The organism is Streptomyces sp. NPDC052101 (assembly GCF_040680235.1).
In the GTDB taxonomy this organism is placed as follows: Bacteria; Actinomycetota; Actinomycetes; order Streptomycetales; family Streptomycetaceae; genus Streptomyces.
Window position 1 is genome coordinate 48,177 of record NZ_JBFAWH010000002.1, and the last position, 112,859, is coordinate 161,035.

Annotated in this window: 101 protein-coding genes, 2 tRNA genes and 1 pseudogene (1 of these 104 only partly in view); 44 read left to right on the forward strand and 60 right to left on the reverse strand. The window is 71.2% G+C overall.

Features of this window, described 5'->3' with window-relative positions; all coding sequences use genetic code 11:
* Positions 1 to 395: 395 nt before the first annotated feature.
* Both AB0L75_RS03895 and AB0L75_RS03900 read right to left on the reverse strand, forming a co-directional pair.
* The gene (locus AB0L75_RS03895) at positions 396 to 1,067 is read right to left on the reverse strand and encodes a response regulator transcription factor (protein ID WP_365174999.1); all 672 of its coding nucleotides are present in this window, start codon (positions 1,065 to 1,067) and stop codon (positions 396 to 398) included.
* A gap of 80 nt (positions 1,068 to 1,147) precedes the next feature.
* A complete protein-coding gene (locus tag AB0L75_RS03900) occupies positions 1,148 to 2,353 on the reverse strand; it encodes a sensor histidine kinase (protein ID WP_365175001.1) in 1,206 nt (401 codons plus the stop codon).
* A 244-nt stretch (positions 2,354 to 2,597) separates the two neighbouring features.
* On the opposite strand from AB0L75_RS03900, the gene AB0L75_RS03905 reads away from it, so the two are divergent.
* The gene (locus AB0L75_RS03905; protein WP_365176439.1) at positions 2,598 to 3,626 is read left to right on the forward strand and encodes an SAM-dependent methyltransferase; all 1,029 of its coding nucleotides are present in this window, start codon (positions 2,598 to 2,600) and stop codon (positions 3,624 to 3,626) included.
* Positions 3,627 to 3,653: 27 nt separating this feature from the next.
* Here the strand turns inward: AB0L75_RS03905 and AB0L75_RS03910 are convergent, their stop codons facing one another.
* The gene (locus AB0L75_RS03910) at positions 3,654 to 4,805 is read right to left on the reverse strand and encodes an NADH-quinone oxidoreductase subunit D (protein WP_365175003.1); all 1,152 of its coding nucleotides are present in this window, start codon (positions 4,803 to 4,805) and stop codon (positions 3,654 to 3,656) included.
* Positions 4,806 to 4,836: 31 nt separating this feature from the next.
* On the opposite strand from AB0L75_RS03910, the gene AB0L75_RS03915 reads away from it, so the two are divergent.
* Positions 4,837 to 5,340: a PH domain-containing protein gene (locus AB0L75_RS03915; RefSeq protein ID WP_365175006.1), complete on the forward strand. Its 504-nt coding sequence runs from the start codon at positions 4,837 to 4,839 to the stop codon at positions 5,338 to 5,340.
* A gap of 23 nt (positions 5,341 to 5,363) precedes the next feature.
* Positions 5,364 to 6,731 (forward strand): PH domain-containing protein, encoded by a 1,368-nt coding sequence (locus AB0L75_RS03920; protein WP_365175008.1) that lies wholly within the window; start codon positions 5,364 to 5,366, stop codon positions 6,729 to 6,731.
* 51 nt (positions 6,732 to 6,782) lie between these two features.
* Here the strand turns inward: AB0L75_RS03920 and AB0L75_RS03925 are convergent, their stop codons facing one another.
* Positions 6,783 to 8,303, reverse strand: coding sequence for a hypothetical protein (locus tag AB0L75_RS03925; protein ID WP_365175011.1), 1,521 nt, complete (start codon positions 8,301 to 8,303; stop codon positions 6,783 to 6,785).
* Positions 8,304 to 8,400: 97 nt separating this feature from the next.
* Positions 8,401 to 9,528 carry an alpha/beta hydrolase-fold protein gene (locus AB0L75_RS03930; protein ID WP_365175014.1) on the reverse strand — a complete coding sequence of 376 codons (1,128 nt, stop codon included), beginning with the start codon at positions 9,526 to 9,528 and terminating at the stop codon, positions 8,401 to 8,403.
* A gap of 227 nt (positions 9,529 to 9,755) precedes the next feature.
* Between AB0L75_RS03930 and AB0L75_RS03935 the strand changes: the two genes are divergently transcribed.
* From AB0L75_RS03935 to AB0L75_RS03960, 6 genes are all read left to right on the forward strand, one after another.
* Positions 9,756 to 11,570: a phosphatidylglycerol lysyltransferase domain-containing protein gene (locus tag AB0L75_RS03935; RefSeq protein ID WP_365175017.1), complete on the forward strand. Its 1,815-nt coding sequence runs from the start codon at positions 9,756 to 9,758 to the stop codon at positions 11,568 to 11,570.
* Positions 11,571 to 11,715: 145 nt separating this feature from the next.
* Positions 11,716 to 12,630, forward strand: a complete 915-nt coding sequence (folP, locus tag AB0L75_RS03940) for a dihydropteroate synthase (RefSeq protein ID WP_365175020.1) — start codon at positions 11,716 to 11,718, stop codon at positions 12,628 to 12,630.
* On the forward strand, positions 12,627 to 13,169 hold the full coding sequence (locus tag AB0L75_RS03945) for a nuclear transport factor 2 family protein (RefSeq protein ID WP_365175022.1): 543 nt from the start codon (positions 12,627 to 12,629) through the stop codon (positions 13,167 to 13,169). The genes folP and AB0L75_RS03945 overlap by 4 nt, the downstream gene beginning before the upstream one ends.
* A gap of 249 nt (positions 13,170 to 13,418) precedes the next feature.
* Positions 13,419 to 13,778 carry a dihydroneopterin aldolase gene (gene folB, locus AB0L75_RS03950; protein WP_365175024.1) on the forward strand — a complete coding sequence of 120 codons (360 nt, stop codon included), beginning with the start codon at positions 13,419 to 13,421 and terminating at the stop codon, positions 13,776 to 13,778.
* Positions 13,775 to 14,386, forward strand: coding sequence for a 2-amino-4-hydroxy-6-hydroxymethyldihydropteridine diphosphokinase (gene folK / locus AB0L75_RS03955; protein WP_365175027.1), 612 nt, complete (start codon positions 13,775 to 13,777; stop codon positions 14,384 to 14,386). The genes folB and folK overlap by 4 nt, the downstream gene beginning before the upstream one ends.
* 71 nt (positions 14,387 to 14,457) lie before the next feature.
* A complete protein-coding gene (locus AB0L75_RS03960; protein WP_365175030.1) occupies positions 14,458 to 14,946 on the forward strand; it encodes a DUF3180 domain-containing protein in 489 nt (162 codons plus the stop codon).
* Between the two features lie 57 nt (positions 14,947 to 15,003).
* Here AB0L75_RS03960 and folE read toward each other — a convergent pair whose 3' ends face one another.
* From folE to dacB, 6 genes are all read right to left on the reverse strand, one after another.
* On the reverse strand, positions 15,004 to 15,609 hold the full coding sequence (gene folE / locus AB0L75_RS03965; RefSeq protein ID WP_365175032.1) for a GTP cyclohydrolase I FolE: 606 nt from the start codon (positions 15,607 to 15,609) through the stop codon (positions 15,004 to 15,006).
* Positions 15,610 to 15,741: 132 nt separating this feature from the next.
* Positions 15,742 to 17,781: an ATP-dependent zinc metalloprotease FtsH gene (gene ftsH / locus AB0L75_RS03970; RefSeq protein WP_365175035.1), complete on the reverse strand. Its 2,040-nt coding sequence runs from the start codon at positions 17,779 to 17,781 to the stop codon at positions 15,742 to 15,744.
* A gap of 195 nt (positions 17,782 to 17,976) precedes the next feature.
* Positions 17,977 to 18,537 carry a hypoxanthine phosphoribosyltransferase gene (gene hpt / locus AB0L75_RS03975; protein WP_184975300.1) on the reverse strand — a complete coding sequence of 187 codons (561 nt, stop codon included), beginning with the start codon at positions 18,535 to 18,537 and terminating at the stop codon, positions 17,977 to 17,979.
* A gap of 113 nt (positions 18,538 to 18,650) precedes the next feature.
* Complete coding sequence (gene tilS, locus AB0L75_RS03980; protein WP_365175037.1) at positions 18,651 to 19,706, reverse strand: tRNA lysidine(34) synthetase TilS; 1,056 nt, start codon at positions 19,704 to 19,706, stop codon at positions 18,651 to 18,653.
* Positions 19,707 to 19,897: 191 nt separating this feature from the next.
* Positions 19,898 to 21,031: a zinc-dependent metalloprotease gene (locus AB0L75_RS03985; protein WP_365175040.1), complete on the reverse strand. Its 1,134-nt coding sequence runs from the start codon at positions 21,029 to 21,031 to the stop codon at positions 19,898 to 19,900.
* 122 nt (positions 21,032 to 21,153) lie between these two features.
* Positions 21,154 to 22,755: a D-alanyl-D-alanine carboxypeptidase/D-alanyl-D-alanine-endopeptidase gene (gene dacB, locus AB0L75_RS03990; protein ID WP_365175043.1), complete on the reverse strand. Its 1,602-nt coding sequence runs from the start codon at positions 22,753 to 22,755 to the stop codon at positions 21,154 to 21,156.
* A gap of 79 nt (positions 22,756 to 22,834) precedes the next feature.
* Here dacB and AB0L75_RS03995 point away from each other — a divergent pair, with 79 nt between their 5' ends.
* Positions 22,835 to 23,326 carry an inorganic diphosphatase gene (locus AB0L75_RS03995; protein ID WP_053656495.1) on the forward strand — a complete coding sequence of 164 codons (492 nt, stop codon included), beginning with the start codon at positions 22,835 to 22,837 and terminating at the stop codon, positions 23,324 to 23,326.
* A gap of 113 nt (positions 23,327 to 23,439) precedes the next feature.
* Positions 23,440 to 25,095, forward strand: a complete 1,656-nt coding sequence (locus AB0L75_RS04000; RefSeq protein WP_365175047.1) for a threonine/serine exporter family protein — start codon at positions 23,440 to 23,442, stop codon at positions 25,093 to 25,095.
* Positions 25,096 to 25,108: 13 nt separating this feature from the next.
* Here the strand turns inward: AB0L75_RS04000 and AB0L75_RS04005 are convergent, their stop codons facing one another.
* Entirely contained in the window at positions 25,109 to 26,029 is a 921-nt protein-coding gene (locus AB0L75_RS04005) for a VTT domain-containing protein (RefSeq protein ID WP_365175050.1), read from the reverse strand.
* Between the two features lie 142 nt (positions 26,030 to 26,171).
* Between AB0L75_RS04005 and AB0L75_RS04010 the strand changes: the two genes are divergently transcribed.
* Complete coding sequence (locus AB0L75_RS04010; protein WP_365175053.1) at positions 26,172 to 26,537, forward strand: YbjQ family protein; 366 nt, start codon at positions 26,172 to 26,174, stop codon at positions 26,535 to 26,537.
* A gap of 16 nt (positions 26,538 to 26,553) precedes the next feature.
* Here AB0L75_RS04010 and AB0L75_RS04015 read toward each other — a convergent pair whose 3' ends face one another.
* A complete protein-coding gene (locus tag AB0L75_RS04015) occupies positions 26,554 to 27,327 on the reverse strand; it encodes a MerR family transcriptional regulator (RefSeq protein WP_365175056.1) in 774 nt (257 codons plus the stop codon).
* A gap of 122 nt (positions 27,328 to 27,449) precedes the next feature.
* On the opposite strand from AB0L75_RS04015, the gene AB0L75_RS04020 reads away from it, so the two are divergent.
* Both AB0L75_RS04020 and AB0L75_RS04025 read left to right on the forward strand, forming a co-directional pair.
* A complete protein-coding gene (locus AB0L75_RS04020) occupies positions 27,450 to 28,739 on the forward strand; it encodes an ion channel protein (RefSeq protein WP_365175059.1) in 1,290 nt (429 codons plus the stop codon).
* A gap of 23 nt (positions 28,740 to 28,762) precedes the next feature.
* The gene (locus tag AB0L75_RS04025; protein WP_365175061.1) at positions 28,763 to 30,172 is read left to right on the forward strand and encodes a glutamate decarboxylase; all 1,410 of its coding nucleotides are present in this window, start codon (positions 28,763 to 28,765) and stop codon (positions 30,170 to 30,172) included.
* On the opposite strand, the gene AB0L75_RS04030 is transcribed toward AB0L75_RS04025, so the two are convergent.
* From AB0L75_RS04030 to AB0L75_RS04050, 5 genes are all read right to left on the reverse strand, one after another.
* A complete protein-coding gene (locus tag AB0L75_RS04030; RefSeq protein ID WP_365175063.1) occupies positions 30,169 to 30,294 on the reverse strand; it encodes a hypothetical protein in 126 nt (41 codons plus the stop codon). The two genes, AB0L75_RS04025 and AB0L75_RS04030, sit on opposite strands and share 4 nt — an antisense overlap.
* A gap of 34 nt (positions 30,295 to 30,328) precedes the next feature.
* Positions 30,329 to 30,970 (reverse strand): PadR family transcriptional regulator, encoded by a 642-nt coding sequence (locus AB0L75_RS04035; protein ID WP_365175065.1) that lies wholly within the window; start codon positions 30,968 to 30,970, stop codon positions 30,329 to 30,331.
* Between the two features lie 45 nt (positions 30,971 to 31,015).
* The gene (locus AB0L75_RS04040; RefSeq protein ID WP_365175067.1) at positions 31,016 to 31,561 is read right to left on the reverse strand and encodes a DinB family protein; all 546 of its coding nucleotides are present in this window, start codon (positions 31,559 to 31,561) and stop codon (positions 31,016 to 31,018) included.
* A gap of 119 nt (positions 31,562 to 31,680) precedes the next feature.
* A complete protein-coding gene (locus tag AB0L75_RS04045) occupies positions 31,681 to 33,141 on the reverse strand; it encodes an aldehyde dehydrogenase family protein (RefSeq protein WP_365175069.1) in 1,461 nt (486 codons plus the stop codon).
* A 112-nt stretch (positions 33,142 to 33,253) separates the two neighbouring features.
* Positions 33,254 to 34,078 carry a helix-turn-helix transcriptional regulator gene (locus tag AB0L75_RS04050; protein WP_365176441.1) on the reverse strand — a complete coding sequence of 275 codons (825 nt, stop codon included), beginning with the start codon at positions 34,076 to 34,078 and terminating at the stop codon, positions 33,254 to 33,256.
* A 366-nt stretch (positions 34,079 to 34,444) separates the two neighbouring features.
* On the opposite strand from AB0L75_RS04050, the gene AB0L75_RS04055 reads away from it, so the two are divergent.
* Positions 34,445 to 34,915 (forward strand): ATP-binding protein, encoded by a 471-nt coding sequence (locus tag AB0L75_RS04055; protein ID WP_365175071.1) that lies wholly within the window; start codon positions 34,445 to 34,447, stop codon positions 34,913 to 34,915.
* Positions 34,916 to 35,025: 110 nt separating this feature from the next.
* Here AB0L75_RS04055 and AB0L75_RS04060 read toward each other — a convergent pair whose 3' ends face one another.
* The 8 genes from AB0L75_RS04060 to rpmG all read right to left on the reverse strand — a co-directional run bounded on the left by AB0L75_RS04060 (position 35,026) and on the right by rpmG (position 38,739).
* Positions 35,026 to 35,295: a DUF397 domain-containing protein gene (locus tag AB0L75_RS04060; RefSeq protein WP_365175073.1), complete on the reverse strand. Its 270-nt coding sequence runs from the start codon at positions 35,293 to 35,295 to the stop codon at positions 35,026 to 35,028.
* 204 nt (positions 35,296 to 35,499) lie between these two features.
* A complete protein-coding gene (locus tag AB0L75_RS04065) occupies positions 35,500 to 35,979 on the reverse strand; it encodes an SRPBCC domain-containing protein (protein WP_365175075.1) in 480 nt (159 codons plus the stop codon).
* Positions 35,976 to 36,332, reverse strand: coding sequence for a metalloregulator ArsR/SmtB family transcription factor (locus AB0L75_RS04070; protein ID WP_365175077.1), 357 nt, complete (start codon positions 36,330 to 36,332; stop codon positions 35,976 to 35,978). Before AB0L75_RS04070 ends, AB0L75_RS04065 begins: the two co-directional genes overlap by 4 nt.
* An 11-nt stretch (positions 36,333 to 36,343) precedes the next feature.
* A complete protein-coding gene (locus tag AB0L75_RS04075) occupies positions 36,344 to 36,715 on the reverse strand; it encodes a VOC family protein (RefSeq protein WP_365175079.1) in 372 nt (123 codons plus the stop codon).
* Between the two features lie 79 nt (positions 36,716 to 36,794).
* Positions 36,795 to 37,028 (reverse strand): 30S ribosomal protein S18, encoded by a 234-nt coding sequence (gene rpsR, locus AB0L75_RS04080; RefSeq protein WP_365175081.1) that lies wholly within the window; start codon positions 37,026 to 37,028, stop codon positions 36,795 to 36,797.
* Positions 37,028 to 38,305, reverse strand: coding sequence for a GTP-binding protein (locus tag AB0L75_RS04085; protein ID WP_365175083.1), 1,278 nt, complete (start codon positions 38,303 to 38,305; stop codon positions 37,028 to 37,030). The genes rpsR and AB0L75_RS04085 overlap by 1 nt, the downstream gene beginning before the upstream one ends.
* Complete coding sequence (locus AB0L75_RS04090; protein WP_365175085.1) at positions 38,302 to 38,565, reverse strand: type B 50S ribosomal protein L31; 264 nt, start codon at positions 38,563 to 38,565, stop codon at positions 38,302 to 38,304. Before AB0L75_RS04090 ends, AB0L75_RS04085 begins: the two co-directional genes overlap by 4 nt.
* Before the next feature lie 9 nt (positions 38,566 to 38,574).
* Positions 38,575 to 38,739, reverse strand: coding sequence for a 50S ribosomal protein L33 (gene rpmG / locus AB0L75_RS04095; protein ID WP_053656360.1), 165 nt, complete (start codon positions 38,737 to 38,739; stop codon positions 38,575 to 38,577).
* A gap of 61 nt (positions 38,740 to 38,800) precedes the next feature.
* Here rpmG and rpmB point away from each other — a divergent pair, with 61 nt between their 5' ends.
* From rpmB to AB0L75_RS04115, 4 genes are all read left to right on the forward strand, one after another.
* A complete protein-coding gene (gene rpmB, locus AB0L75_RS04100; protein ID WP_365175088.1) occupies positions 38,801 to 39,037 on the forward strand; it encodes a 50S ribosomal protein L28 in 237 nt (78 codons plus the stop codon).
* Entirely contained in the window at positions 39,037 to 39,342 is a 306-nt protein-coding gene (gene rpsN, locus AB0L75_RS04105) for a 30S ribosomal protein S14 (RefSeq protein WP_365175090.1), read from the forward strand. Before rpmB ends, rpsN begins: the two co-directional genes overlap by 1 nt.
* 106 nt (positions 39,343 to 39,448) lie before the next feature.
* Entirely contained in the window at positions 39,449 to 39,907 is a 459-nt protein-coding gene (locus AB0L75_RS04110; RefSeq protein ID WP_365175092.1) for a hypothetical protein, read from the forward strand.
* A gap of 120 nt (positions 39,908 to 40,027) precedes the next feature.
* Positions 40,028 to 40,543 (forward strand): DUF4232 domain-containing protein, encoded by a 516-nt coding sequence (locus AB0L75_RS04115; RefSeq protein ID WP_365175094.1) that lies wholly within the window; start codon positions 40,028 to 40,030, stop codon positions 40,541 to 40,543.
* A 621-nt stretch (positions 40,544 to 41,164) separates the two neighbouring features.
* On the opposite strand, the gene AB0L75_RS04120 is transcribed toward AB0L75_RS04115, so the two are convergent.
* Positions 41,165 to 42,283, reverse strand: a complete 1,119-nt coding sequence (locus tag AB0L75_RS04120) for a DUF2786 domain-containing protein (RefSeq protein ID WP_365175096.1) — start codon at positions 42,281 to 42,283, stop codon at positions 41,165 to 41,167.
* 401 nt (positions 42,284 to 42,684) lie between these two features.
* The gene (locus AB0L75_RS04125) at positions 42,685 to 43,611 is read right to left on the reverse strand and encodes a S41 family peptidase (RefSeq protein WP_365175098.1); all 927 of its coding nucleotides are present in this window, start codon (positions 43,609 to 43,611) and stop codon (positions 42,685 to 42,687) included.
* A 58-nt stretch (positions 43,612 to 43,669) separates the two neighbouring features.
* Between AB0L75_RS04125 and AB0L75_RS04130 the strand changes: the two genes are divergently transcribed.
* The 3 genes from AB0L75_RS04130 (at position 43,670) to AB0L75_RS04140 (ending at position 46,792) form a co-directional block, all read left to right on the forward strand.
* On the forward strand, positions 43,670 to 44,188 hold the full coding sequence (locus tag AB0L75_RS04130) for a winged helix-turn-helix domain-containing protein (RefSeq protein WP_365175100.1): 519 nt from the start codon (positions 43,670 to 43,672) through the stop codon (positions 44,186 to 44,188).
* Positions 44,189 to 44,302: 114 nt separating this feature from the next.
* Positions 44,303 to 45,055 (forward strand): Clp protease N-terminal domain-containing protein, encoded by a 753-nt coding sequence (locus tag AB0L75_RS04135; RefSeq protein WP_365175102.1) that lies wholly within the window; start codon positions 44,303 to 44,305, stop codon positions 45,053 to 45,055.
* A gap of 48 nt (positions 45,056 to 45,103) precedes the next feature.
* A complete protein-coding gene (locus AB0L75_RS04140) occupies positions 45,104 to 46,792 on the forward strand; it encodes a bifunctional 3'-5' exonuclease/DNA polymerase (protein ID WP_365175104.1) in 1,689 nt (562 codons plus the stop codon).
* A gap of 22 nt (positions 46,793 to 46,814) precedes the next feature.
* Here AB0L75_RS04140 and AB0L75_RS04145 read toward each other — a convergent pair whose 3' ends face one another.
* From AB0L75_RS04145 to bldG, 13 genes are all read right to left on the reverse strand, one after another.
* Positions 46,815 to 50,087 carry a BTAD domain-containing putative transcriptional regulator gene (locus tag AB0L75_RS04145; RefSeq protein ID WP_365175107.1) on the reverse strand — a complete coding sequence of 1,091 codons (3,273 nt, stop codon included), beginning with the start codon at positions 50,085 to 50,087 and terminating at the stop codon, positions 46,815 to 46,817.
* A 558-nt stretch (positions 50,088 to 50,645) separates the two neighbouring features.
* The gene (locus AB0L75_RS04150; protein ID WP_365175109.1) at positions 50,646 to 51,539 is read right to left on the reverse strand and encodes a glycosyltransferase; all 894 of its coding nucleotides are present in this window, start codon (positions 51,537 to 51,539) and stop codon (positions 50,646 to 50,648) included.
* A gap of 247 nt (positions 51,540 to 51,786) precedes the next feature.
* Positions 51,787 to 51,863 (reverse strand) — tRNA-Thr (locus tag AB0L75_RS04155).
* Positions 51,864 to 51,971: 108 nt separating this feature from the next.
* A complete protein-coding gene (locus AB0L75_RS04160) occupies positions 51,972 to 53,579 on the reverse strand; it encodes an alpha/beta hydrolase (RefSeq protein ID WP_365175111.1) in 1,608 nt (535 codons plus the stop codon).
* Between the two features lie 344 nt (positions 53,580 to 53,923).
* Complete coding sequence (locus AB0L75_RS04165) at positions 53,924 to 55,129, reverse strand: DNA polymerase III subunit delta' (RefSeq protein WP_365175113.1); 1,206 nt, start codon at positions 55,127 to 55,129, stop codon at positions 53,924 to 53,926.
* A gap of 191 nt (positions 55,130 to 55,320) precedes the next feature.
* Positions 55,321 to 58,698, reverse strand: a complete 3,378-nt coding sequence (gene tmk, locus AB0L75_RS04170) for a dTMP kinase (RefSeq protein ID WP_365175115.1) — start codon at positions 58,696 to 58,698, stop codon at positions 55,321 to 55,323.
* A gap of 193 nt (positions 58,699 to 58,891) precedes the next feature.
* Complete coding sequence (gene topA, locus AB0L75_RS04175; protein WP_365175117.1) at positions 58,892 to 61,723, reverse strand: type I DNA topoisomerase; 2,832 nt, start codon at positions 61,721 to 61,723, stop codon at positions 58,892 to 58,894.
* Between the two features lie 269 nt (positions 61,724 to 61,992).
* Positions 61,993 to 62,190 carry a hypothetical protein gene (locus AB0L75_RS04180; RefSeq protein WP_365175119.1) on the reverse strand — a complete coding sequence of 66 codons (198 nt, stop codon included), beginning with the start codon at positions 62,188 to 62,190 and terminating at the stop codon, positions 61,993 to 61,995.
* Between the two features lie 327 nt (positions 62,191 to 62,517).
* Positions 62,518 to 64,047 carry a class I SAM-dependent methyltransferase gene (locus AB0L75_RS04185; RefSeq protein ID WP_365175121.1) on the reverse strand — a complete coding sequence of 510 codons (1,530 nt, stop codon included), beginning with the start codon at positions 64,045 to 64,047 and terminating at the stop codon, positions 62,518 to 62,520.
* Positions 64,048 to 64,067: 20 nt separating this feature from the next.
* A complete protein-coding gene (locus AB0L75_RS04190; protein ID WP_365175123.1) occupies positions 64,068 to 64,682 on the reverse strand; it encodes a small secreted protein in 615 nt (204 codons plus the stop codon).
* A 208-nt stretch (positions 64,683 to 64,890) separates the two neighbouring features.
* Positions 64,891 to 67,293: a sodium-translocating pyrophosphatase gene (locus tag AB0L75_RS04195; protein ID WP_365175125.1), complete on the reverse strand. Its 2,403-nt coding sequence runs from the start codon at positions 67,291 to 67,293 to the stop codon at positions 64,891 to 64,893.
* 308 nt (positions 67,294 to 67,601) lie between these two features.
* A complete protein-coding gene (locus AB0L75_RS04200; protein ID WP_365175127.1) occupies positions 67,602 to 68,033 on the reverse strand; it encodes an ATP-binding protein in 432 nt (143 codons plus the stop codon).
* A 160-nt stretch (positions 68,034 to 68,193) separates the two neighbouring features.
* Entirely contained in the window at positions 68,194 to 68,535 is a 342-nt protein-coding gene (gene bldG, locus AB0L75_RS04205) for an anti-sigma factor antagonist BldG (protein ID WP_023547751.1), read from the reverse strand.
* Between the two features lie 81 nt (positions 68,536 to 68,616).
* On the opposite strand from bldG, the gene AB0L75_RS04210 reads away from it, so the two are divergent.
* Positions 68,617 to 71,184, forward strand: coding sequence for a DEAD/DEAH box helicase (locus tag AB0L75_RS04210; protein ID WP_365175130.1), 2,568 nt, complete (start codon positions 68,617 to 68,619; stop codon positions 71,182 to 71,184).
* A 34-nt stretch (positions 71,185 to 71,218) separates the two neighbouring features.
* On the opposite strand, the pseudogene AB0L75_RS04215 reads toward AB0L75_RS04210, so the two are convergent.
* From AB0L75_RS04215 to ssd, 7 genes and pseudogenes are all read right to left on the reverse strand, one after another.
* Positions 71,219 to 71,554, reverse strand: a pseudogene (locus AB0L75_RS04215) (Rv3654c family TadE-like protein); the annotation flags it as partial.
* Positions 71,551 to 71,934, reverse strand: a complete 384-nt coding sequence (locus AB0L75_RS04220) for a TadE family type IV pilus minor pilin (RefSeq protein ID WP_365175132.1) — start codon at positions 71,932 to 71,934, stop codon at positions 71,551 to 71,553. The gene AB0L75_RS04220 and the pseudogene AB0L75_RS04215, both read right to left, overlap by 4 nt.
* A 22-nt stretch (positions 71,935 to 71,956) precedes the next feature.
* On the reverse strand, positions 71,957 to 72,157 hold the full coding sequence (locus AB0L75_RS04225) for a DUF4244 domain-containing protein (RefSeq protein WP_365175134.1): 201 nt from the start codon (positions 72,155 to 72,157) through the stop codon (positions 71,957 to 71,959).
* Positions 72,158 to 72,254: 97 nt separating this feature from the next.
* Positions 72,255 to 73,034, reverse strand: a complete 780-nt coding sequence (locus AB0L75_RS04230) for a type II secretion system F family protein (protein WP_365175136.1) — start codon at positions 73,032 to 73,034, stop codon at positions 72,255 to 72,257.
* Between the two features lie 76 nt (positions 73,035 to 73,110).
* Positions 73,111 to 73,956, reverse strand: a complete 846-nt coding sequence (locus tag AB0L75_RS04235; RefSeq protein WP_365176443.1) for a type II secretion system F family protein — start codon at positions 73,954 to 73,956, stop codon at positions 73,111 to 73,113.
* A gap of 23 nt (positions 73,957 to 73,979) precedes the next feature.
* On the reverse strand, positions 73,980 to 75,179 hold the full coding sequence (locus AB0L75_RS04240; protein WP_365175138.1) for a TadA family conjugal transfer-associated ATPase: 1,200 nt from the start codon (positions 75,177 to 75,179) through the stop codon (positions 73,980 to 73,982).
* Entirely contained in the window at positions 75,176 to 76,282 is a 1,107-nt protein-coding gene (ssd, locus tag AB0L75_RS04245) for a septum site-determining protein Ssd (protein ID WP_365175140.1), read from the reverse strand. The genes AB0L75_RS04240 and ssd overlap by 4 nt, the downstream gene beginning before the upstream one ends.
* A 591-nt stretch (positions 76,283 to 76,873) precedes the next feature.
* Between ssd and AB0L75_RS04250 the strand changes: the two genes are divergently transcribed.
* Positions 76,874 to 77,704: an HAD-IB family hydrolase gene (locus AB0L75_RS04250; protein ID WP_365175142.1), complete on the forward strand. Its 831-nt coding sequence runs from the start codon at positions 76,874 to 76,876 to the stop codon at positions 77,702 to 77,704.
* Positions 77,705 to 78,053: 349 nt separating this feature from the next.
* On the opposite strand, the gene AB0L75_RS04255 is transcribed toward AB0L75_RS04250, so the two are convergent.
* Positions 78,054 to 78,878, reverse strand: coding sequence for an oxidoreductase (locus AB0L75_RS04255; protein ID WP_365175144.1), 825 nt, complete (start codon positions 78,876 to 78,878; stop codon positions 78,054 to 78,056).
* Between the two features lie 95 nt (positions 78,879 to 78,973).
* Here AB0L75_RS04255 and AB0L75_RS04260 point away from each other — a divergent pair, with 95 nt between their 5' ends.
* On the forward strand, positions 78,974 to 79,972 hold the full coding sequence (locus tag AB0L75_RS04260; protein WP_365175146.1) for an ATP-binding protein: 999 nt from the start codon (positions 78,974 to 78,976) through the stop codon (positions 79,970 to 79,972).
* 71 nt (positions 79,973 to 80,043) lie between these two features.
* On the opposite strand, the gene AB0L75_RS04265 is transcribed toward AB0L75_RS04260, so the two are convergent.
* Positions 80,044 to 81,309 carry a hypothetical protein gene (locus tag AB0L75_RS04265; RefSeq protein WP_365175148.1) on the reverse strand — a complete coding sequence of 422 codons (1,266 nt, stop codon included), beginning with the start codon at positions 81,307 to 81,309 and terminating at the stop codon, positions 80,044 to 80,046.
* 280 nt (positions 81,310 to 81,589) lie between these two features.
* Between AB0L75_RS04265 and AB0L75_RS04270 the strand changes: the two genes are divergently transcribed.
* From AB0L75_RS04270 to AB0L75_RS04295, 6 genes are all read left to right on the forward strand, one after another.
* Positions 81,590 to 83,944: a SulP family inorganic anion transporter gene (locus AB0L75_RS04270; protein WP_365175150.1), complete on the forward strand. Its 2,355-nt coding sequence runs from the start codon at positions 81,590 to 81,592 to the stop codon at positions 83,942 to 83,944.
* Positions 83,945 to 84,059: 115 nt separating this feature from the next.
* A complete protein-coding gene (gene acs / locus AB0L75_RS04275; protein ID WP_365175152.1) occupies positions 84,060 to 86,015 on the forward strand; it encodes an acetate--CoA ligase in 1,956 nt (651 codons plus the stop codon).
* Between the two features lie 206 nt (positions 86,016 to 86,221).
* A complete protein-coding gene (gene nhaA, locus AB0L75_RS04280) occupies positions 86,222 to 87,655 on the forward strand; it encodes a Na+/H+ antiporter NhaA (protein ID WP_365175154.1) in 1,434 nt (477 codons plus the stop codon).
* 110 nt (positions 87,656 to 87,765) lie between these two features.
* A complete protein-coding gene (locus tag AB0L75_RS04285; RefSeq protein WP_365175156.1) occupies positions 87,766 to 88,254 on the forward strand; it encodes a phage holin family protein in 489 nt (162 codons plus the stop codon).
* Positions 88,251 to 89,183 carry an alpha/beta hydrolase gene (locus AB0L75_RS04290; protein WP_365175158.1) on the forward strand — a complete coding sequence of 311 codons (933 nt, stop codon included), beginning with the start codon at positions 88,251 to 88,253 and terminating at the stop codon, positions 89,181 to 89,183. The genes AB0L75_RS04285 and AB0L75_RS04290 overlap by 4 nt, the downstream gene beginning before the upstream one ends.
* 138 nt (positions 89,184 to 89,321) lie before the next feature.
* Complete coding sequence (locus AB0L75_RS04295) at positions 89,322 to 89,501, forward strand: hypothetical protein (protein WP_365175160.1); 180 nt, start codon at positions 89,322 to 89,324, stop codon at positions 89,499 to 89,501.
* Between the two features lie 37 nt (positions 89,502 to 89,538).
* Here the strand turns inward: AB0L75_RS04295 and AB0L75_RS04300 are convergent, their stop codons facing one another.
* From AB0L75_RS04300 to nth, 3 genes are all read right to left on the reverse strand, one after another.
* Positions 89,539 to 90,738: a MarP family serine protease gene (locus AB0L75_RS04300; RefSeq protein ID WP_365175162.1), complete on the reverse strand. Its 1,200-nt coding sequence runs from the start codon at positions 90,736 to 90,738 to the stop codon at positions 89,539 to 89,541.
* 119 nt (positions 90,739 to 90,857) lie between these two features.
* Positions 90,858 to 91,553 carry a CoA pyrophosphatase gene (locus AB0L75_RS04305; protein WP_365175164.1) on the reverse strand — a complete coding sequence of 232 codons (696 nt, stop codon included), beginning with the start codon at positions 91,551 to 91,553 and terminating at the stop codon, positions 90,858 to 90,860.
* 54 nt (positions 91,554 to 91,607) lie between these two features.
* Positions 91,608 to 92,489 (reverse strand): endonuclease III, encoded by an 882-nt coding sequence (nth, locus tag AB0L75_RS04310; protein WP_365175166.1) that lies wholly within the window; start codon positions 92,487 to 92,489, stop codon positions 91,608 to 91,610.
* A 357-nt stretch (positions 92,490 to 92,846) separates the two neighbouring features.
* Between nth and AB0L75_RS04315 the strand changes: the two genes are divergently transcribed.
* The 5 genes from AB0L75_RS04315 to AB0L75_RS04335 all read left to right on the forward strand — a co-directional run bounded on the left by AB0L75_RS04315 (position 92,847) and on the right by AB0L75_RS04335 (position 97,526).
* Positions 92,847 to 93,521, forward strand: coding sequence for a Crp/Fnr family transcriptional regulator (locus AB0L75_RS04315; RefSeq protein ID WP_023547771.1), 675 nt, complete (start codon positions 92,847 to 92,849; stop codon positions 93,519 to 93,521).
* Between the two features lie 96 nt (positions 93,522 to 93,617).
* Complete coding sequence (locus AB0L75_RS04320) at positions 93,618 to 94,442, forward strand: nucleotidyltransferase domain-containing protein (protein ID WP_365175168.1); 825 nt, start codon at positions 93,618 to 93,620, stop codon at positions 94,440 to 94,442.
* A 120-nt stretch (positions 94,443 to 94,562) separates the two neighbouring features.
* Positions 94,563 to 96,050, forward strand: a complete 1,488-nt coding sequence (locus AB0L75_RS04325; RefSeq protein WP_365175170.1) for an alpha/beta hydrolase — start codon at positions 94,563 to 94,565, stop codon at positions 96,048 to 96,050.
* Between the two features lie 103 nt (positions 96,051 to 96,153).
* Complete coding sequence (locus tag AB0L75_RS04330) at positions 96,154 to 97,041, forward strand: RNA polymerase sigma-70 factor (protein WP_365175172.1); 888 nt, start codon at positions 96,154 to 96,156, stop codon at positions 97,039 to 97,041.
* Between the two features lie 14 nt (positions 97,042 to 97,055).
* The gene (locus AB0L75_RS04335; protein WP_365175174.1) at positions 97,056 to 97,526 is read left to right on the forward strand and encodes an SRPBCC family protein; all 471 of its coding nucleotides are present in this window, start codon (positions 97,056 to 97,058) and stop codon (positions 97,524 to 97,526) included.
* Between the two features lie 8 nt (positions 97,527 to 97,534).
* Here AB0L75_RS04335 and AB0L75_RS04340 read toward each other — a convergent pair whose 3' ends face one another.
* From AB0L75_RS04340 to AB0L75_RS04355, 4 genes are all read right to left on the reverse strand, one after another.
* Positions 97,535 to 98,374, reverse strand: a complete 840-nt coding sequence (locus tag AB0L75_RS04340) for an MBL fold metallo-hydrolase (RefSeq protein WP_365175176.1) — start codon at positions 98,372 to 98,374, stop codon at positions 97,535 to 97,537.
* Positions 98,371 to 99,252, reverse strand: a complete 882-nt coding sequence (locus AB0L75_RS04345; protein ID WP_365175178.1) for an NUDIX hydrolase — start codon at positions 99,250 to 99,252, stop codon at positions 98,371 to 98,373. The genes AB0L75_RS04340 and AB0L75_RS04345 overlap by 4 nt, the downstream gene beginning before the upstream one ends.
* Before the next feature lie 68 nt (positions 99,253 to 99,320).
* Positions 99,321 to 99,785 (reverse strand): RidA family protein, encoded by a 465-nt coding sequence (locus AB0L75_RS04350; RefSeq protein ID WP_362692900.1) that lies wholly within the window; start codon positions 99,783 to 99,785, stop codon positions 99,321 to 99,323.
* Positions 99,782 to 99,943 carry a DUF4177 domain-containing protein gene (locus tag AB0L75_RS04355; protein WP_003975360.1) on the reverse strand — a complete coding sequence of 54 codons (162 nt, stop codon included), beginning with the start codon at positions 99,941 to 99,943 and terminating at the stop codon, positions 99,782 to 99,784. The genes AB0L75_RS04350 and AB0L75_RS04355 overlap by 4 nt, the downstream gene beginning before the upstream one ends.
* A gap of 141 nt (positions 99,944 to 100,084) precedes the next feature.
* Between AB0L75_RS04355 and AB0L75_RS04360 the strand changes: the two genes are divergently transcribed.
* Together AB0L75_RS04360 and AB0L75_RS04365 are read left to right on the forward strand one after the other, a co-directional pair.
* Positions 100,085 to 101,062, forward strand: coding sequence for an ArsA-related P-loop ATPase (locus AB0L75_RS04360; protein ID WP_365175180.1), 978 nt, complete (start codon positions 100,085 to 100,087; stop codon positions 101,060 to 101,062).
* A complete protein-coding gene (locus AB0L75_RS04365) occupies positions 101,059 to 102,417 on the forward strand; it encodes an ArsA family ATPase (RefSeq protein ID WP_365175182.1) in 1,359 nt (452 codons plus the stop codon). The genes AB0L75_RS04360 and AB0L75_RS04365 overlap by 4 nt, the downstream gene beginning before the upstream one ends.
* Before the next feature lie 161 nt (positions 102,418 to 102,578).
* On the opposite strand, the gene wblA is transcribed toward AB0L75_RS04365, so the two are convergent.
* Positions 102,579 to 102,917 (reverse strand): transcriptional regulator WblA, encoded by a 339-nt coding sequence (gene wblA, locus AB0L75_RS04370; RefSeq protein WP_362111877.1) that lies wholly within the window; start codon positions 102,915 to 102,917, stop codon positions 102,579 to 102,581.
* A 493-nt stretch (positions 102,918 to 103,410) separates the two neighbouring features.
* Here wblA and AB0L75_RS04375 point away from each other — a divergent pair, with 493 nt between their 5' ends.
* Positions 103,411 to 105,729: a transglycosylase domain-containing protein gene (locus AB0L75_RS04375; RefSeq protein ID WP_365175184.1), complete on the forward strand. Its 2,319-nt coding sequence runs from the start codon at positions 103,411 to 103,413 to the stop codon at positions 105,727 to 105,729.
* A gap of 121 nt (positions 105,730 to 105,850) precedes the next feature.
* On the opposite strand, the gene AB0L75_RS04380 is transcribed toward AB0L75_RS04375, so the two are convergent.
* Entirely contained in the window at positions 105,851 to 106,318 is a 468-nt protein-coding gene (locus tag AB0L75_RS04380; protein ID WP_365175186.1) for a GatB/YqeY domain-containing protein, read from the reverse strand.
* A 116-nt stretch (positions 106,319 to 106,434) separates the two neighbouring features.
* Here AB0L75_RS04380 and AB0L75_RS04385 point away from each other — a divergent pair, with 116 nt between their 5' ends.
* The 5 genes from AB0L75_RS04385 (at position 106,435) to AB0L75_RS04405 (ending at position 109,760) form a co-directional block, all read left to right on the forward strand.
* Positions 106,435 to 107,361, forward strand: a complete 927-nt coding sequence (locus AB0L75_RS04385) for a metallophosphoesterase (RefSeq protein WP_365175188.1) — start codon at positions 106,435 to 106,437, stop codon at positions 107,359 to 107,361.
* A 153-nt stretch (positions 107,362 to 107,514) separates the two neighbouring features.
* A complete protein-coding gene (locus AB0L75_RS04390; protein WP_365175190.1) occupies positions 107,515 to 108,273 on the forward strand; it encodes a Pr6Pr family membrane protein in 759 nt (252 codons plus the stop codon).
* 65 nt (positions 108,274 to 108,338) lie between these two features.
* A tRNA-Pro gene (locus tag AB0L75_RS04395) sits at positions 108,339 to 108,412 on the forward strand.
* 230 nt (positions 108,413 to 108,642) lie between these two features.
* Complete coding sequence (locus AB0L75_RS04400) at positions 108,643 to 109,218, forward strand: DUF488 family protein (RefSeq protein WP_365175192.1); 576 nt, start codon at positions 108,643 to 108,645, stop codon at positions 109,216 to 109,218.
* The gene (locus AB0L75_RS04405) at positions 109,215 to 109,760 is read left to right on the forward strand and encodes a hypothetical protein (RefSeq protein ID WP_365175194.1); all 546 of its coding nucleotides are present in this window, start codon (positions 109,215 to 109,217) and stop codon (positions 109,758 to 109,760) included. Before AB0L75_RS04400 ends, AB0L75_RS04405 begins: the two co-directional genes overlap by 4 nt.
* A 147-nt stretch (positions 109,761 to 109,907) precedes the next feature.
* Here AB0L75_RS04405 and AB0L75_RS04410 read toward each other — a convergent pair whose 3' ends face one another.
* Positions 109,908 to 112,859 carry the 3' portion of a DEAD/DEAH box helicase family protein gene (locus tag AB0L75_RS04410; protein WP_365175196.1) on the reverse strand. The gene runs 192 nt beyond the window's last position, so only the last 2,952 of its 3,144 coding nucleotides appear in the window; its start codon lies beyond the right edge, outside the window; its stop codon occupies positions 109,908 to 109,910.

Genomic DNA, 112,859 nt, shown 5'->3' on the forward strand with positions numbered 1-112,859 from the left:
CCACGAGCATGCGCCGCTGCCTCGCGGAGGCCAACCCTCAGACACACCCGCCAGAAACCCGCGCAGACGCGCACCCCCCTGCGGCCGATCCCTGCCACACCCGCACGCACCATGCCTGCGCTGACGGTCCACAACGGCCCGGCTCAGCCATGCCCGCCACGAGCATGCGCCGCTGCCTCGCGGAGGCCAACCCTCAGACACACCCGCCAGAAACCCGCGCAGACGCGCACCCCCCTGCGGCCGATCCCTGCCATACCCGCGCGCACCATGCCTGCGCTGACGGTCCACGGCAGCTTGGCTCAGCCATGCCCGCCACGAGCATGCGCCGCTGCCTCGCTGAAGCCGGCCTCAACCATGCCCGCGAGGAACCTGTGTGGCGCCTCGGCGCTCCGGGCTCAGCCGTGTCCGCCTGCGCGGACCAGCCCGGTCTCGTAGGCCAGCACCACCACCTGCACGCGGTCGCGCAGGCCGAGCTTGGTCAGGATGCGGCCCACATGGGTCTTCACCGTCGCCTCGCTCAGCACCAGCCGCGCCGCGATCTCACCGTTGGACAGGCCCTGTGCGACCAGCACCATCACCTCGCGCTCCCGGTCGGTGAGCCGCTCCAGCTCCTTGTGCTGCGGCTCCGTGCCGGAGGAGGGCAGCATCGGCGCGAAGCGGTCCAGCAGACGCCGGGTGGTGGAGGGCGCCACGACCGCGTCGCCGCTGTGCACCGAGCGGATCGCGGCCAGCAGATCGCCCGGCGGCACATCCTTGAGCATGAAGCCGGAGGCACCCGCCTTCAGCCCGGAGAAGGCGTACTCGTCCAGGTCGAACGTGGTCAGGATGAGCACCTTGGGCGGGTTGGGCTCGGAGCAGATCCGCCGCGTGGTCTCCACGCCGTCCAGCTTCGGCATGCGGACGTCCATCAGGACGACGTCGACGGGCGTGGACCGCAGCACCTGCAGGGCCTCGACGCCGTCGCCCGCCTCCGCGACGACCTCCATGTCCGGCTGGGCGGCGAGCACCATCCGGAATCCGGTGCGCAGCAGCACCTGGTCGTCGACGAGCATCACGCGGATCGTCATCGGGCCTCTTTCGTTCGGGACGGTGGGTGTGGCTTCAGAGCGAGGGTGTTACAGGTGTCAACGGGGGGCGCGCGGCTGCGTCAGTGCGCCGGTTTGAGCGGGAGCAGGGCACTGATGCGGAATCCTCCGCCCGGGCGCGGCCCGGCGTCCAGGGTGCCACCGACCATGCCGACCCGCTCGCGCATACCGATCAGGCCATGCCCCTGGCCGTCCGCGCCGCCCTCCTCGTACAACTCGTGCGGCGCGCCCTTGCCGTCGTCCTCGACGAGCAGGCCGAGCCCGTCGTCGAAGTAGACCAGCCGCACGCTCGCGCCCGCGTTGGGCCCGCCGTGCTTGCGGGTGTTGGTGAGCGCCTCCTGCACGATCCGGTACGCGGTCAGCTCCACCCCGCTGGGCAGCGGGCGCGGGGTGCCCTCGACCTTGAAGTCGACCGGAAGGCCGGAGCTGCGGCACTGCTCGATGAGGTCGTCGATCTGCTCGACGTCGGGCTGGGGGACGTACTCCCCGCCCTCCTGGTGCTCGCCGGTACGCAGCACGCCCAGCAGGCGGCGCATCTCGGCGAGGGCCTGACGGCCGGTGGAGGAGATCGTCTCCAGGGCCTTCTTGGCCTGGTCGGGGGCGGCGTCGAGGACGTAGGCGGCGCCGTCCGCCTGCACCACCATCACCGACACGTTGTGCGCGACCACGTCGTGCAGCTCGCGCGCGATACGGGCGCGCTCGGCGGCCACCGCGACCTTCGACTGCGCCTCGCGCTCCTTCTCCAGGCGGGCCGCGCGCTCCTCCAGCTGCGCGAAGTAGGCGCGCCGGGTGCGCATGGAGTCACCGAGCACCCAGGCGAGCACGAACGGCACCGTCTGGAAGACCACGATCGCGATCTGCCCGGCGAAGCTGGAGTGGATGTCCGGCCAGCGGATCTGCGCAAGGGCCGCCGCGCAGAAGCTGACGGCGAGCGCGAGTCGGGAGGCCCAGCGCGCGCCCATCGTGGCAACCGTGTAGGTGATCACCAGCATGGCGACGTCGGCGAAGGTCGTCTCGACGTCCAGGACCAGCTGGGCCAGCCCGGTCGCGAAAGCCAGCAGCAGCATCGGCTCCGGGTAACGGCGGCGCAGCGCGACCACGACACTCAGGACAGCGGACACGGCCATTCCCGCGGCGAGCGTCCCGTGGTGACCGGCCACCCCGTCGAGACTGACCACGCTCAGCCCGGACAGCCCGAACAGGACGACGGCCCAGAAGGTGTCGACCCAGGTCGGGTGGCGGCGGAGGAAGTCATAGAGGCGCTGCACGTAACCCAGAGTAGGGAAACCTGATGCGTGCAGGGGTCAACCGGAGGACCGATCCCCGTCCGGCGCGCGTACTCCGCAAGGTGGAGGAAGTGATCATCTGTGCGCCTAGTCTGTTCCGGTGACGGATGAGACGGCACCGCGAGCGGAACCGCCCGCCGGCGACGGGCACGGCGCCGCCCCCGGCGGACACGGCCGGTGCGACGGAACGGGGCGGCGCGGCTGGCGTGCGGCGACCGAGGCGGCGCTGTACGGGCCCGGCGGCTTCTACCGGCGCCCGGAGGGCCCGGCCGGCCACTTCCGTACGTCCGTGCACGCCTCCCCGCTGTTCGCGCGGGCCGTGGCCCGGCTGCTGTGCCGGGTCGACGAGGCGCTGGGGCGGCCCTCGGCGCTGGACTTCGTCGACATGGGGGCGGGGCGCGGCGAGCTGGTCACCGGAGTGCTGGCCGCCCTGCCGGCCGAGGTGGCCGCCCGCACGCGCGCGTACGCCGTCGATCTCGCCGACCGCCCCGCCGTACTGGACGAACGGATCACCTGGCTGGACACGCCCCCGGCCGTCGTCACAGGGCTGTTGTTCGCCAACGAGTGGCTGGACAACGTGCCCGTGGACGTCGCCGAGGTCGACCCCGCGGGGGTGCCCCGGCTGGTGCTCGTCGCCGACGACGGCACCGAGCGGCTCGGCGAGCCGGTGACCGGCGCGGACGCGGACTGGCTCGCCCGGTGGTGGCCGCTGGCCGCCGAGGAAGGGCTGCGCGCGGAGATCGGGCTGCCCCGGGACCTGGCGTGGGCGGCGGCGGTGGACCGGGTGGTGCGCGGACTCGCGGTGGCCGTGGACTACGCGCACACCGTCGACACGCGCCCCCCGTTCGGGACGCTCACCGGGTTCCGGGAGGGGCGCGAGACGGCGCCCGTGCCGGACGGATCGTGTGACATCACGGCGCACGTCGCGCTGGACGCGTGCGCGACGGCTACCACGGCGCATACGAACTCGGGCGCGCCCCGGGACGCGACGCGCACGGCTCCTGGCACGGCGCACTCGCTCGCGGACACCGCACGCACTCTGTCCTCCGCGCGCCTTCTCACGCAGCGCGCCGCTCTGCGTGCCCTGGACCTCACCGGCGCGCGCCCCCCGCTCGCGCTGGCCTCCAAGGACCCTTCCGCCTATGTGCGCGCCCTCGCGAGCGCCGGGGAGGCCGCCGAGCTGACCGCCCCGGGCGGTTTCGGCGACTTCGGCTGGCTGGTCCAGCCGGTTGGAATTCCGGACCCGCTCGCCTGACCGACCGGTTCCTCCCCCGCGCCCGGCCTATTTGTCGATGTCGCCGACCACGAAGAACAGCGAGCCCAGGATCGCCACCATGTCCGCCACCAGCGTCCCCGGCAGCAGTTCGGTCAGCGCCTGGATGTTGTTGTACGAGGCCGAGCGCAGCTTCAGCCGGTACGGCGTCTTCTCACCCTTGCTGACCAGGTAGTAGCCGTTGATGCCGAGCGGGTTCTCGGTCCACGCGTAGGTGTGTCCCTCGGGCGCCTTCAGCACCTTCGGCAGCCGCTGGTTGATCGGCCCGGGCGGCAGCTCGGCGAGCCGGTCCAGGCAGGCGTCGGCGAGGTCGAGCGCGTTGTGGGTCTGCGCCAGGAGCACCTCGAAGCGGGCGAGACAGTCGCCCTCGCTCCGGGTGACGACCTCCAGGGTGTCCTGGAGGTCGCCGTACGCCAGGTACGGCTCGTCACGGCGCAGGTCGAAGTCGACGCCCGAGGCGCGCGCGATGGGCCCGCTCACGCCGTAGGCGTGCACGGTCTCCGGCGCGAGCACGCCCACTGCGCGCGTGCGCCCCCGGAAGATCTCGTTGCCGAGCACCAGGTCGTCGAAGACGTCCATGCGCGAGCGCACGGCCGCGACGGCGGCACGCGCGCGTGCCGTCCAGCCGGCCGGCAGATCCTCCTTGAGGCCGCCGACGCGGTTGAACATGTAGTGCATGCGGCCGCCGGAGACCTCCTCCATGACGTTCTGGAGCACTTCGCGCTCGCGGAACGCGTAGAACACCGGGGTGATGCCGCCCAGCTCCAGCGGATAGGAGCCGAGGAACATGAGGTGGTTCAGCACGCGGTTCAGCTCGGCGAGCAGCGTGCGCGTCCACACCGCCCGCTCGGGCACCTCCATGCCGAGCATCCGCTCCACGGCGAGGACCACGCCCAGCTCGTTCGAGAACGCCGACAGCCAGTCGTGGCGGTTGGCGAGCACGATGATCTGCCGGTAGTCGCGTGCCTCGAAGAGCTTCTCGGCGCCGCGGTGCATATAGCCGATCACCGGCTCCGCGCGCACGATGCGCTCTCCGTCCAGCACGAGCTTGAGCCGCAGCACGCCGTGCGTGGACGGGTGCTGAGGCCCGATGTTGAGCACCATGTCGGTGCTCTCCGCGGCGCCGCCGATCCCGACCGTGGTCTCCGTCGTAGGAGTCATGGCCCCAGTTTCCCCTACGTACGCTGGGCCCATGGAAACGGGGAGCCCGGAGGAGACCGGGATACCGGGCGACGAGCTGGTGTGGCGGGGGCTGCGGCCCGCTCTGGTGCGGGTGCGCCGGCTGCTGATCGCCGTGTGGGCGGCGGTGCTCGCGGTCGCCACCGGACTGCCGCTGGGCCTGCTCGCGGGGCCCGCGTGGGCGGCCTTCGCGCTGCTGCCGCCGGTGCTCGCCGCGGGGTGCTGGAGGCTGGTGGAGCGCAACTGGCGCTCGTGGCGCTACGCCGAGCGCGCGGACGACCTGCTGATCAGCCGCGGTGTCCTGTGGCGCGAGGAGACGGTGGTGCCGTACGGGCGGATGCAGCTGGTGGAGGTCACCTCCGGCCCGATCGAGCGCCGCTTCGGGCTGGCGACCGTGCAACTGCACACGGCGGCCGCCGCGACCGACGCCACCATCCCCGGCCTGGATCCGGCCGAGGCGGAACGGCTGCGCGACCGGCTCACCGAGCTGGGCGAGGCGCGATCGGCGGGCCTGTGACGCCCCGGGACCACGGTGACGCCATGGGCGCCGCGGACGAGGCGGGCCAGGCGGGCGCAGCGGACAGCGCAGCGGGCATAGGCGCCACGGGGCGTGCGGGCGTGGTCGAGCGCCGACTGCATCCCGTCACGCCCTTCCGGCGGGCCTGGGCGCCGATCGCCGTACTCGCCGGGTGGGCGGTGCACGACCCGAGCGGGACGCAGGAGCAGCTGGCGCGGCTGACCACCACCGTGCTGCTGCTGGGGCTCGCCGTGCTGGTGCCGGTGGCCGGCCTCTACGGCTTCCTGTCCTGGTGGTTCACGCACTTCGCGGTCACCGACAGCGAACTGCGCATACGGACCGGTCTGTTGTTCCGGCGCACCGCGCACATCCGGCTGGAGCGCATCCAGGCCGTGGACGTCTCCCGCCCCCTCCTCGCGCGCGTGGCGGGCGTCGCGAAGCTGCGGATCGACGTCGTGGGCGCCGACGACAAGGACGAACTGGCCTTCCTGGGCGAGCGGGAGGCACGCGCCCTGCGCGCGGAGCTGCTCGCGCGCGCGGCGGGTTTCGCGCCCGAGACGGCGCGCGAAGTCGGCGAGGCGCCGGCGCAGGAACTGCTGCGCGTGCCCCCACGCGCGCTGGCGCTCTCCCTGGCGCTGACGGGCGCCACCTGGGGCTCACTGTGCGCCGCGCTCGTCGTACCGACCGTGCTGTGGCTCGCCACCCACAACCTGTGGACAGTCCTCGCCACCGCCCTCCCGCTGTTCGGCGCGGCCGGCGCGAGCAGCGCGGGACGGTTCGCCGGCGAGTTCGACTGGAAGGTCAGCGAGTCACCGGACGGACTGCGCATCGACCACGGGCTGCTCGACCGTACGCACGAGACGGTCCCGCCCGGCCGGGTGCAGACCGTGCGCCTCGTGGAGCCGCTGCTGTGGCGGCGGCTCGGCTGGGTGCGGGTGGAACTGGACGTGGCCGGGTCCGCCAACTCGGTGCTGGTGCCGGTCGCCCCGCGCCCGATCGCCGAGTCGGTCGTCGCGCGCGTACTGCACGGCGTGACGGTGCCTCAGGAGTTGTCGCGGCCGCCGCGCCGGGCCCGCTGGTGCGTGCCGGTGTGGTGGCGCGGCCACCGCCTCGCGGTCACCGGCACGGTGTTCGCCACCCGGCACGGCCTGCTGCGTCGCAGGCTCTCCCTGGTCCCGCACGCCAAGGTGCAGAGCGTGCGGCTGACCCAGGGGCCCTGGCAGCGCCTCTGGCGGCTCGCGGAGGTCCATGTGGACACCGGGGCCGGCAAGACCGTGACGGCCCGTCTGCGGGACGCCCAGGAGGCCTCGCGGCTGCTGCACGCCCAGGCGGAGAGGTCCCGTACGGGCCGCCGGGACGCCCGCCCCGACCGCTGGATGACGTCTGGATGACACAGGGCCCGGCTCCCTGTGCGGGAAGCCGGGCCCTGTGCCTGGTGAGTCTCAGGAAGCCGCGCTGCGCAGCCCCTGGACGTCGATCTGCTCGGTCTCGTCGTGCGCGGTCAGGTCGATGACCTGGCCGACGCCGTGCGCCTGCCCGCCCGCGGGCTTGAACCCGGCCTCGGCCTCCGCCTTGTGCACGGCGAGGGCCTCCTGGCCGACGACGTCGGCGAGGTCCTCGTTCTGCACGGAGTCCAGCGCGGTCTTCGGCGCGTCCTTCTGGGTGCCGAAGAAGTCGAAACCGCCCTCGACCACCGGGCGTCGCGCGGGCGCGGCCGGTACGACGGCCACCGCGGTCGGCACGGTGAAGTGCCCGGCGGGCGGCCGGCCCACGGGCCCCGCGGGCTCGCCCGGTGTCGTGGAGGCGGCGGCCGCACGCGCGTGCCCGTCGGCCGCCACCGGCTGCCCCTGCGCCTCGTCCTCCTGGGCGGCCGGGGCACCGGCCTCGCTCCGAAGGTCACCGGCGCCGTCCGTCACGCCTACGGCCGCGCCGTCTCCGGCGCCGTCCCGGGTGCCTTCTCCGGAAACGTTTCCGGCGATCTCCGCGGTCCGTTCCGGACGGACGACGGAATCGGCGTCACCCGCACCTGACCTGCGCACATCCGCCCTGCCCGGCGGGACGGCTCCCGCATCGGCCTCGACCGCGTCGACATCGGTGTCAGAGTCGACATCGGCGTAGACCTCAACAGTCACCGGCTTCGGATCCGTGTCCCGGGAAGCCGCCGTCCCGGAAACCGCCGTCCCGGAAACCGCGGTCTCGGAAACCGCGGTCTCGGAAGACGCGGCCTCGGGAGCCCCGGCTTCGTCGTCCTCGGGCGTGGCCGTCTCCGCGGCCGCCGGCACGGGCTCGGCCGAAGCCTCGCCGCCGAACCGGGCCAGGGCCGTCAGGGCCCGCCGGTACAGCCGTGCGCCCTCGGGCGAGAACACCGCGTACGCCGCCGGCTCGCCCCCAGCCTGCCCAGCGTCTCCAGAGTCCTCGACGTCCGCTCCGGCGGCCTCGGTCTTCGTCTCGGCCGGCTCCGGCTCGGCGCGACGTGCGGGCGGCAGCGCGGGCAGGGACGAGGGGACGGCCGCCTCGATCTCCAGCAGCCGGCGTCCCTCCAGGGCGGTCGCGCGCTCGGTCTCCGCCGTGGCGTACCGGCGCAGCAGGGCCGCGTGCTCGTTGCGCAGGCCGGCCAGCTCCGCGCGCTTGGCGCGCAGCCGCTGCTCCAGCTTGGTGCGCAGTTCGCGCGACTCCTCCAGGTCGGTCTCCAGTTCGGCGACCCGCTCCTCGTACCGCCATTCGTCGCCGGCACGCGCGCGCATGAGTTCGGCGACCCGCTTGCCCGCCTGGGTGTCCCAGCGGCGCATCACGACCGCGCCGACGACGGCCGTCGCGGCGGCGGCAGCGGCCAGGGCGCGCAACACCGTGGCCTCGGAGAACGCCCATGGACCCAGCGCACAGACGACGGAGACACCGGCGATCGCCGACGGAGGCAACAGCCGGTGCAGAGGTGGGGAATGGCGGTGGCGTCCACGTGGCATGGCCAGAAACTTACCGCGCGTAGGCGAATCGTGGGCCCCCGCCCCGTAAAAACACGGCCACATCACCGGCTTCACGGGGCGTCGGGGGTACGGCGGCTCAGTGGTCGGTGAGGCGTCCGCTCATCCACTGCAGGGTCGGCGGGATCTCGCGCCGCCAGGTGTTGAAGTTGTGGCCGCCGCTGTCGAGGATGATCGACGAGATCCGGGTCACATTCGTGGCCTGCACGCGCGCGATGAACTTCAGCGTGTCCTTGTAGTTGTGCTCGCCGACCTTGCTGCTGGTGACGAGCAGCGAGGTGTCCGGCGCCTGCTCATGCTTGAGGAACCACTGCAGGTCGGCACGATTCTGCAGGGTCTTGTCGCCATGGAAGAGGTCACCGGTGGTGGGGTCGATCGGCGCCTTGTAGTACGGCGACAGGCCCGCGGCGGCGGCGTACACGTTGGGGTGGTGCATGGCGATCTTGAGCGCGCAGTAGCCGCCTGTGGAGTCGCCGATGATGCCCCAGCTGCCAGGCCGCTTGCCGACCCGGTAGTGCGCGAGGACGGCCTCCGGCAGATCCTTGGCGAAAAACGTTTCCGTCTGCGGCCCGCCCGGGATGTCCACGCACTCGGTGTCCCGCGGCGGCGCCACGGTCGGCCGCAGCATCACCAGGATCATCGGCTGCATCCGCCCGTCCTTGGCCAGCTGCTGTGCCGTGTGCGGATAGCGCAGCTTGTCCACCAGCGCCTGCGACGTCCCCGGGTAGCCGGTCAGGACGACCGCCGTCGGGAACGTACGCGTGCGGTACTGCGGCTGGAAGTACTCCGGCGGCAGGTAGACGAAGGCCGGCGTGGCGATGTGACTGGTCCGGCCGACGATGTCGACCTTCTGGATCTGTCCGGACAGCTGCGGGCTGCTGCCGCGCACGCCCGGGACGCCGGTCGAGGAGACCACCTGTATCGGACCGCCGGTGCTGCCGTTCGCGGAGTGGTCGACGACGATGCCCTGGTCGGTCTCCTGGCCGAACAGGTCGGCCCAGCTGGCGTAGAACCCGAAAGCCTGGTTGGCGGCGAGGCCCACGGACGAGAAGATCGCCAGCTGAGTGGCGAGCATCAGGCCGACCCGTCCGCTGATGGTCCGCCAGCTCTGCCGCGCGAGGCGTGGCCAAAGCCACACCGTTCCGACGAACAGAACTGCGGCGAAGACGATCGCCAGCACCAGCACCTTGTTGCTTGTGAGACCCATGGGCTGTTACCTGCCTGCGCTTTCCGCCCGGCACCCGCCCGCACATCGTCGCGAGAGCTTGCCCGAGGCTTTCCTTGGCCTTTGACCCGACTTTCCGGTGGGGAGTGAACCTCTCTCCCCGAGACACCGTCCTAGAGGGCGCAATGTCGCCGGATGCCCGATCGGGCCCGGGTTCAAGGTCTCTCGCAGAACTACGGGATGCGATGTCTGTCAGGATAGATGGGGAAATGTCGGGCGAGGTTCCGAGCCGATCAAGCCGGGCGCGGCGGATACTGCACGGCCCGCGCCCCGAGGCCGTCCCCGCCCTCGTCAGCCGGGCGGCCGCCCTCGTGGGTGTCCTGAACATTGCCGCGGGTGTGTTCCCGCGCTTCCGCCACAGCCGTATGCACGCTATCGCGGAGGTGCTGCCGGGTTCGTTCGGGCCCTTCGCCGCGGCGCTCGCGCTGAGCGCCGGCGTGCTGTTGTTGCTGCTCGCGCATGGTCTCAAGCGGCGCAAGCGCAGGGCGTGGCGGGCCGCGGTGGCGCTGCTCCCGGCGGGCGCGGCGGCCCAGTTCGCGTACCGGCACTCGATCATCGGCGTGCTCATCGCGGTCGCGCTGCTCGTGCCGCTGGTGCTCCACCGAGACCAGTTCGCGGCCCTGCCGGACCCGCGCAGCAGGTGGCGTGCTCTTACCAACTTCGTACTTATGAGTGCCGGTTCTCTGGTCCTCGGACTCGTGATCGTCAGCGTTCACCCGCACCGGACGATCGGCGACCCGAGCCTGGCCGACCGGTTGACCCATGTCGTCTACGGCCTGTTCGGCTTCGAGGGGCCGGTCGACTACCAGGGCAACACGACCTGGACCGTCGCCTTCTCCCTCGGCGCCCTCGGCTGGATCACCGCCGTCACCACCATCTACCTGGCCTTCCGCCCCGAGCACCCGGCCGCCCGCCTCTCCGAGCAGGACGAGTCCCAGCTGCGGGCCCTGCTGGAGAAGCACGGCGCGCGCGACTCGCTCGGCCACTTCGCCCTGCGCCGCGACAAGGCGGTCGTCTTCTCCCCCAGCGGCAAGGCGGCGGTCACCTACCGCGTCGTCTCCGGCGTGATGCTCGCCAGCGGCGACCCCATCGGCGACGTCGAGGCCTGGCCCGGCGCGATCGAGCGCTTCATGGACGAGGCCAAGGCGCACTCCTGGACGCCCGCCGTCGTGGGCTGCTCGGAGACGGGCGGCGAGGTGTGGACCCGCGAGACCGGCCTGGACGCCCTGGAACTGGGCGACGAGGCGGTGGTGGAGGTCGCGGATTTCTCGCTCGCCGGACGCGCGATGCGCAACGTCCGACAAATGGTCAAGCGCATCGAGCGAGCCGGCTACGAAACCCGGGTGCGGCGCATCCGTGACCTCAGCGACGGCGAACTGGAGCGCATCCGCCGGGCGGCGGAGGACTGGCGCGGCACCGACACCGAGCGCGGCTTCTCCATGGCGCTCGGCCGCATCGGCGACGTCGCGGACGGCGACTGCCTGATCGCCACCGCGCACAAGCAGGACGACGAGCCCGGCGAGTACGGCGATCTGAAGGCGATCCTGCACTTCGTGCCCTGGGGCAGGGACGGCGCCTCGCTGGAGCTGATGCGCCGCGACCGCAGCGCGGACCCCGGTATGAACGAACTGCTGATCGTCGCCGCCCTCCAGGCCGCCCCGAAGTTCGGCATCACCCGGATCTCGCTGAACTTCGCGATGTTCCGCTCCGCCCTCGCGCGCGGCGAGAAGATCGGCGCCGGTCCGGTGCTGCGCGGCTGGCGCGGACTGCTGGTGTTCCTCTCGCGCTGGTTCCAGATCGAGTCGCTCTACAAGTTCAACGCCAAGTTCCAGCCGCGCTGGGAGCCGCGGTTCATCGTCTACCGCGCCACCACCGACCTGCCCCGCATCGGTGTCGCCACCATGCAGGCGGAGGGCTTCGTCAACCTCGCGCTCCCGCTCCCGCGCTTCCTGCGCCGGCGCAGGGCGGCCGCCCAGCGCCCCTGCGCGCACGGCGTGGCGGAACGGGACGTCCGCGCGGCCTGAACGCCGTACGGAGAACCTGAGCACCGTGGGACCGAGCGGTGCGGCCGAGGACCGGCCCGGGCGGACACCCGACCCCCTCCAGCACGGGGGCTTCCGCCCGGGCCGCCGCGCGTTTGCGGCGTTCGGCTGGGCCTACGCTGAACGTATGAACTACCACAGCGGGCGCGGCCAGGTGGCCGGCCTTCCGGCATGGGACCGGTGCGCGGTCATGGGTGTGGTCAACGTGACCCCCGACTCCTTCTCGGACGGCGGCCGCTGGTTCGACACGACCGTCGCCGTCAAGCACGGGCTGGACCTCGTGGCCCAGGGCGCGGACCTGGTCGATGTCGGCGGCGAGTCCACCCGCCCCGGTGCCACCCGCGTCGACGAGGCCGAGGAACTCAGGCGCGTCATCCCGGTCGTCCGCGGCCTCGCCTCCGAAGGCGTCGTCGTCTCCGTGGACACCATGCGCGCCTCCGTGGCCGAGCAGGCCCTCGCGGCCGGCGCCGCCCTCGTCAACGACGTCAGCGGCGGCCTCGCCGACCCCGCGATGATCCCGGCGGTCGCCGACGCGGGCGCCCCGTTCATCGTGATGCACTGGCGCGGCTTCCTCCAGGGCGACAACGTCAAGGGCGCCTACGAGGACGTCGTCGGCGAAGTCGTGGGCGAACTGCACACGCGCGTGGAGGCCGTTCTGGCGGGCGGCATCGCTCCCGACCGCGTCGTCGTCGACCCCGGTCTCGGCTTCTCCAAGGAGGCCGAGCACGACCTCGTCCTCCTCGCCCACCTCGACCGCCTGCGCGCCCTCGGCCACCCGGTGCTCGTGGCCGCCTCCCGCAAGCGGTTCCTCGGCCGCGTCCTCGCCGGTCCGGACGGCGCACCCCCGCCGGCCCGGGAGCGCGACGCCGCCACGGCCGCCGTCTCCGCGCTCGCGGCGCACTCCGGCGCATGGGCGGTACGCGTACACGAGGTGCGCGCCACCGCAGACGCCGTACGGGTCGCGCGCGCCGTGGAGGAGGCGCGTGCGGCGGAACACGCGCCGGACGAGGCGAGTGAGCGCGGGGCGGAAGGACCCCGGTGAGCGCCCCTCATACCGACGTCGAACAGGTGGAAGCCGCCAACACCGCCTTCTACGAGGCGATGGAGCGCGGTGACTTCGAGGAGCTGTCCTCGCTCTGGCTCACCCCCGCCGACCTGGGCGTGGACGAGGAGTACCACGACCCGGCGGACACCGGCGTGATCTCCTGCGTCCACCCCGGCTGGCCGGTGCTCACCGGCCGCGGCGAGGTCCTCAGGTCGTACGCCCTGATCATGGCCAACACCGACTACATCCAGTTCTTCCTCACCGATGTGCATGTCTCCGTCACCGGCGACACGGCCCTCGTGACCTGCACCGAGAACATCCTCAGCGGTGGCCCCGCCCCGAAGGACGGCTCGGAGCTGGGACCGCTGGTCGGCCAGCTCGTCGTCGCCACGAACGTGTTCCGGCGCACCCCATCCGGCTGGAAGCTCTGGTCGCACCACGCCTCCCCCGTCCTGGCGGAGAGTGATGACGAGGACGGCGAGGCCGGTGTGGACGGCGTCAACGGCGTGGATCCGGACGACGAACCCCTCGGCTGAGCGGACGGACGGTTCCACTGGGACCAAGAAGTGGTTGGAATCACCTACCCCGGGGTAGGAGCCGCTACCAACCCATGACACCGCCGGGTTTCCCTCGGGAAACGCGAGATGAACCCTCGTGGTCCCGGTCCGGGCCCGCGCCCCGCAACCCGGCTTTGTCAGTGCCCGCAGGTAGATTCGTCTGAGGCCGGTGTACCGCCCGCACGTGGTACGGACCGGTGCTTCCCGACGATTGCAGGAGTGATTCGCGTGGATCGTGTCGCGCTGCGCGGCCTCAAGGCCCGCGGGCACCACGGTGTGTTCCCCAAGGAGCGCGAGGAGGGCCAGACCTTCATCGTCGACCTCGTCCTGGGGCTGGACACCCGGCCGGCCGCTGCCGACGACGACCTGGCGAAGACCGTGCACTACGGCGTCGTGGCCGAAGAGGTCGTGGCCGTGGTCGAGGGTGAGCCGGTGAACCTCATCGAGACCCTCGCCGAGCGGATCGCCCAGACCTGCCTGAAGCACGAAGGGGTCCTGGAGGTCGAGGTCCATGTGCACAAGCCGGACGCGCCGATCACCGTCCCCTTCGACGACGTGACCGTCACCATCACCCGGAGCCGAGTATGACCCGACCTTTCCTCCAGGGTCACAGCGACCCGACCGTCCAGCCGGTGCCCGCCTCGGTCGTCGAGAAGGTCGACGCCGCCGACACCACCCTGCACAACCCTCAGTGGGCCGTCATCTCCATCGGTGCCAACCTGGGCAACCGCCTGGAGACCCTCCAGGGCGCCGTCGACGCGCTAGAGGACACCCCCGGTGTCCGTGTGAAGGCCGTCTCCCCGGTGTACGAGACCGAGCCCTGGGGCGTCGAGCCAGGCAGCCAGCCGTCGTACTTCAACGCGGTCGTGGCCCTCAAGACCACCCTGCCCCCCGCCTCCCTGCTGGAGCGGGCGCACGCCATCGAGGAGGCGTTCAAACGCGTCCGTGACGAGCACTGGGGCCCGCGCACCCTGGACGTCGACATCGTCGCCTACGCCGACGTCACCTCCGACGACCCGCAGCTCACGCTGCCCCACCCGCGTGCCCATGAGCGCGCCTTCGTGCTCGCGCCGTGGCATGACGTGGACCCGCAGGCCCAGCTGCCCGGCCGCGGCGCGGTGGCCGAACTGCTGTCGGCCCTCACCCGCGCGGGCGTCGAACCCCGCGAGGACCTGGAACTCCGACTGCCCGAGTAGTCGTTAAGGTCAAGACGACAAGGTCGACACGACCGCAGTCCGGACCGGTCCGGGGGAGCTGAAGGGACACCGTGAGAGAGCTGCGTATCAGGGTGCTGGCCGGCGTGTTCGTCGTGGCCGGCGTCCTGTCCTGGGCGGGCGCCCGCCTCTGGAACTCGATCGGGACCCTCCCCAGCGTCCCCCTGGCCGCACCCATCGTGCTCGCCCTGATCGCGATGGTCCTGCTCTCGACGGCACTCTCACTGCGCGCCCGCTTCAAGGCCCAGCGCGAGCGCCGGCCCGGCGCGAAGGGCGTCGACCCGCTGATGGCCGCCCGCGCGGTCGTCTTCGGCCAGGCCAGCGCCCTGGTCGCCGCGCTCGTCGCCGGTATGTACGGCGGCACGGGCGTCTTCCTGCTGGAACTGCTCGACATCCCCGCCCGCCGCGACCAGGCCATCTACGCCGGCTTCTCGGTCCTTGCGGGGATCGGCGTGATAGCGGCGGCCCTGTTCCTGGAGCGGGTGTGCAAGCTCCCGGAGGACGACGACCAGAACCACCCGGGGGCGGAGCCGGTGGCCTGACCGCCGGCGCCCGGCGAAGGCATCGGCGTCACGGCGCGGGCATCCGGCGTCACCCGGTCAGTGCGCCATGATGAGGCTCATCGCCTCGTTCCGCGTGGCCACGTCCCGCAGCTGCCCCCGCACGGCCGACGTTATGGTCTTCGCCCCCGGCTTGCGGATGCCGCGCATGGACATGCACATGTGCTCGCACTCGATGACCACGATCACGCCTCGCGGCTCCAGGATCTTCATCAGGGAGTCGGCGATCTGCGTCGTGAGACGTTCCTGCACCTGAGGACGGCGCGCGAAGACGTCCACGAGCCGGGCCAGCTTGGACAGACCGGTGATCTTCCCGGACGTCGACGGGATGTATCCGACGTGCGCGACTCCCCGGAACGGCACCAGATGATGCTCACAGGTGCTGTACACCTCGATGTCCTTCACCAGGACCATCTCGTCGTGTCCCAGGTCGAACGTCGTCGTCAGGACGTCCTCGGGCTGCTGCCACAGGCCCGCGAAGATCTCCTTGTACGCCCGTGCCACCCGCGCCGGGGTCTCCCGCAGGCCCTCACGGTCCGGGTCCTCGCCGACCGCGATCAGCAGCTCGCGTACGGCGTTCTCGGCGCGCTTCTCGTCGAACTCGCCGATGCGGCACTCACCGTCCAGTGTCACGGGGTCGGTCATCTGGTTCCTCGTTCCTGTGCCTTCACGCGTGGCGGCGGCCACACGTTCATGTTGCGGACATAAGAAAGCCGCGCCCCCAGGCTAAAACCTGGGGGACGCGGCGTTCATTCCGGGCCGGTTGGCCGAAAGCGGTCAGCTCTCCGGGCGGTCCTCCGGAGTCTGGTCCGTCACCGGGGCCGACTCCGCGGCCGTGGACTTGACCGTGCTGATCGCCGCCGTCGCACCGTTCGCACCGTTGGTCAGTGCCAGCTCCTTCGGGGAGAGCACCGGCGGGCGGGTGGAGGGGGTGCGGCGGGAGGAGCCGGTCCACGCGGGCCGCGGCGGGCGCTTGTGGATCGGGGCGAAGATCTCGGCGATCTCCTCCTTGCCCAGGGTCTCCTTCTCCAGCAGGTGGAGGACGAGCTGGTCGAGCACGTCGCGGTTCTCGACCAGGATCTCCCAGGCCTCGTTGTGCGCGTTCTCGATGAGCTTCTTGACCTCTTCGTCGACCAGCGCGGCGACCTCTTCCGAGTAGTCGCGCTGGTGAGCCATCTCACGGCCGAGGAAGGGCTCGCTGTTGTCGCCGCCGAACTTGATGGCGCCGAGCCGCTCGGTCATGCCGTACTGGGTGACCATCGCGCGGGCCAGATTGGTGGCCTTCTCGATGTCGTTCGCGGCGCCGGTGGTCGGGTCGTGGAAGACCAGTTCCTCGGCGGCGCGGCCGCCCAGCATGTAGCCGAGCTGGTCGAGCATCTCGTTGCGGGTGGTCGAGTACTTGTCCTCGTCCGGCAGGACCATCGTGTAGCCGAGGGCGCGGCCGCGGGACAGGATCGTGATCTTGTGGACCGGGTCGGAGTTCGGCGAGGCCGCCGCGACCAGGGCGTGACCGCCCTCGTGGTACGCAGTGATCTTCTTCTCCTTGTCCGACATGATCCGGGTCCGCTTCTGCGGGCCCGCGACCACGCGGTCGATCGCCTCGTCCAGCGCCCTGTTGTCGATCAGCTTCTGGTCGCCTCGGGCGGTGAGCAGCGCGGCCTCGTTCAGCACGTTGGCGAGGTCGGCGCCGGTCATGCCCGGGGTGCGGCGGGCGACGGCGGACAGGTCGACGTCGGGCGCGACCGGCTTGCCCTTCTGGTGGACCTTGAGGATCTCCAGGCGGCCCTGCAGGTCCGGCGGGTCGACCGCGATCTGGCGGTCGAAGCGGCCGGGGCGCAGCAGTGCCGGGTCAAGGATGTCGGGCCGGTTGGTAGCGGCGATCAGGATGACGCCGCCCTTGACGTCGAAGCCGTCCATCTCGACGAGCAGCTGGTTCAGGGTCTGCTCACGCTCGTCGTGACCACCGCCGAGGCCGGCGCCGCGGTGGCGGCCGACCGCGTCGATCTCGTCGACGAAGACGATCGCCGGGGCGTTCGCCTTGGCCTGCTCGAACAGGTCACGGACTCGCGAGGCACCGACACCGACGAACATCTCGACGAAGTCGGAACCGGAGATCGAGTAGAAGGGGACGCCCGCCTCGCCGGCGACGGCACGCGCGAGCAGGGTCTTGCCGGTACCCGGGCGGCCGTAGAGCAGCACGCCCTTGGGGATCTTGGCGCCGACGGCCTGGAACTTGGCCGGCTCCTGCAGGAACTCCTTGATCTCGTGGAGTTCCTCGACGGCCTCGTCGCAGCCGGCGACGTCGGCGAACGTCGTCTTCGGGGTGTCCTTGGTGATGAGCTTGGCCTTGGACTTGCCGAAGTTCATCACGCGGGAGCCGCCGCCCTGCATCTGATTCATCAGGAACAGGAAGACGACCACGATCAGGACGAACGGCAGCAGGGAGAGCAGGACGCCGACGAACGGGTTCTGCTTGGACGGCGACACCGTGTAGCCGTCCGGGATCTGCTTGTCCTGGTACTTGGTCTGCAGCGTGCCGGCAATCGTCACGCCCTGGTCGCCGATGTAGCTCGCCTGGATCTTCGAGCTGCCTTCGACCTTCTGGCCGTCCTTGAGCGTGACCTTGATGCTCTGCTCGTCACCGGTGGTCAGCTTGGCCGACTGGACCTTGTTGGCGTTGATCGCCGCCACGACCTGGCCGGTGTCCACCGTCTTGTAGCCGCCGGACGAGCCGACGACCTGCATCAACACGACCACGGCAAGGACGGCCAGCACGATCCACATGACCGGCCCACGGAAGTATCGCTTCACGTCCATCCATACGGAGCGGTGCCGCCCCGTCCCTCCTGCCATAGTGAGTTTGATAAGACAGTTCTTCTGACGGTACCCCAGCATCAATGTCCGAAGCCGCACGAAGTCGCTTCGACGGCTGGGAAACCCGTCTCTGCATGCTTCAACGGCACGGAACCCGCCGGGGTTCCCGATCGTCCTACAAGGCTTGAGCCGAGTGGCTCAGCCGCCGTAGACGTGAGGCGCGAGCGTACCGACGAACGGCAGGTTGCGGTACTTCTCGGCGTAGTCGAGGCCGTAGCCGACGACGAATTCGTTCGGGATGTCGAAGCCGACCCACTCGACGTCGATGGCGACCTTGGCCGCGTCGGGCTTGCGCAGCAGCGTGCACACCTTCAGGGAGGCGGGCTCGCGCGAGCCGAGGTTGTTGATCAGCCAGGACAGGGTCAGGCCGGAGTCGATGATGTCCTCGACGATCAGGACGTGCCTGCCCTTGATGTCGGTGTCGAGGTCCTTCAGGATCCGCACCACACCGGAGGACTGGGTGCCCGCGCCGTAGGAGGACACGGCCATCCAGTCCATGGTGAGCGGGGTGGACAGCGCCCGGGCGAGGTCCGCCATGACCATCACGGCGCCCTTGAGGACGCCGACGATGAGCAGGTCCTTGCCCGCGTACTCCGCGTCGATCTTCGCGGCCAGTTCGGCCAGCTTCGCGTCGATCTCTTCCTTGGTGATGAGCACCTGCTGGAGGTCGGCACCCATGTCTTTCGCGTCCACCCGCATCACTTTCGGTCGTCCCGCACTTACGGCCGTGCTCACGGCCTCTGGCTACGGCCGTGGTCACGGCCACGGCCGCCCGAACCGGCCGCCTGAGGGTCGCTCCGCGGGGTCGGGATTCAGCCTTGCCGAATCACCAGTCTGCCACCCTGGCGCTGCGCGACGACTCTGCCCGGGAGATTGATGGCTCCCTGGCCGCGCCAGCCGGTGATCAGACGGTCGACTTCCTCGATGTGGCGGGCGAACAGCGAACCGGCCGGTGCACCGGCCTCGATGGCCGCGCGGCGCAGGATCCGGCGGCGTACGGCGGGCGGGAGGGCGTAGAGCTTGGCGCATTCCAGCAGGCCCGTGGCGTCGCGTACGGAGGCCTCGGCCTGGCTGGCCCAGGCGTCGAGGGCGTCGGCGTCGTCGCGGGAGAGCTGGGCGGTGCGGGCGAGCGCCTCCACGACTCCCTTGCCGAGGGCCTTCTCCAGGGCGGGCAGGCCTTCGTGCCGGAGCCGGGAGCGGGTGTAGGCGGGATCGGTGTTGTGCGGGTCGTCCCAGACCGGGAGGGACTGGACCATGCAGGCCTTGCGGGCGGTCTGCCGGTCGAGCGCGAGGAAGGGCCGCCGGTAACGGCCGTCGGCCCCCGAGACCGCGGCCATGCCGGACAGGGAGCGGATGCCGGAGCCGCGGGCGAGGCCCAGCAGGACGGTTTCGGCCTGGTCGTCGCGGGTGTGGCCGAGCAGGATCGCGCCGGCGCCGTGGCGTTCGGCGACGGCGTCGAGGGCGGCGTAGCGGGCGTCGCGGGCGGCTGCTTCGGGGCCGCCGTCGCGGCCGACGCTCACGGCGACCGACTCGACCGGGTCGAGGCCGAGTCCACGCAGGCGCAGGACGACCTCGTCGGCGCGGAGGCCGGAGCCGGGCTGAAGGCCGTGGTCGATGGTGACGCCCCCGGCGCGGACGCCGAGCTTGGGCGCTTCGAAGGCGAGGGCGGAGGCGAGGGCCATGGAGTCGGCGCCGCCGGAGCACGCGACGAGCACGAGCGGGGAGGGGAGCCGCTCGGCTGTCCGGTCCGGGCGCTCGCCGGAGGCCTGCCGGCCGGGCAGGCAGGAGGTGTGGTGGTCGTTGAGGATGTCGTGGAGGACGCGGCGGACCGCCAGGCGTATCGCCGCGACCGCAGGATGGGGACCCATGTCCGGTTCCCTTCATGAAGTTTTCGGGGGGTGAACCCGAGTCGGTCACTCAGAGTGTGTAGATGGTGACAGAACCGGGCGGTTCCCCGAGCATTGCACGCCTACGCATGGCTCACGGTCCCTCGGACGGGTGATTGGAGGGGCGTTCGCCTGCCGCAGGCCGGATTCATTTCACGACGTGTCCATGCCGTTCACGACTCGGCCTTGCGGTGCACCCGCGCGACCCAGTCCGCCGGTTTGGCGATCTCGGCCTTGGTGGGAAGGGTGTTGGGCGAGGTCCACACGCGGTTGAAGCCATCGGTGCCGACCTGTTCGACGACGGCCCGCACGAACCTCTCGCCGTCCCGGTACTGCCTCAGTTTGGCATCCAGACCCAGCAGCTTGCGCAGGGCGAGGTCGAGGCGGGAGGCACCCTTGGCGCGGCGCTGCTGGAACTTCTCGCGGATCTCCGCCACGGTCGGTACGACACTGGGTCCGACGCCGTCCATGACGTAGTCGGCGTGCCCCTCCAGCAGGGACATCACGGCGGTGAGGCGGCCGAGGATCTCCCGCTGGGCCGGGGTCTGCACCAGCTCGACGAAGGAGCGGCCGCCGTCGTCCTCCTCGCCCTCGGGACGGCCTCCGGCGAGGGACTGGGCGGCTTCCCTGATGCGCTCCAGGAAGGTCATCGGGTCGACGTCGGTCTCCGCCAAGAACGACTGGATTTCGCCCTCCAGATGGTCACGCAGCCAGGGCACGGCCGTGAACTGCGTGCGGTGGGTCTCCTCGTGCAGGCACACCCAGAGGCGGAAGTCGTGCGGTTCGACGTCGAGTTCGCGCTCGACGTGGACGATGTTCGGGGCGACGAGGAGGAGTCGGCCGCCGCCGTTCTCGCCGGCCGGGAGGTCGCGGGCGGCGGGGGCGAAGGTCTCGTACTGGCCAAGGACGCGGGACGACAGGAACGACAGCAGCATGCCGAGTTCGACGCCGGTGACCTTGCCGCCGACAGTGCCGAGAACCGCGCTGGTGGGGTTGCCCGAGCGGCGTTCCTGCATCTTCTCCAGGAGCGGTTTGAGGATCTCGCGGAAGCCGGCGACGTTGGCGCGCACCCAGCCGGGGCGGTCGACCACGAGGACCGGGGTGTCGTGGGTGTCCTCGGTGCCCATACGAGTGAAGCCCCGGACGTGTTCCTCCGAGGCTTTCGCGTGCCGGCGCAGCTCCGCGACGACGGCGCGTGCCTCGTCGCGGCTGACGTCGGGGCCCGGTCGCACGAGCCGTGTCGCGGTCGCCACCGCGAGGTTCCAGTCGACCATCCCGGGAGATGTGGTGCCACCGAAGCCAGTCATGCTGTCAACCGTACGGGACCGTCACCTCTTGAGGCAGGCCGTGCGCGCTCGGCAGGGGTGGTGGTGCGGGGCGGGCGCGGACAGCGGGGCGGTACGGCCCGGACCGCGGCGCGGGCGGGAGGTCATCTGCAGCCGCACTTCGCCAGTGCGGTCGCCGTCCTGTCCAGGGCGGACTCGGCCTCCGCGGGGTTCGTCGTGCCGGCGGCCATGAAGGCGAAGGCCAGGAGGCGGCCGTCGGCGTCCACGACGGTGCCGGCGAGGGTGTTCACCCCGGTCAGCGTGCCGGTCTTGGCGCGTACGACGCCCGCCGCGGTGTCGGTGTAGCGGTCGGCCAGGGTGCCCGTGAACCCGGCCACGGGCAGGCCGGTGAGGACGGGGCGCAGGCCGGGACGCCCAGGGTCGCCGGCCGTGACCAGCAGGCCGGTGAGGAGGTCGGCGGTGAGCCGGTCGTCGCGGTTCAGGCCGCTGCCGTCGTGGAAGGAGGCGCCGGACATCGGCAGGCCGAACTTGGTCAGCCGCGCCGAGATCGCCTTGGCGCCGCCGTCGAAGCTGCCGGGCTGGCCGCTGGCGAGGGCCGTCTGGCGGGCCAGGTGCTCGGCGATGTCGTTGTCGCTGTTGGTCAGCATCCGTTCGACCAGGGCGGACAGCGGGGGTGAGGAGACCGTGGCGAGGGTCTCCGCGCGCGTGCTGGCCTTGGAGGGGCCGGGGGGCGTCGTGGTGATGCCGGCGTCGTCCAGGAAGCCCGCGAACTCGTCGGCCGCGTCCTTCGCCGGGTCGCTCACCCGGGGCGCCGGGCCGCTGGTGGAGTCGTCGGTGCGGCCCTCGTCAGCGGTCAGGGCGCTGACCGGCGCCAGGTTGTCGTTGACGCCGATGGGGTGCAGGGCGGGGCCGGAGTAGAGGGTCGTGTCGTAGGAGAGCGTGACCTTGTGGATGCCGCGCTTGTGGAGTGCCTTCGCCGCGTTCGCCGCCAGTACGCGCAGGCTGGCCCAACCGTCGGCCTTCTCGTGCGCGGTGAGGGTGGGGTCGCCGCCGCCGACCAGGACGAGTTCGCCGGTGTCGGGTTCGAGGGCGGCGCGGGTGGTGAGGCGGTGGTCGGGGCCCAGGGCGGACAGGGCGGCGACCGCGGTGGCGATCTTGGTGGTGGAGGCCGGGGCGAGGGGCCTGTCCGCGTCGGCGCCGTACACGCGCCGACCGGTGGCCACGTCGACGACGACGGCCGCGTGCGTGCCGCCCAGCGCGGAGGCGTTCAGGAGGGGCCTGAGGGCGTCCGAGAAGGCCTTTCCGCCCGGGGCGGCCATCTTGGTGCCAACGGCGCTCCTCGTGGCGTCCAGGCCCACCAGGACGGGAGCGGCGCTCGGCGTGGGCCGGGGCGCCCCCGCCGCCGCATCTGATCCGCCGTGATCTGCGCCACCTGACCGCTGCAGGGCGGTCGCCCGGTCCCGCTCGGCCGTACGCTGACCGTTGGCGTCCCAGGGGCCGGCCACGGTCACCACGCCGGCGGCGAGCGCGAGGCCGGCGGTGGCGGCGCCCGCGGTGTACTGCCAGGTCCTGACGGACCGGGGACGCGACAGGTGCGGGGAGCGGGGCCGCAGGGCCCGCGCCCACCGCGCGAGACGCGGCCCGGCAGCCGTCGCGGCCCGCGCCAGACGTGGTCGTACGGCGTTCGCGATCCGCTCCACCTGCGGTCTCGCGGCTCGCCAAGGCCTCAGCTCTGGCACGACCACCAGCCCCTTTCGCGATCACACACGTGCGTGAGGGACACTTAATCACCAGAACTATGTGCTGATCATGGAGGAGCCACCGGTGGAGTTCGACGTCACGATCGAGATCCCGAAGGGTTCGCGCAACAAGTACGAGGTGGATCACGAGTCCGGTCGGATCCGCCTGGACCGTCGTCTCTTCACCTCGACCGCCTACCCGACCGACTACGGCTTCGTCGAGAACACCCTCGGCGAGGACGGCGACCCGCTGGACGCGCTGGTCATCCTGGACGAGCCGACTTTCCCGGGCTGCCTGATCAAGTGCCGTGCGATCGGCATGTTCCGCATGACGGACGAGGCGGGCGGCGACGACAAGCTGCTGTGCGTTCCGGCCACCGACCCGCGTGTGGAGCACCTGCGTGACATCCACCACGTGTCGGAGTTCGACCGCCTGGAGATCCAGCACTTCTTCGAGGTCTACAAGGACCTGGAGCCCGGCAAGTCCGTCGAGGGTGCCAACTGGGTGGGCCGTACGGACGCCGAGGCGGAGATCGAGCGGTCGTACAAGCGCTTCGAGGAGCAGGGCGGCCACTGAGCGCCCCCTCACGTCTTGTTTCGAACGGGCCGTACGCACACGCGTGCGGCCCGTTCGGGTATCCGTGCGCATACTGAGGCCAGTGGAAGGTGTCGTACAGGGAGCGGTGCGAGGTGACGGAGGCGGAGGACCGCAAGCCCCGGTCGGACGAGGCGCGGTACGACCCGGAGATCACGTCCGAGTTCGCCATTCCCGAGGGTCTCGCTGTCCCGAGGACGCTCGCCGAGCCGGAGACCACGTCCGAGTTCGCGCTCCCCGAGGGGCTGCAGACGCCGGAGCCGCCGAGCACCGAACCGGAGGGGTCGGCGTTCACCCTGCCGCGCACCTACAGCGCAGGGGACACCCTGGCGGCGTTCACCCCGGCCACCGGGGTGCCGCTGGTCAGCCTGGTCAAGGACGCGCCCTGGCAGGACCGGATGCGCACGATGCTGCGCATGCCGGTGGCCGAGCGGCCCGCGCCGGAGCACGTGCAGCGCGAGGAGGAGGGCGGCCCGGCCGTCCCGCGCGTCCTCGACCTGACCCTGCGTATCGGGGAGCTGCTGCTGGCCGGCGGCGAGGGCGCCGAGGACGTGGAGGCCGCGATGTTCGCGGTGTGCCGTTCCTACGGCCTGGACCGCTGCGAGCCGAACGTCACCTTCACGCTGCTGTCGATCTCGCACCAGCCGTCGCTGGTGGAGGACCCGGTGACGGCGTCGCGGACGGTACGGCGGCGGGGCACCGACTACACGCGGCTCGCGGCCGTGTTCCGGCTGGTGGACGACCTGACCGACCCGGAGACACATGTCTCGCTGGAGGAGGCCTACCGGCGGCTGGCGGAGATACGCCGTAACCGGCACCCCTATCCCGGCTGGGCGCTGACCCTGGCCAGCGGGCTGCTGGCCGGTGCGGCCTCCATCCTGGTCGGCGGTGACCTGATCGTGTTCATCGCGGCGGCCCTCGGCGCGATGCTCGGCGACCGGCTGGCCTGGCTGTGCGCGGGGCGGGGACTGCCGGAGTTCTACCAGTTCACGGTGGCCGCGATGCCGCCCGCGGCGATCGGGGTGGCGTTCGCGCTGGCGCACGTCGATGTGAAGGCGGCCGCCGTCGTCACCGGTGGGCTGTTCGCGCTGCTGCCCGGGCGGGCGCTGGTGGCGGGCGTGCAGGACGGCCTGACGGGCTTCTACATCACCGCGTCGGCCCGTCTGCTGGAGGTTCTGTACTTCTTCGTGGGCATCGTCACCGGCGTGCTGATCGTCCTGTACTTCGGCGTGAAGGTCGGCGGCAAGCTGAACCCGGACGCGGCGCTCATCATCAACGAGCGCCCGGTGATCCAGATCGCGGCCTCCATGCTGCTGTCGCTGACCTTCGCGGTGCTGCTCCAGCAGGAGCGGTCGACCGTGCTGTGGGTGACCCTCAACGGGGGCGTGGCGTGGACGGTGTACGGCGCGATGCACTACGTCGCGAACATCTCGCCGGTGGCGTCCACGGCCGTGGCGGCGGGGCTGGTGGGCCTGTTCGGGCAGCTGCTGTCGCGGTACCGGTTCGCGTCGGCGCTGCCGTACACGACGGCAGCGATCGGGCCGCTGCTGCCCGGCTCCGCCACGTATTTCGGGCTGCTGAGCATGGCGCAGAACGAGGTGGACAAGGGGCTGGTGTCGTTGGCCAACGCCGCGTCCCTGGCCATGGCCATCGCCATCGGGGTCAATCTCGGGTCGGAGGTCTTCCGGCTGTTCCTCCGGGTCGGTTCCCCCGGGAAGCGACGGGCCGCCAAGCGGACCAGGGGCTTCTAGGCGCCGTCCCCCGCTACTGCTGGCGGTAGTCGTAGGGGTACTGGTTCTGGTTCTGGTCGTACTGCTGCTGCGGGTACTGCTGGTTGTCGTAGTACTGCTGGTGGTCGTAGTACTGCTGGTTCCAGTCCTGCTGCTGGGACTGCTGGTACGGCTGCTCGTAGTGGTCGTACTGGTCGTACTGGTGGGTCTGGGGAGCCTGGGGAGCCTGGTGGTCGTACTGCGGCTCCGGCTCGATGCGGCGCAGCCTCGTCGTGGCGTCGTCCATGACCGGCGGGGCCGGGCGGGACGCTTCCGGCGTCTGCTGCCGGGCCTTCTTCTCCTTGCCGCGGGCCCGCAGGAACTCGATGGCGATCGGGACCACGGAGACGAGGACGATCAGGATCAGGATCGCCTCGATGTTCTTGTTGACGAAGTCGATGTTGCCGAGCCAGGAGCCGAGCAGGGTGACGCCCGCGCCCCACAGGGTGCCGCCGATGACGTTGAAGATCAGGAACGAGCGGTACTTCATGCCGCTGACGCCCGCGATGATCGGCGTGAACGTGCGCACGATGGGCACGAAGCGGGCCAGGACCAGGGACTTCGGGCCGTACTTCTCGAAGAACTCGTGGGCCTTGGTGACGTTCTCCTGCTTGAACAGGCGGGAGTCCGGGCGGTTGAACAGGGACGGGCCGACCTTCTTGCCGAACATGTAGCCCGCCTGGTCGCCGAGGATCGCGGCGAGGCAGATCAGTCCGATCGCGCCCCACAGGGGGAAGTCCAGCTGGTGCGAGGTGATCAGCAGGCCGCAGGTGAACAGCAGCGAGTCACCGGGCAGGAAGAAGCCGATGAGCAGGCCGGACTCGGCGAAGACGATGAGCAGCAGACCCCAGATGCTGTACGTGTCCAGCAGGTAGTTGGGATCCAGCCAGCTCGGGCCGAGGGCGAGTGTCATCACGGGTCCGGGCTCCTGAGGGGGTGAAGGCGGCTGTGGCGTCCATCTGAAGGCCGCACAAAGCTATCAACGTGATGTGACCGCCCCAGGTTCCACGGGTGGCTCCAGGATGCACTGTGGGATGACTGAGAGAAAGCTGTGACTCATGGGACTCGATGACTACGGCGGCGGCCAGGGCCCGCAGCCTGACGTGCTGGTCGTGACGACGAACGACGTGCCCGGACACCGGGTGGAACAGGTGATCGGCGAGGTCTTCGGACTCACCGTGCGCTCACGGCACCTCGGCAGCCAGATCGGCGCCGGACTGAAGTCGATGATCGGCGGCGAGCTGAAGGGGCTCACCAAGACGCTCGTACAGACCCGCAACCAGGCCATGGAGCGCCTGGTGGAGCAGGCACGCGCGCGTGGCGCCAACGGGGTGCTGGCGTTCCGGTTCGATGTGACCGAGGCCGCTGACGTGGGCACCGAGGTGTGCGCCTACGGCACGGCGGTGGTCCTGGCCCGGGAGTGAGCCCCGGGCCAGGACGTCAGGACGCGGTGTGCCGGTCGGCGTTGGCGAGGATCGCGTCGCGCAGGTGCTCGGCCAGACCGGGGCGCATGGCGTCGTAGAACGCCTTGAAGCGCTCGTCGGAGACATACATCTCCGCGAAGCAGCGGTGCATCTCGTACGGGACCTCGAAGTAGTACCTGCCGATGTGCTGCCGGTGTTCCTCGGCCATGTCCATCGCCGCCGCGCCGGTCGGCTGCTCGCCGGCGGCGACCAGCGCGGCGTACCGCTCGCCCCAGGCGTCCACCTCGGCCTGGATGCGCTTCCAGTCCTCCTTGGTGTAGGTGGCGGCGCGGCGCTGCGACTCGGCGTACGCCTCGGTATCGCCCCAGCGCGCCTCCGCCTCGTCGCGGTACTGCTCGGGGTCCTTGTCCCCGAAGACCTCGAACCGCTCCTCGGGGGTCAGGTTGATGCCCATCTTGCGTGCCTCCATGGCGTGCTCCACGGCCGTGGCCATCTTCTGCAGCTTCTCGATCCGGGCGGTCAGCAGTTCGTGCTGGCGGCGCAGGTGTGTGCGCGGGTCCGAATTGCCGGTGGCCAGGGCGTCGAGAAGGGCCGCGACCTCCTCGAGCGGAAAGCCGAGTTCCCGGTAGAACAGGATCTGCTGGAGCCGGTCGAGGTCGGCGTCGCTGTAGCGCCGGTGGCCGGCGTACGTGCGCTCGCTGGGTACGAGCAGGCCGATCTCGTCGTAGTGGTGCAGGGTGCGCACCGTGATCCCGGCGAACCCCGCGACCTGTCCCACGGAGTAGCTCACTTTCCGCTCCTTTTCGTCGGTACGGCCTCCACGCTGAGGCCTCACGCCACGTGAGGTGCAAGCCGGCTTACGTTCATGACGTTCGGGATGTTGTGGGCATTTTGTCCGCTTATGGTGAGCCCGTGGCCCAGGAAACCGACGCGCCGCAGGCGCCCCCGCCCGCCCCTACGGCTCCGGCGCGGGCCCTGCTGCCGTTCATCCTGCCCGCCGTGGCCGTGGGCGTGGGCGCGAGCCTGGTCTTCGTCGGGGTCAGCGTGGCGGCGGAGAAGCTCCAGCATGTGCTGTGGGGGCCGCTGCCGGACGCACTCGGGGTGGGCCGCTACTCGGTGCCGTGGGTGTTCGTGATGCTGATCGCCACCGGGCTCGCGGTCGGACTGGTGGTGTGGAAGGTGCCCGGGCACGCCGGCCCCGACCCGGCCACCGTCGGCCTGAACGCCCCGGTGCTGGCGCCGGTCGTGCTGCCTGGCCTGGTGCTGGCGGCCGGGCTGATGCTGGCCGGCGGTCCGAGCCTCGGCCCGGAGAACCCGGTCATCGCCGTGAACGTGGGCCTCGCGGCCTGGCTCGGCGCCCGCCTGCTGCCCCGGGCGCCGGGCACCCTGTGGCCGGTGCTGGCCGAGGCGGCGACGATCGGCGCGCTGTTCGGCACTCCGGTGGCGGCGGCGCTGGTCATCTCCGAGGCGCTGGCCGGGCGCCCGATGCGCGGGCAGCTGTGGGACAACGTGTTCGCGCCGCTGGCCGCCGGCGCGTGCGGGGCCGTGACGACCACCCTGGTGGCCCATCCGACCTTCGACCTGGGGCTGCCGCCGATGGGCCACCCGCATGCGAAGGACCTCCTGGCGGCCCTGGTGACCGCCTCGGCGGCCGCGGTGCTCGGCATGTGCGCCGTGTACGCCTTCCCGTACGTCCACGCGGCCTTCGGACGGCTGCAGCATCCGATGCTGATGCTTCCGGCCGGCGGGGTCGTGCTGGGCGCCCTGGGGGCCCTGGGCGGCCATCTGACGCTGTTCAAGGGGTTGTCGGAGATCGGGGAGCTGGTCCGCCGTCCGGAGGGCTGGTCGGCGGGGCAGTTCGCCGCGATGGCGGTGGTGAAGCTGGCCGCGCTGCTCGTCGCCGCGTCCTGCGGCTTTCGCGGCGGCCGTATCTTCCCGGCGGTCTTCATCGGTGCGGCCCTCGGTCTGTGCGCCCACGCGCTCGTGCCCGCCGTGCATCCGGCGGTGGGCGTGGCGACGGGCGTGCTGGGCATGCTCCTGGCGGTCACCCGGCAGGCCTGGGTGAGCCTGTTCACGGCCGCCGTTCTGATCGCCTCGCCGGGCGTCCTCGCCCTGCTGTGCATCGCGTCCCTGCCGGCCTGGCTGCTGGTGACGGGGCGCCCGCAGATGCAGCTGCGCGCGGATGGCACCCCGGTCCGCTGAGAACCTTCCCTGGAGGCACGTTCATGGCCCTGCACAAAGGTCCCGCGAAGCACGAAGAGCGGACGATGTCGGTCAACCCGTTCTTCGGGGAGGCCAATCCGGTCGGCGGCATGACCGAGGCCCCGCCCACGCACCGGCTCCCGGACGCGCCGCTGGCCCCGTCCACGGCGTATCAGCTGGTGCACGACGAGCTGATGCTGGACGGCAACTCCCGGCTGAACCTGGCCACGTTCGTGACCACCTGGATGGAGCCGCAGGCCGGGGTGCTGATGGCGGAGTGCCGGGACAAGAACATGATCGACAAGGACGAGTACCCGCGCACGGCCGAGCTGGAGCGGCGCTGTGTGGCGATGCTCGCGGACCTGTGGAACGCGCCGGACCCGGCGGCGGCGGTGGGCTGTTCGACGACCGGGTCGAGCGAGGCGTGCATGCTCGCCGGGATGGCGCTGAAGCGGCGCTGGATGAAAGGCAACGCCGACCGCTATCCGGGCGGCGCACGGCCCAATCTGGTCATGGGCGTCAACGTCCAGGTGTGCTGGGACAAGTTCTGCAACTTCTGGGAGGTGGAGGCCCGGCTGGTGCCCATGGAGGGCGACCGCTTCCACCTTGACCCGCAGGCCGCCGTCGAGCTGTGCGACGAGAACACCATCGGGGTCGTCGGCATCCTCGGCTCCACGTTCGACGGCTCCTACGAGCCGATCGCGGACCTGTGCGCGGCCCTGGACGCCCTGCAGGAACGCACGGGGCTCGACGTCCCGGTGCACGTGGACGGCGCGTCCGGCGGCATGGTGGCGCCCTTCCTGGACCCGGACCTCGTGTGGGACTTCCGTCTCCCGCGCGTGGCCTCGATCAACACCTCGGGGCACAAGTACGGCCTGGTCTATCCCGGCGTCGGGTGGGCGCTGTGGCGGGACAAGGAGGCGCTGCCGGAGGAACTCGTCTTCCGGGTCAACTACCTGGGCGGCGACATGCCCACCTTCGCACTCAACTTCTCCCGGCCCGGCGCCCAGGTGGTCGCGCAGTACTACAGCTTCCTGCGCCTCGGCCGCGAGGGGTACCGCGCGGTGCAGCAGTCGACGCGGGACGTGGCGCGCTCGCTGGCGGACGGGATCGCGGCGCTCGGCGACTTCCAGCTGCTCACGCACGGCGACGAGCTGCCGGTGTTCGCGCTGACCACGGCCGACGACGTCACGGCGTACGACGTCTTCGACGTCTCCCGCCGGCTGCGCGAGAGCGGCTGGCTCGTCCCCGCGTACACCTTCCCGGCGAACCGGCAGGACCTGTCCGTGCTGCGCGTCGTGTGCCGCAACGGCTTCTCCCGCGACCTCGCCGACCTGTTCCTGGCCGACCTGACCCGCCTGCTGCCCGAACTGCGCCGGCAGCCGCACCCCCTGACCAGGGACAAGGAGGCGGCGACCGGGTTCCACCACTAGCGCCACCGCCCGCGGCGGGCGAACTTCCGTACTGCCGGCGGGAAGAAGACCGCCAGCAGGGCGAGATGGATGCCGGCCCAGAGCATGGCGAAACGGAACAGCAGGAGCAGGCCGAAGGTCATGGTGAGCGCGAGCAGGTGTGCTGATCAAACTTGATCAGCGGTCGTCCCCCGGATGCCGCTCCCCCGTCGCGTACGGGTTCTCCTCGTCCTCGGCGAGGACGCCGACGAACGGATCGCCCTCGTCGGCGAAGGTGTAGGCACCGCTCTCGACGCGCTCGACGAGGCCGTGGGTCCACGCGGCCTCGGAGTCGGCCGTGTGGACCCACATGTTCATGATCTCGCCGATGTGGCCGAGCTGTTCGGGCCCCTCCTCGGGCACATAGTGCTCGGTGACCGAGGAACGCCACGCCTCGATCCGGCGCGTGCGCTCCTTCAGCAGCGCCACCGCCTCGGCCCTCGGCAGGTCGACCATGAAGCCGATGGCCGCGGTCTTCACGTCGCCGCGCTGGTCGTAGGTGACCAGCGCGGCGCGCAGCAGGGCGAAGTACTCCTCGGTGCCCCGGTCCGTCAGCTCGTACTCGGTGCGGGGCGGGCCGCCCGCCGTGGACGGCGCGATCTCGTGCGCGTGCAGCAGCCCCTGCTTGGCCATCTGCTTCAGGGCGTGGTAGATCGAGCCCGGCTTGGCGTTGGACCACTCGTGCGCGCCCCAGTACTCCAGGTCGTTGCGCACCTGGTACCCATGGGCCCGCCCGTGCCGGCGGACCGCGCCCAGCACGAGGAGACGGATCGCTGACATGGGGTCCAGGTTATTGCCGGTCCGCCGCCCGGCCCGCTCCAGGGCCTACCGCTGTCCGTCCTGCTCCAGGGCCACCAGCTCGAACGCGGTCCTGCCGTCCAGCGACTCGCGGATGATGTCGGCGTGGCCGGCGTGCCGGGCCGTCTCGCGGATCAGGTGCAGACACAGCCAGCGCAGGCTGACCCGGGTCGCCGGCGGGAACCAGGGGTCCGGCGGCAGCGGGAAGGTGTCGTCCAGGCTCGGCGCGGAGCGGATGAACTTCTCCGTCTCGGCGGCGACCCGCTCCCAGTCCGCCAGCTGCGAGGCGACCGTCTCCTCGCCGATCAGCTGGAACGTCTCGTGCCAGTTCGACTGGTCGCGCCGGATGGCCGGCGGCTCCTGCTTCGCCCGCGCGATCCAGCCCTGCTCGACCTCGGCGGCATGCTTGAGCAGGCCGCCGAGCGACAGCTCGCTGGCGGTGGGGCGGGTGCGGGCCTGCTCCTCGGTCAGCCCGAGCAGGGCCCGGCGGATGCCGCCGCGCTGTTCCTCGATGAACGCGAGCAGCGCCCCGCGCTCGTCGCCCCGCTCCTCCGCCGATACGTGCATGACCATGGCCGACCGCCTCTCCTCACCGTCACCGGGGCCGTCTGCCCCCTGACACCGACGACGCTACGGGCCAATGCGGTCAGATTCTGTCCGCATTGGCCGGCCGGTGGGCGGGAAACGCGGCGTTAGAACGGGAAGCCGCTGCGGCCGTGCTGGACCGAGATCCACTTGACGGTCGTGAAGGACTCCAGCGTCGTCTCACCGTTCAGGCGGCCGAGGCCGGAGTGCTTCTCGCCGCCGAACGGCACAATCGGCTCGTCGTGGACCGTGCCGTCGTTCACATGGAACATGCCGGTGTCGATCTGCTTGGCGAAGGCGACGCCGCGCTCGATGTCGCCCGTGTGGACGGCGCCGCTCAGGCCGTACGGGGTGTCGTTGACGATGCGGACCGCCTCCTCCTCGCCCTCGAACGGGATGAGGAAGACGACCGGGCCGAACACCTCCTGCTGGAGCAGTGCGGAGTCGGCGGGTACGTCGGCGAGCACGCTCGGCTCGACCAGGTTGCCGGACGTGCCGCCCCGCACGAGGGCGGTGGCCCCCTCGGCGAGCGCCTGCTCGACGGTGCCGGAAACGGCGTTCGCCTGCTGGGAGTTGATCACCGGGCCGATGACGGTCTGCGGGTCGCGCGGGTCGCCGACCTTGAGGGTGCGCACCTTGGCGACGAACTTCTCGGTGAACTCCTCGGCGACGGAGGCGTCCACGAGGACCCGGTTGGCGGCCATGCAGACCTGGCCCTGGTGCACGAACCGGCTGAAGACCGCCGCGTCCACCGCGTAGTCGATGTCGGCGTCGTCCAGGACCACCAGCGCGCTGTTGCCGCCCAGTTCGAGCACCGAGCGCTTGAAGTTCGCGGCGCAGACGGTGGCCACGTGCCGGCCGACCTTGTCGGAGCCGGTGAAGGAGATGACCTTCGGGACGGGGTGCTCGATGAACGCGTCGCCGATCTCGGCGATGTCGGTGACGACCACGTTGAGCAGGCCGCCGGGCAGCCCGGCCTCCTCGAAGAGCCTGGCGATCAGGGTGCCCCCGGTGATCGGGGTGTTCTGGTGGGGCTTGAGGACCACGGCATTGCCGAGCGCGAGGGCCGGGGCGACCGACTTCAGGGACAGCAGGAAGGGGAAGTTGAAGGGGCTGATGACACCCACGACGCCCACCGGCACCCGGTAGACGCGGTTCTCCTTGCCGTCGACCGGGGAGGGCAGAATCCTTCCCTCGGGGCGCAGCGCCAGCTGAATCGACTCGCGCAGGAACTCCTTGGCGAGATGCAGCTCGAAACCGGCCTTCACGCGCGTGCCGCCCAGTTCCGCGATGATCAGGTCGGCTATCTCCTGCTCACGGTCCTCTATGAGCCTGAGCGCCCGCTCGATGACTGCGCGGCGGGCGTAGGGGTTGGTCTCGGCCCACTGCTTCTGGGCGCGGGCGGCGGCCCGGTAGGCCTGGTCCACCTCGTCGACCGTGGCCACCGTGATCGAGGCCAGCTTCTCGTCGTCGTACGGGTTGAAGTCGATGACGTCCCAGGAGCCGCTGCCCGGACGCCACTCGCCGTCGATGTACTGCTGGGCCAGGTCGGTGAAGTAGGACGACATGTGATCCCTCAATCGCTAGCGGACACCAGATCTACGCCATGCCTGATCACACGTCATCGTACTTGTGTTTAAAGTGAGTTGAAGGAGTCCTCTCAAGACAGAAGAAGACCGCTCAGGACAGCTGGAGGAGTCCGCGGAGCAGGTCCCGGCTCTCGTCGGGGCCCGGGCTGTCCTGCTGGAGTTCCTTCAGCGCCTGCTCGTACTGGGCGACGTCCTCGCGCTTGTCCAGGTAGAGGGCGCTGGTCAGCTGCTCCATGTAGACGACGTCGGACAGATCGGCGTCGGGGAAGCTGAGGATGGTGAAGGCGCCGCTCTCGCCGGAGTGCCCGCCGAAGCCGAACGGCATGACCTGCAGCCGTACGTTGGGCCGCTCGGAGACGTCGATGAGGTGCTGGAGCTGGCCGCGCATCACCTCGCGGTCGCCGTAGGGACGGCGCAGGGCAGCCTCGTCGAGGACGAAGTGGAACTCGGGGGCGCTGTGCGCGAACAGGTGCTTCTGCCGCTCCAGGCGCAGCGCGACCCGCCGTTCGACATCGGCCGGGCTCGCGCCCTTCATGCCGCGCCGGACCACCGCGCGGGCGTACTGCTCGGTCTGGAGCAGGCCGTGGACGAACTGCACCTCGTAGACGCGGATGAGGGACGCGGCGCCCTCCAGGCCCACATAGGTGGGGAACCAGCTGGGCAGGACGTCGGTGTAACTGTGCCACCAGCCGGCCACGTTGGCCTCCCGGGCGAGGGAGAGCAGCGACTCGCGCTCCGTCTCCTCGGTGATGCCGTACAGCGTCAGCAGGTCCTCGACGTCCCTGGTCTTGAAGCTCACCCGGCCCAGCTCCATCCGGCTGATCTTCGACTCGGAGGCGCGGATCGAGTACCCCGCCGCCTCGCGCGTGATCCCCCGCGCCTCACGCAGTCGCCTGAGTTGCGAACCGAGCAGCATCCGCCGCACCACCGATCCGGGCTCTCCCGCGCTCACGTTCGTCAGCCTCCCCAACCGTCTTCAGGGCCCGCAGTCTGCCACTAAAACACTTCGAGCAGTACTCGGCCGGTTACGGAAACGGAAAGAGGCGGGCCGTTTCTGCCTGCGTGTGGTCGCGAAGAGGTCAGGACCTCTGGCGACAACCATCGAGAAGATGGCAGAAAAAATGGCCAAGAAGCGGTACGGGCGGTGCCATTTCGGTCGCGTGCACGTGCATCTGCCCTTGCATCTGCTCTGCGCATCCGAAACCATGGTGCCGCGCCACCGCTGCATCGCAACGACCGCGAATTCCCGGGAGTGCCTCGCATGGGAACGAATGGATCGACCATGCTCAAGCCGTTACGGCAGGGCCTTCCGCCGCTGGATCCCGCGGCCGTGTCCGATGCCGCCTCCTGCGCCCTGCCCGCCCGCTACGAGACGGTGCGCGAGGCCCGGCACTTCACCCGCGACACCCTCGACAAGTGGGACGTCGGCGACCGCTTCGACGACATATGCCTCGTCGTCTCCGAACTCGTCACCAACGCCCTGCGCCACGCGGTGCCGGCCGGCTCCGGCTGCCCGGAACACGCCGCGTCCGTACGACTGCACCTGATGCGCTGGACCGAGCGCCTGGTGTGCGCGGTGCGCGACCCGAGCCATGAGACGCCGGTGCCGCGGGATTCGGACGACTTCTCCGCCGAGTCCGGGCGCGGGCTGTTCCTGGTCGACTCCTTCGCCGACAGCTGGGGCTGGCACCCCCTCGCGGGCACCCTCGACGGCAAGGTCGTCTGGGCGATGTTCCGGCTCCAGTCGGCCTGACGCGGCGAAGCACTGACGAGCGCCCGGTGTCTACGCGCGTCACCGCGTCTGCTCCACCCGGTCCGACATCATTGCCGCCGGGGTGCCCTCCCCACTCGGGCCGCAGCTCGCTAGCTCGCGATCAGGTGGTCGAACTCTCCGTCCTTGATGCCGAGCAGCATGGCCTCGATCTCCGCGCGCGTGTAGACGAGCGCCGGGCCGTCCGGGAAGCGCGAGTTGCGTACGGCGACCTCGCCGCCCGGCAGCCGCGCGAACTCCACGCAGGAGCCCTGCGAGTTGCTGTGCCTGCTCTTCTGCCAGGCCACTCCGACCAGCTGCTCGGCAGCCATGCCGTTGTACACGTCGTACCCCCCGTACACGCCGTCAACGTCGCGGTCCACAGGTCGCTCCCCGGTGGTGCACTGGCTGATGTGGCCATAGATGCTGTGGTCAACTGACCCGGATCATAACCCCGTTCACATGCAGATGCATGAGCAAATGCACGTGCACGGGGGGTGTTCCCTCGGTTACAGGCTTGACGTCCGCTTTACCGAAGTGGCCTCTGCGACCTGTGCCGACAGCACTTCGCCCCGGTCGAAGGCGCGTTACCGAAGCTGCTCCAGCGTTTGCCCCAGTGCGGGCAGGACATGCCCCCGCCACCCCCCGTCCATGATCCTGCGTGCCATCAGCTGAGCCGGGTCGTCCGGATCGAAGCCCTCGTGCACTAGGAAGAGACGCGTACCGCGCCCTTCATGTTCCAGGGTCCAGGTGATGGTCCAGTCCGCGGGGTTGGCCGGATCGGCGTCGGCCCAGCGGACGGACAGCATCCGCTCGATGTCGTAGGCCAGGACCCGCACCTCCACGACCCCGGAGAAACGGGAGTTGGGACGCGGGACGGAGGCCATCCGGTACCGGTGGCCGACCTCCAGCCGGAAGCCCTCGGCGCCCGGCATCTGCCACCGCGCGAGCAGCTCCGGGTCGGTCAGGGCGCGCCAGACCTTGGCGGGCAGATGCGGGAAGAACTGGTCGACACGGATGGTGGTCAGGTCGTCCGCGTCATGGTCATGGCCGGGTTCGGTACTCATGGCCGGTCATCGTCGGGCAGCCGGTCCAGGAGATCGCCGAGGCCCTTCAGCTGGTCGCGCCAGAACCGCTCGTACGGGTGGAGCCAGTCCTGCACCTCGGCGAGCGGGGCCGCCCGAAGGCGGTAGATGCGCTGCCGTCCGGAGCGCTGCTCGCAGACGAGACCGGCCTCCCGGAGCACCTTGAGGTGTTCCGAGAGGCTCGGGCGGCGCATGTCGAAGTGGTCGGCCAGGGCCTGGACGGGCTGCGGCCCGCGCTCGCGCAGCAGCCGCAGCACCTCGCGGCGGGTGGCGTTGGCGAGCGCGGCGAAGACGCGGTCCTCGGCGGCGGCCTGACCGGACCCGGCTGCGGTCATCGCGGACCTTCCTACTGGTGAGCCTCCGTGAGCAGCATCAGACCGTTGCCGTCCGGGTCCCGGAAGGAGGCCATCCGGCCCCACGGGTACTCCTGCGGCCCCTGCACCTCGGTGCCCGCCTCGGCGAGCCGTGCGCAGTCGGCGTCGACATCGGTCGTCACCAACATGATCCCCCGTGCCGAACCGGGCTCGAAATCCCCCATGCCCGGCCCGGAGAGCGTGAAGACGGTCTGCGCACCCTGCGGTGCGACCTGGAGCCAGCGCCCGGGCGGCATCCGCAGGTCGGCGGTGACCTCGAAGCCGAGGACGTCCCGGTAGAAGCGCAGGGCACGGTCCTGGTCGGTGACGGGGAGGGTGACGAAGGAGGCGTGGGTGATGTTCATGGGCCCGACGATAGGTAGGCAATCCCCTACCAGTCAAGTGTAGGGAATCGCCTACCTAATCGGCTGCCCATCTCCGCGCTCAGCGGCCGGAGTACGGCAGGAGGGCCATCTCGCGGGCGTTCTTGACGGCCCGCGCGAGCAGTCGCTGCTGCTGGGCGGTGACCCGGGTGACGCGGCGGCTGCGGATCTTGCCCCGGTCGGAGACGAACTTCCGCAGCAGGTCGGTGTCCTTGTAGTCGATGTAGGTGATCCCGGCCTGGTCCAGGAGGTTCGGGCGGTCCTTGGCGGGCTTGCGGTCGCCCTTGCGGGACATCAGATCTCCAGCAGGGTGTCGAAGGCGGGCGGCAGCCGCTTCCAGGCGTCGCGCCCGGCGGCGTACTCGGCGTCGGTGAGCAGGCAGGACTCCAGCAGGTGCCGCAGTCCGTCGCGGTCGAGGCCCGGCGAGGTGAACACGAGGTGGTTGCAGCAGTCGCCGTGCTCGGCGTGCCAGTCCAACGCGGCCGCGGCCCGGCGCACCGGCGGGACCATCTCCCAGGCCGCGTCGGGCAGCGCGGCCAGCCACGGCCCGGCGCTCTCGACGCACAGCGCCCCGCCGGCCGCGTCCCAGTGCAGCAGCGTGTCCGGCCTGTCGGCGAGCCAGAACCGGCCCCGGCTGCGGGCCGCGGCGCAGGTCAGGTCCTCCAGCGCCGCGTACAGCCGCTCCGGGTGGAAGGGCCGGCGGCGGTGCCAGACCAGGGTCGACACGCCGAGGTTGTCGGCCTCGGCGGGCAGCAGGGCACAGGCCGGATGCTGGGCCGCCGCGGCGGCCTCCACGTCGAAACCGGCGAGGGCCGCCCGGGCCAGCGGGCCGAGCGCGGAGGCGGCCGACTCCGGTGCACGTGCAGCTGCGGGTTCCGGTGCAGATGCGGCGGCGGTGGGTTCCGGTGCGGATGCGGCGGCGGTGGGTTCCGGTGCGGATGCGGCCGCGTGGCCTGTGGGGAAGGCGCCCGCCGGGCCCCTGCGGCCGATCGGAACCCGGCGGGCGGTCGGATGGAGCTGCGCGAGCAGCTCGCGGTCCTCGTCGTCCGCCTCCGGGGAGTCGGCCAGGGCGAGGACGGGGGCGTACTCCAGCTGCCGGGCGAAGGTGTCGGCGATCGTGCGCCGGTCGGTGGCCGCCGCGGCGAGACCGGCCTCGGCGAGGTCGTCACCGTTGCCGAGGTAGGGCAGCACCAGCGCCGGGTCCACGGCGGTGATCACGGAGGTGACGGTCAGCCCGCCGGATGCGACCACCTCGGCCATCGCCTTGGGCTCGACCGAGTCCCACAGCTCGACGATCGCGAGCCGGGTCGTGCCGTCGTCGGCGAGCCTGCGCAGCTCGGGCACCAGGTCCTCGCGCAGCGCACAGCACGCGCAGTCGTCGACCAGGGGCGCCTCGCCCGCGGACAGCACGCCCGTGCGGTCGCGGACCGTGCGCACGACCGTGCCGGCGGCGGCCGTCGCCAGGTCGTGATGGAGTACGACGCTGGCGGGCACCTCGGCCAGCAACCGGTCGACGGCCGCCCTGCGCGCCTCGGCGTGCAGCCCGCCCACGACGGCCACGGCGAGGCTCACGCCCCGCCCCGCTTGCCGTACCGGCGCTCGAAACGCTCCACGCGCCCGGCGGTGTCCAGCACACGCGCGGTGCCGGTGTAGAAGGGGTGGCTGACGTTCGAGATCTCGACGTCGACCACCGGGTAGGTGTTGCCGTCCTCCCACTCGATCGTCCTGCCGCCCGCCACGGCCGAGAGCGTCGACCGGGTGAGGAAGGCGTGACGCGCGGCACGGTCACGGAACACGACGGGCCCGTAGTCCGGGTGGATTCCCTTGCGCATGGCGGTGGTTCAGCGCTCCTCTCGGAAGTCGGCGTGCCGGCCGGCGACCGGGTCGTACTTGCGCAGCGTCATACGGTCCGGGTCGTTACGGCGGTTCTTGCGGGTCACGTAGGTGTAGCCGGTCCCGGCGGTGGACCGGAGCCTGATGACCGGGCGGAGTTCGTTGCGTGCCATGCTGCTACCTTACTGAAAATGAATTCCATTACGAACTACACCTGAGGAGAGTTACGTCACCATGTCCGCGCACTGCATGCTCACCGGGGCCCGGCCGGGCTTCGGCAACCGCATCTCCCACTCCCATCGGCGCACCTCCCGCCGCTTCGACCCCAACATCCAGAGCAAGCGCTACTGGCTGCCCAGCGAGGGCCGCCAGGTCCGGCTGCGGCTGAGCGCGAAGGGGATCAAGACGGTGGACGCGATCGGCATCGAGGCGGCCGTGGCCCGGATCCGCGCCCGGGGAGAGCGGATCTGATGGCGAAGAAGAGCAAGATCGCGAAGAACGAGCGGCGCAAGGAGATCGTCGCCCGGTACGCCGTCCGGCGCGCCGAACTGAAGGAGATCATCCGGAAGCCGTCGTCCTCTGCGACCCAACGGCTCGCCGCCCAGCTCGAGTTGCGCGGGCAGCCGCGGGACGCGAGCGCCACGCGCGTGCGCAACCGCGACCAGGTCGACGGCCGCCCGCGCGGCTATCTGCGTACCTTCGGCCTGTCCCGGGTAAACCTGCGAGAGCAGGCTCACAACGGATTCCTGCCCGGCGTGCTGAAGTCCTCGTGGTGACCAGCTGGTAGCTTGCTGCGGGCCGTCCGGGCCGAGGACGGCCCGCCGCTACGAGCTTGGGAGCTTTCCGGTGACTACTGCGACTGCAAGGGTGCGGACCGCTACCGTGGCCGCGGGACTGGTGGGCGCGCTCGCCGCGCTGACCGCGTGCAGCGGGGGCAGCGACAACAAGACCTCCTCCTCCCCGACACCGAGCGCGACCGCCGCGTCCGCCTCCCCCTCGGGTTCGGGAAAGGTGACCGGAGCTTCGGACAAGCTCCAGGGCAGCTGGCTCACCACGAGCGGCGGCAAGATCGTGGCCCTGGTGATCACCGGGAAGAAGGCCGGGCTCTTCGTGACCGGGCGCAAGGTGTGGTGCCAGGGCACCGCCGGCAAGGACTCGGGGATGCAGATGATCCATCTGACCTGCCCCGACGGCAACAAGGACCGGGTCAACGGAATGGTCGACTCGGTGGACGGCAAGGGTATGACGGTGAGCTGGTCGGGCAAGACCGGCCAGGAGACGTACACCAAGGCGGAGGGCGGCAAGCTGCCGACGACGCTGCCGACCAAGCCGAAGCAGTGACCGCGTGAATCCGTTGCGGCGCGCCACCTGAAGCGGTGATTCCGCAGGGGTGCGCGAGCAGATGCGGAGCGTAGGCGCCATGATGCAGGGGCACCGTCACGACCTCGATGGGACTTGCTCATGCGCGCCATTCCGCTCACCGTCACGGCCCTCGCCGCCGCCCTGCTGCTGACCGCCTGCAACAACAGCGGCAGCAAGAGCGGCGACAAGAACAGCTCGGGCTGCGAGATCGGCGGGGTCTCCGTACAGATCGGGTCGGCGAGCGTGGCGCCGAAGGCCGGTGACACAGGTGAGATTCCCGTCAGCATCACCAATCAGAGCAAACCGTGCACCCTGGACAAGTTCGCGGGCGTCACCCTGGACACCGGCAGCGCCAAGGCCGACGTGCCGGTACTCAAGGGCGCGAAGGCCCAGAAGCTGAAGCTCGCCAAGGGCGACTCGGCGTCCTTCACCATCAGCTACGTGCGCGGCGCGGCGGGCGACAAGACCAGCCTGGACGTGAAGACCGTGAAGATCACCCTTCCCGGCACCACCGCCTCCCGCAGCTTCCCCTGGTCCTACGGCCCCGTAGCCGGCCAGTCCGGCACAACCGGCCCGAACGCCTCCGTGACCGCCTTCCAGCAGGTCGGCGACTGAACGGACGCGGGCTTGGCATGCGTTCCGGGCCTCAGCATCTGATCGGGGCTCAGCATCTGATCGGGGCTGGGCACCGGTTCTGACTGAGCAGGCGATCCGGGCTGGGCGCGCACCCCGATGGTTCGGGCTGGGTGCGCACTCCGGCGATTCGGACTGGGTGCGCGCTCCGGGCGGAGGCCTGGTCGACGGTCCGGGCTGGGCGCGCTCTGGGTGGAGGCCTGGCCGCGTGGTCCGGCCTCAGGGGGGTCGGCCCAGTCTGCGCCGTCTTCCAGACTGGGGCGGCATGCGAGCCTGAGGCCTGACCCCGCACGCCAGAGCTGGGCGGTCCTTCCAGCCCGGGGTAGCCATTCCCGCCCGAGGACTGGTCCTGCACCCCGGCCTGGGGCCGTCCCTTCCAGCCCGAGGCCCGGCCCTGCACGCCAGCTTGGGGTGCTCAGCCCAGCCTGGGGCGGTCGCTCCAGCCTGGGGCGGGATCCGAGCCCGAAGCCCGGCTCTGGACCCCGGCCTGGGGCGGTCGCTCCAGCCCGAGCGTGGGCCCCGCGCCCGTCCGGAGCGGTCGGTCCAGCCTGAGGTGCTTGCCCCGCCCTGGGTCCTGGAGGGCTCAGCCCCGTCCCGGGGCAGTCATTCCAGCCTGGGGCGGGATCTGACCTGGGCTTGGTCCGCTGCCCGGGCGCCCTCCGTCCAGCCGGCCGCGTCGCTCACCCCGCGCAGCCGGGTGGTGGTGGTCTCGGGGAACATGCGCTCCAGCCGGTCGGTGACGGCTATCTCCCTGGTGGCCAGGACCGGCAGCAGATCCTGGGTGACCTGGGTCTCCGCGGCGGCCACTAGCCGGTCGCCGACGCGGTGGGCGTAGGCGGCCAGGAACGACTGCCGGAAAGTCTTGGTCCGCTTCCGGCCGCCGGCTCTCTGGGCGGCTTCCGCCCTGGTCATCGCGTGCGTGGCCTGCACCAGCAGAGAGGTGTAGAGCAGCTCGACCGCCTCCAGGTCCGCCTCGAAGCCGACGATCGTGGAGAAAGCCAACGGTTCGTTCCACACCGCGCGGCAGTTGTTCGCGCCGGCCACGGCGTCGAGCAGGACCGCCTTGGCCTGTTCGTACGGCGGCTCGACGCCGATCCGGCAGGCGCCGGGCGCGTCCGGCGCGGGCGCCTCGGCGGCGAGCAGCGCCTCGTCCACGCTGTGCCGCGCCATCAGCTCCTGCGCCTTGGCGCTGAGGGCCTCCGCCTCCTCCGGATACCCGGTCGCCTCGGCCTTGGCGAGCAGCGCGCGGATACGGGCGAGCATGCGGGAGGCGGCCGGGCCCGGAGTGCGACGGGACTCGTCCTCCAGGGGCTCCAGAGTGGGCAGGCGGAGCAGCAGGCGGTACAGCTCCAGCACGGTCGTGGCCTGTGAGAAGCGGTCGGTCTCGCGGGCCGGGCCCTCGGGCAGGTCCGTCAGCTGGGCGGCCCAGCGGCGCCCACGCGGGCGGTCCCGGCCGGTCTGTGCGCGGATCAGCGCGGCGGCCAGGCGCACATGCGCGTCCGCCAGCTCGCGCCGCACCAGTCGTACGACATCGGCGGGCTGCCAGCCGCGCTGCCAGGCTGTCGCGACGAACTCCTCGCCCCGCCGCGCGAGTTCGGCGTCCGCGGCGGGGTCGGCGGCGAGCAGAGAGGCACCGGTGTCGAGGCCGGTGTCGGTGTCGTCGTAGAGGGCGGCCCGGAAGGCCAGCTCGACAGTGCTGGCAGGGCTGGCAGTGCTGGTCACATCGTCGATCGTGCCACGCCCCACCGACAGCGGGCCGAGCTTTGTCCACAGGCTGTGGATGAAGGAGATGAAGGAGCGAGCCGACAGGGTGCGGGCGGGACGCCGTTGATCGACACCAAGGTAGTCGCCGACGGCGACGGGGCCGGGAGGGCGACCACCGGGCAACCAGCAGCCGAGCACCCACGGTGCGGGACCGCACCCCCGTAACTGCCGCCCCCGCCCGCACGACACGGGCCGCGGCCCGGGAACAGACACCGACACCACCGACCACCCGTCACGGGCCACAGGCCACAGGCCACAGGCCACCGCCCCGAAACAGCCGCCACCGGCCGCACGGCACACGGCACACGGCACACGGCACACGGCACACGGCATGGGACCGAGGGGGCCGGACAGGCGGATCAGCCGCGGGGCGCCGATTCGCGGGTGGCCAGGTGCAGGGCACGGTCGAGGGCCGTGTCGGCCGGGCAGGGGACGTCGGGGCGTACGCCGACGCCTTCCCAGTTGGTGCCGGAGACGGGGTTGATCGCGCGGCCGACCGGGATCGAGGCCTCCAGATGCGGATGCACCGCCCAGCCATCGCGTGGATGCGCCCCACCCCGCGTGGTCTCGCCCACGACGACCGCACGGCCCAACTGCTGTAGATCGTAGGCGAGTTCCTCACCAGCGGAGAAGGTACGACCGCTGGTGAGCACATACACCGGCTTGGCGCCGCCGAACCGGGCGCCCGGAACGTGCGGGAGGGACCAGGACTGCTCGTACCGGTCGCCCGCACGCCAGTACTGGGTGTTGAGGTGGGTCCGCTCGTCCAGGAGATAGCTGCACACGAACGCCACCGTGTCCGGGTCTCCGCCGACCATGTTCCTGAGGTCCAGGACCAGCGTGCCCGCGGGCGCGACCAGCGTGAGCGCGGCCGACAGCGGCTCCGCCGCCCAGGCCAACCGGAAGAACAACGGGGCGAGTTCGAGCAGTGCGACGCCGCCCTGAAGAAGCTCCACGCGCGGCACTCCGCCGAGCGACGCGCCGAACTCGCTGCGCAGCGCGGCGAGATCGACCTGGTCCGCGTCCTCCTGCAGCCGCTCGGGGTGGAATTTCAGGCGCAGATGCTGGTCACCGTTCTCCGACTGCAGGTCGGCGGTGACGCGGGCGCCGAGTTCCGCCGGGTCGGCGGTGTCGTACGCCCCCTCCTTCAGCCGGCCGCGGAGCAGGGCGGCGAGCCGGTGCGCCACCTCCGGGAACACATAGTGGGCGGCCAGGAGTCGAGTGGTCTCCTCGATGACGGCGGGCACGTCGGCGACAAGGGCGGGCGATGCTTTCGGCGTGGTCATGGCGGGGAGTACAGCACCGGGCTTGCGAAAGCGTCAAGGAGATTAGACGCTTTACGCCATGACAGGACCGCAACCGCCCGCCCGTGACGCCGACGGTGTACTGGACATCTCCACACCGGAGCAGTTCGCCGCGCTCGCCCATCCGCTGCGGCAGCGCCTGCTCTTCGCACTGAACCACGAGGCCGCAACGATCAGTCAGTTGGCAGTGCGCCTCGGCGTGGCCAAGGGAAGCGTGGCGCACCACCTGAAGACGCTGCACACGGCGGGGCTCGTGCACATCACGGAGACCCGCAAGGTCCGGGGCGGCACCGAGCACTACTACCGGCGGACCGGACGGCGGCTACGGGTCGCCGAGCCGCGTGCCGCCGACCGCGCCGCCCTACTGAACGCCGTCGCCCAGGAGATCGACCACTCCCCGGAGGAACACCTGCTGAGCCTGCGCCACCTGCGCCTGAGCCCGGAGCGGGCACGGCGGCTGCGCGAGACGCTGGCCGAGCTGGTGGACGGGGCGGAGGAGGACGACGCGGACCAGCCGGTGCACGGCGTGCTGGTGGTGATGTACGAACACAGCACCTAGGCCCCAGCCCGAAGCCAGTAGCCCGCAGCCCGCAGCCCGCAGCCGTAGCCCGTAGGAAAACTGGACTGTCAACTGTCGGTTGACACCCGTGGGGGTGCAACCTACGGTTGACACATGGCGACCAATCCGAACATCACGGCATCCGTACGCCTCGACGACCTCATCGAGGCCATCAAGAAGGTTCATCCCGAGCCCCTCGACCAGCTCCAGGACGCGGTGATCGCCGCCGATCACCTCGGTGACGTGGCCGACCATCTGATCGGCCACTTCGTCGACCAGGCACGGCGCTCGGGCGCGTCATGGACCGAGATCGGCCGGAGCATGGGGGTGACCCGGCAGGCGGCGCAGAAGCGGTTCGTACCGAAGGAGTCCGCCGACCTCGACCCCAGCCAGGGCTTCAGCCGCTACACCCCGCGCGCGCGGAACGTGGTCATGGCCGCGCACAACGAGGCGGTGGCGGCCCGCAACTCCGAGGGCCGTTCCGAGCATCTGGTCCTCGGACTGCTGGCCGAGCCGGAAGGTCTGGCGGCGAAGGCGATCACCGCGCAGGGCGTCCTGCTCGACTCCGTACGACAGGCCGCGGCCGCCGCGCTCCCGCCTGCCTCGGAGGAGGTCCCGGACCTCGTCCCCTACGGCCCCGACGCCAAGAAGGCCCTGGAACTCACCTTCCGCGAGGCCCTCCGGCTCGGACACAACTACATCGGCACCGAGCACATCCTGCTCGCTCTCCTGGAGCAGGAGAACGGCGAGGGCGTCCTCAACGGCCTCGGCATCACCAAGGCCGGCACCGAGCAGCACCTCGCCAGGATGCTCTCGCTGCTGGCGGAGCAGAACCCGCTGGCCGAGCCGGCCTCCTCGGAGGACTGAAACCGCAGGTCAGGCGGATTGTCAGACCCGCCTGCCACACTCGCAGTCATGACCGACCGGTGGGCACTCGCACCGGCCGAGGACGGAGGCGTGGACGTCGCCCCCCTCGGCCCGGACGGGCTGCCCGCCGGGCCGGTGCGGCGGGAGAGCGATCTCGCCGGGGCGGTGCGGAGCCGCCCGGAGGTGACACGCTGGGTGTGGCGGTCCACCCCCGAGGTCTACCCGCGTCTGCTCGCCACGGGGGTGCGAGTGGAGCGGTGCTACGACATCGAGGACGCCGAGACACTCCTGCTGGGCCACGAGGGCCGGTACGGCGAGCCACGCTCGGCCGCCGCCGCCCTGGCCCGCCTCCGCGGCGGCCCCGTACCGCCCGATCCACCCCAGCGTTCCGCCGAACCGGGCGCCCAGTCCCCGCTGTTCGAGCCCACCGGCACCCATCTGCCCCTGACCGATCTCCTCGCGGTCTACGCCGAGCAGCTTCGGCGGCACGAGCGGACCGCCCACCCCGACCGGATGCGGCTGCTGACGGCCGCCGAGTCGGCCGGAATGCTGGTGGCCGCCGAGATGAACCACGCGGGCCTGCCATGGAGCACCGAGGTCCACCGCGACCTGCTGCACGACCTGCTGGGCGAGCGGTATGCAGGCGGCGGCGAGCCGCGTCGCCTCGCCGAGCTGGCCGACGAGGTGTCGGCCGCCTTCGGCCGCCGGGTCCGCCCCGAGCTGCCCGCCGATGTGATCAAGGCCTTCGCCCAGGCCGGCATCAAGGTGCGCTCGACCCGCCGCTGGGAGATCCAGTCCGTCGACCACCCGGCCGTCGAACCCCTGCTGGAGTACAAGAAGCTGTACCGCATCTGGGTGGCCCACGGCTGGTCCTGGCTGCAGGACTGGGTGCGCGAGGGCCGCTTCCGCCCCGAGTTCCTCGCCGGCGGCACGGTCACCGGACGCTGGGTGACCAACGGCGGGGGCGGGCTGCAGATCCCCAAGGTGATCCGCCGCGCCGTGGTCGCCGATCCCGGCTGGCGGCTGGTGGTGGCCGACGCCGACCAGATGGAGCCCCGCGTGCTCGCCGCGATCTCCCGCGACCCCGGCCTGATGGAGGTCGCCGGCCGCGAGAGCGACCTGTACCAGTCCGTCTCCGACCGCGCCTTCTCCGGCGACCGCGACCAGGCCAAGCTCGCCGTGCTCGGCGCGGTCTACGGCCAGACCTCGGGCGACGGCCTGAAGAACCTGGCCGCGCTGCGCCGCCGCTTCCCGAAGGCGGTCGCGTACGTCGACGAGGCCGCCCGCGCGGGCGAGGAGGGCCGACTGGTGCGCACCTGGCTGGGCCGGACCTGCCCACCGGCGGCCGGCTCCGGCGAGGACGCGGCGGAGGAGGCGGGCATCCCCGTCGGCGAGGACGACACCTACACACCGGCCCCCTGGGTCCCCGGCTACGCCTCCTCCGACTCCCGGGCGCGGGGCCGCTTCGCGCGGAACTTCGTCGTCCAGGGCAGCGCCGCCGACTGGGCGCTGCTGATGCTCGCCGGGCTGCGCCGGGCCTGCGCCGACCTCAAGGCCGAGCTGGTCTTCTTCCAGCACGACGAGGTGATCGTGCACTGTCCCGCCGACGAGGCCGACACGGTCGTCAAGGCCATCCGTGCCTCCGCCGGCCTCGCCGGACGGCTGACCTTCGGTGAGACACCGGTGCGCTTTCCGTTCACCACGGCGGTGGTGGAGTGCTATGCAGACGCCAAGTGAGCGCCGCTCGGGCGCACTTCGGTCACCGCGCGAGCAGTTCCCGCAGCTCCGTCACGACCTCCTGCTCGTCCGTGCCGTCCAGGGCCGTCAGCGCGGCGCGCCAGACGTCGTACGCCTCCGCCCGCCGCCCTTGCGCGCGCAGCAGCAGCCCGTGCTGGTGCCGTGCGAGGCCGCCCATGTAGCGGTCGGCACGGGCGTCGGCCCGGCTGAGCAGCTCGGCGCACTCGCGGCCCGCCCGCTCGGCCTCCCCCAGCTCCCGCAGGGCGCGGACCAGGCCGAGCCGGGTCTGGGACTCGCCGTGCCAGTCGCCATGGCCGCCCAGGATGCGCAGGCTTTCCTCGAAGTGCCCTGCGGCGGCGGCCGGTTCGCCCAGGGTGAGATGGGCGTAGCCGATATTGCAGTGCGCCGAGTGCTGCACAATGACCGCGCCGATCGCGTCCCCGATCGCCAGCGAGTGCCGGTGCTGCTCGATGGCGGCGCGCGGATCGGTGTGCTCGTAGAGATTGCCGAGGTGGCTGTGGGTGACGGCCTCGCCATAAGGGTCGCTCAACTGCCGCGAGTGGGCGAGGCTCTGCCGCAGCGCCTCCCCGGACTCCTCGAACCGCCCGAGGCCCTCCAGCAGCAGACCGCGGTTGTTCAGACAGCGCCGGATCCTGGAGACGACACCGAGCCGCCCCCAGATCTCCAGGGACTGGTCGGTGAGGGCGAGGGCGTCCTTCTGCCGGCCGGTCATGAAGTGCAGTCCGGCCAGGTCACCCAGTGCGTACGCCTCGGCGGCCGCGTCCCCGAGCCGCCGCGCCGCCCCGAGCGCGGCCCGCCCGAGCACCTCCATCTCGGCGACCCGTCCGCCGCGCTGGACATAGGGGAAGAGCAGCCGCGCGAGCACCGAGAGATGGGCGGCCCGGAGCGGATCGGAGGTGTCCGCGTTCCGTGCCACCAGGGCGACGACGTTCTCCAGCTCCACCTCGCCCCAGGCGAAAGCCTCCTCGGCGGACTCGAAGGGCATCAGCTCGGCCACGTCCAGCGCATGCTCCGCCGGCTGCGCGGAGGTCGCCCGGCGCCGGTCCTCCTGATCGAGCCCTGGCTCGACGACCGCCTCCAGCACCCACTCGGCCACGGCGGCGTACCAGCGCAGTGCGGTCAGCTCGGGCGCACCCGGCGACACCCCCGTGCCTGTGCCTCCCATGCCCGTCCCTGCGTCCATGTCTGCGCCTGCACCCGTGCCCGCGTCCGTTCCCGTGTCCGCCAGTTCACGGGCGAAGTCGCGGACCAGGTCGTGCGGGGCGTAGCGGCCGTAGGCCGTCTCCTCCAGCAGGGCCACGTCGACCAGGCGGTCGAGGGCGGCCTCGGCGCGGCGCTCGTCGGTGCCGGTGAGGCGGGCGATCAGCGGGGCGCCGTAGGTCGGCAGGTCCAGCGCACCGATACGGCACAGCGCGAGGGCCGCGTCCCGGTCCGCCTCGCGCTCGGCGGCGGCCAGCGCGTCGTGGGCGACGGCCAGGGAGCGCCGGACGCTCAGATCGTCGTACTCCAGATGCCGCAGCCTGCCGTCCGTCTCGGCGAGCTGGCCGGCCAGTACATCGGGGGTGAGGGCGCGGCGGGCGGCGAGCCGGGCGGCGACGACGCGCAGCGCCAGCGGAAGCCGGCCGGTCAGCTCGACCAGCGCATGCCCGGCGTCCAGCCCCGCGCGTCCGCTCACCGCGCGCAGCAGTGCCGCGCTGTCCTCGCCGGTCAGCGGCGCGAGCGGGAAGCGCCGGGCGCCGTCGAGGGCGGTCAGCGGCGAGCGGCTGGTGACGATCACCGCGCAGCCGGGCCCGGCCGGCAGCAGAGGCCGTACCTGGGCCGCGTTCGCCGCGTCGTCCAGTACCAGCAGGATGCGGGCCGGGGCGAGCAGCGAGCGGAGCAACGCGGCTGCCGCGTCCGGGTGTTCGGGGATGCTGCGGGGCTCGGCGCCCAGATCCCGGAGCAGTGCGGCGAGTGCCTGGGCGGAGGTGAGCGGGGTCATGCCGGGGGTGGCGCCGTGCAGGTTGACGTACAGCTGACCATCGGTGAAGCGATCCCGCAGCTCATGCCCGACATGCAGGGCGAGCGCGCTCTTGCCGACGCCCGCCATGCCACTGATCACGGCGATGGACGGAGCCGGGGCGGGCGGCTCGGCGAGTGCCTGCCGCAGCTCGCGACGGACGTCGGCGCGGCCGGTGAAATGGGCCGGTGGCGCCGGGAGTTGTGCCGGTCGCGGAGTCTGCCGGGCATCCGGCCCCGGCCCCTGCCCGGCGCTCTCCTGCGGGACGGCCGCCGCGGCTTCCTCCTCGGGTGCGCCGTCCAAGTGCCCGGCGTCCTGCGGATGTCGACGAACCTTGCCGTCCGCGCCCCGCCGGTGGCCGGCGCGCTCCTCACGCGCCCGCCGCTGGTCCTCGTCACTCCCCCGCAGCACCTCGACATGCGCCTCGCGTACCGCCGGACCGGGTTCGATGCCGAGTTCCTCGACCAGCCGGGCGCGCAGATCGCGGTGGACGGCGAGTGCCTCGGCCTGGCGGCCGGTGCGGTGCAGGGCGAGCATGAGCTGACGGTGGTACGCCTCGCGCAGCGGATACTCGGCGACCAGTGCCGCCAGCTCCGGGACGATCCCGGCCAGCCGTGCGCCGCCCACGGCGAGTTCGGCGTCGTAGCGCCATTCCAGCAGGAGCAGCCGGGCCTCCTCCAGGCGCTGCACCAGGGCATAGCCGCCGAGGTCGGCCGGGAGCCCGCTGAGCGGGGTGCCGCGCCAGAGCGCCAGCCCGGCGGTGCAGGCCCGTACGATCCCCGACCAGTCCCGCCGGGCGTGCGCGGCACGCGCCTCGGCGACCCGGGCGTCGAAGACGTGCACGTCCAACTCGCCGTGGTCGACGCGCAGCACGTACCCCGGCGGTACGGCCCTGAGCCGGTCGGGGTCGTCCAGGAGCCGACGCAGCCGGGTGACGTGATTGTGCAGGGACGCCTGCGCGGAGACGGGCGGCGCTCCGCCCCACAGGGCGTCCTTCAGCGACTCCACCGACACGACCCGGCCCGGCTCCAGCAGCAGCGCGGCCAGCAGCGCGCGCACCTTGGGGCTGCCGATGGCGCGGAGGCCGTTGTCGGGGGTGCCGGTGCCATCGGCGGCGGGTTCACGCAAGGCGGTTTCACCGGGACCGGCGGTTTCACCAGGACCGTCGGTTTCGCCGGGATGGGCATCGGAGGTCTCGCACGAGATCCCGAACAACGGTCGGTCATACAGGACGGGCGGCCCCAGCAGTCCGAACCGCAGCTCGCACCGCCGCATCACGCCGTACCACTGCCTTCCCGCGCGGTCGGGACCGACCGTGCTCCGCGCCGAGCCTGCGCCCGACGTTCCCTGGCGGAAATCCACCCTGTCCACAACGGTTTCCCGCCACCTTCTGCCGGCCGACCCGGCCCCTGATCGGCCTGTCCGGCGGCCTGTTCCGGAAACCGTCGGCGAGTTCCGGCCAACGGATCCGCGACGTGCCGACGAACCGTTGGCCACATGTTAGCGATCCGTTGGCGCATCCTGATGTGATCATTTCCATCGGATCTGGCCGTACGGTGCGCGCGTAAGTCGCGTAACTCGGGGGAGTGTCGCCGCAGGCTGGATCCGGGGACACAAAGGGGCCCCGGTCGGCGGAGGTGAACGCCCGGGGCCCCGTCCCGTCACCTTCTCCGCGCCCGTGCCGCGCCGCTGTCACCCCAAGGCCTGTCGGCCCAGGACCTGTCGGCCCAAGACCTGTCGCCCCAAGGCCCATCGACCACAGGTCCATCGACCACAGACCCGTCGGCCCAAGGCCCCATCGGCCACAGACCCGCCGGGCGTGGCCCCGTCGCCTCAGATCACCGGCGGACGCCCGAGGCGGGTGAGCCGCCACACCGTCCGCCAGCGCATGGGCCGACGCTCGCCCGCCGGTTCCCGCAGCCCTTCCACGAACCCGCCGAACCATGCCTTCAGCCCCGCCGACGAGCGAGTGCGGGCGAGGGTGAGCAGCGTCCATACCCCGAGGTGCACGGGGATCAGCGGCAACGGCAGCCGGCGCCGGACGAGCCAGACGCGGTTGCGGGCGTTGACTCGGTAGTAGATGGCGTGCCGGGCCGGTGAGGTCTTGGGGTGCTGGAGCAGCAGTTCGGGGGCGTAGAGGATCTTCCAGCCGGCGTCGGCGGCGCGCCAGGCGAGGTCGGTCTCCTCGTGCGCGAAGAAGAACTCGGCGGGCCAGTCCCCGGTCTCGGCCAGCATCGCCATGCGCAGGGCGTGTCCGCCGCCGAGGAAGCCGGTGACATAGCCGCCGCGCATCGGGTCGGACTTGCCGACCCTCGGCACATGCCGCTGCTGGGTCTCGCCGTGCTCGTCGGCGATGCGGAAGCCGACGATGCCGAGATGCGGATCGGCGGCGTACAGGTCCCGCACGCGGCGCAGCACATCGGGGTCGACGAGCAGGCCGTCGTCGTCCAGTTCCACGACGACGTCGACGTCGCCGTACTCCCGCAGTCGGGCGAGGGCGACATTCCGGCCGCCGGGGCAGCCGAGGTTCTCCTCCACGTCGATGGTGGTGACCTCGCCGGGCAGGGAGAGCCGGCGGGCGAACTCGGGCAGCCGGCAGCCATTGCCGACGATCACGGTGCGGGCAGGGGCGAGATCCTGCTTGGCCACGGACTCCAGCAGGGCGTCGACCTCAGCGGGCCGGTTGCCCATGGTCACCACGGCGACGGCGATCCTCGGCTCCGCCACGTCCCTCACCCCATCCAGCCGACGGCGGCACCACGCCCCGACCGCGCGGTGCCCGCCGTTCACCAAGATGTTGCCTCAGGTCCGTGGGTTCACCCGAGCCGGATTCACTTTGCAGCCCTTTTGCTCCGGTTTTGTCCGCACGTTCCCTCGCGGGCGGGAACAGCAGCGGAGGGACGGCGCCGGCCGACCCATCAGCCTCCGGGTACGAAGAACCCCGGGCCAGACGGTGTCCGACCCGGGGTCTCAGTGGAGCCGCTTTCGGGATTCGAACCCGAGACCTACGCATTACGAGTGCGTTGCTCTGGCCATCTGAGCTAAAGCGGCGCGCTGCCCGCACTATGGTGCGATCGGCAACGTCGGTAAGTCTACACAGTTTCCGAGGGTGCTTCGTACCGGCCCCGGAGCAGGGGGCTCCGGGGCCGGTGACAGGGGCTATGAGCAGCGCTTTCCTGTGCCCGACGGGGTGCCGTGGAGCAGGTAGGTGTTGATCGTCGAGTCGATGCAGGAGCTGCCCCGGCCGTAGGCGGTGTGGCCGTCGCCGACGTATGTCAGGAGGCGGGCCGAGGAGAGCTGGCGGGCCAGGGACTGCGCCCACCGGTAGGGCGTCGCCGGGTCGCGGGTGGTGCCGACCACCACGATCGGCGCGGCGCCCTTCGCCTCGATGCGGTGCGGCTCGCCCACGGCCTTCACCGGCCAGTACGCGCAGTTCAGTGAGGACCAGGCCAGGCCGTCGCCGAAGACCGGGGAGGCCTTCTCGAAGGCGGGCAGCGCCTTCTCCACCTGGTCGGGGCCGGTGAAGGCCGGCGGCAGGTCCAGGCAGTTCACGGCGGCGTTGGCCATCATGAGGTTGCTGTAGTGGCCGCCGGCGTCACGTTCGTAGTAGCTGTCGGAGAGCGCGAGCAGGCCCGCGCCGTCGTTCTCCTTCATCGCCGAGGTCAGCGCCTCGCGCAGCTGCTCCCACTCCGCCTGGTCGTACATCGCCGCGATCACCCCGGTCGTGGCCAGCGCCTCACCGAGCTTGCGGCCGTCCGCGTCGCCCGCCGGGATGGGGTGCTGGTCCAGCTTCCGGTAGAACGCCTTGAGGTGATCGCCGACCTGCGCCGGCGTCGTGTCCTTGTCGCCGAGCGGGCAGTCGGAGTGCTGCACGCAGTCCTTCGCGAACGCCTGGAACGCCGTCTCGAAGCCGGCCGTCTGCTCCAGGGTCATCTTCCGGGCGTCCTGGGAGGGGTCCATCGCGCCGTCCAGCACCATCCGGCCGACCCGTCCGGGGAACAGCCCGGCGTACGTGGCCCCCAGGAACGTGCCGTACGACGCTCCCACGTAGTTCAGTTTCTGATCACCCAGCGCCGCCCGCAGGATGTCCATGTCCCGCGCCGCCTCCACGGTGGAGACGTGCCGCAGCAGCCGCGCCGAGTGCGCCTCGCAGCTCTCCGCGAACTTCTTGTCCGCCGTGACCAGCGCGCTCCGCTCCTGCTGGTCGTCGGGCGTCAGGTCGGTCTGTGTGTACGCGTCCATCTGGCGGCCGTCGAGGCATTGGACGGGCTCGCTGCGGGCGACGCCCCGAGGGTCCACCGCGACCATGTCGTAGCGGGCGCGGACGTCGGCCGGGTAGCTGATGCCCGCGTAGCTCTGGAGGTAGCCGACCGCCGAACCGCCGGGACCGCCCGGGTTGACCAGCAGCGAACCGAGCGGCTTGCCCTTGCCGGTGGCCTTCTTCCGGGCGACAGCGAGCTGGATGTCGCCCGAGCCGGGCTTGGCGTAGTCCAGTGGGGCCTTCATGGTCGCGCACTGGAAACCGGGGACGCCGCAGCTGCGCCAGTGCAGCTGCTGGGTGTAGTACGACGACAGCGCGGACGGCGTCGCGCGCGGCAGCGCGGCCAGCGCCGCGTCCGCCTCACCGTGGGCGGACGTGGTCGAACTCCCGGAGGAGGAGCAGGCGGACACGAGCAGGGCGGCGGCCGTGAACAGGGTGGCGGTGAGGCGGGCCGTCGTCCGGGTGCGGGTGCGCCGGGTCCGGCGGGGGGATGGCCTGGTGTACATCAGGCGAGCGTAACGCTGTGCGACGCCTTGAGTGCGGTGCGTGCGGATTATGGCTCGTACGGGGGACATACCTGCCTCCGAGGGGTGGCCGCCGGGAGGACGGCTGAGGGGGGCAGCCAGGTGGAGCGGCGGCTGTGCGGAGGTGGAGCGGCGGAGGACTGGCGACGGATCGGCGGCGGACCGGCGGCGGACCGGTGAAAGGGACAGCCGGGGCGGCAGTCGGGCTGGCCGGACCATGGGGTCACACACGCACCCGGCCCGGCGGGCAGCCGCCGTCGTCATCCCCGGGGTGGCGGCCCACCGGCAACCCCGTCCTCGTCGGCCCGGCGGCAACCCCGTCGCCGTCAGCCCGCTCGCAACGCCATCGTCATCGCCTCCACCGCCAGCAGCGGGGCCACATTGCCGTCGAGGGCCTCGCGGCAGGCGGCGATCGCCTCGATGCGGCGGAGCGTGGATTCCGGGGTGCTGCCGCGCGCGAGCCGCTCCAGGGCCTCCTCGGCGTCGGCGTTGGCGATTGCCACCCGGGAGCCGAGCTGGAGGGCGAGGACGTCGCGGTAGAAGGCGGTGAGGTCGCCGAGGGCGATGTCGAGGCTGTCGCGCTGCGTACGGGTTCTGCGGCGCTTCTGCATGTCCTCCAGGTCCTTGATCACGCCCGCCGTGCCGCGCGGCAGCCGGCCGCCCTGGGTCGCACCCAGCGCCGCCTTCAGCTCCTCGGTCTCCTTGCCGTCCATCTCCTCGGCGAGCTGCTTGGCGTCCTCGGCGGCCGCGTCGACCAGTTCCTGGGCTGCCTTCAGGCAGGCGCCGACCTCGTCCAGCCGCAGCGGCAGCCTGAGCACGGAGGCGCGGCGCTCGCGGGCCGCCGGGTCCGTGGCCAGGCGCCGGGCCCGGTCGACGTGCCCCTGGGTGGCGCGGGCGGCGGCCACGGCGACCTCCGGCTCGATGCCGTCGCGCCGTACGAGCATGTCGGCGATCGCGTCCACGGACGGCGTGCGCAGGTTCAGGTGGCGGCAGCGGGAGCGGATCGTCGGCAGGACGTCCTCGATGGAGGGGGCGCACAGCAGCCAGACGGTGCGCGGGGCAGGCTCCTCGACGGCCTTGAGGACGGCGTTGGCCGACTTCTCGTTCAGCCGCTCGGCGTCCTCGACGAGGATGATCTGCCAGCGGCCGTTCGCCGGGGCGGTGAACGACTTGCGGACCGTGTCCCGCATGTCCTTCACGAGGATCTCGGAGCCCACGGCGGCCACCGTGGTGACGTCCGCGTGGGTGCCGAGCAGCGCGGTGTGGCAGCCGTCACAGAAGCCGCAGCCGGGGGCTCCGCCGAGGGCTCTGTCGGGGCTCACGCACTGCAGGGCCGCGGCGAAGGCTCTGGCCGCCTGGTTCCGGCCGGCGCCGGGCGGGCCCGTGAACAGCCAGGCGTGCGTCATCTTCGACGCCTCGGGCGGCGGCTCGTCGGCGGCGGCGGCCGTGACGAGGGCGTCGGCGTCCCGCGCGGCGGCGTCGAGCACCGCGCTCACCTTCTCCTGCCCGACGAGGTCGTCCCATACGGTCATGGGTCACGCCGCCCTTCCGTCACACTCCGCGTTCCTTCCATCCATTGTGCGGGCGGCCACTGACAACACCGTCCGCGCGCTCGTCGTCCGGCCCGCGCGCTCGTCGCCGCCGGCGGGAAAGGCGAAGGCGGCGCCGGTCGGTGTTCCGACCCACGCCGCCCGCTGCTCGCCGTACCCGGCGGGACCGGCCGTCAGCCTCGGCGGCCGCGGCCCCCGCGACCCCGCTCCTCGCCCTGGTCGCCGTACTCGCGCTTGTCGTACGAACCCAGCAGTTCGTCCGCCAGCGTCGGCAGGTCGTCCAGCGGGGTCTCCTCGGCCCACTCGGGACGCGGCCGGCGGCGCGGCGTGCCGTCGGGGTCGATCTGGGGCATCTCGCGCGTGCGGTCCTCGGAGCCGTCGGGGCCCGCGGCGGGCCGCTCGTCCCGGAAGAAGCCGGGTGGCACCCGGTCCGCCGGGGCGTCACCCCGTACCGACGGCAGCACGGCCGTCTCGTCGGCCGCACCCGGAACCACCGGCGGCAGCACGGCGGTCTCCTCGGCGGGGGCGGCGGACACTGGCGGAAGGACGGCCGTCTCGTCGGTAAGGCCGGAAGCCACCGGTGGCTGCGGCAGCTCGGCGGTCACCTCGGAGTCCGCGTGGGAGCCGTCGGAGGCATTGCCGACCTGGGCACCCTGGGCACCCTGAGAGTCCTTGGCGTCCCGGGCCCTCTGGGCATCCTGGGCTTCCTCCGCGGAGCCGCCCCGCTCCTCACGCACCGGGCGCAGCACCGTCGTCTCGTCGGTCCCCGGCGAGACCACCGGCGTCGGGACCGTCTCCTCGGCGCCGCGCGCGTGCGGCGACACCACCGGCGTGGGAACCGTCGCCGCGTCCGGCACGACGCCCGGCGCGGACGGCAGGGGGGCGCTGGGCCTGCGGGCCGCGGTGTCGGCCGCCGCCGCTGCCTCAGCCGCCTGCCGGCGCGCCTCCTCGGCCCGCAGCAGCGCCTCCTCGGCCTTGCGCTGCTTCTCCAGGCGCCGCGCCTCCTCCTCGGCACGCAGCCGCGCCTGCCGGGCCTCTTCCTCGGCGCGCAGCCGGGCCTCTTCCTCGGCCTGCTTGCGGCGCCGATCCTCCTCGGCCCTGCGGCGGGCCTCCTCCTCGGCGCGGGCCTTCTCCTCGGCGAGCAGCCGCTGCCGCTCCTCCTCCGCGCGGCGGGCGGCCTCCGCGGCACGCTGCCGGGCCTCCTCCGCCTGCCGTTCGGCCTCGCGGCGCTGCGCCTCCTCCAGCTCGCGGCGCTTGCGCTCCTCCTCCTCGGCGCGGAGCCGGGCCAGCTCCTCCTGGCGCTCGCGCTCCAGGCGCTCCTCCTCAGCCTTGCGCGCGGCCTCTTCCTCGGCCTTGCGGCGGGCCTCCTCCTCGGCCTTCTTCCGCGCCTCCTCCTGGGCCTTGATCTCGGCCTCGGACAGCGGCAGCACGGTGTCGAGCCGGTGCCGGATCACGGTGGTGACGGCCTCGGGATCCTGTCCGGCGTCCACCACCAGATAGCGGCCGGGGTCGGAGGCGGCCAGTGTGAGGAAACCGGCCCGCACGCGCGCGTGGAACTCCGCAGGCTCCGACTCCAGCCGGTCCGGCGCCTCGGTGAACCGCTCACGGGCGGTCTCCGGGGAGACGTCCAGCAGAACGGTCAGGTGCGGGACGAGGCCGTTGGTCGCCCAGCGATTGATGCGGGCGATCTCGGTCGGGGACAGATCGCGGCCGGCGCCCTGGTAGGCGACGGACGAGTCGATGTACCGGTCGGAGATGACCACGGCGCCGCGCTCCAGGGCGGGCCGTACGACGGTGTCGACGTGCTCGGCCCGGTCGGCGGCGTACAGCAGCGCCTCCGCGCGGTGCGACAGGCCTGCCGAGGACACGTCCAGCAGGATCGAGCGCAGCCGCTTGCCGACCGGGGTGGCACCCGGCTCGCGGGTGAGCACGACCTCGTGGCCCTTGGCGCGGATCCACTCGGCGAGGGCCTCGGCCTGGGTGGACTTCCCGGCGCCGTCGCCGCCCTCCAGGGCGACGAAGAAGCCCGTCGTCGCCGGTGCCTCGACCGGGTCGTCGCCGCCGAGCAGCGCGTCCTTGAGGTCCTGGCGCAGCGGGATGCCGGAGCGGTCGTCGACCTTGGCGAGCACCAGCGCCGCCACCGGCAGCAGCAGCGCGCCTACCAGCATCAGCGTGAAGGAGGCGCCGCCGTGGGCGAAGACGAACCTGCCGTTCTCCATCCGGTGCCGGCCGATGAGCCCGGCGACCACGGGGGCGATCAGCGCGCCGAGCGCTATGAAGACCCGGACGACCGCGTGCAGGTGCTCGGTGACCCGCGCACGGCGGTAGTCCTCGGTCTCCTGGTCGAGCAGGGCGTGCCCGGTGTTCGCGGCCACGCCCGCGCTGACGCCGGCCAGCGTGACGATGAGCAGCACCGTGGTGACGTCCGGGACCAGCCCGGCGGCCAGCAGGGCGATGCCGGTGAGGGCGATCGCGAGGGCGAGCAGCCGGCGGCGCGAGAGCGACGGCAGCAGCGCGGGGGCCGTACGGATCCCGGCGGCGACACCGCCGGTCAGGCCGAGGACCAGCAGGCCGTACAGGACCGGGCCGCCGCCCAGGTCGGTGGCGTGCAGCACGCACGCCGAGACGGCGGCGGCGATGGCTCCGGCGACCGCCGCGCAGGCCGGGACGAGCAGCGGGATCGCGCCCGTACGGCCCTTGTCGACACCGGTGCCGGTGCGCGGGCGGCGCAGGCCCTCCAGCGGGGACCGCGCGCGCGGGGTGCGCACGTCGGGCAGCTCCAGCGAGGTCAGCACGGACAGGGAGGCGGCGAACAGACCGGCCGCCACATACGACCCGAGGGCCGCGTGGTGCTGGTCGAACCAGGCCACGCCGACGCCCAGCAGGTTGTTGATCAGGCTGGCGACGACCAGGGTCGCGGCGGCCAGCGGCACGGCGACGAAGCTCGTGCGCAGCGAGAGGCGGCGCAGGGCGTCCATGTGGTCCGGCAGCGGCCGTACGGTCGCGCCCTCCGGGGGCGGGCCGGGCAGCAGGGCCGGGGCCGCGCTCTCCCGGCACACCGTCCACAGGCGCTCGGCGACGCCGGTGACGAAGGCGGTGACCAGCAGGACGGCCAGTGCGTCGTCCGGGGTCCAGTCGATCCACAGCGGCGCGATGATCAGCAGGGCGGCGCGCACGCCGTCGGCGCCGACCATGGTCCAGCGGCGGTCGAGCGGGCCCTCCTGGGCGGTGAGCGTGGTCAGCGGGCCGAGGAGGACCGCGCCGAACAGCAGCGCGGCGAGGACACGTGCCGCGAAGACCGTCGCCACTGCGAACGCCACACCCCGGTATCCGCCCCCGAAGGAGCCCTGGACGATCGCCGCCTGGAGGGCGAGGGCCACCAGGACGAGGAGTGCCAGGGTGTCGCCGACACCGCTCACCAGCTGCGCGCTCCACAGGCGCCGCAGCTGCGGTCGGCGCAGCAAGGAGCGGACGGCGCGCTCGCGGGAGTCCGCGACCAGCTCGTCGTCCGGGGCTGTGGTGGGGGCCGTTGGCTGCTCGGCTCGCGTCATGTGTTCAGCCTATCGGCAGCCGCCGACAGCACACGTCGCCTCTCCTGGCATGCGCACGCCCCGACACCAAAGTGATGCCAGGGCGTTCGCTGAGCGAAGCCGGAAAGGCGGCCGATTGCGGCGACTGTCTCCCCCGTGGCGGTCCTCCGCGTCAGTCCACTGACCGGTGGCGCCGGTCCACTGATCGGGGGAGTCAGTCCTCCGAGCCGGAAGCCGTCGCCTTGGAAGCCGTCGCCTTCTTGGCGGTGGTCTTCTTCGCCGTGGTCTTCTTCGCGGCCGCGGTCGTCTTCTTCACCGCCGTCTTCTTGGCGGCGGTCTTCTTCGCCGGGGCCGTCTTCTTGGCCACGGCCTTCTTCGCGGTCTTCTTGGCGGGGGCCTTCGCGCGCTTCTCGGCGAGCAGCTCGAAGCCGCGCTCCGGGGTGATCGTCTCGACGCTGTCACCGGAGCGCAGGGTCGCGTTGGTCTCGCCGTCGGTGACGTACGGACCGAAGCGGCCGTCCTTGACCACGACCGGCTTGCCGGAGACCGGGTCCTCGCCCAGCTCCTTCAGCGGCGGCTTGGCGGCGGCCCGGCCGCGCTGCTTGGGCTGCGCGTAGATCGCCTGCGCCTCCTCCAGCGTGATCGTGAAGAGCTGGTCCTCGGACTGCAGCGAACGCGAGTCCGTGCCCTTCTTCAGGTACGGGCCGTAGCGGCCGTTCTGCGCGGTGATCTCCTGGCCGTCGGCGTCGGTGCCCACGATGCGCGGCAGCGACATCAGCTTCAGTGCGTCGTCGAGCGTCACCGTGTCGAGCGCCATCGACTTGAAGAGCGAGGCCGTGCGCGGCTTGACCGCGTTCTTGCCGGTCTTCGGGGTGCCCTCGGGGAGGATCTCGGTGACGTACGGGCCGTAGCGGCCGTCCTTGGCGACGATCGTGTGGCCGGTGGCCGGGTCCGTGCCCAGCTCGAAGTCGCCGCTCGGCTTGGCGAGCAGTTCCTCGGCCAGCTCGACGGACAGCTCGTCCGGTGCCAGGTCGTCCGGGATGTCGGCGCGCTGGTGCTCCTCGGTGTCCTTCTCGCCGCGCTCGATGTACGGGCCGTAGCGGCCGACGCGGAGCACGATGTCGTTGCCCACCGGGAACGAGGACACCTCGCGCGCGTCGATCGCACCCAGGTCGGTCACCAGCTCCTTGAGGCCACCGAGGTGGTCGCCGTCGCCGTTGCCCGCCTCGGCCGCTCCGCCGTGGCCCGTCCCCTCGCCGAAGTAGAAGCGCTTCAGCCACGGCACGGCCTTGGCCTCACCGGCCGCGATGCGGTCGAGGTCATCCTCCATCTTGGCGGTGAAGTCGTAGTCGACGAGCCGCCCGAAGTGCTTCTCCAGGAGGTTGACCACGGCGAAGGACAGGAAGGACGGCACCAGGGCCGTGCCCTTCTTGAAGACATAGCCGCGGTCCAGGATCGTGCCGATGATCGACGCGTACGTCGACGGGCGGCCGATCTCGCGCTCTTCCAGCTCCTTGACCAGGGAGGCCTCGGTGTAGCGGGCGGGAGGCTTGGTGGCGTGGCCGTCGACCGTGATCTCCTCGGCGGACAGCGCGTCGCCCTCGGCGACCTGCGGCAGCCGGCGCTCGCGGTCGTCCAGCTCGGCGTTCGGGTCGTCGGCGCCCTCGACGTAGGCCTTCAGGAAGCCGTGGAAGGTGATCGTCTTGCCGGAGGCGCTGAACTCGACGTCCCGGCCGTCGGCGGCGGTGCCGCCGATCTTCACGGTCACGCTGTTGCCGGTCGCGTCCTTCATCTGAGAGGCGACGGTCCGCTTCCAGATCAGCTCGTAGAGCTTGAACTGGTCGCCGGTCAGGCCGGTCTCGGCGGGAGTGCGGAAACGATCACCCGAGGGGCGGATCGCTTCGTGGGCCTCCTGCGCGTTCTTGACCTTGCCGGCGTACGTACGCGGCTGGGGGGGCAGGTAGTCGGCGCCGTAGAGCTGCGTGACCTGCGCGCGGGCCGCCGCGATCGCCGTGTCGCTCAGCGTCGTGGAGTCCGTACGCATGTACGTGATGTAGCCGTTCTCGTACAGCTTCTGCGCGATCTGCATCGTGGCCTTCGCGCCGAAGCCGAGCTTGCGGCTGGCCTCCTGCTGCAGCGTCGTCGTACGGAACGGGGCGTACGGCGAGCGGCGGTACGGCTTGGACTCGACGGAGCGCACGGAGAAGCGGGTGTTCTCCAGCGCGGCGGCGAGGGCGCGGGCGGTCGCCTCGTCGAGGTGGAGGGTGTTCGCGCTCTTCAGTTGTCCCAGGGAGTCGAAGTCGCGGCCCTGCGCGACCCGCCTGCCGTCGACGGTCTGCAGGCGGGCGACCAGCGACGACGGGTCCGACAGGTCTCCCGCGCGGCCGGTCGCGAAGGTGCCCGTCAGGTCCCAGTACTCGGCAGAACGAAAGGCGATGCGCTCGCGTTCCCGCTCCACGACGAGTCGGGTCGCGACGGACTGGACGCGGCCGGCCGACAGCCGGGGCATGACCTTCTTCCAGAGGACCGGCGAGACCTCGTAGCCGTAGAGGCGGTCGAGGATGCGGCGGGTCTCCTGGGCGTCGACCAGCTTCTGGTTGAGCTGGCGCGGGTTGGCGACGGCCTCGCGGATCGCGTCCTTGGTGATCTCGTGGAACACCATCCGCTTGACCGGGATCTTCGGCTTGAGGACCTCCTGGAGGTGCCAGGCGATCGCCTCGCCCTCCCGGTCCTCATCGGTGGCGAGGAACAGCTCGTCGGAGTCCTTCAGCAGGTCCTTGAGCTTCTTGACCTGCGCTCTCTTGTCGGCGTTGATCACATAGATCGGCTGGAAGTCATGGTCGACGTCCACACCGAGGCGGCGCACCTCGCCGGTGTACTTCTCGGGCACCTCGGCGGCGCCGTTGGGGAGGTCGCGGATGTGCCCGACGCTCGCTTCGACGACGTAGCCGGGGCCGAGGTAGCCCTTGATCGTCTTCGCCTTGGCAGGCGACTCGACGATGACGAGTCGGCGGCCGCCCTGTGCGGTCTCGCTGGTCGGGGACAACTTCGCTCTTCTCTCCGGTCGACGCTGGGGCCTCCCCGGGGTTTCGTCCCCAGGGGCGCGGCGTACTGCTGGCAGGTGTGACGCTGCGGAGTGTGACGGTACATCCCGCCCCCGTGTCAAACGGGAAAAGCCCACAACGGCCACTCGAACGGTAACCCGACTACCGCCATTCCTGCCGCCCGGACTACCGGGTACCCACATCAGGCCTGTCCGGAGCGTGACGCTCCCCTTACTCTCGCGGCACTCCCGCCGCGGCACGCCCGCCGACGTCAGAGGCGGGTCAGGCAGTACACACCGAGGATCAGCGCGACCGCCCCGGCCACGCTCGCGAGGGCGGCCGATGCGACCGGGTTCACACTGCGGGCCACCGGCTCGCGGCGCCGGAGGCGGGTGCCGGTCCAGGTCAGCAGGGCACCTCCGAACAGGGCGAACACCATTCCCGCGAAGATCGCCGGAACGCTCTCCATCGCCCGCCCACCCCTTCCGTGCCGTCCGGCTCCGCCCAGCGCCGGGAGACTGGCACGCACGGAAGACGAGCGGGCGACATCAGGGTGAACGGAGGGTCGACGTGATGCCGAACATGCGATCGAGCACCGTCGGCGCGAACAGCGGTCCGTACTTTTCCGGCCGTTTTCCCGGCACGGCGCGTCACGGCCTGGCCCCCCGGTCCGCGCCGGCCCCGTGCCGCCGGCGTACGACGATGATCCAGGCGCGGCCACCCCGGCATCCCGGATCGGCTACGACCGCACGGGCACCCGGCGTACCTCAGGCGAACCAGCCGCCGTACCCCCGCCTCACCGCGCCGGATCCAGGAAGCCCTGCTCCACCAGCAGGCGGATCTGCGCGGGGGTGCGGTCGCGGAGCAACACCGGGTCCTCGTTCATGAGTTGGGCGATGGCGTCCAGGATGCGCCCGGCGCTCAGCGTGCCGTCGCACACGCCCGCGAACCCGGCGCCGACCGTGTCCACCTTCGTGGCCCGGCGCATGCCCCGGTGCTGGCGCAGCACCACGTGCTCAGGGTCCTCGGCGCCGGGCAGCCCGACCTGCTCCTGGACCACTTCGGCGGCGAGCCTGAAGTGGTTTTCCAGCAGCGCCGCGTCGTCGTGCTCCCGGAGGTAGTCGAGGCGCTCGAAGTGTGCCCGGATCGTGTCCCCGAGAGGCTGCTCGACCGGGTGCGGCCACTCCTCCACGGTGACGACGGGCTCGGCGGACCCCGTCCTGCGCAGGGTGATCCAGCCGAAGCCGACCGCCTTGACCTTGCGCGCCTCGAACTCGTCGAGCCAGGCGTCGTAACGCCCCTGGTACTCCGCCGGATCCCCGCGATGGTCACCGGCGTCCCTCAGCCACAGCTCGGCGTACTGCGTGACGTCCTGCACCTCGCGCTGCACGATCCAGGCATCGCACCCGCGCGGCACCCATGACCTGAGTCTGTCCTGCCAGTCCTCCCCTGCCACGTGCTGCCAGTTGGCGAGGAACTGCGCGAACCCGCCCTCGTTCAGCCGTTCCCCTGCCCGCTGAACGAGCGAGCGGCACAGATCGTCCCCGCCCATGCCGCCGTCCCGGTACGTCAGCCGGGCACCGGGAGAGATGACGAACGGCGGGTTGGACACGATGAGGTCGAAGGTCTCGTCGTCCCGGACGGGCTCGAAGAGCGAACCCTCGCGCAGGTCGGCGGCGGGCGCGCCGGAGAGCGCGAGGGTGAGCGCGGTGATGTGCAGCGCGCGCGGGTTGAGGTCGGTCGCCGTCACGCGCGTGGCGTGCTGCGTGGCGTGCAGCGCCTGGATGCCGGAACCGGTGCCGAGGTCCAGTGCGGAGGCGACCGGCGTGCGCACGGTGATGCCGGCGAGGGTCGTGGAGGCACCGCCGACGCCCAGGACGACGCCCTCGTCGTGCTGCCCGATGCCACCGGCGCCGCCCACCGCGCAGCCCAGGTCGGAGACGATGAACCAGTCCTCGCCGCCGGGGCCGCCGTAGGGCCGCACGTCCACGGTGGCGGCCACCTCGTCGCCGCCCACGCGCGTGAGCCACCCGCCCTCCAGCGCCTCCTGGAGGGGCAGAACGGCCGCCACGCGCGCGTGCGGCACCGGTTGCTGGAGCAGGAACAGCCGCACGAGCGTCTCCAGCGGCGTGTCGCCGCGGGTCGCCCGCAGGGCGGGCACGGTCTCGCTGCGGGCCAGCGCCGCGTACGCGGGGGCGCCCAGCAGGTCGAGCAGCCCGTCGGCGGTGAAGGAGGCGGCCAGCAGCGCGTCCCGCAGGCGCGCGGCGATGTCGGTCCGGTCGGAAGCGGGCAGGGAAGCGAGTCCGGAGTCAGTCACGCCCCCCATTGTGGCCCGCGGCGGGCGACTCAGCTCTTGGCCGGCGACGGCGACGCGGAGGCCTTCGTGCAGCCGGACTGCTTGGTCACCGCCGCGTTGACGTCACCCTTCTCCAGGTTCTGCAGGGAGGTGATCACGCCGTCGTACTGTGCCGCCACCGTCTTCATCCGGTCCGAGAGGTCACCCAGACCGGAGGCGAACTTCGTCTGGTCCTTGGTGTCGAGCCCGTCCACGCGCTTCTTGAGATCGACATACGCCGCGGACAGGGCCGTGAGCTTCTTGACGGCGTCCTGCTGCTTGCCCGCGCCGTCGTCGACGCCGGGAGGCGCCCCCGCGCCGGAAAGGGTGGTCGCGCGTGCCTTGAAGCCGTCGGCCAGGTCCTGGAAGGCCTGGGAGTCGGTCTTCTGGACGTCCTTCGGCGGGCCGTCCTTGGCGACCTTCGCGAGCGCGTCGAAGGCGCCCGAGATCTTCGCCTGCTGCGCGGGCAGCGGGTCGCACACCGTCTTGGCCCAGGCCACGAGCTTCGGATCGGGCCCCTTGTCGCCGCCGCCGCTGCTGCTGCATCCCGTCAGCGCCGCCACCAGTACCGCACCGCCGGACAGCGCGGCCGTGAGCTTCTTGTTCACCGGATCGGTCCCTTCCATGGCTCTCGGCCCACGGACCCTACACGGCGGACGCACACCCCCTGCACCCCGAACGCCCTCCAAAGCTCTGTTTGTGACTCTTTGCACCTTGAGAGAGAAGGCTCACCACGTGGGCGAGCCCACAGACGACAGCGGGCGGGCGGCACGTCAGCACGCGCCGTCCGCCCGCCTGTTGTGCGGGGCTTCTCCGACAGTCCCGGGAGTACTGCTACGAAACGACCGCCGTGCTCGCCGAGTTGGAGATCCGCTCGGTGCTCTCGTCGTCGCCGACGGCGATGCCGCGCCGCTTGGAGATGTACACGGCGACGACGATCACCACGAGGGCGAGGAGCGCGATCGTGATCCGTACGGCCAGGTTCTTGTCGCTGCCGTACGAGAACTTGATCACCGCGGGCGCGATGAGCAGCGAGACCAGGTTCATGACCTTCAGCAGCGGGTTGATCGCCGGCCCCGCGGTGTCCTTGAAGGGGTCGCCGACGGTGTCGCCGATCACCGTGGCCGCGTGAGCCTCACTGCCCTTGCCGCCGTGGTGGCCGTCCTCCACCAGCTTCTTGGCGTTGTCCCAGGCGCCGCCGGAGTTGGCGAGGAACACGGCCATCAGCGTGCCCGCGCCGATCGCACCGGCGAGATAGGAGCCGAGCGAGCCGACGCCGAGCGTGAACCCGATGAAGATGGGCGCCATCACGGCGAGCAGACCGGGTGTGGCCAGCTCCCTGAGGGCGTCCGCGGTACAGATGTCGACGACCTTGCCGTACTCGGGCTTCTCAGTGAAGTCCATGATCCCGGGCTTCTCACGGAACTGCCGCCGCACCTCGAACACCACCGAACCCGCCGAGCGTGACACGGCGTTGATGGCCAGTCCGGAGAAGAGGAAGACGACCGCGGCGCCCGCGATGAGGCCGACGAGGTTGTTGGGCTGCGAGATGTCCAGGGACAGACTCATCGGCGCACCGGGGCCGGTGAGTTTCGCCCCGACTTCCTGCACATTGGTGTTGATCGCGTCGCGGTACGACCCGAACAGCGCCGATGCGGCGAGGACGGCGGTGGCGATGGCGATGCCCTTGGTGATGGCCTTGGTCGTGTTGCCGACCGCGTCCAGGTTGGTGAGCACCCGTGCGCCCGCGCCCTCGACGTCGCCGGACATCTCGGCGATGCCCTGCGCGTTGTCGGAGACCGGCCCGAAGGTGTCCATGGCGACGATCACACCGACCGTGGTGAGCAGACCGGTGCCGGCCAGGGCGACCGCGAACAGCGCCAGCATGATCGACGTACCGCCGAGCAGGAACGCGCCGTACACGCCGAGCCCGATGAGCAGCGCGGTGTACACGGCCGACTCCAGGCCCACCGAGATGCCGGACAGGACGACCGTGGCCGGGCCCGTGAGGGAGGTCTTGCCGATGTCCCTGACCGGGCGCCGGTTGGTCTCGGTGAAGTAGCCGGTCAGCTGCTGGATGACGGCGGCGAGCAGGATGCCGATCGCCACCGCGACCAGGGCGACGATCCGCGGGTCGCCGCCCTTGCCCCTGATCGCCGCGTCGGTCACCCCGTCGAGATCGGAGTACTTCGACGGCAGGTAGACGAAGACGGCGATCGCGACCAGCGCCAGCGAGATCACCGCGGAGATGAAGAAGCCGCGGTTGATCGCGGTCATGCCGCTGCGGTCGGTGCGGCGGGGGGCGACCGCGAAGATGCCGATCATCGCCGTGATGACGCCGATGGCGGGCACCAGCAGCGGGAAGGCGAGTCCGGAGTCGCCGAAGGCCACCTTGCCGAGGATCAGCGCGGCCACCAGGGTCACGGCGTACGACTCGAAGAGGTCGGCCGCCATGCCCGCGCAGTCGCCGACGTTGTCGCCCACGTTGTCGGCGATGGTCGCGGCATTGCGCGGGTCGTCCTCCGGAATGCCCTGTTCGACCTTGCCGACCAGGTCGGCGCCGACGTCGGCGGCCTTGGTGAAGATGCCGCCGCCCACCCGCATGAACATGGCGATCAGGGCGGCGCCGAGGCCGAAGCCCTCCAGCACCTTCGGCGCGTCGGCGGCGTACACCAGCACCACACAGGAGGCGCCCAGCAGGCCGAGCCCCACCGTGAACATGCCGACTACGCCGCCTGTGCGAAATGCGATCTTCATCGCGGTGTGCGAGACGGTGGTGAGATCTTTTTCCGGTTCGCCTGGTGCCGGTGTGGCCTCCCGGGCCGCCGCGGCGACCCGCACATTGCTGCGCACGGCGAGCCACATGCCGATATAGCCGGTGGCCGCCGAGAACGCCGCACCGATCAGGAAGAACACCGACCGGCCGGCACGTTGATTCCAGTTGTCCGCGGGCAGCAGCATGAGCAGGAAGAAGACGACGACAGCGAATGCGCCGAGCGTGCGCAACTGCCGGGCGAGATACGCCTTCGCCCCTTCCTGGACCGCTTCGGCGATCCGTTTCATGCTGTCGGTGCCCTCGCCCGCGGCCAGCACCTGGCGCACCAGGATCCCCGCGACCACCAACGCGGCCAGGGCGACCGCCGCGATGACGGCCACGATGATCCGGTTGTCGTCGGTCAGGACCGCTGCCGCGAGGGAAGTAGGGTGATCCGATTGAGGGATGGAAAGCCCCGCCATTCGTCCTCCTTGACGCTTGGGCTGAGCTCAAGATGTGGACGGATTCTAGGTACCTCGGAGTGATCTCAACAGAGCGCGGTAAACGGAATTAGCCTCAACGGGCTCATCAGCAAATGATCGCGATCCCGCCATCGAACCCGAATGGAGTAATGCCCTCGAACCGTTGACGAGCCATGGGTCCCTGTATTGGCTGCTTGATCAATTCTCGAGGGGCTTTGATCGTGAATTCATTCACGAATTCGTGGGCGTGTCGGGAAAACACGAAGGGCCCTGCTCGGCAGGGCCCTCGGAAGGTGGAACGGCGGCGCTCAGAGCAGCGCCGCGGCCGGCGGTGTGGTCGGCCAGGTCATGCGGATCCGGCCGCCGTCCTGTCCGGTGGTGACCTCGACGTCGTCGACGAGGCCGCTGATGACCGCGAGGCCCATCTCGTCCTCCTCGATCTCCGCCTCGCTCTCCCGCCCGGCGCCGGGCGTGTCCGACGGGACGGCATGCGGCGCCTCGTCACCGACCTCGATGGAGAACTGTTTCTCCTCTTCGATCAGCGCCACCTTCACCGGCGCGCTGATGCCGCTGCTCTGGTGGAGACCGACGGCACGGGAGCAGGCCTCGCCGACGGCGAGCCGGACCTCGTCGAGGACAGCCTCGTCCACTCCTGCCCTGCGTGCCACCGCGGCCGCCACCAACCGGGCGGTCCGGACGTGCTCGGGCAGCGCGCTGAAGCGGAGTTCGACGGTGGCCATGCATCCCCCTCGCGACTACGGGCGTGCGGTGGGAGGGCGGGGCCGCCGAAAGCCCGCACCCCCTGCTGTGCTTCTGCACCCGGACCCCTTCATGGGCCCGGACGGGACCGCACGGCGTACGGGCTCCGGCTGGAGCCCGACGCCGATGACGGACCCAGGGTCAGTCGGTGGCCGCCACCGCTTCCTCGACCGAGGTGTGGATCGGGAACACCTTGGTGAGGCCGGTGATACGGAAGATCTTGAGAATGCGCTCCTGGTTGCAGACCAGGCGCAGCGAGCCCTCGTGGGCACGCACTCGCTTCAGGCCGCCGACCAGCACGCCGAGCCCGGTGGAGTCGAGGAAGTCCACGCCCTCCATGTCGACGACGAGGTGGAAATTCCCGTCGTTCACCAGCTCGACCAGCTGCTCGCGCAGCTTGGGCGCGGTATACACGTCGATTTCGCCACCGACTCGGACGACCGTACGATCGCCGACGGTCTCGGTCGACAGGGACAGGTCCACGGATCCTCCAGCACCTTGCTATCGAGCGGTCGCCCCTCGGGCACCTCGGCTTGCGGCCCTCGGGACGCTTCGCCAGCCGCGATGGCATTCAATCACTTACCGGCAGGCGTGCACGACGCCTTGGCCCCATTGTCCGTCACGCCAGTGACACACTCGGTGCCAATGGCCAAGAATCACCGATCCGATCGATCCCCGGCGGCCCCGGCGCCCCGCCCGTCTCCGGGCGCGGTCCTGGACCGGCTCGCGTCCGGGCCGAGCCGGTCTGCGCGTATCACTCATACGGAGCACTTGCCCCCGCGCGCGGGCCGCCATGCCGTCTGGCCTGACCGGATTCGGTCCGAGGTGATCGCGGCCGTCCAGGCCTGCGGCATCGAACACCCCTGGGCACACCAGGCACTGGCCGCCGAGCACGCCCTGGACGGCGACTCGGTGGTCGTCGCCACCGGGACCGCCTCGGGCAAGTCCCTCGCGTATCTGATGCCCGTCCTGTCCACCCTCCTGGACGGCTCCGAGGCGCCGAACGGCCGCGGTGCCACCGCCCTGTACCTGGCCCCCACCAAGGCACTCGCGGCGGATCAGTGCCGGTCGGTGAAGGAACTTTCACAACCTCTCGGCAGCCGCGTGCGCCCCGCCGTGTACGACGGCGACACCCCGGTCGAGGAACGGGAGTGGATCCGCCAGTACGCCAACTACGTCCTCACCAACCCCGACATGCTGCACCGCGGGATACTCCCCTCCCATCCGCGCTGGTCCTCCTTCCTGAAGTCGCTCAAGTACGTCGTCATCGACGAGTGCCACACCTACCGGGGCGTTTTCGGCTCGCACGTCGCCCAGGTGCTGCGCCGGCTGCGCCGCCTGTGCGCCCGCTACGGCGCCTCGCCCGTCTTCCTGCTGGCCTCCGCGACCGCCGCCGAGCCCGCTGTCGCCGCACGGCGGCTGACCGGCCTGCCGGTGATCGAGGTCGCCGACGACGCCTCCCCGCGCGGAGAACTCGTCTTCGCCCTCTGGGAGCCCCCGCTCACCGAACTGCACGGCGAGAAGGGCGCTCCCGTACGGCGCACCGCCACCGCCGAGACCGCCGACCTGCTCACCGACCTCACCGTGCAGGGCGTGCGCTCGGTCGCCTTCGTACGGTCCCGGCGCGGCGCCGAGCTGATCTCGGTGATCGCCCAGGAGAGGCTGGCCGAGGTCGACCGCTCCTTGGTCCGGCGGGTCGCGGCCTACCGCGGCGGCTACCTCCCCGAGGAGCGCCGCGCCCTGGAACGTGCTCTGCACTCCGGCGAACTCCTCGGCCTTGCCGCCACGACGGCCCTGGAGCTGGGTGTGGACGTCTCCGGCCTGGACGCGGTGGTGATCGCCGGCTACCCGGGCACGCGCGCGTCCCTGTGGCAGCAGGCGGGCCGCGCCGGCCGCGCCGGGCAGGGTGCCCTGGCGGTGCTCGTCGCCCGTGACGACCCGCTGGACACCTTCCTGGTCCACCACCCCGAGGCCCTGTTCGACCAACCGGTGGAGTCCACCGTCCTCGACCCGGACAACCCCTACGTCCTCGCCCCGCACCTGTGCGCCGCCGCCGCGGAACTCCCGCTGACCGAGGAGGACCTGGACCTCTTCGGGCCCGCCTGCGCGGATGTACTGCCGCAGCTGGAGGCCGCGAAGCTGCTGCGCAGGCGGACGAAGGCCTGGCACTGGACGCGCCGCGAGCGGGCCGCCGACCTGACCGACATCCGCGGCGCGGGCGGCCGCCCGGTGCAGGTGGTCGAGTCCGGCACGGGCCGCCTGCTCGGCACGGTCGACGCGGGCGCCGCGCACTCCACGGTCCACGAGGGCGCGGTCCATCTGCACCAGGGCCGCACCTACCTGGTGCACCAGCTGGACCTGGAGGACGCGGTCGCCCTGGTCGAGCAGGCCGATCCGCCGTACTCCACGATGGCCCGCGACACCACCGCGATCTCCATCCTGGAGACGGACACCGAGATCCCGTGGGGCGCCGGCCGGCTCTGCTACGGCTCGGTCGAAGTCACCAACCAGGTGGTCTCCTATCTCCGCAGACGCCTCATCACCGGCGAAGTGCTCGGCGAGACGAAACTCGACCTCCCTCCTCGTACGCTGCGCACCCGCGCAGTGTGGTGGACGGTCACCGACGATCAGCTGGACGAGGCCCGGATCAACCCGGAGATCCTCGGCGGCGCCCTGCACGCCGCCGAACACGCCTCCATCGGCCTGCTCCCCCTCTTCGCGACCTGCGACCGCTGGGACATCGGCGGTGTCTCCGTCCCCCTCCACCCCGACACCCTGCTCCCCACGGTCTTCGTCTACGACGGCCACCCCGGCGGCGCGGGCTTCGCCGAGCGGGCCTTCCACACCGCCCGTGCCTGGCTCACCGCCACCCGCGAGGCCATCGCCTCCTGCGAGTGCGAGGCCGGCTGCCCGTCCTGCATCCAGTCCCCCAAGTGCGGCAACGGCAACGATCCGCTGCACAAGAGGGGGGCGGTACGGCTCCTCACGGTGCTGTTGCGGGGGGCGCCGCAGGAGAAGGAGGCCGAGGAGGGCCCGGAGAGCCCGGTGAGTCCGGGGAGCCCAGGGCATCCGGGGAGCGAAGGCCATCCGGCCGCGCCGGCTCGGGGGCAGGGACAGGTGCCCCGGGCTTGAGCATGGGCGGCACCGGACCCGCCGGCCCCGCTCTGGCCCTGACCTCCGCCGTGAACGGCCCTCTTCCCGAGGCCGCCGTCACGTCCGAGGTCTCGCCGACGATCGCGCACCGCACCAGCCGTACGCCCTGCGCCGCCGCCACCCGCTCGGCCCGCGCGCAGGCCGCCGCGCCGCCCTCGGTCCAGTGGTCCGCCGCAGCGAGCGCCGCAAGGTCCGCGCCGCCGGCCGCCCGGTGCCGGACCACGACGGCCTGCCCGAGTGCCAGTACGGCGCCGAACACCACGCAGAGCACAGCGATCGCCCCCAGGCTCCACACGGTGGCGGACCCCCGGTCCGACTGCTGCCGGTCCCGCGCCCTACCTCCCCTCACGGCCTCGCCTCCCCAGCCACCGCGGTCTTCCCAGACCCTGCGCTCTCCCCAGCTCCTGCGGTCTCCTGCGTCTCCTCCGTCTGCGCGACGGCCTCCTCCCGCACCTCGAACGGCAGCCCGCTCAGCACCGGGGGCCTGGCCACCACCGTCACCCGGACCCGGTCGCCCTCGCGCCCGACGGTCACGCGCGCCCCGCGCGGGGCCGCCTCCCGGGTCACGGTCACCACCGCGTCGGCCGGGTCCTGGCGGGCGGCGGCCCGGGCACCGACGCGGGCGGCGTCCACGCACCGGATCTGGGCGGCCACCACGAGCAGCCCCCAGACCAGCGCCATCGTGAACGCCACCAGCACGCACAGCACCACGGCCGCCTCTGCGGTCACGAACCCCCGGTCCGCCCCTCGCTCACATCCGCGCACTGAGGGCCTTCTTCACGATGTCCTGCAGCTCCGCCCGGACCTGACCGCTGGTGACGACCTCGTAGAGCAGCAACGCGAACCCGACGGCCGCGATGATCCCCATCGCGTACTCGGACGTCACCATTCCGGCGTCCCCGCGGCCCTTCCCCCGCAGCCGTACCGCCACTTCCTTGATCTTCCTGCGCATTCCAACCCCCGTGAGACTCAGGTCTTTCGGTGTTCTTCTCTGCTGTTTCCGTCACGACTTCCCGGTGCCTGCGCGGGCTCGTTCGCTCTCGTACGCCTCACCTGCCTCCCACCACCGAGCCCGCGAGCCCGATCACGACGGGCAGTACGCCGACCGCGATGAAGGCGGGCAGGAAACACAGGCCCACCGGCGCGGAGATCAGTACGGCCGCGCGCCGGGCCCGGGTCGTCGCGGTACGGGCCCACTGCGCGCGGGCGTCCGAGGCGAGGCGGGCGGCCGGGCCGGCCGCCGGAATCCCGGACTCGTCGGCCCGCTCCAGCAGCCGCGCCAGGGCTCCGACGCCGGGCAGCGCGGCCAATCCCCGCCAGGCGTCCGCCGGTTCACCGCCGAGCCGCACCTCCGCCGCGCCCTGCGCCAGCGCCCGCCCCACGGGCCCGTCGAGCGCCTCCCCCACCGCCTGGGCGGCGATCACCGGGCCGGCGCCGGCCGCGACGCAGGCGGCCAGCAGGTCGGCCGCGAGCGGGAGTTGGTGTGCGACCGCGGCGGCGTCGACCGGCTCCGCCCGGTCGACTGCGGACTTCCGGCTCCGCCACCGCCACAGCAGGACCCCGGCCCCCAGCCCCAGCACGGCCCCGGTCACGCCACCGACCAAGACCCAGGTCCCGCACACCGCCCCGGCCGGCGGCAGCCACCGCCGCGCGGCGTCCGCCGGCACGAACCGCGGCCTGGACACCGGGACTTCCAGGCCCAGCAGCTCGGCCACCCGCCTCCGCGCCCGACGCCGCCGCCGGAGCAGATCCCACCGCCAGGCCACCCAGCCGAGGACCAGCGTCACACCGCCGACCATCCCCAACCTGTGGACAACTTCCCCGCTCATACCGCCCGCTCTCCTCCGCTCCGTCCCGGTCCAAGGCACCCACCCCGCGCCGCACCCCGGCACGCCGCTCCCCCGCTCACACCGCCCCCGCAGCCCGCACGATCCGCACCGCCCACCACATGCCGGCCGCCTCGAACGCCGACCCGACCGTCAGGCAGCCGAGACCGGGGCCGGTGTGGAGCAGCACATGGAGGGGGTCCGCGCCCATGGCCGCGCCGAGGAGCAGGCCGAGGGCGGGCAGGACGGCGAGCAGCACGGTGGTCGCCCGCGCGCCCGCCAACTGGGCCCGCAGGTCAGCCCGTCGGTCCCGCTCGGCGCGCAGGGCCGTCTCCAGCCGGTCCAGGCCGGCCGCGAGTCCGGCGCCCTGGTCCACGGCCACCCGCCAGCACGCGGCCAGCCCCAGCAGACCCTCGGCGCCCGGTTGCCGGGCCGCCGCGGCGAGCGCGCCGGGCACGTCCCCGCCGAACCGCGCCGCCGCGACCATGGCCGCCTGAGCCTCGCCGAGTCCGCCGGAGTCCTGCGCCGCCCGCAGCAGCGCCTCGCCCGGCTGGCGTCCGGCGCGCACCTCCGCGGCGAGGGCCCCGCACAGGGCGATCACCGCGTCGGTCCGCCGCTCCCGGCTGAGCCGGGCCTGCCGGGCCAGCCGCACCCGGCGCAGCACCGGCACCCCGGCCGCCCCCGCGAAGACCGGCATCACCGAGGCCCCCAGCAGCCCGAGCAACAGGCCGGCCGCCAGTGCCCACCACTCGGGACCCAGCCGACCACGCAGTCGCCGTAGTTCCGCGCGGGCCTGGTCCCAGCAGGGCGGGCCGGTCGCCACCACTCCGCCGCCCGCGAGCAGCAACCGGGCCCGCCGCACCCCGTAATGCCGCTCGCCCAGCAGCCGGACCAGCGCGCCGAGACAGATCAGCGCGGCCGCCATGGACGCCTCACCGGTCACTTCCGTCACCTTTCTCGGTCCTTCCCGAACTCGTCCGCGGCGTCCAGGAGGTGCCGCAGCCGCTCCCAGCCCCGCTCCCGCACAAAGGCCCGCTCGCCCCAGCGCAGGGCCGGCACCGTCCGGACCAGCCCCGTGACATCCCGCTCCAGCACATGCACCTCGGCGATCCGGCGCCGTCCGGACCGGTCCCGTGCGAGGTGCAGGACCACGCAGAGCGCGGCCGCCAACTGGCTGTGCAGTGCGGCCCGGTCGAGCCCGGCGGCCGTGGCCAGCGCCTCCAGGCGGGCCGGCACGTCTCCGGCGGCGTTGGCGTGGACCGTGCAACAGCCGCCTTCGTGGCCCGTGTTGAGAGCCGCGAGCAGATGCACCACCTCGGGTCCGCGGACCTCGCCGACGACCAGCCGGTCGGGCCGCATCCGCAGCGCCTGCCGGACGAGGTCCTCCAGGGTGACCAGGCCGGCGCCCTCCTGGTTGGCGGGGCGGGTCTCCAGCCTGACGACGTGCGGGTGGTCCGGTCGCAGCTCGGCCGAGTCCTCGGCGAGCACGATCCGCTCGCCCGCTCCGACCAGGCCCAGCAGTGCGCTGAGCAGAGTCGTCTTGCCGCTACCGGTTCCGCCGCTGACGAGGAAGGAGAGCCGGGCCGCCAGCAGCGCGCGCAGGATCCGGTCGCCGCCGGGCGGCACGGTGCCGGCCTCGACGAGTTCCTCCAGCGTGAACGCCCGGGGCCGTACGACCCGCAGGGCGAGGCAGGTGCAGCCGACGGCGACCGGGGGCAGCACCGCGTGCAGGCGGGTGCCGTCGGGCAGCCGGGCGTCCGCCCACGGCCGGGCGTCGTCCAGCCGGCGTCCGGCCACGGCGGCCAGCCGCTGCGCAAGGCGTCGTACGGCCGTCGCGTCGGGGAAGGTGACCGCGGTCAGCTGCAGTCCGCCGCCGCGGTCCACCCAGACCCGGTCCGGGGCGGACACCAGGACGTCGGTGACGTCCGGGTCGGCGAGCAGTGGCTCCAGGGGGCCGGTACCGACGAGTTCGGACCTCAGCTGCCGGGCCGCGCCGAGGACCTCGGCGTCGCCGAGCACCCGGCCCTGTTCGCGCAGGGCCTGGGCCACGCGCGCGGGGGTGGGTTCGGCGCCGCTCTCGGCCAGCCGGCGCCGGACGCCGTCGAGCAGGGCGGCGCCGTCCGCGCGGTCCAGTCCGGGCAGGCTCATCGGGTGCCTCCGGCCTCGACCAGCGCGCGCTCCCAGAAGTTCGTACAGAAGCGGGCGAGCGGGTCGCGTGCGGTGGCGCCGGGCGGTTTCGCACCGCCCTGGGGACGCAGCAGCGGGGGTTCGACCGGCACCTCGCCGGCCAGCGGCAGGCCGAGCAGGCGGGCAACCTCCCGGTCGTCCAGACCCGGTGCGTACGGCCCGCGTACCGCGACGCGCAGGTCGCGCACGACCATCCCGACGGCGGAGGCGACCCGCCCGGCGGCCGCGACCGCGCGCAGGTCGGCGGGGACGACGAGCAGCGCCAGATCGAGCTGGGCGAGGACTTCGGCGACCCCGTCGTCGAGGCAGCGGGGCAGGTCGACCACGACCGTGCCGCCGCGCCGCCGGGCGGCGGCGAGCACCGCGCGCACCGCCTGCGGCGGGACGGCGACGCAGTCGCCGCGGTCCCAGCTCAGCACCCGCAGGGAGTGCAGTTCGGGCAGGGACTCCTCCAGGGCACCGCCACCGACGCGCCCGCGGGAGGCGGCGAAGGCCGGCCAGCGCAGTCCGTCGGTGCTCTCGCCGCCGAGGAGTACGTCGAGCCCGCCGCCGAGCGGATCGGCGTCCACGAGGAGGGTGCGCAGTCCCTCACGCGCGGAGGTGACGGCGAGCGCGCACGCGAGCGTGGAGGCACCGGCGCCGCCCCGGCCGCCGATCACCCCGACGGTGAGGGCCGGGCGGCCGACGCCCTCGGCGACGTCGGCGATCCGGTCGACCAGCCACTGCTCGCCGTCGGGCAGCATCAGGACGTGGTCCGCGCCGATCTCCACGGCGCGTTTCCACACCCCCGGGTCGTCCTGGTCCCGGCCGACCAGCACCACTGCGCGCCGGCGGGGAGCCCCGCCGACCCGGCGGGCGGCGTCGTCGCCGACGAGCACCAGCGGGGCCGTCTGCCAGACGTCGCCGTGCTCCGGCACGCCGTGGTGGACCTCGGGTGTGGCACCTGCGGCCGCGCACAGGCGCAGCAGGTCGTCCAGGATGTCGGCGTCCTCGGTGACGATGAGCGGCCGGCCCGGCCGGTCTCCGGTACCGGGCGGCGGGTCGTGGGTGACGGCTGCGGTCACGGGTGTTCCCCCTTCGCTGCGTGGGCCGCGCAGCCCCTGCGGCCACGCGATTCCCAAAGGTGTGAAGAACCGCCAAGCGGCCCCCCATATGAACGGCCGACGGAAACCGGCCATACGCACTCGGACAATCGGAACCGGACATGAACTCGCCATGGCCCGAGCGCGCTGGAATCACGGTGCAGCGATCCTCGAAATCAAGTGGATCTTGGTGGAAAACTGTGGACAACTCGGAGGCTGTGAATATCGCCGTCACCCACACCGGTGACCCTGTACCGACCTCTGTGCGACTTCCACAGAGCAGCGCGATGATTACCGGGAGTAACGAATCATGGGCGCACGGAAGCGGCGGCCGCGACGGCACGATGTCGGCCCTGCGGCCAGGCGAAGGGGGAGAGAAGGGCGAAAACCCGCCCGGACATGCGACGACCCCCGCCGGGGGGGAGAGCGGGGGTCGTCCCCACGGCCGACTCGGGGGGGGAGGAGTCGGACCGGGTTAGCACGGTCGCGAACGATCCGTGACTTCCATGGTGTACCCGAGAGCCCTCTCAGGCAAACCCACGCGCCCCACCTTACGCCGAATGGTGGGCGCCTATGCTCAGGGGCGTGGAAAACCACTCCTTGCCCCGCGCAGCAGCCTTCTTTGACCTGGACAAGACGGTCATTGCGAAGTCGAGCACACTCACGTTCAGCAAGTCCTTCTACCAAGGCGGGCTGATCAACCGCAGGGCCGCTCTGCGCACCGCATATGCCCAGTTCGTGTTCCTGGCCGGAGGCCTGGATCACGACCAGATGGAGCGCATGCGCGAGTATCTGTCCACCCTGTGCCGCGGCTGGAACGTGCAGCAGGTGCGGGAGATCGTCGCCGAGACCCTGCACGACCTGATCGACCCGATCATCTACGACGAGGCCGCCTCCCTCATCGAGGAGCACCACACGGCCGGGCGGGACGTGGTGATCGTGTCGACCTCGGGCGCCGAGGTCGTCGAGCCCATCGGCGAGCTGCTGGGCGCGGACCGGGTGGTGGCCACGCGCATGGTCGTCGGCGAGGACGGCTGCTTCACCGGCGAGGTGGAGTACTACGCCTACGGCCCGACCAAGGCCGAGGCGATCCGGGAGCTGGCCGAGTCCGAGGGCTACGACCTCGACCGCTGCTACGCCTACAGCGACTCCGCGACCGATCTGCCGATGCTGCAGACCGTCGGGCACCCGCACGCGGTGAACCCGGACCGCGCGCTCCGCCGCGAGGCGGCCGCGCGCGGCTGGCCGGTTCTCGAGTTCCGCCGGCCGGTCCCACTCAAGAAGCGGCTGCCCGCGTTCTCCGTACCGCCCCGGCCCGCGCTGGTCGCGGCGGCGGCCATAGGAGCGGCGGCCGCGACCGCCGGCCTCGTCTGGTACGCCAACCGGCGTCGGAGCACCGCCTGACCGACGCCCGTTTCACACCTGTTTGAGGCTGAAAGTAAAGAACTGCAGGCAGGGGTTCCGCTTCCCTCCAGGGCGCGGTACAAAGTCCTTAGGCCCGCGAGACCAAAGGACATCCGAGAGGATCACCTACCACTACGCACTTGGCCCACGGACCCCACATGAACATCGGGCACCCACGCGACGTCGACCCGTCGATTACGGGCCAGCCGCACCAGGTGACGGGCAAAGTTCCCCGGCCTGATGGGCAGATATCGAGGACGCTTGGTAACCCGGTGAGCATGCCAGCGGCGGTACGAGTCCTCGTACCGCCGCAACCCATGTCCGGCCGCTTCCGGCCCGAGCCGCCCCCTCAGGCCGCACCGCGCTGCAGTGCCTCGCACACGGCCGTCGACTCGCGTGCACCCAGCTCGACCGCCCTGCCGCAGTGGGCGATCCAGGTCGCCATGCCCTCGGGGGTGCCGGAGACATATCCGTCCAGCGCCGCCAGGTAGGAGGCGCGGCCCAGTTCGGCGTGGCCGGCCTCGGCCGGGCAGATCGCCTTCGGGTCCAGGCCGCTGCCGATCAGGACGAGCCGCTCGGCCGCGCGCGCGACCAGGCCGTTGTGGGACACGAAGGGCCGCAGCGCGAGCAGTTCGCCGTGCACCACGGCGGCCGTCACCAGCGCGGGCGCGGACGTTCCGGCGATGATCAGGTCCGCGAGCCCCTCCAGCCGGCCGGAGACCTCCCGGGCGTCCGGCAGCGGCAGCTCGATCAGCGGCTCGTCCACGCTCTCGCCGGCCTGGCGCGGCCTGCCGACCTCGTCACCCTTGCTCGCCGCGGCCACCAGGTGCAGCCGGGCCAGCACTCGCAGGGGTGACTGCCGCCAGATGGACAGCAGCTGTCCCGCCTCCGCCGACAGCCTGAGGGCGGCGCCCATCACGCGCGCCTCGGCGTCGCCGCCGAAGTCGGTGCGTCGCCGCACCTCCTCCAGGGCCCAGTCGGCGCCGGACAGTGCCGCCGAGCCGCGGGCGCCGCGCAGGGCCGCCTCGGCGGTGATCTCGGTGCTGCGGCGCCGCATGATCCGATGCCCGTAGACCCGGTCCACGGCCTTGCGTACGGACTCCACGGAGTCGGGCACACCGGGCAGGGAGCCCAGGGCCGCGAGCGGGTCGGCGTTCGCGCCTGTCGTACTCATGAGTACGACCCTACGCACCGCAGCGGCCCACCCCTCGAAGGAGTGGTCTTCTTCACTTCCGCCTGACACATACAGCTATCGCCTGACTACCCTTGGTGAACATGAAAATTGCTTTCGTCGGGAAGGGCGGCAGTGGCAAGACCACGCTCTCCTCCCTCTTCATCCGCCACCTCGTGGCCACCGGCGCTCCGGTGGTCGCCATCGACGCGGACATCAACCAGCACCTCGGTCCCGCGCTCGGCCTCGACGAGGCGGAGGCCGCGGCACTGCCCGCCATGGGCGAGCGACTGTCACTGATCAAGGACCATCTGCGCGGCACCAACCCGCGCATCCACTCCGCCGCGACGATGATCAAGACGACCCCGCCCGGCGAGGGCTCACGGCTGGTCCGGGTGCGGGAGCCGAATCCGGTCTACGACGCCTGCGCACGACCGGTGGAACTCGACGGCGGCGCCGTCCGTTTGATGGTCACCGGCCCCTTCACGGACGCCGACCTAGGGGTCGCCTGCTACCACTCCAAGACAGGAGCGGTGGAGCTGTTCCTGAACCACCTCGTCGACGGCCCCGACGAGTACGTCGTGGTCGACATGACGGCGGGTTCGGACTCCTTCGCCTCCGGCATGTTCACCCGCTTCGACATGACGTTCCTCGTCGCCGAGCCGACCCGGAAGGGGGTCTCCGTCTACCGCCAGTACAAGGAGTACGCCCGCGACTTCGGCGTCGCCCTGAAGGTCGTCGGCAACAAGATCCAGGAACAGGACGACATCGACTTCCTGCGCGCGGAGGTCGGGGACGACCTGCTGGTGACGGTCGGGCGCTCGGACTGGGTGCGCGCCATGGAGAAGGGCCGGCCGCCCCGGTTCGACCTCCTGGAGGACGCCAACGCCCGCGCCCTGCACACCCTGCGGGCCACCGCGGACGCCACGTACGAGCTGCGGGACTGGGAGCGCTACACCCGCCAGATGGTGCACTTCCACCTGAGGAACGCCGAGGCATGGGGCAATGAGCGCACCGGGGCCGACCTGGCGGCGCAGGTCGACCCCGGCTTCGTGCTCAGCGAGGACATCGACGCGGGCGTGACAACTCCCGCGTGATGCCTGCCGTTCGCCCCCGCCGTCCGCCCCCTGCCGTCTGCCCCCACCGCATGACGTCTCCTTCCTGACGTCTACGGCTTGACCGGCGGCGCCCCCGGCACGCCCTTAGGCGCCGGGGCCGGGTGACCGGACAGGAAGGACGCCCAGCCCTGCCTGGGAGCCTCGCCCACCTGCAAGGTGCGCAGCTTCTCCAGGACCTGCGGGTCCTGGGCGTCCAGCCAGTCGACCAGCTGATGGAAGGACACGCAGCGCACGTCGGGCTTGTTGCACACCTCCTTCACCGTGTCCTCGACGGCGCGCATATAGGTGCCGCCGTTCCAGGACTCGAAGTGGTTGCCGATGATCAGCGGCGCGCGGTTGCCGTCATAGGCCCGGTAGAAGCCCTTGACGAGGCCGTCGCGCATCTGGTCACCCCAGTAGTCGAACTTGTCAGGGTCGCCCTGGGTCTCGGTGCCGGACTGGTTGACCATGAAGTTGTAGTCCATGGTCAGCTGCTCATAGGTGTGCCCGGGGAAGGGCACCAGCTGCATCGACAGGTCCCACAGGCCCTCCTTCTTCTTGGGCCAGACCTGCTCGTTGACCCCGCTGGAGTCGTAGCGGAAGCCCAACTGGTGGGCCGCCTTCATGAAGTTGCCCTGGCCCTCCAGGCAGGGGGTGCGGGCGCCGATCAGCTCCTTGTCGTAGTCGAAGGGCAGCGGAGCCGACTTCTTCATGCCGGTGTTGGTCTTCCAGGTCTTCACGAACCGCTTGGCCTGGTCGATCTCGCTCTTCCACTCGTCCACCGACCAGGTACCGACGCCGCCGTCGGGCCCGCAGAAGTGGCCGTTGAAGTGCGTGCCGATCTCGTTGCCCTCCAGCCACGCGAGCCGTGCCTGCTTGGCGGTGTCGGCGATCCCCTTCTCGTCGTTGAAGCCGATGTCGGAACTGCCCGGCGAGTGCTGCGGCGGCTTGTACTGCTCCCGCTTCTCCTCCGGCAGCATGTACACGCCGCTGAGGAAGTACGTCATGGTCGTGCCGTTCTCCTTGGCGACCTTGCGAAAGTGCGAGAACAGCTTCTGGCTGTCCTCGCCCGCGCCGTCCCAGGAGAACACCACGAACTGCGGCGGCTTCTGACCCGGCTTCAGCCGCTCCGGTCTGGGCAGATGCGGCTGCGAGCCGGTGTACGCGGTGGATCCGTCACCGATCAGCCGGAGCATGCTCCGGGGAACCGGAGGCCCCTTCCGCGGGCCGGACACCCCTTCCTTCGAACCGTGGGAGCCGGTCGCGCAACCGGCGAGCGACGAGGCACAGGCCGCGGCGATCACAACGCCGATGGCGATCCTCTGGTTGGCGGTCATGTTCCGCCCACCTTCTTCCTTCTCTCTGGCAAGCGCTGACGAGGACTGCTTTCTGGTGATGTGCCGGGATTGCCCCAGCGGCGCCGCCAAGGTCGCACAAAAGCAAGAAGGAATTAGTACGACAAGCCGATCAAATGATTAGTTCACCCATGCGAGTGATCGGTTGGGCTATTTGCCCCGGAAAGTTATGCATTGCCTTTACCTGTCATTACGATTCATTTACCGACGTTGATCCATCCCGCCCAGTCCGCGACCGTGCCGCCCCGGAGGAGACGGGACCATGTCAGCCTGCGCACCCCCGCACCCGCAGCAGCCGCCTTTGCCGCACGGCCCGCCACCGGGCCACCGGCGCCAATTCCCCGTGGCGGGCGCCGACCTGTCCGCCTCCCTCACGGTCTTCCTGATCGCCCTGCCCCTGTCCCTGGGTATCGCCCTGGCCACCGGCGCCCCGCTCCAGGCCGGTCTCGTCGCCGCCGCCGCGGGCGGACTCGTCGCCGGCCGGCTCGGCGGCTGCCCGCTCCAGGTCAGCGGTCCCGCCGCCGGGCTCACCGTGGTCACCGCCGACCTGATCCACCGCTACGGCTGGCGGACGACCTGCGGCATCACCGTGCTCGCCGGACTCGCCCAGCTCGGTCTCGGCTGTCTGCGGGTGGCGCGCGGCGCGCTCGCGGTCAGCCCGGCCGTGGTGCACGGCATGCTCGCCGGGATCGGCATCACCATCGCCGTCGCCCAGCTGCACATCGTGCTCGGCGGCAGCCCGGACAGCTCCGTCCTCGCCAACCTGCGGGCCCTGCCCGCCCAGTTGGCCGCCCTGCATCCGGGCGCCGTCTCGATGAGCGCGCTGACCCTCGCTCTGCTGCTGGTCTGGCCCCGCCTGCCGGGCCGCCCCGGCCGGCTGCTCCGGAGCGTGCCGGCCGGCCTCGTGGCCGTGGCCGGGGCCACCGCGACGGCGGCCCTCACCGGCCTGGCCCTGCCCCGCGTCGACCTGCCGTCCTGGCGCAGCCACGCCCTGGCCGGACTGCCGGAGGGCCCGGCGCTGGGCCTCGCCGCCGCCGTGCTCACCACCACGCTGGTGTGCAGCGTGCAGTCGCTGCTCGGCGCGGTGGCCGTGGACAGGCTGCTCGGATCCCGCCCCGGCCCGGTCCCGCGGGTCGGCCGCTCCGATCTGGACCGGGAGCTGCTGGGCCAGGGCGCCGCCAACATCGTCTCCGGGGCGCTCGGCGGACTGCCCGTCGCCGGGGTGGCCGTGCGCAGTACCGCGAATGTGAACTCCGGTGCCCTGAGCCGGAACTCCGCGATGCTGCACGGCGTTCTCGTAGTAGTCGCCGCGCTGCTGATGGTCCCGATCCTGGAGGAGATCCCGCTCGCCTCCCTCGCCGCCCTGGTGATGGCCGTCGGCATCCAGATGGTGTCCCTGCACCACATCCGCACGGTGACGCGCCACCGCGAAGTGCCGGTCTACGCCGCGACCGCACTCGGCGTGGTGCTCCTCGGCGTCCTCCAGGGCGTGTCCCTCGGGGTCGCCATGGCGGTCGCCCTCGCCCTGCACCGCCTCGCCCGCACCCGCATCACCCACGCAGAGAAGGAAGGAGTCCATCACGTACGGATCCGAGGTCAGTTGACGTTCCTCGCGGTGCCCCGGCTCAGCCGCACCCTGCATCTCGTACCCCAAGGCGCCCACGCCGTCGTGGAGTTGGACGGTTCGTTCATGGACCACGCGGCGTACGAGTCACTGCAGGACTGGCAGAGCGCCCACACCGCGCGAGGCGGTACGGCCGAGCTGTCGGGCCGGCGCGGCGGAATCCGGACCGCCGGGACACGCCCGTCCACCCCGTGCCGCTGCCTCCCCTGGACCCCCTGGCGCACTCACCGGTCCTGCTTCCCGGAACCTGCCGCCGCCCCGGCGGGCCGGGAGACGGACCGGGAGGGCGGCCAGGAAGCGGGGCAGGAAGCGGGGCAGGAACTCGCCCGGGGGATCGGCTCGTTCCAGCGCAACACCGCGCCGCTGGTGCGGGAGGAGCTGGCTCGGCTCGCCCGGGAGGGACAGCGGCCCGCGCAGCTCTTCCTCACCTGCGCCGATTCCCGGCTCGTCACGTCGATGATCACCGCCAGCGGTCCCGGCGACCTGTTCGTCGTCCGCAATGTCGGCAACCTGGTGCCGGCGCCGGGCGAGGAGCACGGCGACGACTCGGTGGCGGCCGCGGTCGAGTACGCCGTGGACGTACTGAAGGTGCGGTCCATCACGGTGTGCGGGCACTCCGGGTGCGGGGCGATGCAGGCGCTGCTGGCCGCCGAGCCCGGGGGTGCGGCGACGCCGCTGAGCCGGTGGCTCAGGCACGGCCTGCCGAGCCTGGAACGGATGGCCGACGTCCGGCGCGCCCGGCCCCGGCTGGCCGGACGGGCGCCCGCCGGCGCGGTGGAGCAGCTGTGCCTGACCAACGTGGTGCAGCAGTTGGAGCACCTGCGAGCGCACGCCCCGGTCGCGCGGGCGCTGGCCGCCGGGACGCTGGAGCTGCACGGGATGTACTTCCACGTGGGCGAGGCGCAGGCGTATCTGCTCGGTCGGACCGGGAAGGTGTTCGGGGACGTGAGAGAGGACGGGAGCGCGGCGGACGAGCTGTGCAGTCCGGTGTGAACGACCACCCCAGACAGGTCTAAACCAATTTCGCCGTGGACTCTTGTCATCGGCACCTCTCGTCTGATGAGGTGTGGCTCAGGACACAACGGACACCCCGGGAAAGGGAGATGTCGTGAGTAACGAGAGCCTGGCCAACCTGCTGAAGGAAGAACGCAGGTTCGCGCCCCCCGCCGGCCTGGCCGCGCACGCCAACGTCACCGGGGAGGCGTACGAACAGGCCAAGGCTGACAGGCTCGGCTTCTGGGCCGCGCAGGCACGCCGCCTGACCTGGGCAAAGGAGCCGACGGAGACGCTGGACTGGACGAACCCGCCGTTCGCGAAGTGGTTCAAGGACGGCGAGCTGAACGTCGCGTACAACTGCGTGGACCGGCATGTGGAGGCCGGTCTCGGGGACCGGGTCGCCATCCACTTCGAGGGTGAGCCCGGCGACAGCCGCTCGATCACCTACGCCGAGCTGAAGGACGAGGTCTCCAAGGCGGCCAACGCGCTGCTGGAGCTGGGCGTGCGCAAGGGCGACCGGGTCGCCGTCTACATGCCGATGATCCCCGAGACCGCGATCGCGATGCTGGCCTCGGCCCGGATCGGCGCCGCGCACTCGGTGGTCTTCGGCGGCTTCTCGGCCGACGCGCTCGCGACCCGGATCCAGGACGCGGACGCCAAGGTCGTCATCACCGCCGACGGCGGCTACCGGCGCGGCAAGCCGTCCGCGCTGAAGCCGGCCGTGGACGAGGCGATCGCCAAGGTCGACAACGTCGAGCACGTGCTGGTGGTGCGCCGTACCGGCCAGGACGTGGCCTGGGGCGGCGAGCGGGACCACTGGTGGCACGACCTCGTGGAGCGCCAGTCGGCCGAGCACACCGCCGAGGCGTTCGAGGCGGAGCACCCGCTGTTCATCCTCTACACCTCCGGCACGACCGGTAAGCCGAAGGGCATCCTGCACACCTCCGGCGGCTACCTCACCCAGGCGGCGTACACGCACTGGGCGGTCTTCGACCTCAAGCCGGAGACGGACGTGTACTGGTGCACGGCCGACGTCGGCTGGGTCACCGGGCACTCGTACATCGTGTACGGCCCGCTGGCCAACGGCGCGACGCAGGTCATGTACGAGGGCACGCCGGACACCCCGCACCAGGGCCGGTTCTGGGAGATCGTGCAGAAGTACAAGGTCACGACCCTCTACACCGCGCCGACGGCGATCCGGACGTTCATGAAGTGGGGGGACGACATCCCCGCCAAGTTCGACCTGAGCAGCCTGCGCGTGCTCGGATCGGTCGGCGAGCCGATCAACCCCGAGGCATGGATCTGGTACCGCAAGCACATCGGCGCCGACCGGACGCCGGTCGTGGACACCTGGTGGCAGACCGAGACCGGCGCGATGATGATCTCGCCGCTGCCCGGCGTCACCGAGGCCAAGCCCGGCTCCGCGCAGCGCCCGCTGCCCGGCATCAGCGCGACGGTCGTCGACGACGAGGCGCACGAGGTGCCCAACGGCGGCGGTGGCTATCTGGTGCTCACCGAGCCGTGGCCGTCGATGCTGCGCACCATCTGGGGCGACGACCAGCGGTTCATCGACACCTACTGGTCCCGTTTCGAGGGCATGTACTTCGCCGGTGACGGCGCGAAGAAGGACGACGACGGCGACATCTGGCTGCTGGGCCGGGTGGACGACGTGATGCTCGTGTCCGGGCACAACATCTCCACCACCGAGGTGGAGTCGGCGCTCGTCTCCCACCCGTCGGTCGCCGAGGCGGCCGTCGTCGGTGCCGCCGACGAGACGACCGGCCAGGCGATCGTCGCCTTCGTGATCCTGCGCGGTACGGCGGCGGAGACCGAGGGGCTCGTCGGTGAGCTGCGCGACCATGTGGGCGCCACGCTCGGCCCCATCGCCAAGCCCAAGCGGATCCTGCCGGTCGCCGAGCTGCCCAAGACCCGCTCCGGCAAGATCATGCGCCGCCTGCTGCGCGACGTGGCCGAGAACCGCCAGCTCGGTGACGTCACCACGCTGACGGACTCCGCCGTCATGGACCTCATCCAGGCCAAGCTGCCGGCGGCGCCGAGCGAGGACTGACCGGTACCACCCCGCAGGGGGCACCCGGCCGACGGGCTGGGTGCCCCCTTTGCGTCTACCGTGAAGATCACCGGTCCCGGGCCGCACCCTTTGAGCCATCCGGCAACTTTAGGTAAGCTAAGTAAAGCGTCAAGAGCGCGACAAGGGTGCGCCGGGAAGTCTGGTCGGCAGATGAGCCGTCCTGCCTACCCACCGGAGGTCTTCCCGTGACCGCGCCCCGCACCCCCCGCAAGGTCCTCGGACGCCTCTCGCTGCCCGAGCGTGCCTTCGTCGCGGACGCGCTGCGCACCGAGACCGTCGGCGGCGTCCTGCTCCTGCTCGCCACCGTAGTGGCGCTGATCTGGGCGAACATCCCCGCCCTCCGCCACAGCCACGAGTCCGTCAGCGGCTTCCACCTCGGCCCCGGCGCCCTCGGCCTGAACCTCTCCATCGCCCACTGGGCCGCCGACGGCCTGCTCGCGGTGTTCTTCTTCGTGGCCGGCATCGAGCTGAAGCGCGAACTGGTCGCCGGAGACCTGCGCGAACCCAGGGCGGCCGCACTGCCCGTGGTGGCCGCGCTGTGCGGCATGGCCGTACCGGCGCTCGTGTACACCCTCACCAACCTCACCGGGCACGGCTCGACGCAGGGCTGGGCGGTGCCCACCGCCACCGACATCGCCTTCGCGCTCGCCGTCCTCGCGGTCATCGGCACCTCCCTGCCCAGCTCGCTGCGCGCCTTCCTGCTCACCCTCGCGGTCGTCGACGACCTCTTCGCGATCCTGATCATCGCGGTCTTCTTCACCGACCGGCTGAACTTCGCCGCGCTCGGCGGCGCCGTCGCCGCACTGGTGGTCTTCTGGCTGCTGCTGCGCAAGGGCGTGCGCGGCTGGTACGTGTACATACCGCTCGCCCTGGTGATCTGGGCGCTGATGTACAACAGCGGCGTGCACGCCACCATCGCGGGCGTGGCGATGGGCCTGATGCTGCGCTGCACCACCCGGGAGGGTGAGCAGCACTCGCCGGGCGAGCACATCGAGCACCTGGTGCGGCCCCTGTCCGCCGGGCTCGCCGTGCCGATGTTCGCGCTGTTCAGCGCCGGGGTGAAGATCTCCGGCGGGGCGCTCGGGGATGTGTTCACCAAGCCCGAGACGCTCGGTGTGGTGCTGGGGCTGGTCGTCGGCAAGACGCTCGGCATATTCGGCGGCACCTGGCTGACCGCCCGCTTCACCCGCGCCTCCCTCAGCGAGGACCTCGCCTGGGCCGACGTCTTCGCGGTGGCCTCCCTCGCCGGCATCGGCTTCACCGTCTCCCTGCTCATCGGCGAACTCGCCTTCGCCGGCGACGCCGTCCTCACCGACGAGGTCAAGGCGGCCGTCCTCATCGGATCTCTGATGGCCGCGGTGTGCGCGACGGTGCTGCTGAAGATCCGCAACGCCAAGTACCGCCGCCTGTGCGAGGAAGAGGAGCGCGACGACGACCTCGACGGCATCCCGGACATCTACGAGCAGGACGACCCGGCCTACCACCTGCGCATGGCCGGGATCCACGAGCGCAAGGCCGCCGAACACCGCCGTATCGCGGCCGAGCGGGCGGCCGCGGCGCGCCACGGGCTTGCGGAAGTACCGGGCGGGGCAGGCGAGGAGGACGGCCGTCCGGCATGATCTGACGAGACGGTACAAAACCAGACGGCCGCACGAGCGGGCCCGCCGACCGCCCACCACGGCGCGGCAGGGCACGCTCGCGGCACGAGAGACCTCTGAGGGAGAACGCGATGAGCGCACCCGACGGCAGCCCGGTCGGCGCCGAACGCAGCATCGGCCAGCTGTTCGCCTCGGCGACGACCGAAATGTCGGCGCTGGTGCACGACGAGATCGCCCTGGCCAAGGCCCAGCTGAAGCAGGACGTGAAGCGCGGCGCGGTCAGCGGCGGCGCCTTCTCGGTGGCGGCCGCGGTGCTCGTCTTCTCCCTGCCGATGCTCAACTTCGCCCTCGCCTACGGCATCCGGACCTGGACCCACTGGAACCTGGCGATCTGCTTCGTGCTGTCCTTCGCGGCCAATGTGCTCGTCGCCGTCCTCCTCGGGATCATCGGCGTGGTCTTCGCGAAGAAGGCCAAGAAGAGCCAGGGCCCGCGGAAGGTGGCCGCGTCGATGAAGGAGACGGCGGGCGTCCTGCAGAACGCCAAGCCGCATCCGCGCGCGGAGCTGCCCGAGGACCGGACCCCCGCGGCCATCGAAGCTGTGGCACGCTCGTCGTCATGACCGACCCCGCCCCTTCGGCCGTACGGATCGACCTCCCCCACGGGGAGAAGGTGACGCACCGGGACGTCGCCGCCAACGGCGCGCGCTTCCACATCGCCGAACTCGGCGACGGCCCCCTGGTGCTGCTGCTGCACGGCTTCCCGCAGTTCTGGTGGACCTGGCGGCACCAGCTGGTCGCGCTCGCGGACGCGGGCTACCGGGCGGTGGCGATGGACCTGCGGGGCGTCGGCGGCAGCGACCGCACGCCCCGCGGGTACGACCCCGCCAACCTCGCGCTCGACGTCACCGGCGTGATCCGCTCGCTCGGCGAGCCGGACGCGGCACTCGTCGGCCACGACCTGGGCGGCTATCTGGCGTGGACGGCGGCGGCGATGCGGCCCAAGCTCGTCCGGCGCCTCGCCGTGGTGTCGATGCCGCATCCGCGGCGCTGGCGCACGGCGATGCTGCGGGACGCCCGGCAGACGGCCGCCAACTCCTACATCTGGGGCTTCCAGCGGCCGTGGATTCCGGAGCGTCAACTCACCGCGGACGGAGGGGCGATGGTGGGCCGGCTGATCCGGGACTGGTCCGGGCCGCAGCCGCCGGAGGACGAGGCGGTGGAGATCTACCAGCGGGCCATGTGCATCCCGTCGACCGCGCACTGCGCGATCGAGCCGTACCGCTGGCTGGTGCGCTCGCTGGCCCGCCCGGACGGCATCCAGTTCAACCGCCGGATGAAGCGGCCGGTACGGGTGCCGACGCTGCATCTGCACGGCTCGCTGGACCCGGTGACGCGCACGCGCAGCGCGGCCGGATCGGGCGAGTACGTCGAAGCGCCGTACCGCTGGCGGCTGTTCGACGGTCTCGGCCACTTCCCGCACGAGGAGGACCCGGCGGCGTTCTCCACGGAGCTGGTCAACTGGCTGAAGGATCCCGAGCCGGATCGGTGACCGTACGGTCAGGTTTGGATGCGTGGAGTATCCGGATCGTGAACACTTGTCCCCCGAACGGCCACATGCCTGCCGCATAGGCCAATTGGGCGGCGCTCAGGCGGTTATCGACCTTCGGGCAGGGGCACACGTCGGGGTATGGGCTGGACGCACGACTACAGTGACGCACCCCGCAACCGCCGCTCGGCCTCCGGTCTGAGCACGCCTCAGCGAGGCAATCCGCAATGCGCGGAAGGGGACCTCCGCGTGGGAATCCCGCGCATCCTGCGCCGCCGGGCCCGCTGGGTCTCGGTGCGTCTGCGTCACCCGCGCGGCTGAAGCCGCGTCCGGGGATCACCGGGCATCCCTGCGGGGGTCACAGGGCGCAGCTGTCCGTACCCACCTGCTCGTTCGCCGTACGTCCCTGCTCGATGTCGGGCTGGATCTCGTCCGCCGTGAGGACGTAGCCGGTCTGGGCGTCGTCGAGGGACTTGGCGAACACCACGCCGTACACCCGGCCGCCGGGGGTGAGCAGCGGGCCGCCCGAGTTGCCCTGGCGGACGGTCGTGTACAGCGAGTAGACGTCGCGGCGGACGGTGCCCCGGTGGTAGATGTCCGGGCCGTTGGCCGTGATGCGCCCGCGCACCCGCGCGGCACGCACGTCGTACGAGCCGTTCTCCGGGAAGCCCGCGACGATCGCGCCGTCACCGCCGGCCGCGTCCTGCGCCGAGAACTTCAGGGCGTGCGCCTTCAGGTCGGGTACGTCGAGCACCGCGATGTCGCGCTTCCAGTCGTACAGGACGACCTTGGCGTCGTACCTGCGGCCCTCGCCGCCTATCTGCACGGTGGGCGAATCGACGCCGCCCACCACGTGCGCGTTGGTCATGACCCGGCGGTCGGCGAAGACGAAGCCGGTGCCCTCCAGCACCTTTCCGCAGCTCTGCGCGGTGCCGGTCACCTTGACGATGGACCGCTGGGCGCGCACGGCGACCTGGCTGTTCGCGAGGGCGGGGTCGGGCGGCCGGACGTCCTTGATCGGCTCGTTGGCGAACGGGCTGAAGACCTGCGGGAAGCCGTTCTGCGCGAGGACGGAGGAGAAGTCCGCGAACCAGGTGTCGGCCTGCGCGGGCAGCGCCCGGGAGACGCCGAGGAGCACCTTGGAGCCGCGGACCTCCTTGCCGAGCGTCGGCAGGGTGGTGCCGGCGAGGGCGGAGCCGATCAGCCAGGCCACCAGCAGCATCGCGACGACGTTGACCAGGGCGCCGCCGGTGGCGTCCAGGGCGCGGGCCGGGGACCAGGTGATGTACCGGCGCAGCTTGTTGCCGAGGTGGGTGGTCAGGGCCTGGCCGACGGAGGCGCAGACGATGACGACGACGACGGCGACCACGGCGGCGGTGGTGCCGACCCGCGCGTTGTCGGTCACGGCGTCCCAGATGACGGGCAGGGCGTACACGGCGACGAGGCCGCCGCCCATGAACCCGATCACCGACAGGATGCCGACGACGAAGCCCTGGCGGTAGCCGACGACCGCGAACCACACGGCCGCGACCAGCAACAGGATGTCCAGCACGTTCACTGCTTGAGGCCTCGCCTACTCACTCCAGTCCCCGCAGCCCGGACGAGGGTCCGGCCCGCCACGCAGTGGCAGGAGGACACGACGTCCCCCGGGAAACACAGCACACGGTGGACACCCTGTCATGACCGCCAGTCGAGCGGGACCTGCTTGTCTCTGTCCCAGGGGCGCTCCCAGCCCGCGAAATGCAGCAGGCGGTCGATCACTCCGGCGGTGAAACCCCACACCAGGGCCGATTCGACCAGGAATGCCGGACCTCGGTGTCCGCTGGGGTGGACGGCGGTGGCGCGGTGGTCGGGGTCCGTGAGATCCGCCACGGGGACCGTGAACACCCGCGCCGTCTCGTTCGGGTCGACGACGCCGACCGGGCTGGGCTCGCGCCACCAGCCGAGCACGGGCGTGACGACGAAGCCGCTGACCGGGATGTACAGCGCGGGCAGCACGCCGAAGAGCTGGACGCCGGACGGATCGAGGCCGGTCTCCTCCTCGGCCTCGCGCAGCGCGGCTCTCAGCGGTCCGTCGGTGTGCGGATCGCCGTCCTCGGGGTCGAGGGCGCCGCCCGGGAAGGACGGCTGCCCGGGGTGCGAGCGCAGCGAGCCCGCGCGCTCCATCAGCAGCAGCTCCGGGCCGTGCTCGCCCTCGCCGAACAGGATCAGCACGGCTGACTGCCGGCCCGTGCCGTTCTCCGGCGGCAGGAAGCGGCTCAGCTGAAGCGGCTCGACCGTCTCGGCGGCCCGCACCACGGGCGCCAGCCAGTCCGGCAGCCCCTCTTTGCTGAGCGTCACCGCGCCGCCCCGCGTCTCACTGGCCCTCGCCATCGCCACCCCCGTCGCTCTGTCCGTCCAACGCCCGAGGGCCCCGAGATCGTTCCGTCACGCGGCCCCCAGCGGCGGGGCCGGCTTGCCGCCCGCGTCGAGGTAGGCCTGCGGGGGCTTGAGCCGCTGGCCGGGGAAGCCGCCCTTCTCGTACTTCAGGAGCTTGGCGGCCTTCTCGGGGTCGGTCTCGCCCTCGCCGTAGGCCGGGCAGAGCGGGGCGATCGGGCAGGCGCCGCATGCGGGCTTGCGGGCGTGGCAGATCCGGCGGCCGTGCCAGATCACGTGGTGGGACAGGTCGGTCCACTCGCTCTTCGGGAAGAGCGCCCCGACGGCGGCCTCGATCTTGTCGGGATCGGTCTCGTCCGTCCACCGCCAGCGCCGTACCAACCGCTGGAAGTGGGTGTCCACGGTGATCCCGGGCCGCCCGAAGGCGTTGCCGAGCACGACGAAGGCGGTCTTGCGGCCGACGCCGGGCAGCTTGACCAGGTCCTCCAGCCGCCCCGGCACCTCGCCGCCGAATTCCTCGGTCAGGGCCTTGGAGAGCCCTGTCACCGACTTGGTCTTGGCCCGGAAGAACCCGCAGGGGCGCAGGATCTCCTCGACCTCCTCCGGATTGGCGGCGGCCAGGTCCTCGGGGGTCGGGTACTTGGCGAAGAGCGCCGGGGTCGTCTGGTTGACGCGCAGGTCGGTGGTCTGGGCCGACAGCACGGTGGCGACCAGCAGCTGGAAGGGGTTCTCGAAGTCCAGCTCCGGGTGGGCGTACGGATAGACCTCGGCCAGCTCGCGGTTGATGCGGCGGGCGCGGCGGACCAGGGCGGTGCGGGACTCCTCCGCCGGGGGTTTCACGGCGATCTTCCGGACGGGCGCCGCCGTCTTCACGGACACGGGTTCGCCGGCCGCCTTCTTCACGGCCACGGCTTTCCCTGCCGCCTTCCTCACCGCCGCCGCCTTCTTGGCCTGGGTGACCTTTTTTGCCGTTTTTCTGGTTTTCTTACCATCGCCGGAGCCCTGTTCGCCCACGGCGGAATCACGACGTACAACCACCCGCTAAGCCCCCTTGGCCTGTGCTCTCACCGGCGTTTTGGACACCCGGCCAGCCTAAAGCCCGCCACCGACATCCGCCCCGGACCCCGAGGAACGGACCCCGATTGGACCCCTGACGCTTACCTCGGGACACCTGTGCGGCATCCTTGTGACAGATCACACTGTTTGGACCGTCCGGCAAGATGGGGAGCACGGTCCCCTGGTACCACGGGGGAGCAAGATCCCCTGAGCAGGTCGACAAGGAGAGAACTCGTGGACGACGTTCTGCGGCGCAACCCGCTCTTCGCGGCTCTCGACGACGAGCAGGCCGCGGAGCTTCGCGCCTCCATGAGCGAGGTGACCCTCGCACGCGGCGACTCCCTCTTCCACGAGGGCGACCCGGGCGACCGGCTGTACGTCGTCACCGAGGGGAAGGTCAAGCTCCACCGCACCTCCCCCGACGGCCGCGAGAACATGCTCGCCGTCGTCGGCCCCAGCGAGCTGATCGGTGAGCTGTCGCTCTTCGACCCGGGCCCGCGTACGGCCACCGCGACCGCGCTGACCGAGGTCAAGCTGCTCGGCCTCGGCCACGGCGACCTCCAGCCCTGGCTGAACGCCCGCCCCGAGGTGGCCGGCGCCCTGCTGCGCGCTGTCGCCCGCCGTCTGCGCAAGACCAACGACGCCATGTCCGACCTGGTCTTCTCCGACGTCCCCGGTCGTGTGGCGCGCGCCCTGCTGGACCTCTCGCGCCGCTTCGGCGTGCAGTCCGAGGAGGGCATCCACGTCGTCCACGACCTGACGCAGGAGGAGCTGGCCCAGCTGGTCGGCGCCTCGCGCGAGACCGTGAACAAGGCGCTGGCGGACTTCGCCCAGCGCGGGTGGCTCCGCCTGGAGGCGCGGGCCGTGATCCTGCTGGACGTGGAGAGGCTGGCGAAGCGGTCCCGCTGACGCCGGTCCTGGCCGCACGGGCTGTCCGACGCCGACCGGCGCGACCGGCGCGGAAAATGCGCCGCGCTTCGGCACCGGACAGGGCACAGTGAGCGCATGCCCGAGCCCCCCGTCCCGCACGGCCTCGACGACCTGGGATTCATCGCGCGCGAAGGCTCCCTCGCGCGCGTGCCGCCCGTATTCCGTCCTGTCGTGGCCGCCGCGCGCGACCGCGTGCTGGACGGCTTCGGGGCGCGGCTGCACAGCGCGTACCTCTACGGATCGATTCCGCGCGGCACCGCGCGCGTGGGGCGCAGCGATCTGGACCTGCTGGTCGCCCTGCGCGAGGAGCCGACGGACGCCGACCGGGAAGCCGTGCGGGCCCTCGGCGAGGCGCTCGACAAGGAGTTTCCGCAGATCGACGGCGTCGGCACCCTGCTGTACGGCCGGGACCGGCTGCTGAGCGAACCGGAGCGGTACGACCTGGCGTGGTTCGTCGCCTGTCTGTGCACGCCGCTGCTCGGCGAAGACCTCGCCGAGTACCTGCCCCGCTACCGCCCCGACTCCCTGCTCGCCCGCGAGACCAACGGCGACCTCGCGCACTGGCTGCCGCGCTGGCGGGAGCGGATCGCGGCGGCCGAGGACACCGAGGAGGCCCGGCGACCGCTCGTGCGCTTCATGTCCCGCCACCTCGCCCGCACCGGGTTCACCCTGGTCATGCCCCGCTGGAACGGCTGGACGAGCGATCTGCGCGAGATGGCCGACGTCTTCGGCGCGTACTACCCGCAGCGGGCCGCCCAGCTGCGTACGGCGGCGGAGTACGGCTACGAGCCCGTCGGCGCCCCGGACGTCCTGCGGTCGTACGTCGACGACCTGGGCCCCTGGCTCGCGACGGAGTACGCGCGCGTGCACGGCGTGAAGGCACCGCGCCCGGAGGACTGACCCAAGACCGCTCAGCCGCCTGCGAAGTCGGCCGGAACCCGCCCCCGCCGCAGGACAACCCGCCCGTCCCCGGCCTCATCTTGCCTCCGGTAGCAGCGAACCGACCGGAAGGCAGCCGACGTGACCAGACCGCCCGCTCCCCTCGCCCGCCGCGGCGCGGCCGTGGCCACCGCCCTCGGTCTGGTGGCCCTCGCCGGGCCGCAGGCGGCCCACGCGGCGCCTGCCGCCGCGGTCACCGGCCCCGCGGCCCTGCACTGGTCCACCTGTCCCGCAGGCTCCGACGCGCCGCGCGGCACCTACTGCGCCACGCTCAAGGTGCCCCTCGACTACGCGAAGCCGGGCGGCCGGCAGATCAAGCTCACGCTGTCGATGGCCGGCGATCTGCACGCCCCGCGCACCCTCGTGGTCAACCCCGGCGGGCCGGGCGAACCAGGCATCGGCACGGCCAAGCTGGTCTGGAGTTCGCTGCCCCAGGACGTCGGTGCGGCGTACAACGTGGTCAGTTTCGACCCGCGCGGAGTCGGTGCCAGCACCCCCGTCTCCTGCGGGGACACCAGCAAGCTGATCAAGCATCCGGCCGCGCCGTACACGCCCGCCACCGCCGCCCAGGAGCAGGCGCGGCGCACGGTCGCAGGCAAGGTCGCCGAGCAGTGCTCCGCGCACGCGAAGGACCTGCTGCCGTACATCACCACCGCGAACGCGGCCCGCGACATGGACCGGATCCGCACCGCGTTCCACCGCGACAAGCTGGACTACCTCGGCTATTCGTACGGGACGCGGCTCGGCGCGACATACGCGACACTGTTCCCCGCGCACACCGGCCGCATGATTCTGGACAGCGTCGTCGATCCGACGGTCAGCACCTACGGCTCGCAGTACGAGCAGGATCCGGCGCTCCAGCACCGGGCCGGCCAGTTCTTCGCGTGGGCGGCCGGGAAGGACGCGACCTACCACCTGGGCGCCGACGGCGCGAAGGTGTCGGCCGCGTGGGACGCCGTCCGCGCGAGGCTGGCCGCCCACCCCGCCGGAGGGCGCGCGGGCAGCGCCGAGCTGGACGATCTGCTGGCCTCCGCCATGTACAGCAACCTGCTCTGGGGCGATGTGGCCCAGGCCGTCTCGGACTACCGGCGCGGGGATGCGAGCACACTGCTCGGCGCGACCGACCAGCTGGCCCTCGGCGGAGTGGACGCGGCCCAGCTCGCCTACAACTGCGTGGACGACGCCTGGCCCCGCGACTGGGCGACCTGGCACCGGGACACGGCGGCGGCCGCCCCGAAGGCCCCGCTGTTCGCCTGGCTGAACACCTGGTACAGCGCACCCTGCGCCTCCTGGAAGGCCCCTGCGGCCCGGCCCGTGAGGATCGGCTCGGTGAAGGTGCCGCCGGTCCTGCTGCTCCAGGCCAAGGACGACCCGGCGACCCCGGTCATGGGCGCGCGGCGCATGCAGAAGGCGCTGTCCGGCTCCCGTCTCGTCGTCGCGGGCGGCGGCAACCACGGCCAGTACCTGTTCGACGGAAACCCCTGCATGGACCGCGCCGGAAACCGCTATCTGCTCACGGGGAAGCTCCCGGCCGCGAACGCCACGTGCCCGGCACCGAAGACGCCGTAGCACCCCCGGCCCGAACCGTGACGCGAGTCACAGCGGCGGACTGTCACGGTTCACCGCGCGGAAGTGTCTCAGTGCCGTCCGAAGAGAGGAGCCGAGCCGGATCATGGCCGCCGAGGATGCCTTCACCGAGCACCGTCCGCTGCTGTTCACCATCGCCTACGAGATCCTGGGCAGCGCCGCGGACGCCGAGGACGTGCTGCAGGAGAGCTACCTGCGCTGGCGGGAGGTCGATCCGGCCACGGTCGGGCACGCGCGCGCGTACCTGGTGCGTACGGTGACCCGGCAGGCGCTCAACCACCTGCGCGCGGCCAGGTCCCGGCGCGAGGAGTACGTCGGCGCCTGGCTGCCCGAACCGATCCGCACCGCACCCGACGTCGGCGACGACGTGGTCCTCGCCGAGTCGGTGTCGATGGCCATGATGCTGGTCCTGGAGACGCTGAACCCGACCGAGCGCGCGGTGTTCGTCCTGCACGACGTGTTCGGCTACAGCCACGGTGAGATCGCCGCCGTGGTCGGCAAGGCCGAGGTCACCGTCCGGCAGATCGCGCACCGCGCGCGTGGGCACGTCCACGCGCGCCGCCGCCGCTTCGAGCCCGACTCCGCCGCGACCGGGGAGATCGTCGAACGGTTCCTGCGGTCGGCGGCGGACGGTGATGTGCAGGCCCTGATGGACCTGCTCGCGCCCGATGTCGTCGTGATCTCCGACGGCGGCGGGAAGGTCACCGCCGCCCGCCGTCCGGTCGTCGGGCGCGACGAGGTCGCCCTGTTCGTCCTCGGTGTGTACCGCACCAGCGCGACGACGGCCGGGATCGAGCCCGCCCGCTACAACGGTATGCCCGCGGCCCGGTTCCTCACCGGCGGCGCGCTGGACTGGCTGGTGGCGTTCGAGATCCGGGACGGACGGATCACCGGCCTCTACGGCATGCGCAACCCGGACAAGCTGGACCGCGCCGACGAGGTGCGCCCGCTCGACAGAGGAGCACACGGATGAGGAGGCCGACAGACATGGAGACCATGACCGTGGAACGCGTGATCGACGCCCCGATCGAGGACGTGTTCGCCTGGCTGACGACGACCACCCACTACACCGCGTCCCCTCTGGTGCTGCGCTGCCGGCTGGCCCGGCACGGCGAGGGCGCGCCCTACGGCGTCGGCGCGATCCGCGACCACCTCTGGCTGATCGGCTGGTTCCGGGAGCGGATCAGCGTGTACGAGCCGCCCTACGCCACGGAGTACGTCGTGGAGCGCAGCGTGCCGCCGGCCCGGCACGAGCTGGGCCGTATGACGTTCACGGAGACGGACGGCGGCACCCTGGTCCGCTGGACGACCCGGGCCGAGATCCCCCTGCCGCTGCTCGGCGCCTTCCTCACCCGCCGCCTGGCCCGCCCGGTCATCACCCGCACCTTCGGCGCCATCCTCCATGCGGCCGAGAAGGCGCTGACCTGCCAGGCCGCGAAGACCCCCACGACCCGGTAGGGACTTCGTCACAACGGCTGGATCAGCCCGTGCTCGGTCAGATAGTCCAACTGGGCCCGTACGGACAGCTCCGCCGCCGGCCACAGGGAGCGGTCCACGTCGGCGTACACATGGGCGACGACCTCGGCCGGGGTCAGACAGCCGTTCTCGACCGCCGTCTCCACCTGAGCGAGCCGGTGGGCGCGGTGGGCGAGGTAGAACTCGACGGCGCCCTGGGCGTCCTCCAGGACCGGCCCGTGCCCCGGCAGGACCGTGTGCACGCCGTCGTCGACCGTCAGCGAGCGCAGTCGGCGCAGGGAGTCCAGATAGTCGCCCAGGCGGCCGTCGGGGTGCGCCACGACCGTCGTACCGCGACCGAGGATGGTGTCGCCGGTCAGCACGGCCCGGTCGGCCGGGAGATGGAAGCACAGCGAGTCCGAGGTGTGCCCGGGGGTCGGTACGACCCTCAGCTCCAGGCCGCCGACGGTGATCACGTCCCCGGCCGCCAGGCCCTCGTCACCCAGGCGCAGGGCGGGATCGAGGGCACGCACGCGCGTGCCGGTCAGTTCCGCGAAGCGGACGGCGCCCTCGGCATGGTCAGGGTGGCCGTGGGTGAGCAGGGTCAGGGCTATGCGTTTGCCGGCCTTCTCGGCCATGTCCACCACAGCGCTCAGATGGCCGTCGTCCAGCGGGCCCGGGTCGATCACCACGGCGAGAGCGGAGTCGGGCTCGGCGACGATCCAGGTGTTGGTGCCGTCCAGGGTCATCGCGGAGGCGTTGGGGGCCAGCACATTGACCGCCCGTTCGGTCGCGGGGCCCGACAGGACCCCGCCGCGGGGCTGGCCGGGCAGGGCTGCTGCGTCGGTCATGCGGGGCCTCCACCGGTGCTCGGAGCGGTTGATATGTGCTTGGTGAACTCGTCGTGCCCCGGCCAGGACAGCACGATCTCGCCGTCCTGGAGGCGGGCGCGGGCCAGCACCGGCGTCATGTCGCGCTCGGGGGCGGCCGTGAGCGTCTCGGCCGCGAAGGCGAACGGCATCAGCTGGCGCAGGGTGGCGATGGTGGGCGGCATCATCAGCAGCTCGCCCCTGTCATAGCCGGCGGCGGCCTGCGCGGGGCGGATCCACACCGTGCGGTCGGCCTCCGTGGAGGCGTTGCGGGTGCGCTGCCCCTCCGGCAGGACGGCCACGAAGAACCAGGTGTCATAGCGCCGGGACTCGAACTCGGGGGTGATCCAGCGGGTCCAGGCGCCCAGCAGGTCCGAGCGCAGCACCAGGCCGCGCCGGTCCAGGAACTCGGCGAAGGACAGCTCGCGCGCGACCAGCGCCGCCCGGTCCGCCTCCCAGTCCTCCCCGGTGGTGTCGCCGACGACCGAGTCCGCGTCGGGCCCGGCGAGCAGGACACCCGCCTCCTCGTACGTCTCCCGTACGGCCGCGCAGACGATCGCCTGGGCGCCCGGCTCCTCGACGCCGAGGCGGTCCGCCCACCACGCGCGCGTGGGGCCCGCCCAGCGCACCAGACGGTCGTCGTCGCGCGGGTCGACACCGCCCCCCGGATACGCGTACGCGCCTCCGGCGAAGGCCATGGAGGCGCGTCTGCGCAGCATATGGACGACCGGGCCGGCCTCGGTGTCCTTCAGGAGCAGGACCGTGGCCGCGCGTCTGGGGGACACCGGGGTGAGGGTGCCGTCCGCGAGCGCGCGGATGCGGTCCGGCCACTCCGGTGGGTACCACTGACCGTTCGCCATGGCCGGAGGCTATCCCGTGCAGGGCGAATGTTCGAGAGGTGCCCGAGGCCAGAGGGGCCTGCCGGGACCTACGGAACCAGCTCGACCTGGATCTCGACCTCGACCGGCGCGTCCAGCGGCAGCACCGCGACGCCGACCGCGCTGCGGGCGTGCACGCCCTTGTCGCCGAGGACCTCGCCGAGCAGTTCGCTGGCGCCGTTGACGACACCGGGCTGCCCGGTGAAGTCGGACGCGGAGGCGACGAAGCCGACGACCTTCACCACGCGCGCGATGCGGTCCAGGTCACCGGTGACGGACTTCACGGCGGCCAGCGCGTTCAGCGCGCAGGTCCGGGCCAGGCCCTTGGCCTCCTCCGGGGTGACCTCGGCGCCCACCTTGCCGGTGACCGGCAGCTTGCCCTCGACCATCGGCAGCTGACCGGCGGTGTAGACGTACACGCCGGACTGCACGGCCGGCTGGTACGCGGCCAGCGGCGGTACGACCTCCGGCAGGGTCAGGCCCAGTTCGGCCAGCTTGGCCTCGACCGCGCTCATGCCTGCTTCTCCCGCTTCAGGTAGGCCACGAGCTGCTCGGGGTTGTTGGGTCCGGGCACGACCTGGACCAGCTCCCAGCCGTCCTCGCCCCAGGTGTCCAGAATCTGCTTCGTGGCATGGACGAGCAGCGGCACAGTTGCGTATTCCCACTTGGTCATGGGGCCGACTGTAGCCGCTGCGACCGGTGGGGAAGGCGGTCGGCCGCGGCCGGCGGTGTCCACAGGCGGCCGGCCGAGTGTGACCACCGTTATCCACAGCCTCGGGCGTGCGCGTCCGCCGGACTGGTTAGTCTCGAAGGCGTGAGCAGGCTCCAGGTCGTCAGCGGCAAGGGCGGGACCGGAAAGACGACGGTCGCCGCCGCATTGGCACTGGCCCTCGCGACCGAGGGGAAGCGGACGCTTCTCGTGGAGGTCGAGGGCCGGCAGGGCATCGCGCAGCTCTTCGAGACGGAGGCGTTGCCCTACGAGGAGCGGAAGATCGCGGTCGCTCCCGGGGGAGGCGAGGTGTACGCCCTGGCCATAGACCCCGAACTGGCCCTTCTGGACTACCTCCAGATGTTCTACAAGCTCGGCGGGGCGGGCCGCGCCCTCAAGAAGCTCGGCGCGATCGACTTCGCCACCACCATCGCGCCCGGCATCAGAGACGTCCTGCTGACCGGCAAGGCGTGCGAAGCCGTCCGCCGCAAGGACAAGAAGGGGCGGTTCGCCTACGACTACGTCGTCATGGACGCCCCGCCGACCGGCCGCATCACCCGCTTCCTGAATGTCAACGACGAGGTGGCGGGCCTCGCGAAGATCGGCCCCATACACAATCAGGCGCAGGCGGTGATGCGGGTGCTGAAGTCACCGGAGACGGCGGTGCACCTGGTGACGCTGCTGGAGGAGATGCCGGTCCAGGAGACCGCCGACGGCATCGCCGAACTCCGCGCCGCACGGCTTCCGGTGGGCCGGGTCATCGTGAACATGGTCCGGCCGGAGGTGTTGGACGCGGCCGACCTGGAACTCGTACGGACCGTGGAGCGTTCATCGGTTGCACAGGCGTTGTCGGCGGCCGGGCTCGGCGGGGCCCGGCGCGGCGGCAAGGCGGAGCAGCTGGTGGACCCGCTGCTGCGGCAGGCCGAGGAGTACGCCGAGCGGTACGCGCTGGAGCAGGAGCAGCGCACCGTCCTCGGCGAGCTGGGCCTGCCGCTGGGCGAACTGCCGCTGCTCGCCGAGGGCATGGACCTGGCGGGCCTGTACGAACTCGCCACCGAGCTGCGGAAGCAGGGGTTGTCATGAGTCCGGACCCGGCCGAGGCGTCCGAGTCGGCTGAAGGGCACGAGAAGGCCCGCCGGCTCTCCCCCGCGCGCGTGCTGGACATCGATCCGCTGCTGGACGACCCGAAGACCCGGATCGTGGTGTGCTGCGGCTCGGGCGGGGTCGGCAAGACGACGACCGCGGCGGCCCTCGGCCTCCGGGCGGCCGAGCGGGGCCGCAAGGTGGTCGTGCTGACCATCGACCCGGCCAGGCGGCTGGCCCAGTCGATGGGCATCGACTCCCTCGACAACGTGCCCCGGCGGGTGAAGGGCACCGAGGGCGAGGGGGAACTGCACGCCATGATGCTCGACATGAAGCGCACCTTCGACGAGGTCGTGGAGGCGCACGCGGACTCCGATCGGGCGGCCGCGATCCTGGCGAACCCCTTCTACCAGTCGCTCTCGGCGGGCTTCGCGGGCACGCAGGAGTACATGGCGATGGAGAAGCTCGGCCAGCTGCGCGCGAAGGACGAGTGGGACCTGATCGTCGTCGACACCCCGCCGTCCCGCTCGGCGCTGGACTTCCTGGACGCGCCGAAGCGGCTGGGCTCCTTCCTGGACGGCCGGCTGATCCGTCTGCTCACCGCGCCCGCCAAGCTCGGCGGCCGCGCGGGCATGGCCTTCCTCAACGTCGGCATGTCGATGATGACCGGCACGCTGGGCAAGCTGCTGGGCGGTCAGCTGCTGAAGGACGTCCAGACGTTCGTGGCCGCGATGGACACCACCTTCGGCGGATTCCGTACGCGCGCGGACGCCACGTACAAGCTTCTCCAGGCACCCGGCACGGCGTTCCTGGTGGTCGCGGCCCCGGAGCGGGACGCGCTGCGCGAGGCGGCGTACTTCGTGGAGCGGCTGGCCGCGGAGAAGATGCCGCTGGTGGGTCTGGTGCTGAACCGGGTCCATGGCAGCGACGCGGGCCGGCTGTCGGCCGAGGGGGCACTCACGGCCGCCGAAAATCTTGAGGACCCCCGCATTGTGGATCAGGGGGGCGGGAAAGCTGGACTTCGTAACTCCCCCGAACCACACGGCAGTTCGCGATCTCCCGCATCCGGGACCGCAACCGACGCCCCTGCTTCCGAAGAAGGCTCCCCCGCCGACACGGAGCGCCCTGTCGACCGGCTCACCGCAGGACTGCTGAGACTGCATGCCGATCGCATGCAGCTGCTCTCGCGCGAGCAGCGCACACGTGACCGTTTCACCGCCCGTCATCCCGAGGTGGCGATGGTCGAAGTGCCCGCACTGCCCGGCGATGTCCACGACCTCACGGGCCTGCGCGACATCGGCGCCCGGCTGGCTGCGGGCGCGACAGACACCACAGAGCGGTCAGATCCGACATAGCGGACGATATATGAGCGGCACGGATGACACGCGCGCGGATACAGCGGCTGCCTGCGTACGCCCGACGTCTTCCGGCGCCTTCCGACGTCTCGCGCACCCAGGACGTGCACCCGCGCGGCACTCAGGGCCTGTGCCGGGGGGATGTGCCAGAGGGAATGCCCTCAGCTCACCGCCGCGTAGTGCTCGTACACCTCGTCACTGTCGAGGGGCACGATGCCCGCGCCGCGCTCGTATTCCGAGCGGGCGGTCTCCAGCAGTCTGCGCCAGGAGGTCACGGTGGGCCGGCGACGCAGCAGTGCGCGGCGCTCCCGCTCCGTCATGCCTCCCCACACGCCGAACTCGACGCGATTGTCCAGCGCATCGGCCAGGCACTCGGTGCGTACCGGACATCCGGTGCACACCGCCTTGGCCCGGTTCTGCGCAGCTCCCTGAACGAACAGTTCATCCGGATCGGTAGTGCGGCAGGCAGCCTGCGCACTCCAGTCGGTTACCCAGCCCATACCGGCGCCGTCCTCTCCCGAATCGAGGCTCCCCCACGGCGGCAGCGGCATATTCACCGCCGCCAGTTGAGGACGTTACGGAAGGTGGGCACAGCGCAACACCCCCTTCGGGCCCAATCTTGAATGGCCCGAACGGACTATGGGTAAGCGGCAGATCACCCGCGGGAGTGAGCTGACGACATATGCGACCATCCCGGCAAACCGGGACAGCTGTGATGCGCCACAACGGGCGCTGGATGACACACAAGGCGGATTCGGACACGTCCACCTCAGGAACCTGGCACGCCCCCGCGCAGAAAACGGGGTACACCCGGAACGATTCGGGGTCGCCGGACGTATTGATACGTGACCGCACTGCTGTGACAGTTGAGAGCAGCTTAGGCCAAGGCCTGCGCGCGTGTCCGGCGAATGGGAACGTAGGGCGTCCCGCTTTGCCGTGCCGTGACGAGGCCGCTCCTTCGGAACGCTCATAAGTACGGATTAGGCTGCCCCCATGCCAAAGAAGCGCTCGGGCGGTGGTCTGTCGCCAACGCAGCAGGCCGCCAAGTTCCTCGGTGTCAGTGTCCTCGCCGGAGTCGTGATGGCGGGCATCGCGCTGCCCGCGGCCGGCGCGTTGGGCCTCGCGGCCAAGGGCTCGGTCCAGGGCTTCGACGAGATCCCGGCCAACCTCAAGAGTCCCCAGCTGAGTCAGCGCACGACAATACTGGACAACCAGGGCAAGCAGATCGCGACCGTCTACTCCCGCGACCGTACGGTGGTGGACCTCAAGGACATCTCGCCGTACATGCAGAAGGCGATCGTCGCGATCGAGGACGCGCGCTTCTACAAGCACGGCGCGATCGACCTCAAAGGCGTGCTGCGCGCCCTGAACAAGAACGCGCAGCAAGGCGGCGTCGCACAGGGCGCCTCCACCCTCACCCAGCAGCTGGTGAAGAACTACTTCATCGAGGAGGCCGGCGACGACCCGACGAAGGTCGCCGAGGCCACCCAGCAGACCCTGGGCCGCAAGGTCAAGGAGCTGAAGTACGCGATCCAGATCGAGGAGAAGCTCGGCAAGAAGAAGATCCTCGAGAACTACCTGAACATCACGTTCTTCGGCGAGCAGGCCTACGGCGTCGAGGCCGCCGCCCAGCGCTACTTCTCCAAGCACGCCAAGGACCTGAGCCTCCAGGAAGCGGCGCTGCTGGCCGGCGTCGTGCAGTCGCCGAGCCGCTACGACCCGGTCAACGACGAGGCGGAGGCCGCCAAGCGGCGCAACATCGTGCTCCAGCGGATGGCGGACGTCGGCGACATCTCCCAGAAGGAGGCCGACGAGGCCAAGCGGACACCGCTCGGACTGCACCCGAGCCAGCCGAAGAACGGCTGCATCACCGCGGTCAAGGGCGCCGGCTTCTTCTGCGACTACGTGCGCGACATCGTCCTGAACGACCCGGTCTACGGAAAGACCCAGGAGACCCGGGCGAAGCTGTGGAACCAGGGCGGTCTGACGATCCGTACGACGCTCGACCCGCAGGCGCAGGAATCCGTGCAGGCGTCGGTCAAGGACCACGTCTACCAGTCCGACCCGGTGGCGACGGCCGCGGCCATCGTCGAGCCGGGCACCGGCAAGATCCTCGCCATGGGCCAGTCCCGCCCGTACGGCTTCGGCAGGAACGAGACGCAGATCAACCTCTCCGTCAACTCGAACATGGGCGGCGGCGCGGGCTACCAGGGCGGTTCGACGTTCAAGCCGATCGTCGCGGCGGCCGCGATCGAGGGAGGCAAACCCCCGACGCAGCAGTACCCGTCGCCGTACGAGATGCCGTACCCGAGCCCCGTGCAGCAGTGTGACGGCAAGGTCTGGCGCAACGACCCGGGCAACCCCGCCAAGCTGACGAACGAGAACGAGTCGGAGCACGGGCCGTACGGCATGAAGGAAGCGACCGCCAAGTCGGTCAACACCTACTACGTGCAGCTGATCAGCGACATCGGGATCTGCCCCGTCACCCAGATGGCGAAGAGGATGGGCGTGGAGCGCGCCGACGGCCGGGTGATGGACCAGGCCCCCTCCATCGCGCTCGGCACCCAGGAGGTGTCGCCGCTGACGATGGCGAACGCGTACGCCACCTTCGCCTCGCGCGGTATCTACTGCACCCCGGTCGCCATCACGTCGATCACCCAGAAGGTCGGCAGCGAGCAGAAGTCACTGGAGGTGCCGAAGTCGACCTGCTCGCGCGCGATGTCGCAGAAGACCGCGGACACCGTCAGCACGCTCCTCAAGGGCGTGGTCGAGGACGGCACGGGTCAGGAGGCCGGTCTCGGCGACCGCCCGAGCGCGGGCAAGACGGGTACGACGGACGAGCGCTACGCGGCCTGGTTCGTCGGCTACACCCCGAACATGGCGGGCGCGGTCTGGGTCGGCGACCCGCAGCACAAGCGCCAGATGATCAACATCACCATCGGCGGCGTCCCGCACGAGAAGGTGTTCGGCGGCGAGGTGCCCGGCCCGATCTGGCGCGACATGATGACCGGCGCGCTGGCGGGCAAGCCGGCGCAGGACTTCCACCTGATCGACATCCCCGACGACAACAACAAGGGCGGCAAGGGGAACGGCCGGGGAAAAGGACACGGGGGGACGGGCGGCGGCAAGAACGGGGACAGCACGGGCGGGATCGGCGGACTGATCGGCGGTCTGACGGACGGGGGAACGACGGACGGCACCACGGGTGACACGACCGGCGGCACCTTCCCGACACCGACCATCTCCCTCCCGGGCAACTTCATCCAGGGCCAGGGCAACGGCGGAAACGGGAACGGGGGCTGGCGGGGCTAGTCCCGGTCATATGAGTACGGCGGCGGGGCCGCACCCTGAAGTGAGGGTGCGGCCCCGCCGCCGTACGGTCCGTATATTCCGCATCTACGGCTGTTCCGTACATGCGGCGAGTACGGGTGGCTCAGCCCTGGAGCAGCTTCTTCACCACGGCGGCGACGCGGCCGCCCTCGGCCAGGCCGGCCACCTTCGGGTTCACGATCTTCATGACGGCGCCCATGGCCCGCGGCCCCTCGGCGCCGGCCGCCTTCGCCTCTGCCACGGCCTGGGCGACGATCGCGTTCAGCTCGTCGTCGGACAGCTGCTTGGGCAGGTACTCGGCGAGCACCTCGCCCTCCGCCTTCTCCCGCTCGGCCGACTCGGCCCGGCCACCCTGCGCGAAGGCGTCGGCGGCCTCACGGCGCTTCTTCGCCTCACGGGTGATCACCTTGACGATCTCGTCGTCGGAGAGCTCCCGCTTCTCCTTGCCCGCGACCTCCTCCTTGGTGATCGCGGCGAGCGTCATCCGGAGCGTCGAGGAGCGCAGCTCGTCGCGCCCCTTGATCGCGGCGTTGAGGTCGTCATGCAGCTTCGACTTGAGCGTGGTGGTCATGCGATCGATTGTCGCAGGTGCACCACGGCGAACGCCCGCTGATTTAGGGGAGGCCGGACGATTCGGGGGAGTCCGGCCGGTCCCGGCGTCCCTCCAGGGTCTGACACGATGGACGTATGCGCGCGCGATACGGAGTACCCCTGGGAATCATGGCGGCAGGCGCCGCCGGACTGGCGTACGCGGCGGGTTTCGAGGCCCGCTCCTTCCGCCTCCGACGAGTGACGGTCCCGGTCCTCCCGCCGGGCATGCGCCCGCTGCGCGTGCTGCAGGTCTCCGACATCCACATGGTGAGCGGCCAGCGCAAGAAGCAGCGGTGGCTGCAGTCGCTGGCGGGCCTGCGCCCGGACTTCGTGATCAACACCGGCGACAACCTCTCGGACCCGGAGGGCGTCCCCGAGGCCCTGGACGCGCTCGGCCCGCTGATGGAGTTCCCGGGCGCGTACGTCTTCGGCTCCAACGACTACTACGGCCCCAAACTCCGCAACCCCGCCCGCTACTTGCTGGAGAGGACGAGCGGCCGGCACGGGCTGAACGGCAACGCGCCGGCCGTGCGCGCCATCCACAACCCGTGGGAGGACCTGCGCGACGGCTTCGACACGGCGGGCTGGCTGAACCTGACGAACACGCGGGGTGTCCTGAAGGTCGAGGGCGTCTCGATCGAGCTGACAGGCCTCGACGACCCCCACATCAAGCGCGACCGCTACGCCCAGGTGTCCGGCGGCCCCTCCGGAACCTACGACTTCTCGCTCGGTGTGGTCCACGCCCCGTACCTGCGCACACTGGACGCGTTCACGGCGGACGGCTACCCCCTGATCCTGGCCGGCCACACCCACGGCGGCCAGCTGTGCATCCCGTTCTACGGCGCCCTGGTCACCAACTGCGACCTGGACACGGACCGAGTGAAGGGCCTGTCCACCCACACGGCGGACGGCCACACCTCCTACCTCCACGTCTCGGCAGGGTGCGGCACCAACCGCTACACCCCGGTCCGCTTCGCCTGCCCACCGGAGGCGACCCTGCTGACACTGGTGGGGCGGGGCTGACGCGCGGGGCTCACGCGCAGTGCTCACGCCGGCGGGGCGAAGCCGATGCCGGTGGCTCGGGAAGGGTCGTAACACACCCGGGGCGACAAGGGTCGTAACCCACCCGGACTAACCCGAATGGCCCCACCCCTCCCCCGCTCCTACCGTGAGGGCATGACCGCCCCGATACCCAGGGACATCCCCGACCTGCCCGCGGTCCCGGGCCCGCCCGTGCTGCTGCACGCCCCGGTCCCGGCGACGGCGGTGGTGGCACCGGTCCGCCGCCCCACGGTCGCCCTGCTGCGCCTCCTGACCGCCGTGCTGGCGGCAGTCGGCGTGGCCCTGGAGCTGCTGCTGGGCACGCCGGCCCGCACCATGAGCTACTTCAGCATTCAGGCGAACATCCTGCTGGCCGTCGTCATGCTCCTGTCGGCGTCCAGGGCGCGGCGGGCCCGCCGCCCGCTGCCGTCGGCCGTGACAGGCGCCACACTTCTCTACGTCGTGATCACGGCGCTCGTCTACCACCTGCTCCTGGCCCACACCACGCCACCGTTCTCCATGACGGGCGCGACGACGGCCCCGCTGCGCTGGCACGGCCAGTGGGCGACCCTCCAGATCCTGCACACGATCACGCCGGCGGCGGCCGTACTGGACTGGCTGCTGCTCACGCCCGCGGCCCGCCTGCACCTGCGCCAGGCGGCCACCTGGCTCCTGTACCCCCTGGCCTACCTGGTCTTCTCCCTGGCCCGAGCGGCCTTCCTCGCCCCCTCCCACCCCGCCCGCTACCTCTACCCCTTCCTCGACGCCGGCGCCCACGGCTACCGCAGCACCCTGGCCAACGCGCTCCTCATCGGCCTCGCTATCTACGCCCTGGCCGTCCTCCTGGTCGCCCTGGACCACACCCGCCCGACCCCGGTCCGCCGCCGCGTCTAAACCGGATTTCGTCTCCAGCCACCAGTGGGCTAAAGTAAACGTCGTCGCCGCGAGAGCAGCGACATCGGGGTGTAGCGCAGCTTGGCAGCGCGCTTCGTTCGGGACGAAGAGGTCGTGGGTTCAAATCCCGCCACCCCGACGCTGTAGTACCAGGTCAGGGGCCTGATCCACCAAGTGGATCAGGCCCCTGACGGGTTTCTGGAGATCGTTTGGGAGAAATCTGGGAGAAGATCTTGATCGGCTTCTCCCAGAGGGTGCCCGGTGAGGCTGCATGGGGTGCGGCAGCTGAGGGCACTCGGACCTGCGCGTTCGCGAATCCGGCCCCGTGACCATACCCGCCCGCCGCAACCGCCATAAGGATCACGACACATGGCAGGCCATCGCTCAGCGCGTCCTCACGACCACGCTCGCGCGCTCGCCCAGCAAGTGCGGGCACTGCGCGAAGCCCGTGGGTGGTCACGGGAACGGCTCGCCAAGGAAGCCTGCATCAGCACCAGGATGCTGGCCCGCCTGGAGGGCGAGGGAGCGATCCAGCCAGGTTTCTTCACCGTCGGCGCGGTCGCAGAGGCGCTTGAGGTCTCCCTGGATGATCTGTTCCGGGAGACCCACGTCGCCCCCGGCCTGTGGTCCGCCGGATACGAAGGGCGGGACATCGACTCGTTCGTCGCCTCGCTCCTCGACAGCCGTATCGATGTAGTGGCGGACGTCCGGCTGACGCCGATCAGCCGCAAGAAAGGCTTCAGCAAGACCCGCCTCGGGGAGATGCTGGGCGAAGCCGGCATCGATTACACCCGCCTTCGCGGCCTGGGCAATCCCAAGGAGAACCGGGCGCCGTTCTGGGACGGCCGCCTGGACGTGGGCCATGCCCGCTTCCACGGCATACTCCGGTCCGAGGAAGCGCAGGCCGCTCAGTCGGCCTGCAAAGGTGGGATGCTCACCAAGTGACACTGGCAAGTCTGATCATCAGCATCATCGCCCTGTGCGTCGCGGCGGGCAATCTGGGTTGGCAGCTGGCGCTATACCTACTCAACGGACCACGTATCCAGGTGCGTATGGAGGTAGGGGCATACGGGCGGGGCGGTCTAATAGCGATGCCCGTCGAGAACGTGAAGAACCTTACGGAGACGTTCGCCTCGTTCGAACAGCAAGGCTTTTCTCAGACTGCCCTGGTGGTCCGTGTCGTCAACCACGGTCGACTCGGAGTCGAGCTCCTCGACTTCGGCATCGACGTTCCGAGGGGAGTCAGCTACAAACCCGTCGCGGAAGCGATCAGCGATACACCGATGCCCTACGTGCTGGAGCCTCACCGCGAAGGCGTGTGGGCCATGCCCTTCCACTATGCGGTCTCTCTGGTTGAGGCCAGCAAGGCGACATGGCCCAACGAGACGCATCCGATCGGAGCATACGTTCGACGGGCGGGCGGCAAGACAGTCCGCGCCAAGCAAACGCTCCCGCTCGCCCTCGAAAGCACCTCGTCGACGGAATAAGGCCCCAGCATTCTGCCGTGCCACAACGGATGGAAAGAAGGGACGAGGACTCACGCGGAAACCGGGCTCGGCAGCTGGGCCATGGGTCCTGCTTTCCCTCACCTCCGCAGCGGGGTGGGCCGCTAGGGCGGATCATGCGTGCCCTGTCTAAGAATCCACCTGCTGATCGACCGCTGCTTCGTAGAAGGCATCCGCGAGGGCGACGATGATCGAGTTGATAGCCGGCCCGTCGGTGAAGAAATAGTCAGCCATCGTGTTGTGGGCGTCCTGGTTGTCTGCGACCGCCTCCGTAACAGCTGCTTGGAAGTCTGGTGACTCCAGGAACTGCTTCTTGGAGTTCACCTTGGTCTGGTTGATCAGGTTCGGGTCGGCGAGCAACCGCTGGACGAGCCCCTGTACGAACTCCCGGACCTGGTACTCGGCGAACGACTCGGCGCCGAATAGGTCGTTCATTTTGTCTATTACGACCTGGAGCGCAACGTACTTCGGCTCCTTCTTCGTGCCCGTGCCGGCGGCGCTGATGCCCTTCAGTTGGCCGTCGCCCACGAGCGAGATGTCGACCGGGCTCGCCTTGCTGTGCTTGACCCCGACCAGCACCACGTCGGAAAGGTCCACCTCGGCCGCCCAGGCGGACTCGGCGATGACCTTCTCCAGCAAGCGCAGGAAGATCGAGAGCATCTCCATGTAGGGGTCGCCGTAGTCGACGATCTGGGACATGAAGTCATAGAGGCGTACGTAGGTGGAGACATCCTTACGGAAGAGGTCGAGCGCGTTGAGGGCTACCTTGTCCTCTTCCTCGATCGCTCGCGCGTAGCGGCGCCGGAAGTCGTGCTGTGCCGGGCTGATCGCCGCCGAGAGCGCGTTGTTGCCCTTCCGGGTCACCCACAGCTCGGCGACCTTGCGGACGTCGTCCTCGGTGTAGATGTTGGCCTGGGCGAGCTTGGTGGCCAGGTGGACGACGACGTACGGGTCGGTCTCGGTCTCCAGGGTGGCGTCCTTGAAGTACGGCTCGAAGGCTGCCTTGATGTCTTCCGGCTTGTTGGCGAAGTCAATGACGAATGTCTTGCGTTTCTGCTCTCCGCCAGGGGTGCGGTGGGTGCGGTTGAGCCGGGAGAGTGTCTGCACGGCTGTGACGCCTGACAGTTTCTTGTCGATGTACATCGCCGTGAGTAAGGGCTGGTCGAAGCCGGTCTGGAACTTGTTGGCGACCAGCATGATCTTGTAGGTGTCGCCCTTGAACGCGGCCGCCAGATCAGCCCCGGCGCCGGGGTTCATGTTGGCCTCGGTGAACTCGGCGTCTTTCGACGGCTGCGGACCCCAGTCACTGTGCCAGCTCTCATCCTCGGGTATCGCCACCCCGGCGGAGAAGGCGACCAGCGTGCGGTAGTCGTACGAGGGATCCTCGGCGCGACGCCTGGCGATGTAGGCGTCGATGGCCAGCTTGTACTTAACCGCGGATTTGCGGGAGTCGGTCACCACCATTGCCTTCGCCTTGCCTTCGAGGAGGTAGGCGACGTTGGCGTGGAAGTGCTCGACGATGATCCGTACCTTCTGGCTGATGTTCGTCGGGTGGAGCTGCACCCATCGCATCAGCCCCTTGCGGGCGGTGGCCTCCTCGACCTCCCCTCCGTCACCGCTCTCGGCTTTGCCGGCGATCTTCAGCGCGGTGTCGTAGGACTGGTAACCCTTGAGCACATCGAGGATGTAGTTCTCCTCGATCGCCTGCTTCATCGAGTACAGGTGGAACTCATGCGGCTTCCCGTCGGCGCCCTTGCGGCCGAACAGTTCGAGGGTCTTGTTCTTCGGCGTCGCGGTAAAGGCGAAGTAGGAGATGTTCTCAGACTCGGCCCGCTCGGTCATCTCGGAGGCCAGGATCGACTCCACGTCGACCTCGCCGCCCTCCTCGATCTCCTTGACCTCCTCGGCGGTCAGCACCTGCTTCAGCTTGGAGGAGATCTGACCCGATTGGGAGGAGTGCGCCTCATCGGCGATGACCGCGAAGCGCTTGCCCTTCAGGCTGGCATCGGTCCGGATCTCGTTCAGCGCATGTGGGAAGGTCTGCACCGTCACCGCGATGATGAGCTCACCGTTCTTCAACGCCTGCGCCAGCAGACCCGACTTCGACTTCGCGCCGGCCTTGCGGACGTCCTCGGGGCTGATCGTCGCGACGATCTTGCCGCTGCCGTCGATCTGCCGGATCGCGTCTTGCAGCTGGGAGTCGAGCACGGTGCGGTCCACGACTACGATGACCGAGTCAAAGACCTTCTGATCATCGACGTGTAGACGGGCCAGCCGGTGAGCCGTCCAGGCGATGGTGTTCGTCTTCCCCGACCCGGCCGAGTGCTCAATCAGGTACCGCTGCCCGACACCCTCCTCCTTCACCGCCTCCACAATCTTGGTGACGGCCTCCCACTGGTGGAAGCGTGGGAAGAGCATGCTCGTACGCCGTACCGAGTTGCCGGTGGTGACGTCCCACTCCTCCTTGGTCTGCACGATCATCAGCCGTCCGATGATGTTCAGCCAGGCGTACTTCTCCCAGACGCGTTCCCACAGGTACGCCGTCGACGACCGTCCGTCCGCGCCGGGCGGGTTGCCGGCACCACTGTCGAAGCCCATGTTGAACGGCAGAAAGTGGGTCTTGTCCCCTTCCAGCCTCGTGGTCATCGCCGCCAAGTCGTTCGAGACCGCGAAGTGCACCAGCGCCCGGTGCCCGAACGACAGCAACGGCTCGGGCCGCCCGTTCGTCAACGGATTGCGGTGCTGCTTGTACTGGTGGATCGCCTCGTCCAGCGACTGGGTGAAGTCGGTCTTCAGCTCCACCGTGGCCACTGGGAGGCCGTTGATGAAGAAGACGAGATCGATACTGCGCTGGTCGGCGGTCGAGAAGTGCACCTGCCGCACCACTCGTACCCGCATCGCCTCGTAGTGCGCCGTGGTGGTCGCGTTGAGGGACGTCTCCGGGCGGAACTGCGCCATCTTCAACCGGCCACCACCGATGTACTGCACCCCGTTGCGCAGGATGTTCAGCGTGCCGCCGCCGTGTTCCAGCGGCCGGTCGAGCGCCGCGGTCAGCACGTCCAGGAACTTCGCCTGCGAGCC

Bases quoted from the DNA above. Each gene is read 5' to 3' on its own strand.
- AB0L75_RS03895 (WP_365174999.1), bottom strand. From the start codon at position 1,067: ATGACGATCCGCGTGATGCTCGTCGACGACCAGGTGCTGCTGCGCACC.
- AB0L75_RS03910 (WP_365175003.1), bottom strand. From the start codon at position 4,805: ATGACTCCTACGACGGAGACCACGGTCGGGATCGGCGGCGCCGCGGAG.
- AB0L75_RS03915 (WP_365175006.1), top strand. From the start codon at position 4,837: ATGGAAACGGGGAGCCCGGAGGAGACCGGGATACCGGGCGACGAGCTG.
- AB0L75_RS03920 (WP_365175008.1), top strand. From the start codon at position 5,364: ATGGGCGCCGCGGACGAGGCGGGCCAGGCGGGCGCAGCGGACAGCGCA.
- AB0L75_RS03925 (WP_365175011.1), bottom strand. From the start codon at position 8,303: ATGCCACGTGGACGCCACCGCCATTCCCCACCTCTGCACCGGCTGTTG.
- AB0L75_RS03930 (WP_365175014.1), bottom strand. From the start codon at position 9,528: ATGGGTCTCACAAGCAACAAGGTGCTGGTGCTGGCGATCGTCTTCGCC.
- AB0L75_RS03935 (WP_365175017.1), top strand. From the start codon at position 9,756: ATGTCGGGCGAGGTTCCGAGCCGATCAAGCCGGGCGCGGCGGATACTG.
- folP (WP_365175020.1), top strand. From the start codon at position 11,716: ATGAACTACCACAGCGGGCGCGGCCAGGTGGCCGGCCTTCCGGCATGG.
- folK (WP_365175027.1), top strand. From the start codon at position 13,775: ATGACCCGACCTTTCCTCCAGGGTCACAGCGACCCGACCGTCCAGCCG.
- folE (WP_365175032.1), bottom strand. From the start codon at position 15,609: ATGACCGACCCCGTGACACTGGACGGTGAGTGCCGCATCGGCGAGTTC.
- ftsH (WP_365175035.1), bottom strand. From the start codon at position 17,781: ATGGACGTGAAGCGATACTTCCGTGGGCCGGTCATGTGGATCGTGCTG.
- hpt (WP_184975300.1), bottom strand. From the start codon at position 18,537: ATGCGGGTGGACGCGAAAGACATGGGTGCCGACCTCCAGCAGGTGCTC.
- tilS (WP_365175037.1), bottom strand. From the start codon at position 19,706: ATGGGTCCCCATCCTGCGGTCGCGGCGATACGCCTGGCGGTCCGCCGC.
- AB0L75_RS03985 (WP_365175040.1), bottom strand. From the start codon at position 21,031: ATGACTGGCTTCGGTGGCACCACATCTCCCGGGATGGTCGACTGGAAC.
- AB0L75_RS04010 (WP_365175053.1), top strand. From the start codon at position 26,172: ATGGGACTCGATGACTACGGCGGCGGCCAGGGCCCGCAGCCTGACGTG.
- AB0L75_RS04025 (WP_365175061.1), top strand. From the start codon at position 28,763: ATGGCCCTGCACAAAGGTCCCGCGAAGCACGAAGAGCGGACGATGTCG.
- AB0L75_RS04030 (WP_365175063.1), bottom strand. From the start codon at position 30,294: ATGACCTTCGGCCTGCTCCTGCTGTTCCGTTTCGCCATGCTCTGGGCC.
- AB0L75_RS04035 (WP_365175065.1), bottom strand. From the start codon at position 30,970: ATGTCAGCGATCCGTCTCCTCGTGCTGGGCGCGGTCCGCCGGCACGGG.
- AB0L75_RS04040 (WP_365175067.1), bottom strand. From the start codon at position 31,561: ATGGTCATGCACGTATCGGCGGAGGAGCGGGGCGACGAGCGCGGGGCG.
- AB0L75_RS04045 (WP_365175069.1), bottom strand. From the start codon at position 33,141: ATGTCGTCCTACTTCACCGACCTGGCCCAGCAGTACATCGACGGCGAG.
- AB0L75_RS04050 (WP_365176441.1), bottom strand. From the start codon at position 34,078: ATGCTGCTCGGTTCGCAACTCAGGCGACTGCGTGAGGCGCGGGGGATC.
- AB0L75_RS04055 (WP_365175071.1), top strand. From the start codon at position 34,445: ATGCTCAAGCCGTTACGGCAGGGCCTTCCGCCGCTGGATCCCGCGGCC.
- AB0L75_RS04065 (WP_365175075.1), bottom strand. From the start codon at position 35,979: ATGAGTACCGAACCCGGCCATGACCATGACGCGGACGACCTGACCACC.
- AB0L75_RS04070 (WP_365175077.1), bottom strand. From the start codon at position 36,332: ATGACCGCAGCCGGGTCCGGTCAGGCCGCCGCCGAGGACCGCGTCTTC.
- AB0L75_RS04075 (WP_365175079.1), bottom strand. From the start codon at position 36,715: ATGAACATCACCCACGCCTCCTTCGTCACCCTCCCCGTCACCGACCAG.
- rpsR (WP_365175081.1), bottom strand. From the start codon at position 37,028: ATGTCCCGCAAGGGCGACCGCAAGCCCGCCAAGGACCGCCCGAACCTC.
- AB0L75_RS04090 (WP_365175085.1), bottom strand. From the start codon at position 38,565: ATGCGCAAGGGAATCCACCCGGACTACGGGCCCGTCGTGTTCCGTGAC.
- rpmG (WP_053656360.1), bottom strand. From the start codon at position 38,739: ATGGCACGCAACGAACTCCGCCCGGTCATCAGGCTCCGGTCCACCGCC.
- rpmB (WP_365175088.1), top strand. From the start codon at position 38,801: ATGTCCGCGCACTGCATGCTCACCGGGGCCCGGCCGGGCTTCGGCAAC.
- rpsN (WP_365175090.1), top strand. From the start codon at position 39,037: ATGGCGAAGAAGAGCAAGATCGCGAAGAACGAGCGGCGCAAGGAGATC.
- AB0L75_RS04115 (WP_365175094.1), top strand. From the start codon at position 40,028: ATGCGCGCCATTCCGCTCACCGTCACGGCCCTCGCCGCCGCCCTGCTG.
- AB0L75_RS04125 (WP_365175098.1), bottom strand. From the start codon at position 43,611: ATGACCACGCCGAAAGCATCGCCCGCCCTTGTCGCCGACGTGCCCGCC.
- AB0L75_RS04130 (WP_365175100.1), top strand. From the start codon at position 43,670: ATGACAGGACCGCAACCGCCCGCCCGTGACGCCGACGGTGTACTGGAC.
- AB0L75_RS04135 (WP_365175102.1), top strand. From the start codon at position 44,303: ATGGCGACCAATCCGAACATCACGGCATCCGTACGCCTCGACGACCTC.
- AB0L75_RS04140 (WP_365175104.1), top strand. From the start codon at position 45,104: ATGACCGACCGGTGGGCACTCGCACCGGCCGAGGACGGAGGCGTGGAC.
- AB0L75_RS04145 (WP_365175107.1), bottom strand. From the start codon at position 50,087: ATGCGGCGGTGCGAGCTGCGGTTCGGACTGCTGGGGCCGCCCGTCCTG.
- AB0L75_RS04160 (WP_365175111.1), bottom strand. From the start codon at position 53,579: ATGTACACCAGGCCATCCCCCCGCCGGACCCGGCGCACCCGCACCCGG.
- AB0L75_RS04165 (WP_365175113.1), bottom strand. From the start codon at position 55,129: ATGACCGTATGGGACGACCTCGTCGGGCAGGAGAAGGTGAGCGCGGTG.
- tmk (WP_365175115.1), bottom strand. From the start codon at position 58,698: ATGACGCGAGCCGAGCAGCCAACGGCCCCCACCACAGCCCCGGACGAC.
- AB0L75_RS04180 (WP_365175119.1), bottom strand. From the start codon at position 62,190: ATGGAGAGCGTTCCGGCGATCTTCGCGGGAATGGTGTTCGCCCTGTTC.
- AB0L75_RS04185 (WP_365175121.1), bottom strand. From the start codon at position 64,047: ATGGGGGGCGTGACTGACTCCGGACTCGCTTCCCTGCCCGCTTCCGAC.
- AB0L75_RS04190 (WP_365175123.1), bottom strand. From the start codon at position 64,682: ATGGAAGGGACCGATCCGGTGAACAAGAAGCTCACGGCCGCGCTGTCC.
- AB0L75_RS04195 (WP_365175125.1), bottom strand. From the start codon at position 67,293: ATGGCGGGGCTTTCCATCCCTCAATCGGATCACCCTACTTCCCTCGCG.
- AB0L75_RS04200 (WP_365175127.1), bottom strand. From the start codon at position 68,033: ATGGCCACCGTCGAACTCCGCTTCAGCGCGCTGCCCGAGCACGTCCGG.
- AB0L75_RS04210 (WP_365175130.1), top strand. From the start codon at position 68,617: ATGGCATTCAATCACTTACCGGCAGGCGTGCACGACGCCTTGGCCCCA.
- AB0L75_RS04225 (WP_365175134.1), bottom strand. From the start codon at position 72,157: ATGCGCAGGAAGATCAAGGAAGTGGCGGTACGGCTGCGGGGGAAGGGC.
- AB0L75_RS04230 (WP_365175136.1), bottom strand. From the start codon at position 73,034: ATGAGCGGGGAAGTTGTCCACAGGTTGGGGATGGTCGGCGGTGTGACG.
- AB0L75_RS04235 (WP_365176443.1), bottom strand. From the start codon at position 73,956: ATGGCGGCCGCGCTGATCTGTCTCGGCGCGCTGGTCCGGCTGCTGGGC.
- AB0L75_RS04240 (WP_365175138.1), bottom strand. From the start codon at position 75,179: ATGAGCCTGCCCGGACTGGACCGCGCGGACGGCGCCGCCCTGCTCGAC.
- AB0L75_RS04250 (WP_365175142.1), top strand. From the start codon at position 76,874: ATGCTCAGGGGCGTGGAAAACCACTCCTTGCCCCGCGCAGCAGCCTTC.
- AB0L75_RS04255 (WP_365175144.1), bottom strand. From the start codon at position 78,878: ATGAGTACGACAGGCGCGAACGCCGACCCGCTCGCGGCCCTGGGCTCC.
- AB0L75_RS04265 (WP_365175148.1), bottom strand. From the start codon at position 81,309: ATGACCGCCAACCAGAGGATCGCCATCGGCGTTGTGATCGCCGCGGCC.
- AB0L75_RS04270 (WP_365175150.1), top strand. From the start codon at position 81,590: ATGTCAGCCTGCGCACCCCCGCACCCGCAGCAGCCGCCTTTGCCGCAC.
- AB0L75_RS04285 (WP_365175156.1), top strand. From the start codon at position 87,766: ATGAGCGCACCCGACGGCAGCCCGGTCGGCGCCGAACGCAGCATCGGC.
- AB0L75_RS04290 (WP_365175158.1), top strand. From the start codon at position 88,251: ATGACCGACCCCGCCCCTTCGGCCGTACGGATCGACCTCCCCCACGGG.
- AB0L75_RS04295 (WP_365175160.1), top strand. From the start codon at position 89,322: ATGGGCTGGACGCACGACTACAGTGACGCACCCCGCAACCGCCGCTCG.
- AB0L75_RS04305 (WP_365175164.1), bottom strand. From the start codon at position 91,553: ATGGCGAGGGCCAGTGAGACGCGGGGCGGCGCGGTGACGCTCAGCAAA.
- AB0L75_RS04320 (WP_365175168.1), top strand. From the start codon at position 93,618: ATGCCCGAGCCCCCCGTCCCGCACGGCCTCGACGACCTGGGATTCATC.
- AB0L75_RS04330 (WP_365175172.1), top strand. From the start codon at position 96,154: ATGGCCGCCGAGGATGCCTTCACCGAGCACCGTCCGCTGCTGTTCACC.
- AB0L75_RS04335 (WP_365175174.1), top strand. From the start codon at position 97,056: ATGGAGACCATGACCGTGGAACGCGTGATCGACGCCCCGATCGAGGAC.
- AB0L75_RS04340 (WP_365175176.1), bottom strand. From the start codon at position 98,374: ATGACCGACGCAGCAGCCCTGCCCGGCCAGCCCCGCGGCGGGGTCCTG.
- AB0L75_RS04345 (WP_365175178.1), bottom strand. From the start codon at position 99,252: ATGGCGAACGGTCAGTGGTACCCACCGGAGTGGCCGGACCGCATCCGC.
- AB0L75_RS04350 (WP_362692900.1), bottom strand. From the start codon at position 99,785: ATGAGCGCGGTCGAGGCCAAGCTGGCCGAACTGGGCCTGACCCTGCCG.
- AB0L75_RS04355 (WP_003975360.1), bottom strand. From the start codon at position 99,943: ATGACCAAGTGGGAATACGCAACTGTGCCGCTGCTCGTCCATGCCACG.
- AB0L75_RS04365 (WP_365175182.1), top strand. From the start codon at position 101,059: ATGAGTCCGGACCCGGCCGAGGCGTCCGAGTCGGCTGAAGGGCACGAG.
- wblA (WP_362111877.1), bottom strand. From the start codon at position 102,917: ATGGGCTGGGTAACCGACTGGAGTGCGCAGGCTGCCTGCCGCACTACC.
- AB0L75_RS04375 (WP_365175184.1), top strand. From the start codon at position 103,411: ATGCCAAAGAAGCGCTCGGGCGGTGGTCTGTCGCCAACGCAGCAGGCC.
- AB0L75_RS04380 (WP_365175186.1), bottom strand. From the start codon at position 106,318: ATGACCACCACGCTCAAGTCGAAGCTGCATGACGACCTCAACGCCGCG.
- AB0L75_RS04385 (WP_365175188.1), top strand. From the start codon at position 106,435: ATGCGCGCGCGATACGGAGTACCCCTGGGAATCATGGCGGCAGGCGCC.
- AB0L75_RS04390 (WP_365175190.1), top strand. From the start codon at position 107,515: ATGACCGCCCCGATACCCAGGGACATCCCCGACCTGCCCGCGGTCCCG.
- AB0L75_RS04400 (WP_365175192.1), top strand. From the start codon at position 108,643: ATGGCAGGCCATCGCTCAGCGCGTCCTCACGACCACGCTCGCGCGCTC.